Source organism: Phycisphaerae bacterium, assembly GCA_035275405.1.
GTDB lineage: Bacteria > Planctomycetota > Phycisphaerae > UBA1845 > UTPLA1 > DATEMU01.
The window spans coordinates 402,835-518,177 of sequence record DATEMU010000003.1; the positions used below are offsets into that span (position 1 = coordinate 402,835).

Annotated in this window: 91 protein-coding genes and 3 tRNA genes (2 of these 94 only partly in view); 32 read left to right on the forward strand and 62 right to left on the reverse strand. The window is 62.2% G+C overall.

Annotation, left to right across the window (positions count from 1 at the left end; translation table 11 throughout):
- Positions 1-271, reverse strand: partial view of an acetolactate synthase gene (locus tag VJZ71_03600; protein HKQ47139.1) — the 5' portion only. Its footprint begins 209 nt before the window's first position; the window shows 271 of its 480 coding nt (coding positions 1-271); the start codon lies at positions 269-271; the stop codon falls past the left edge of the window.
- A gap of 107 nt (positions 272-378) precedes the next feature.
- On the opposite strand from VJZ71_03600, the gene trpB reads away from it, so the two are divergent.
- Entirely contained in the window at positions 379-1,593 is a 1,215-nt protein-coding gene (trpB, locus tag VJZ71_03605; GenBank protein ID HKQ47140.1) for a tryptophan synthase subunit beta, read from the forward strand.
- Entirely contained in the window at positions 1,583-2,389 is an 807-nt protein-coding gene (gene trpA / locus VJZ71_03610; GenBank protein ID HKQ47141.1) for a tryptophan synthase subunit alpha, read from the forward strand. Before trpB ends, trpA begins: the two co-directional genes overlap by 11 nt.
- Positions 2,390-2,422: 33 nt before the next feature.
- Here the strand turns inward: trpA and VJZ71_03615 are convergent, their stop codons facing one another.
- On the reverse strand, positions 2,423-5,893 hold the full coding sequence (locus VJZ71_03615; protein ID HKQ47142.1) for a S8 family serine peptidase: 3,471 nt from the start codon (positions 5,891-5,893) through the stop codon (positions 2,423-2,425).
- 164 nt (positions 5,894-6,057) lie between these two features.
- On the opposite strand from VJZ71_03615, the gene mfd reads away from it, so the two are divergent.
- The 3 genes from mfd to VJZ71_03630 all read left to right on the forward strand — a co-directional run bounded on the left by mfd (position 6,058) and on the right by VJZ71_03630 (position 12,982).
- Entirely contained in the window at positions 6,058-9,450 is a 3,393-nt protein-coding gene (mfd, locus tag VJZ71_03620; protein ID HKQ47143.1) for a transcription-repair coupling factor, read from the forward strand.
- Positions 9,451-9,536: 86 nt separating this feature from the next.
- A complete protein-coding gene (locus VJZ71_03625; protein HKQ47144.1) occupies positions 9,537-12,770 on the forward strand; it encodes a hypothetical protein in 3,234 nt (1,077 codons plus the stop codon).
- A gap of 140 nt (positions 12,771-12,910) precedes the next feature.
- Positions 12,911-12,982: transfer RNA gene (locus VJZ71_03630), tRNA-Thr, on the forward strand.
- 80 nt (positions 12,983-13,062) lie between these two features.
- On the opposite strand, the gene VJZ71_03635 is transcribed toward VJZ71_03630, so the two are convergent.
- The gene (locus VJZ71_03635; GenBank protein HKQ47145.1) at positions 13,063-16,938 is read right to left on the reverse strand and encodes a hypothetical protein; all 3,876 of its coding nucleotides are present in this window, start codon (positions 16,936-16,938) and stop codon (positions 13,063-13,065) included.
- A gap of 26 nt (positions 16,939-16,964) precedes the next feature.
- Between VJZ71_03635 and VJZ71_03640 the strand changes: the two genes are divergently transcribed.
- Complete coding sequence (locus tag VJZ71_03640; GenBank protein ID HKQ47146.1) at positions 16,965-17,102, forward strand: hypothetical protein; 138 nt, start codon at positions 16,965-16,967, stop codon at positions 17,100-17,102.
- Positions 17,103-17,404: 302 nt separating this feature from the next.
- On the opposite strand, the gene VJZ71_03645 is transcribed toward VJZ71_03640, so the two are convergent.
- Positions 17,405-18,019, reverse strand: a complete 615-nt coding sequence (locus VJZ71_03645; protein HKQ47147.1) for a hypothetical protein — start codon at positions 18,017-18,019, stop codon at positions 17,405-17,407.
- Between the two features lie 283 nt (positions 18,020-18,302).
- On the opposite strand from VJZ71_03645, the gene VJZ71_03650 reads away from it, so the two are divergent.
- The 3 genes from VJZ71_03650 to VJZ71_03660 all read left to right on the forward strand — a co-directional run bounded on the left by VJZ71_03650 (position 18,303) and on the right by VJZ71_03660 (position 22,287).
- Positions 18,303-18,944 (forward strand): sigma-70 family RNA polymerase sigma factor, encoded by a 642-nt coding sequence (locus tag VJZ71_03650; protein HKQ47148.1) that lies wholly within the window; start codon positions 18,303-18,305, stop codon positions 18,942-18,944.
- Positions 18,945-19,043: 99 nt separating this feature from the next.
- Positions 19,044-19,436, forward strand: a complete 393-nt coding sequence (locus VJZ71_03655) for a hypothetical protein (protein HKQ47149.1) — start codon at positions 19,044-19,046, stop codon at positions 19,434-19,436.
- A 283-nt stretch (positions 19,437-19,719) separates the two neighbouring features.
- Positions 19,720-22,287, forward strand: a complete 2,568-nt coding sequence (locus tag VJZ71_03660; GenBank protein HKQ47150.1) for a serine/threonine-protein kinase — start codon at positions 19,720-19,722, stop codon at positions 22,285-22,287.
- 87 nt (positions 22,288-22,374) lie between these two features.
- Here VJZ71_03660 and VJZ71_03665 read toward each other — a convergent pair whose 3' ends face one another.
- The 14 genes from VJZ71_03665 to VJZ71_03730 form a co-directional block, all read right to left on the reverse strand.
- Complete coding sequence (locus tag VJZ71_03665) at positions 22,375-25,656, reverse strand: error-prone DNA polymerase (protein ID HKQ47151.1); 3,282 nt, start codon at positions 25,654-25,656, stop codon at positions 22,375-22,377.
- Positions 25,657-25,671: 15 nt separating this feature from the next.
- Positions 25,672-27,255, reverse strand: coding sequence for a DNA polymerase Y family protein (locus VJZ71_03670; protein HKQ47152.1), 1,584 nt, complete (start codon positions 27,253-27,255; stop codon positions 25,672-25,674).
- Positions 27,146-28,060 (reverse strand): hypothetical protein, encoded by a 915-nt coding sequence (locus VJZ71_03675; protein HKQ47153.1) that lies wholly within the window; start codon positions 28,058-28,060, stop codon positions 27,146-27,148. Before VJZ71_03675 ends, VJZ71_03670 begins: the two co-directional genes overlap by 110 nt.
- 104 nt (positions 28,061-28,164) lie before the next feature.
- On the reverse strand, positions 28,165-28,884 hold the full coding sequence (locus VJZ71_03680) for an SOS response-associated peptidase (protein HKQ47154.1): 720 nt from the start codon (positions 28,882-28,884) through the stop codon (positions 28,165-28,167).
- Positions 28,885-28,958: 74 nt separating this feature from the next.
- Positions 28,959-29,186 carry a DUF3185 domain-containing protein gene (locus VJZ71_03685; protein ID HKQ47155.1) on the reverse strand — a complete coding sequence of 76 codons (228 nt, stop codon included), beginning with the start codon at positions 29,184-29,186 and terminating at the stop codon, positions 28,959-28,961.
- Between the two features lie 59 nt (positions 29,187-29,245).
- Entirely contained in the window at positions 29,246-29,803 is a 558-nt protein-coding gene (locus tag VJZ71_03690) for a hypothetical protein (GenBank protein ID HKQ47156.1), read from the reverse strand.
- Between the two features lie 87 nt (positions 29,804-29,890).
- A complete protein-coding gene (locus tag VJZ71_03695) occupies positions 29,891-30,079 on the reverse strand; it encodes a hypothetical protein (GenBank protein ID HKQ47157.1) in 189 nt (62 codons plus the stop codon).
- A gap of 105 nt (positions 30,080-30,184) precedes the next feature.
- Positions 30,185-31,840, reverse strand: a complete 1,656-nt coding sequence (locus VJZ71_03700; protein HKQ47158.1) for a hypothetical protein — start codon at positions 31,838-31,840, stop codon at positions 30,185-30,187.
- Between the two features lie 85 nt (positions 31,841-31,925).
- Positions 31,926-32,066, reverse strand: a complete 141-nt coding sequence (locus VJZ71_03705) for a hypothetical protein (GenBank protein HKQ47159.1) — start codon at positions 32,064-32,066, stop codon at positions 31,926-31,928.
- A 157-nt stretch (positions 32,067-32,223) separates the two neighbouring features.
- Complete coding sequence (locus VJZ71_03710; GenBank protein ID HKQ47160.1) at positions 32,224-32,394, reverse strand: DUF1328 domain-containing protein; 171 nt, start codon at positions 32,392-32,394, stop codon at positions 32,224-32,226.
- Positions 32,395-32,571: 177 nt separating this feature from the next.
- Complete coding sequence (locus tag VJZ71_03715) at positions 32,572-33,597, reverse strand: WG repeat-containing protein (protein ID HKQ47161.1); 1,026 nt, start codon at positions 33,595-33,597, stop codon at positions 32,572-32,574.
- 104 nt (positions 33,598-33,701) lie between these two features.
- Positions 33,702-34,229: a host attachment protein gene (locus VJZ71_03720; protein HKQ47162.1), complete on the reverse strand. Its 528-nt coding sequence runs from the start codon at positions 34,227-34,229 to the stop codon at positions 33,702-33,704.
- A 147-nt stretch (positions 34,230-34,376) separates the two neighbouring features.
- A complete protein-coding gene (locus VJZ71_03725; protein HKQ47163.1) occupies positions 34,377-34,592 on the reverse strand; it encodes a carbon storage regulator in 216 nt (71 codons plus the stop codon).
- Entirely contained in the window at positions 34,586-35,032 is a 447-nt protein-coding gene (locus VJZ71_03730) for a Na-translocating system protein MpsC family protein (protein HKQ47164.1), read from the reverse strand. The genes VJZ71_03725 and VJZ71_03730 overlap by 7 nt, the downstream gene beginning before the upstream one ends.
- Before the next feature lie 383 nt (positions 35,033-35,415).
- Between VJZ71_03730 and VJZ71_03735 the strand changes: the two genes are divergently transcribed.
- Complete coding sequence (locus VJZ71_03735; protein ID HKQ47165.1) at positions 35,416-35,796, forward strand: DUF2294 domain-containing protein; 381 nt, start codon at positions 35,416-35,418, stop codon at positions 35,794-35,796.
- A 141-nt stretch (positions 35,797-35,937) separates the two neighbouring features.
- Here the strand turns inward: VJZ71_03735 and VJZ71_03740 are convergent, their stop codons facing one another.
- The 9 genes from VJZ71_03740 to VJZ71_03780 all read right to left on the reverse strand — a co-directional run bounded on the left by VJZ71_03740 (position 35,938) and on the right by VJZ71_03780 (position 42,590).
- Positions 35,938-36,120, reverse strand: a complete 183-nt coding sequence (locus VJZ71_03740) for a hypothetical protein (GenBank protein ID HKQ47166.1) — start codon at positions 36,118-36,120, stop codon at positions 35,938-35,940.
- An 80-nt stretch (positions 36,121-36,200) separates the two neighbouring features.
- A complete protein-coding gene (locus VJZ71_03745) occupies positions 36,201-36,728 on the reverse strand; it encodes a rhodanese-like domain-containing protein (protein HKQ47167.1) in 528 nt (175 codons plus the stop codon).
- A gap of 214 nt (positions 36,729-36,942) precedes the next feature.
- On the reverse strand, positions 36,943-37,767 hold the full coding sequence (locus tag VJZ71_03750) for a hypothetical protein (protein ID HKQ47168.1): 825 nt from the start codon (positions 37,765-37,767) through the stop codon (positions 36,943-36,945).
- 116 nt (positions 37,768-37,883) lie between these two features.
- Positions 37,884-38,048 carry a hypothetical protein gene (locus VJZ71_03755; GenBank protein ID HKQ47169.1) on the reverse strand — a complete coding sequence of 55 codons (165 nt, stop codon included), beginning with the start codon at positions 38,046-38,048 and terminating at the stop codon, positions 37,884-37,886.
- A 369-nt stretch (positions 38,049-38,417) separates the two neighbouring features.
- Positions 38,418-39,755: a hypothetical protein gene (locus tag VJZ71_03760; protein HKQ47170.1), complete on the reverse strand. Its 1,338-nt coding sequence runs from the start codon at positions 39,753-39,755 to the stop codon at positions 38,418-38,420.
- Between the two features lie 199 nt (positions 39,756-39,954).
- Entirely contained in the window at positions 39,955-40,914 is a 960-nt protein-coding gene (locus VJZ71_03765; GenBank protein HKQ47171.1) for a nuclear transport factor 2 family protein, read from the reverse strand.
- Between the two features lie 4 nt (positions 40,915-40,918).
- Positions 40,919-41,083, reverse strand: a complete 165-nt coding sequence (locus tag VJZ71_03770; GenBank protein ID HKQ47172.1) for a hypothetical protein — start codon at positions 41,081-41,083, stop codon at positions 40,919-40,921.
- Positions 41,084-41,163: 80 nt separating this feature from the next.
- Positions 41,164-42,063 (reverse strand): AraC family transcriptional regulator, encoded by a 900-nt coding sequence (locus tag VJZ71_03775; protein ID HKQ47173.1) that lies wholly within the window; start codon positions 42,061-42,063, stop codon positions 41,164-41,166.
- Between the two features lie 53 nt (positions 42,064-42,116).
- A complete protein-coding gene (locus VJZ71_03780; protein ID HKQ47174.1) occupies positions 42,117-42,590 on the reverse strand; it encodes a response regulator in 474 nt (157 codons plus the stop codon).
- A 262-nt stretch (positions 42,591-42,852) separates the two neighbouring features.
- Here VJZ71_03780 and VJZ71_03785 point away from each other — a divergent pair, with 262 nt between their 5' ends.
- Entirely contained in the window at positions 42,853-44,439 is a 1,587-nt protein-coding gene (locus VJZ71_03785) for a vanadium-dependent haloperoxidase (protein HKQ47175.1), read from the forward strand.
- A 12-nt stretch (positions 44,440-44,451) separates the two neighbouring features.
- Here VJZ71_03785 and VJZ71_03790 read toward each other — a convergent pair whose 3' ends face one another.
- Entirely contained in the window at positions 44,452-46,236 is a 1,785-nt protein-coding gene (locus tag VJZ71_03790; GenBank protein ID HKQ47176.1) for a CTP synthase, read from the reverse strand.
- Positions 46,237-46,398: 162 nt separating this feature from the next.
- On the opposite strand from VJZ71_03790, the gene VJZ71_03795 reads away from it, so the two are divergent.
- The gene (locus VJZ71_03795) at positions 46,399-47,349 is read left to right on the forward strand and encodes a phosphatidate cytidylyltransferase (protein HKQ47177.1); all 951 of its coding nucleotides are present in this window, start codon (positions 46,399-46,401) and stop codon (positions 47,347-47,349) included.
- 35 nt (positions 47,350-47,384) lie between these two features.
- On the forward strand, positions 47,385-48,329 hold the full coding sequence (locus VJZ71_03800; GenBank protein HKQ47178.1) for a PhoH family protein: 945 nt from the start codon (positions 47,385-47,387) through the stop codon (positions 48,327-48,329).
- A 24-nt stretch (positions 48,330-48,353) separates the two neighbouring features.
- On the opposite strand, the gene infA is transcribed toward VJZ71_03800, so the two are convergent.
- Complete coding sequence (gene infA, locus VJZ71_03805; GenBank protein ID HKQ47179.1) at positions 48,354-48,578, reverse strand: translation initiation factor IF-1; 225 nt, start codon at positions 48,576-48,578, stop codon at positions 48,354-48,356.
- A 352-nt stretch (positions 48,579-48,930) separates the two neighbouring features.
- On the opposite strand from infA, the gene VJZ71_03810 reads away from it, so the two are divergent.
- Positions 48,931-49,278 carry a hypothetical protein gene (locus tag VJZ71_03810; protein ID HKQ47180.1) on the forward strand — a complete coding sequence of 116 codons (348 nt, stop codon included), beginning with the start codon at positions 48,931-48,933 and terminating at the stop codon, positions 49,276-49,278.
- A 73-nt stretch (positions 49,279-49,351) separates the two neighbouring features.
- On the opposite strand, the gene VJZ71_03815 is transcribed toward VJZ71_03810, so the two are convergent.
- Both VJZ71_03815 and VJZ71_03820 read right to left on the reverse strand, forming a co-directional pair.
- A complete protein-coding gene (locus VJZ71_03815; GenBank protein ID HKQ47181.1) occupies positions 49,352-49,798 on the reverse strand; it encodes a TraR/DksA family transcriptional regulator in 447 nt (148 codons plus the stop codon).
- A gap of 401 nt (positions 49,799-50,199) precedes the next feature.
- Positions 50,200-50,496 (reverse strand): HU family DNA-binding protein, encoded by a 297-nt coding sequence (locus VJZ71_03820; GenBank protein HKQ47182.1) that lies wholly within the window; start codon positions 50,494-50,496, stop codon positions 50,200-50,202.
- A 521-nt stretch (positions 50,497-51,017) separates the two neighbouring features.
- Here VJZ71_03820 and VJZ71_03825 point away from each other — a divergent pair.
- Positions 51,018-51,593 carry a hypothetical protein gene (locus VJZ71_03825; GenBank protein HKQ47183.1) on the forward strand — a complete coding sequence of 192 codons (576 nt, stop codon included), beginning with the start codon at positions 51,018-51,020 and terminating at the stop codon, positions 51,591-51,593.
- Here VJZ71_03825 and hemL read toward each other — a convergent pair.
- The 8 genes from hemL to VJZ71_03865 form a co-directional block, all read right to left on the reverse strand.
- The gene (hemL, locus tag VJZ71_03830; GenBank protein ID HKQ47184.1) at positions 51,580-52,854 is read right to left on the reverse strand and encodes a glutamate-1-semialdehyde 2,1-aminomutase; all 1,275 of its coding nucleotides are present in this window, start codon (positions 52,852-52,854) and stop codon (positions 51,580-51,582) included. The two genes, VJZ71_03825 and hemL, sit on opposite strands and share 14 nt — an antisense overlap.
- Complete coding sequence (hemB, locus tag VJZ71_03835; protein ID HKQ47185.1) at positions 52,847-53,836, reverse strand: porphobilinogen synthase; 990 nt, start codon at positions 53,834-53,836, stop codon at positions 52,847-52,849. The genes hemL and hemB overlap by 8 nt, the downstream gene beginning before the upstream one ends.
- The gene (gene cobA / locus VJZ71_03840; GenBank protein ID HKQ47186.1) at positions 53,833-55,359 is read right to left on the reverse strand and encodes a uroporphyrinogen-III C-methyltransferase; all 1,527 of its coding nucleotides are present in this window, start codon (positions 55,357-55,359) and stop codon (positions 53,833-53,835) included. The genes hemB and cobA overlap by 4 nt, the downstream gene beginning before the upstream one ends.
- Positions 55,356-57,062, reverse strand: coding sequence for a hydroxymethylbilane synthase (hemC, locus tag VJZ71_03845; protein HKQ47187.1), 1,707 nt, complete (start codon positions 57,060-57,062; stop codon positions 55,356-55,358). The genes cobA and hemC overlap by 4 nt, the downstream gene beginning before the upstream one ends.
- Complete coding sequence (gene hemA, locus VJZ71_03850; GenBank protein HKQ47188.1) at positions 57,059-58,153, reverse strand: glutamyl-tRNA reductase; 1,095 nt, start codon at positions 58,151-58,153, stop codon at positions 57,059-57,061. The genes hemC and hemA overlap by 4 nt, the downstream gene beginning before the upstream one ends.
- Complete coding sequence (locus VJZ71_03855; GenBank protein HKQ47189.1) at positions 58,150-59,883, reverse strand: NADPH-dependent assimilatory sulfite reductase hemoprotein subunit; 1,734 nt, start codon at positions 59,881-59,883, stop codon at positions 58,150-58,152. Before VJZ71_03855 ends, hemA begins: the two co-directional genes overlap by 4 nt.
- 110 nt (positions 59,884-59,993) lie before the next feature.
- On the reverse strand, positions 59,994-60,707 hold the full coding sequence (locus VJZ71_03860) for a phosphoadenylyl-sulfate reductase (protein HKQ47190.1): 714 nt from the start codon (positions 60,705-60,707) through the stop codon (positions 59,994-59,996).
- A gap of 322 nt (positions 60,708-61,029) precedes the next feature.
- Complete coding sequence (locus VJZ71_03865) at positions 61,030-61,608, reverse strand: SIS domain-containing protein (GenBank protein ID HKQ47191.1); 579 nt, start codon at positions 61,606-61,608, stop codon at positions 61,030-61,032.
- 424 nt (positions 61,609-62,032) lie between these two features.
- Here VJZ71_03865 and VJZ71_03870 point away from each other — a divergent pair, with 424 nt between their 5' ends.
- Together VJZ71_03870 and VJZ71_03875 are read left to right on the forward strand one after the other, a co-directional pair.
- On the forward strand, positions 62,033-62,974 hold the full coding sequence (locus tag VJZ71_03870; GenBank protein HKQ47192.1) for a hypothetical protein: 942 nt from the start codon (positions 62,033-62,035) through the stop codon (positions 62,972-62,974).
- A complete protein-coding gene (locus VJZ71_03875) occupies positions 62,971-65,967 on the forward strand; it encodes an ELWxxDGT repeat protein (GenBank protein ID HKQ47193.1) in 2,997 nt (998 codons plus the stop codon). Before VJZ71_03870 ends, VJZ71_03875 begins: the two co-directional genes overlap by 4 nt.
- A 30-nt stretch (positions 65,968-65,997) precedes the next feature.
- On the opposite strand, the gene VJZ71_03880 is transcribed toward VJZ71_03875, so the two are convergent.
- The 6 genes from VJZ71_03880 to VJZ71_03905 form a co-directional block, all read right to left on the reverse strand.
- The gene (locus VJZ71_03880) at positions 65,998-67,368 is read right to left on the reverse strand and encodes an amidohydrolase family protein (protein ID HKQ47194.1); all 1,371 of its coding nucleotides are present in this window, start codon (positions 67,366-67,368) and stop codon (positions 65,998-66,000) included.
- Positions 67,369-67,487: 119 nt separating this feature from the next.
- The gene (locus VJZ71_03885) at positions 67,488-67,895 is read right to left on the reverse strand and encodes a GxxExxY protein (GenBank protein ID HKQ47195.1); all 408 of its coding nucleotides are present in this window, start codon (positions 67,893-67,895) and stop codon (positions 67,488-67,490) included.
- A 137-nt stretch (positions 67,896-68,032) separates the two neighbouring features.
- Entirely contained in the window at positions 68,033-69,406 is a 1,374-nt protein-coding gene (locus VJZ71_03890; protein ID HKQ47196.1) for a hypothetical protein, read from the reverse strand.
- Positions 69,403-71,130, reverse strand: a complete 1,728-nt coding sequence (locus VJZ71_03895) for a hypothetical protein (protein HKQ47197.1) — start codon at positions 71,128-71,130, stop codon at positions 69,403-69,405. The genes VJZ71_03890 and VJZ71_03895 overlap by 4 nt, the downstream gene beginning before the upstream one ends.
- Before the next feature lie 61 nt (positions 71,131-71,191).
- Positions 71,192-72,118 (reverse strand): class I SAM-dependent methyltransferase, encoded by a 927-nt coding sequence (locus tag VJZ71_03900; protein ID HKQ47198.1) that lies wholly within the window; start codon positions 72,116-72,118, stop codon positions 71,192-71,194.
- Positions 72,119-73,279 carry a glycosyltransferase family 2 protein gene (locus VJZ71_03905; GenBank protein ID HKQ47199.1) on the reverse strand — a complete coding sequence of 387 codons (1,161 nt, stop codon included), beginning with the start codon at positions 73,277-73,279 and terminating at the stop codon, positions 72,119-72,121.
- A 231-nt stretch (positions 73,280-73,510) separates the two neighbouring features.
- Between VJZ71_03905 and VJZ71_03910 the strand changes: the two genes are divergently transcribed.
- A tRNA-Pro gene (locus tag VJZ71_03910) sits at positions 73,511-73,586 on the forward strand.
- A gap of 234 nt (positions 73,587-73,820) precedes the next feature.
- Here VJZ71_03910 and VJZ71_03915 read toward each other — a convergent pair.
- Genes VJZ71_03915 through VJZ71_03925 form a run of 3 tightly spaced genes read right to left on the reverse strand, consistent with a single transcriptional unit; the run spans position 73,821 to position 78,492 of the window.
- Positions 73,821-75,527 (reverse strand): cytochrome c3 family protein, encoded by a 1,707-nt coding sequence (locus VJZ71_03915; protein HKQ47200.1) that lies wholly within the window; start codon positions 75,525-75,527, stop codon positions 73,821-73,823.
- Positions 75,524-76,543: a 6-bladed beta-propeller gene (locus VJZ71_03920; GenBank protein HKQ47201.1), complete on the reverse strand. Its 1,020-nt coding sequence runs from the start codon at positions 76,541-76,543 to the stop codon at positions 75,524-75,526. Before VJZ71_03920 ends, VJZ71_03915 begins: the two co-directional genes overlap by 4 nt.
- Positions 76,540-78,492, reverse strand: coding sequence for a hypothetical protein (locus VJZ71_03925; protein HKQ47202.1), 1,953 nt, complete (start codon positions 78,490-78,492; stop codon positions 76,540-76,542). The genes VJZ71_03920 and VJZ71_03925 overlap by 4 nt, the downstream gene beginning before the upstream one ends.
- Before the next feature lie 294 nt (positions 78,493-78,786).
- Here VJZ71_03925 and VJZ71_03930 point away from each other — a divergent pair, with 294 nt between their 5' ends.
- Entirely contained in the window at positions 78,787-79,488 is a 702-nt protein-coding gene (locus tag VJZ71_03930) for a cytochrome c3 family protein (protein ID HKQ47203.1), read from the forward strand.
- Positions 79,464-81,434, forward strand: coding sequence for a hypothetical protein (locus tag VJZ71_03935; GenBank protein HKQ47204.1), 1,971 nt, complete (start codon positions 79,464-79,466; stop codon positions 81,432-81,434). The genes VJZ71_03930 and VJZ71_03935 overlap by 25 nt, the downstream gene beginning before the upstream one ends.
- Before the next feature lie 46 nt (positions 81,435-81,480).
- Here VJZ71_03935 and VJZ71_03940 read toward each other — a convergent pair whose 3' ends face one another.
- The 6 genes from VJZ71_03940 to VJZ71_03965 form a co-directional block, all read right to left on the reverse strand.
- Positions 81,481-81,714: a hypothetical protein gene (locus VJZ71_03940; protein HKQ47205.1), complete on the reverse strand. Its 234-nt coding sequence runs from the start codon at positions 81,712-81,714 to the stop codon at positions 81,481-81,483.
- A gap of 82 nt (positions 81,715-81,796) precedes the next feature.
- Positions 81,797-82,498 carry a hypothetical protein gene (locus VJZ71_03945; GenBank protein HKQ47206.1) on the reverse strand — a complete coding sequence of 234 codons (702 nt, stop codon included), beginning with the start codon at positions 82,496-82,498 and terminating at the stop codon, positions 81,797-81,799.
- Positions 82,499-83,240: 742 nt separating this feature from the next.
- Positions 83,241-84,623, reverse strand: a complete 1,383-nt coding sequence (locus VJZ71_03950) for a hypothetical protein (protein ID HKQ47207.1) — start codon at positions 84,621-84,623, stop codon at positions 83,241-83,243.
- Between the two features lie 9 nt (positions 84,624-84,632).
- Entirely contained in the window at positions 84,633-85,793 is a 1,161-nt protein-coding gene (locus VJZ71_03955; protein ID HKQ47208.1) for a cytochrome bc complex cytochrome b subunit, read from the reverse strand.
- A 15-nt stretch (positions 85,794-85,808) separates the two neighbouring features.
- Positions 85,809-87,761, reverse strand: a complete 1,953-nt coding sequence (locus tag VJZ71_03960; protein ID HKQ47209.1) for a Rieske 2Fe-2S domain-containing protein — start codon at positions 87,759-87,761, stop codon at positions 85,809-85,811.
- A gap of 185 nt (positions 87,762-87,946) precedes the next feature.
- Entirely contained in the window at positions 87,947-89,425 is a 1,479-nt protein-coding gene (locus VJZ71_03965; protein ID HKQ47210.1) for a cytochrome c family protein, read from the reverse strand.
- Between the two features lie 419 nt (positions 89,426-89,844).
- Here VJZ71_03965 and VJZ71_03970 point away from each other — a divergent pair, with 419 nt between their 5' ends.
- The 4 genes from VJZ71_03970 (at position 89,845) to VJZ71_03985 (ending at position 94,377) form a co-directional block, all read left to right on the forward strand.
- Complete coding sequence (locus tag VJZ71_03970) at positions 89,845-91,761, forward strand: cytochrome b/b6 domain-containing protein (GenBank protein ID HKQ47211.1); 1,917 nt, start codon at positions 89,845-89,847, stop codon at positions 91,759-91,761.
- Positions 91,754-92,884: a hypothetical protein gene (locus VJZ71_03975; GenBank protein ID HKQ47212.1), complete on the forward strand. Its 1,131-nt coding sequence runs from the start codon at positions 91,754-91,756 to the stop codon at positions 92,882-92,884. Before VJZ71_03970 ends, VJZ71_03975 begins: the two co-directional genes overlap by 8 nt.
- A 124-nt stretch (positions 92,885-93,008) precedes the next feature.
- The gene (locus VJZ71_03980) at positions 93,009-93,755 is read left to right on the forward strand and encodes a DsbA family protein (GenBank protein HKQ47213.1); all 747 of its coding nucleotides are present in this window, start codon (positions 93,009-93,011) and stop codon (positions 93,753-93,755) included.
- A 58-nt stretch (positions 93,756-93,813) separates the two neighbouring features.
- Entirely contained in the window at positions 93,814-94,377 is a 564-nt protein-coding gene (locus VJZ71_03985; GenBank protein HKQ47214.1) for a hypothetical protein, read from the forward strand.
- A 518-nt stretch (positions 94,378-94,895) separates the two neighbouring features.
- Here the strand turns inward: VJZ71_03985 and VJZ71_03990 are convergent.
- Positions 94,896-96,674 (reverse strand): NapC/NirT family cytochrome c, encoded by a 1,779-nt coding sequence (locus tag VJZ71_03990; GenBank protein ID HKQ47215.1) that lies wholly within the window; start codon positions 96,672-96,674, stop codon positions 94,896-94,898.
- Between the two features lie 207 nt (positions 96,675-96,881).
- Here VJZ71_03990 and VJZ71_03995 point away from each other — a divergent pair, with 207 nt between their 5' ends.
- Positions 96,882-99,995 (forward strand): cytochrome c3 family protein, encoded by a 3,114-nt coding sequence (locus tag VJZ71_03995; GenBank protein HKQ47216.1) that lies wholly within the window; start codon positions 96,882-96,884, stop codon positions 99,993-99,995.
- 47 nt (positions 99,996-100,042) lie between these two features.
- Here the strand turns inward: VJZ71_03995 and VJZ71_04000 are convergent, their stop codons facing one another.
- From VJZ71_04000 to VJZ71_04010, 3 genes are all read right to left on the reverse strand, one after another.
- Entirely contained in the window at positions 100,043-101,764 is a 1,722-nt protein-coding gene (locus VJZ71_04000) for an NAD-dependent malic enzyme (GenBank protein ID HKQ47217.1), read from the reverse strand.
- A complete protein-coding gene (locus VJZ71_04005) occupies positions 101,761-102,276 on the reverse strand; it encodes a DUF4405 domain-containing protein (GenBank protein HKQ47218.1) in 516 nt (171 codons plus the stop codon). The genes VJZ71_04000 and VJZ71_04005 overlap by 4 nt, the downstream gene beginning before the upstream one ends.
- 83 nt (positions 102,277-102,359) lie before the next feature.
- Positions 102,360-103,127 carry a hypothetical protein gene (locus tag VJZ71_04010; protein HKQ47219.1) on the reverse strand — a complete coding sequence of 256 codons (768 nt, stop codon included), beginning with the start codon at positions 103,125-103,127 and terminating at the stop codon, positions 102,360-102,362.
- 275 nt (positions 103,128-103,402) lie between these two features.
- On the opposite strand from VJZ71_04010, the gene VJZ71_04015 reads away from it, so the two are divergent.
- From VJZ71_04015 to VJZ71_04025, 3 genes are all read left to right on the forward strand, one after another.
- Positions 103,403-104,335, forward strand: coding sequence for a 2-oxoacid:acceptor oxidoreductase family protein (locus VJZ71_04015; protein HKQ47220.1), 933 nt, complete (start codon positions 103,403-103,405; stop codon positions 104,333-104,335).
- 16 nt (positions 104,336-104,351) lie between these two features.
- Positions 104,352-106,685: a thiamine pyrophosphate-dependent enzyme gene (locus VJZ71_04020; GenBank protein HKQ47221.1), complete on the forward strand. Its 2,334-nt coding sequence runs from the start codon at positions 104,352-104,354 to the stop codon at positions 106,683-106,685.
- Positions 106,686-106,748: 63 nt separating this feature from the next.
- Positions 106,749-107,120 (forward strand): hypothetical protein, encoded by a 372-nt coding sequence (locus tag VJZ71_04025; GenBank protein ID HKQ47222.1) that lies wholly within the window; start codon positions 106,749-106,751, stop codon positions 107,118-107,120.
- Between the two features lie 58 nt (positions 107,121-107,178).
- Here VJZ71_04025 and VJZ71_04030 read toward each other — a convergent pair whose 3' ends face one another.
- Complete coding sequence (locus VJZ71_04030; GenBank protein HKQ47223.1) at positions 107,179-107,631, reverse strand: hemerythrin domain-containing protein; 453 nt, start codon at positions 107,629-107,631, stop codon at positions 107,179-107,181.
- A 64-nt stretch (positions 107,632-107,695) separates the two neighbouring features.
- Positions 107,696-108,127, reverse strand: coding sequence for a CBS domain-containing protein (locus tag VJZ71_04035; protein HKQ47224.1), 432 nt, complete (start codon positions 108,125-108,127; stop codon positions 107,696-107,698).
- A gap of 328 nt (positions 108,128-108,455) precedes the next feature.
- Here VJZ71_04035 and VJZ71_04040 point away from each other — a divergent pair, with 328 nt between their 5' ends.
- Positions 108,456-109,784 carry a protoglobin domain-containing protein gene (locus tag VJZ71_04040; protein ID HKQ47225.1) on the forward strand — a complete coding sequence of 443 codons (1,329 nt, stop codon included), beginning with the start codon at positions 108,456-108,458 and terminating at the stop codon, positions 109,782-109,784.
- The gene (locus VJZ71_04045) at positions 109,781-111,157 is read left to right on the forward strand and encodes a sigma-54 dependent transcriptional regulator (protein HKQ47226.1); all 1,377 of its coding nucleotides are present in this window, start codon (positions 109,781-109,783) and stop codon (positions 111,155-111,157) included. The genes VJZ71_04040 and VJZ71_04045 overlap by 4 nt, the downstream gene beginning before the upstream one ends.
- Before the next feature lie 92 nt (positions 111,158-111,249).
- Here VJZ71_04045 and VJZ71_04050 read toward each other — a convergent pair.
- Positions 111,250-111,324: transfer RNA gene (locus VJZ71_04050), tRNA-Pro, on the reverse strand.
- A gap of 130 nt (positions 111,325-111,454) precedes the next feature.
- Between VJZ71_04050 and VJZ71_04055 the strand changes: the two genes are divergently transcribed.
- On the forward strand, positions 111,455-112,969 hold the full coding sequence (locus tag VJZ71_04055; GenBank protein HKQ47227.1) for a hypothetical protein: 1,515 nt from the start codon (positions 111,455-111,457) through the stop codon (positions 112,967-112,969).
- Between the two features lie 131 nt (positions 112,970-113,100).
- The gene (locus VJZ71_04060; GenBank protein HKQ47228.1) at positions 113,101-114,573 is read left to right on the forward strand and encodes a hypothetical protein; all 1,473 of its coding nucleotides are present in this window, start codon (positions 113,101-113,103) and stop codon (positions 114,571-114,573) included.
- 88 nt (positions 114,574-114,661) lie between these two features.
- Here the strand turns inward: VJZ71_04060 and VJZ71_04065 are convergent, their stop codons facing one another.
- Positions 114,662-115,343 carry the final stretch of an NCS2 family permease gene (locus VJZ71_04065; GenBank protein ID HKQ47229.1) on the reverse strand. The gene runs 1,190 nt beyond the window's last position, so only the last 682 of its 1,872 coding nucleotides appear in the window; its start codon lies beyond the right edge, outside the window; its stop codon occupies positions 114,662-114,664.

Below are 115,343 nucleotides of genomic sequence, written 5' to 3' on the forward strand. Positions count from 1 at the left end.
GGACCTCGACGACCAATAACTCGCTGGTGCTAATGGGAAAGCCGCGATGCTTGAGGACGTCGATCGCGCTGTCGGTCGGGTCGCAGATCAGGCGGACGACGGCACAGTCCACCGCGTGGACGACAGACATGCCCACCACGCTGACGGTCGTGCCCTCAAAGGCGCGGAACAGGCGCATCAGCGCCCCGACGCGGTCCTCAAGGAAGACGGAGATCTGCCGGACGACGGGCGAGCTGAATCCTTCGGCGGTATCAAATGGGCTGGTAGGCATGGTGGTATTGTATCGGCCGTGGGGGGGTGCAGAAAGCATTTTCCTCCGGAGGATTTGGCGGGAAGACCGGACGCAACTTATTATGGGGGCGTACTTTCGAGGCTTGAATGTCGGATACCACATCGCAACTCAGCGCCCTGCCGGACGCCGGCGGTCGATTCGGCCCCTATGGGGGGCAGTTCGTGCCGGAGACGCTCATGGCGGCGCTGCGGCAACTTGACGACGCGTACAAAGCGGCAAAGCTCGACGCGGGGTATTGGGGCGAGCTGGAGCGCTATCTCGCGGACTATGTCGGTCGCCCTAGCCCCTTGTATCACGCGGCGCGGCTCACGAACGAACTCCGCGGCGCGGCGATCTACCTCAAGCGCGAAGACCTGAACCACACCGGCGCGCACAAGATTAACAACACGCTGGGCCAGGCGCTGCTCGCCCGGCGGATGGGCAAGCGCCGCCTCATCGCCGAGACCGGCGCGGGGCAGCATGGCGTGGCGACGGCGACGGCGGCGGCGGTGCTGGGCTTCGACTGCGTCGTCTATATGGGGGCCGAGGATGTTCGGAGGCAGGCCCTCAACGTCTACCGGATGAAGCTGCTCGGGGCGAAAGTCGTATCCGTCGAGGCCGGCCAGCGGACGCTCAAGGACGCGATCAACGAGGCCCTGCGGGACTGGATCGCCAGCGTGGGCGATACGCACTACGTCATCGGCTCGGTCATGGGCCCGCACCCGTTTCCGATGATCGTCCGCGAGTTGCAGTCGGTCATCGGCCGCGAGACGCGGCAGCAAATCCTGGCGGCGCGTGGCCGTCTGCCGGATGTCGTGGTGGCGTGCGTCGGGGGCGGGAGCAATGCGGCGGGTATTTTTTATCCGTTTCTCGACGATCCGGTTCGATTGATCGGCGTGGAAGCGGCGGGGGAGGGGCTGGACCGGCGGCACAGTGCGACGATCTCCCGCGGACGGCCGGGTGTTCTGCACGGCATGCAGACGCTCGTGCTTCAGGACGACGACGGCCAGACCTCGCCGGTGCATTCGGTGTCGGCCGGTTTGGATTATCCCGCGGTCGGCCCTGAGCACGCGAATTGGGCGCAGACGAAGCGCGTCGAGTACGTGGCCGCGACGGACGACGAAGCGCTGGACGCCTTCGAGCGTTTGAGCCGGACGGAGGGGATCATCCCGGCGCTGGAGCCGGCGCACGCCATCGCGCACGTGGTGAAACTTGCGCCGACGATGCCGCGCGATCAGGCGATCGTCGTCAATCTCTCCGGCCGCGGCGATAAGGACTGTGTCGAAGTGGCGCGATTGCGAGGGACGGACCTTGGGCATTGATCCGTCGACCAACCGCATCGATACCGCATTCGCGAACCGGCCACCGGGATTGTGGCCGTTCATAGCGGCGGGCTATCCAAACCTTGAGATTACGGCGGCGCTCCTCCAGCGACTGAACACCTTGCCGATTCGCGGCGTCGAACTGGGCATCCCCTTTTCCGATCCCATCGCCGATGGACCGGTCATTCAACAGGCCTTCACCCGGGCGCTGGCGAGCGGGATCAAGGTTCAAGACGTATTCGAGATGGTCGCCTCGGTGCGCGCCCAAATCGCCTATCCGCTTCTGGCGATGGTGTCCGCATCGATCGTGTACCGGCGGGGGGTGGAGGTGTTCGCGGCGGAGGCGCACATGGCCGGCTTCGATGGGCTCATCGTCCCGGACATCTCGCTGGAAGAAGCGCCGGCGTTGGCGTTGGCGGCGGCCAAAGAAAACCTGCGGCTGTCGATGCTCGTCGCGCCGACCACTCCGCCCGAGCGGCGACGCCGGATCGCGCAAGCCGCGACCGGATTCCTGTATTACGTTTCAGTGCAGGGCACGACGGGCGAAAGGGCGGCCCTGCCCGCCGCGCTGGCCGACGAAGTTCGTTCATTGAAAGCAGAATCGTCGTTGCCGGTGCTGGTGGGCTTCGGCATCAGCCGTCCCGACCACGTCCGCGAGGTCTGCCGCTTCGCCGACGGGGCGATTGTCGGCAGTGCGATTGTCCATCGGATGGCAACGAGTGCCCAACCCATCGGCCGCACAGCCGACCTCATAGACGATGTCGCGCGGTTCGTCGGCGATCTTGCCGGCGAGTAGACGCTGCCATAGGCGCCGGGGCTCTTTCGTCAATCAAAACGGTTCGACCGCCTTGACACGCACGACAATCGAATAGGCTCGATTGCCCGCGCAACCGTTCGATTCCGTCGCCGTCACTATGAAGTTGAATGTCCCGGCCTGTGTCGTCGTGCCGGAGATCACGCCGCCGGGAGATAAGGTCAGTCCGGGCGGCAAGGATCCGCCGGACAGGCCGTAGCTGTACGGAGCGATTCCTCCACTCGCCGTAATGGTCTTGGTGTAGTCTCGATTGACGAAGGTCGCGGAAAGCGTGGTCGGCGCGAGCGCGATTGTCGGACACGTTACGGCGATGGAATAGGATCGCTCGCCGGTGCAATTGTTGGCATCCGTCGCCAGGATGGTGAAGGCGTACGAGCCGATGGGGCCTATGGCTGACCCCGAAAGCGTATCACCCACCAGACTCAACCCCGGCGGGAGACTTCCGTGAAGGACAGTAAATGAATAGGGGCCAGTTCCCCCGGAACCGGACAACAACTGGGTGTAAGGTTGCCCGGCCACGGCGTCGGGGCAGGACGTCGGATCGACGGTGATCGTCGGGCAGCCCGCACAATCGAACCGTTCGACGCGGAAATCGTCGACCGCCGCCTCAATCAGCGAGCCCAAGGCCGCATCCTCGGCGATGAAGCGAAGCTTGATCTGGGCCGTCGGCGCGACGATGGAACTGACCGTGAATTCATGGAAGAACCAGCCGCCGCCGGCCTCGACGCCCGCGGGCCCGACGGTCTCCACATTCACCCAGGTGCCCGCGCCGCCGTTGGCATTGGAGATATCGACGCGGAAGGTGTCCGCGTTGGGTTCCGCGCCGGTATTGTTGGAATACCAGCGCCAGTAGCTGATCGTCGCATCGCCGGAGGAGAGGTCGATGGTGGGCGTCACCAGCGTCGTCTTCCCGCCGTCCACGTCGTTGTCGCCCAAGCCGCCGCCGACGGCGCCCTGACCGGTCACCCAGCAGGTTACACCCGGCGTGGCGGTGTGATCGTCCTCGGGCTGAGCGGCAGTGCCGTTCGGGTTGACGCGCGTCCAGATGCCGGTTGTGGCGTTATCACCGGTATCCCCGACCGTCCATCCTTGATCCGTCTCCATGTCATCGGCGACAACCACCGTGATTTCGCCGATGGTGGCGGTATAGACGCTCGCGGGGGCGGTGGGCGGATTCGTGACGGTTCCACTACTCGTCCCCTGCGCCCGGAAGTAGAACTCCGGCGCACCGGAGCACGTCGTGCCGGGCAACGTGGCTGTGTAGTTACTGCCACCTGTCGGCGTCAGCGGCGCGCTGATAAAGCTGCCGCCGTCGAAGCGATAGAAGAACATCTCGGAGCCGCCGACGAGCGTGTCGTTGGTCGTGGTGATCTGCACGTCGATGACGGTCGGCGTGTTCGGAGCGATGAGGGAGGGTGTGCCATTCGGCAACCCGATATTAATCGCGGCGGGGACGGCGATGTTCGGCGAGGCACAGATAGAAAAGGGCTGCGGCCCCTGCGGGACGTTGGTCCCGACCACCTGGATCTGCCAGACCCCCGCTTCCGGGAGATCGACCAGCACTTGTTCAATGTTGTCGACGTTGTTCGCCTGCGTACGGAGCGCCGCGCTGCTCGGACTTACTGCGTTCAGCGTCCACGGATACGCCCGGACGGCCGACGGGCTCGTCACGATCAGGTCGAGATTATTGACCAGCGCGGGGTTGACATTCGGGGTCCCCGGCGCGTCATCCCACGCCAGCGTGATCTTGAGCTGCAACTCAAATGGCGCGACGGTGACGCTCGTGTTGACGACGCCGCCCTGGCCGACCGAGTTCTCAAAAAAATTGCCGGTGCGCATGAAATCGATCGTGTTCTGAATGCGAACGGAGCCGTATCCGAATTGGTAATCGGGGCCGATGTTGCCCAGGTCGACCGCGTTATGCGCGAGCAGGATCTTCAGCGTCGAGTTCCGCGGGTCGGGCGTCGCGGGGAATTGCGCGCGATAGTCCTGAAGGAGAAGCGAGCAAAGCCCTGTCACCGTCGGCGCGGCCATCGACGTCCCGCAGAACGAACCGTAGGCCGTGTCGCTGGCGGCCGTACAGGAGGTCACGCCACCATCGCTGTCGGACTGGCACCCCGGTCCGGAGATGTCGGGCTTGAGGCGGCCGTCATCCGTCGGCCCCCAACTGCTGAAGCTGGTCATCGAATCGTTGTTGGAATTGACGGCGCCGACGGCGATGTGGTTCTTGGCGGTGGCGGGCGGGGCGGTGCTGTAGTAATCCCCGAATCCCTCGACATCACAGCGATTGCCCTGGCGCTCGTTGCCGTTGGCCCAGATGATGCGGAAGGGCGCGCCCAGCGAACCGCGGGCAATGGAGTCGATCAACTGGTCGGTGACGCCGTAGTCGCCCTGAATGCTGCAGGGGAACCCGTTGGTCTCGGTATTGGTGCCGATGGAGTTGTTGGCGATGTCGACGCCAAACGTGTTGATCGCCTGGTTGTAGTCGCTTTGCAGGTCACCGGGATTGGTATAAAGGAACGTCCCGGAGCCGTCGTATTGGAATCCGTACGATTGGATCGTCACGCCCGGCGCCATGCCCCTGCGAATTCCACCGGAGGCCGAGCCGCTTCCCCCGACCGTACCGCTCACGTGCGTGGCGTGATCAATCATTCCGGACGCGTCGCGGACCGTTAGTCGCCCGCCAAAATCCTGGTGTGACGCCCGCGCCGTGCCGGCGTCGTACACCAGCACGTTGATGCCGGCTCCGGTCAGGCTGTACGGCACGCCCTGAACCGTATTGGCCTGCGTCAGGGCCCGATTGCTATCATTGACCGGGCTCAAAAGCGGAAGGGGCGGTTCGACCCATTGCACGGCATCGAGATCGGCCAGGGCGTCGACTTGGGCAAGCGGCAACTCCAAAACGAGGGCGTTGATGGTGAACAATTCGGCTTTGACCACCGCCCCTTGCTGACCCGCGAAGGCGACCGCGTCGTTCATGGTTACGTCGGGATGAAACACGGCATAGATCGCGACGATGTCTTCGGGCTTGCGGGCGCCATCGGCGTCGGCCGGTGAAGCGACCGCGTAGTCCGGCCATTCGCCCGCGATGATGGCAGGGTGCTGCTTCATGGATCGCTCAATGGGTTGAGCGCTTTGCAGAGCGATGATGTCCGCCAGTTTAGCCAGACGAGGCCCGGCCTGGGCCGAGGCGAAGTAGGCGTTGTTTCCCACCGGCGACAGAAGCCGCACTCCGGCCTCGATCAGTTGCTGACGAATCGCGTCGTCGACCGGCTGCGCGAACTGCAAGACCAATCGGCGGGACGCCGCGTCCGCGACGATCGACTGAACCTCTTCGGCGACCGGTCGGATTGCCCGTTGCAGGGCCGGGACGGCTGGCGCGGAGCGCCACTGCACCTGCGCGAGGAGGTGTGTCGTACTCACGGCCTGCGCGAGGACCAGGGCCGAAATCATCAAACTGATACCGCGTCGCTTCGATGTCTGCATGAGAATCCCTCTCCAAACTGATAGGTGTGACTGGGTGTTATGAAAGAGTCACTAGACCTTCAAACTAGCTGATTCCGGTCCTAATTGCAACATTTTGTGACCGTGCGTAGGGCCACAGCGAACGGTGAATTGCCGATCGGGTCGTTCGGCAACATAATCTCCCTGTGCTTCTTGCGAGCACGATCGAAGATGATCCGGTCGTCAAAGCCCTCCGCGCGAGAATCGGGGAATCGAAGACCCCCCTTGCGGCAACGGGGCTGTGGGGAAGTTCCGCGCCCATTCTGGCCGCACTCCTCGGCGCACGTTCTCAAGGGCCGCTCCTCTACATCACCGCGCACCTCGACCAGGCCGACGATGCCCGCGACGACATGGAAACGGCGCTTGGAAGGGCCGTAGAGGTCCTGCCGGCATGGGAGGCGCTGCCGGGGGAGGGGTCGGGGGCGGGGGAGATCGGCGCGGAGCGAGCGCGGTTATGCGCACTCCTGCGGCCGGGAGGCGCGCCGCCCACGAAGAATGGGGCACAGCCGCCGGCGGAGGTGTTCGTCGCGCCGATTCAGGCATTGATCCAACCAGTGCCGACGCCGGAGAGTCTGGACGCGCACACGCTCGTACTGTCGGTGGGACAACATTGCGAGCCGGACACGATCGCCACGTTTCTCGTGGAGCGCGGCTTCGAGCGGCTGGACCAGGTGGAGGATCCCGGCGATTTCGCGCTGCGTGGCGGCATTCTGGACATTTTTGCGTCGACGGAGCGCGACCCGGTCCGCATCGAGTTCTTCGGCGATCGCATCGAGTCGATCCGACAATTCGAGGTCGGCACACAGCGTTCCGTTCGCACTCTGACGACTACGCGAATCACGCTGCCTCCTTCGCAGGCGAAATTGCCATCGGCGGACACGACGACATTTTTCAACTACCTGGATCCGCGAACCCTCATCGTCTTCAGCGAGCCGACGGAGATTGCCGAGATCGGCCGCACCATTCTCGACCGGCTCGGAAACCCTGTCGGTCACTTCCCCGTCGAGGCCATCCTGCGCAAGGCCGCCACGTTCTCGCAGCTTCACCTCAGCCGTTTTCCCACGGGTGCTGCCGCCGACGAGGACACGTTTGCACTGACCTGCGAATCGCTGCCGACGTTTGAATCCAAGGCGACCGACGCCGTCGCGCAGCTCCTGACGATGGCGCGACAGGATCCGGTCGTCGTGTATTGCGACAATCAGGGTGAGGTTGATCGCCTGGAGGAACTCGTCGAGCAGGCGGCGACTGCCGATCCGATGGCTCCGCGCGAGATCGCCACACAGATCGGCCTCATTCATCAGGGATTCCGCTGGGTCAGCGGCGCCGATGGCCACCGGCAGTCCCTCGTCGTCGTCGCGCACCACGAACTTTTCCGCCGCTACACCCAGAAACGCCGGCTGCGCAAGGTCACGGCGACGCGGCCGATTGAATCGTTCCTCGATCTGGCCGAGGGCGATTTCGTCGTGCACATCTCCCACGGCATCGGCCAATACGTCGGGATGCGGACCATGCGCCGCGGCGAATCACGGACGAGCGAGGAGTTCCTCACGATCCGCTTCGCCGACGACGCGACGATGCACGTTCCGGCGTCGCAGATCGATCTCGTGCAGAAATACATCGGGGCCAAGACCGCCCGTCCGCCGCTCTCCAAGCTCGGCGGGAAGCGCTGGGAAAAGACCAAGGAGAAGGTCGAGGAGGCCGTCGGCGACATGGCCGCCGACCTGCTGCGCATCCAGGCCGTGCGCGAGTCGCAACCCGGCGTCGCCTATCCGCAGGATACGCACTGGCAGACCGAGTTCGAGAACGCCTTCCTCTATACCGAGACGCCCGACCAGGTGATGACGCTTCGCGATATCAAGATCGACATGGCGCGGGCCCGGCCGATGGATCGGCTGCTTTGCGGCGACGTGGGGTATGGAAAGACCGAATTGGCCATGCGCGCGGCCTTCAAGGTCATCGAGTTCGGCAAGCAGGCGGCCGTGCTGGTTCCGACGACCGTCCTCGCCGAGCAGCATTTCCGCACTTTCAAGGAGCGAATGGCGGACTACCCGTTCGTCGTCGAATGTCTCAATCGGTTTCGATCGGCCAGGGAGCAGAAGACGATCATCGCCGCCGCGCGGGCCGGCCGCGTCGACATCCTCATCGGCACGCATCGCCTACTTTCCAAGGACGTCGGGTTCGCCGATCTTGGACTCGTCGTCATTGACGAGGAACAGCGTTTCGGCGTTGAGCACAAGGAGCGGCTCAAGCAGCTTCGCACGACGGTCGATGTGCTGACGCTGACCGCCACGCCCATTCCGCGGACGCTGCACATGTCCATGATCGGCCTGCGTGACATCTCCAGCCTGGCCACGCCGCCGCTGGATCGCCGTTCGATCTCCACGAGCGTCTGCGCCTGGAGCGACACGCTGATTCGCGAGGCCATCGTCCGCGAGATGAACCGCGATGGCCAGGTCTATTTCGTCCACAATCGCGTTCGGACGATCGAGCAGATCGCCAACAAGGTGCGCACGCTGGTGCCGGAAGCGAAGCTGCTCGTGGGTCACGGGCAGATGCACGGCGACGAACTCGAAGAGGTGATGGCGCGGTTTGTTCGCCGGGAGGCGGACGTGCTGGTCTGCACGTCCATTATCGAATCGGGACTGGACATCCCCAGCGCCAACACGATGTTCATTGATCGGGCGGAACTCTTCGGACTGGCCGACCTGCATCAGCTTCGTGGTCGCGTCGGTCGCTACAAGCACCGGGCCTACTGTTATCTCCTGCTCAGTCCGAACCGACCGCTGACGAGCATGGCCGCGAAGCGTCTGAAGGCGATTGAGGAGTACAGCGATCTGGGCGCGGGATTTCGCATCGCCATGCGCGACCTGGAGATCCGCGGCGCGGGCAATATCCTCGGCGCGGAGCAGTCCGGCAACATCGCCGCCGTCGGCTACGAACTCTATTGCCAGCTCCTGGAAAAAGCCGTCAAGCGGATGCGTGGCGAACTGGCCGCGCCGCGGGCGGCCGTCCACCTCGAGCTGGACGTGGAGGCGCAAATCCCCAAGAGCTACATCTCCTCGGATCGCCAGCGGATGGAATGCTATCGACGTTTCGCCGCCTGCCGCACTCCGCAGGATGTGGAAGAACTCGCCCGCGATCTGGAAGACGCCTTCGGCCGATATCCGGAGTCGGTCGAGACGCTGCTGACCGTGACGGAGATCAAGGTCCGGGCGATGGCCTGGAACATCAAGACGATCATCAAGCGCGAGCCGGATGTGATCTTCTCGATCGAAGGCGAGATCAAAAAGGTCGAGCCGCTCTTCGCGGGGTCCGCCGGTTCGATCCGCATCCCCGACGGCCGGACACTCCATTGGCGGGTGCCGGAGAACTACTTCCATGGGGGCTCGCTGCTGCGAATCCTGGTTAACCTCTTTCGCCGGGCGGCGGGATCGCCGACGGTCGATCGAACGGAGCCCGTTGGCGGGAGAAGAGTTACGAATCCCACCAAAAAAGGGGCGATAACCGCCACCGGGACATCTGGCGGCGGAGTACAATAGGTTAACGGTCCGGGGGGTCCACAGGTGTCGGCCGAGGGGCCAAAAGCCGATCAATTGGGACGCGGGAACGGGGAACAAGGGCAATCGTGGAAAGCATCAATCGCCTGTCCGGTCATCGCCTACTCTGCGCCGTCGGCGGCGCGTTGGGTTGTCTGTTTGCCGGGGCTGCGTCGGCAGCGGCCGAAGAGGGGCCCGTGGCGATTTCCTCGCCAGGACTGATCCGGCGACCTGCCCACCCGTCGACAGGATTACCTCATGCATGGACATCAGCGCCGGCGTTCTCAGCCCGCCGCGGTCCGGGCACCTTCATGATCGATAACGGCGCGCCGCTGGAGGATCTCGGCGACGTCGCCAGCCAGCGCAGCGGACCGCCCGCGGAGCCGCTTTGGCAGTTTACGGCAGCGGCGGCCGACGATTTCATTATCACAGACCTGAATCCAGGGAGTTGCCAGATCACAACCGTGCGCGTCGGCGTGATCTTTTTTCAATCCGGCAGCGAGAGTGCGACGCCCACGGAGACGTGGGAGAGCGTTGAAGTCACGATTTATCCGAATGATTCCGTCGGCGGCGATCACCCCGCAGGTGAGCCCAACAGTGCCGGCGGCCACATCGGTCTGGTCCATGCCACGGTAATCGTTCCGGCTTCGTCGCTCGTGAATGAGACGCCCGGGGGAATATGTAAGTCATTTTTTGTCGTCGACATTCCCGTCAGTATCAATGTCGCGAAGAACACCAAGTACTGGCTCTCTGTTGTGCCCATTTTCCCGGCTCCGCCGCAGTCCTTCTGGTGCGTATCGCAGCTTAATGGCGGTAACGCAAAGTTCGGTTTTCCGCCAAAAGGTATTCCTTATTGGACGGACCATTCCGGGAATCTGAATCACTCGAGCTGCGCGGCGCAGAACCCACCACCGGCGGGGACGAACCGCGACTTCTCTTTTGTCATTTTTGCCGAGGATGCGGAAACGAACCCTGGCGCGTGTTGCCACACTGATGCAGGGACCTGCGATCCCGTGATGAACCCCTCAGAGTGCAATGGGCCGTTTGACGTATTCACGCCCGGAGGCACGTGTCCCGGCGATTGCGCGATCATCACCGGGGCGTGTTGTGACGATACCAACCCACCTTGTGTCGATGGCGTAAACATCGCTGACTGCCAAGGCCCCAATCAGCGATTCTCCCCTGGCGCCTTTTGTGATCTCGATCCTCCCTGTGGAACAACGGACCCCGGCGCATGTTGTTTGCCCAATGGTTCGTGCGATGACCTCACGCCACTCCAATGCTACCAGCAAGACGGCGTCTGGCACGCCGGCGATTGCATCACCTTCTCCTGCCCGCCCCTCAATGACGCCTGCGTCGATGCCATGATCGTCACCGACGGCTTGCACAACTTCGTTACCCTCGGGGCGACGACCGATGGCCCGGCCGAACTCTGCTCCAGCATCGATAACGACATCTGGTTTTCTTACACCGCGACCTGCGACGGCACGCTGACCGTCGATCTCTGTACGGCGGACTACGACTCGGCCGTGGCGGTCTACGGCTGCCCGTGCCCCGTCGCGGCGCCTGCCTTGGCCTGCAACGACAACGCCTGCGCGACAGCCAGCTATGTGACCGTGCCTGTGACCAATGGTAATTGTTACCTCATCCGCGTCGGCGGTTCGGCCGGAGCGAGCGGCACCGGTCAGATGGTCCTCGCTTGTACGCCAACGGGTTTCGGCGCGTGCTGCCATAGCGACCTAAGCTGCGACTACCCTGTTGCGCTCGTAGACTGCATGGTTGGGGGGGATGTTTACTCCGATGGTCAGCCCTGTTCGCTCTTCACCTGCGCGGCGCAAGGGGCGTGTTGCCTACCAGACAGTTCGTGCCAGATCATGACGCAGTTGGCCTGCGCGGGCGCGAGTGGGACTTACCAGGGTGATGCGACGGTCTGTACACCGAACCCCTGCCCGCCGACTGTACCTGAGTGCTGTCCCGGTGATATTGACAACAACTGTGCAGTGGAGGAACCGGATATTCCCGGTTTTGTCGATTCCCTGCTGGAGCCGCCCTTAGAGGGGACGCCGGAGTTCTGCCGCGCCGACGTGAACCAGGACGGCGTCGTGGATGGGCGCGATGTCGCCCACTTCCTCGAAAAACTTCTGAGCGGCGCGCCCTGCGATTCCGCCAATTGTCCCCCTCCCAATGACGCCTGCGCCAATGCGATCGTCGTGACCACCAGCGTCACGCCGTTCGACACCGGCCTCGCGACGACCGATGGCCCGGTCGAATGTTCCGCGCTCGACAACGATATCTGGTTTGAGTACACCGCAACCTGCGACGGCACGATGACGGTCGATCTCTGCTCGGCGAACTATGACTCCGCGGTCGCTGTTTACGACGGCTGCGGATGCCCAGTCGCGGCGCCGGCCCTTGACTGCAACGACAACGCCTGCGGGACGGCGAGCTATCTGACGCTCCCCGTGACCAATGGCAATTGCTATCTAATTCGTGTCGGCGGCACGGCTGGCGCGAGCGGTACCGGTCAAATGACCATTTCCTGCATCCCGACAGGCTCCGGCGCTTGTTGCCACGCGAACCAAGACTGCGAAGTCCTACCGGAGGTGGATTGCAGCGCGGTCGACGACGTTTACACCGAGGGTCAGCCCTGTTCGCCGCTCAACTGTCCGCCGATCGGCGCGTGCTGCGTCCCCGCCACCCCTTGCCAGCTTTTGACCGAAACGGAGTGCGGTCAGATAAGCGGCACGTATCAGGGCGATTCTACGACCTGTACACCGGACCCGTGTCCGCCCCTTGGGGCGTGTTGCCTGGCGGGTCCCTCGTGCCAGGAGACGACGGCGACGGAGTGCAGCGGGCTGAGCGGGGTTTTTCAGGGCGACGGGACGGTCTGTACACCGAACCCTTGCGGGCCGACGGCACCGGAATGTTGCGTCGGTGACATGGACGAGAGTTGTACCATTGGGGACGCCGACGTTGAGCTCTTCGTGAACGCTGTGTTGGATCCGCCACTGGAGGATACGCCGGAGTTTTGTCGTGCGGACGTCAACCTGGACGGAACGATCGATGGCCTCGATGTAGCGGCATTCCTCGAAAAGCTGATGGCGGGGCCGTCCTGCGAGCAGACCTGCTGCCCCGGCGATACCAATGGCGATGGCCAACTGGACGGTCTTGACCTGCAAGGTCTTGTGGACGCCTACTTGTTGGCTCCTGCCTGCGGGTCGGCAGCGCTGTGCCGCGCCGACGTGGACGGTAACGATGTGATTGAATTTGCCGATGTGGACGCGTTTGTGAACCTGCTCATGACCGACGTCGTTTGCCCGTAGCCCACGTTCGTCGCCCGCGGCCCGCTCGCCCAGTGGAGTCGCCGTGGCGACTTGACGCCTACAATCCCGGCCCCGAACATACCGATGTTACTGGAGCGGTCCCGAAGGCTTGCGAAGCATGGGGATCGGCTCGAATCATCGCCGACGTAGCTCAGTGGTAGAGCACCGCTTTCGTAAAGCGGGGGTCGTGGGTTCAAATCCCACCGTCGGCTGTCACGATTACTCCCGCCGAACACTTGATTTAGCGTACCTGTCCCTGTGTGGAAGCGCGGCCTGTTATGGTGAAACAGGCTTATGCTCTGCGCCGTCGTCGCAAACTCGCGCGGAACGCGGTGATTCCCAGGAGAGCCGGCAACAAGGCGCTGAACACGCCATTCGCGCAGATTGGCGCGCCAAAGAGAAAACTCAGTACCAACCACGGGAATCCATCGTCTACCTGCTCCGTGGGTCCGCCGGAACCTGGCCCATTCGCGTGAACATCGATGTCCTGGCTCGCATCCGGGGCATCCGGATCGCCCGTTGCGTCCGCGGCGATACCCGAATCAGCATCGCAAGCGTCGCCCACATCGTCGCCATCGGTATCCACCTGAGCTGGATTACGAACATCAGGGCAATTGTCCACGGAGTCGCAGAATCCATCCCCATCTCTGTCCTGAAGCGCTGTTGAGCAAATACCTCCAGCACATGAATCGATGGTACAGGGATCGCCGTCGTCGCAGTCGATCTGACCGCACGAGCACCCGGCGGCGTTGACCGCGTCACCGCCGATCGTACCGGCGCATTGGTCGACGACGTCGCATACCCCGTCGGTGTCGGAGTCCGCCTCCGGCACACCACACCCGCAAATGCCCGATTCGATCTTGGCCGGGTCCACGGGGCAATCGTCGTTGCAATCTTCCGTTCCGTCGCCATCGCCGTCGATATCGGATAGCCCACAACCGCAAACGCCGGCCGAGACCTTGTCCGTGTCGTTTGGACATTCATCGTTGCAATCCAACGTGCCATCCCCGTCAGAGTCGTCATCCGGGTACCCACAGCCGCAGTTTCCCGGCGCGGTCTTGGCGGAGTCGGCAGGGCACTCGTCGTTGCAATCTTCCGTTCCGTCGCCATCGCTGTCGATGTCGGATACCCCGCAACCGCAAGCGCCGGCTACGACTTTGTTCGGATCGCTTGGACAGGCGTCGTTGCAATCCGCCATGCCATCGTCGTCGGAGTCGATGTCCGAATTCCCGCACCCACAAGCGCCCAAGTCTGTCTTGCCGGGGTCGCTCGGGCACCCGTCGACACAATCCGCTACCGAATCACCATCAGCGTCAGTATCAACGACCCCGCAGCCGCATTCGCCGGGTGTAACCTTGCCCGGATCAGCCGGACAGCCATCCAGACAATCGGGCGCGCCATCTCCGTCGGAATCCGTGTCGGCGGTTCCACATCCACACAAACCCGGGGTGATCTTGTTCGGATCGTCGGCACACGCATCGTTGCAATCGGCCGTTCCGTCTCCATCGGAATCAGCGTCCGCCGCGCCGCAGCCACAGATGCCGGGTGCGATTTTGCCAGGGTCATTGGGGCAGCCATCCACGCAATCGAACGCGCCATCGGCGTCGGTATCTGTATCCGCAACACCGCAACCGCAGGTTCCGGGCGCTGTCTTTCCCATGTCGTCCGGACAGCCGTCCACACAGTTGGCCGCTCCGTCCGCGTCATTGTCCATATCAGCGACGCCGCAGCCGCAGGCTCCCGGAGAAGCCTTGTCGGCGTCATTGGAACAGCCGTCATTGCAGTCCGCCGTGCCGTCGCCATCTCCGTCCGTATCCGGCGTGCCGCAGCCACAGGCGCCCGGGGCAATCTTGGCCGGATCCATTGGACATCCATCGATGCAATCGGCCGTGCCGTCTCCGTCGACGTCCACTTCTGAAAAACCGCAGCCACATTGGTCGGGGGAGGTCTTGGCGGGATCATTGGGGCAACCGTCGTTGCAGTCTGCCGCACTGTCACCGTCGGCGTCGGTATCCGCCACGCCGCAGCCGCACGCGCCGGGCGATGCCTTTGCCGCGTCTTGGGGACAGCCGTCGCATGCGTTTCCCAGGCCGTCCCCATCGGAGTCCGTCTGGTTGTTGGGATCCGAAGAACAATTATCGTGGCAGTCTGGAAAGCCGCCGCTATCGCTGTCGGCATCGGAGACGGTGCAGCCGCATTGGCCCGGCCCACTCTTGTCGGCATCACTGGGGCAACCGTCGTTGCAGTCGGAAACTCCGTCGCCATCCGCGTCCGTATCCGCCACTCCGCAGCCGCACTGCCCCGGGGCGGTCTTGGAAGGATCATTGGGGCAGCCGTCAACACAATCCGACACGCCATCGCCGTCCACGTCGGTGTCGTTTGAGCTGCAACCGCATTGACCGGGCGCGGCCTTGGTCGCATCCGTGGGGCAACCATCGAGACAATCGGCGACGCCGTCGCCATCCGTGTCGATGTCCGCCGCGCCACAGCCGCACATTCCCGGCGAGGTCTTGGCAGGATCATTCGGGCATGCGTCGTTGCAGTCCGCGGCGCCGTCAGAGTCGGAGTCCACATCGGAAGTCCCGCAGCCGCAAGTGCCGGGCGCGACCTTTCCCGGATCAGCCGGACAGCCATCCAGACAATCGGGCGTACTATCGCCGTCGGTGTCCGTGTCGGCGGCGCCACATCCGCACACACCGGGGGCGATCTTCCCTGGATCGTTCGGACACGCATCGTTGCAATCGGGCGCGCCATCCGAGTCTGAGTCATCGAGCGTGTGCGAACAGACGCCCGCGCTACACGTGTCGGTGGTGCAGGGATCGTTGTCATCGCAGCTCACTTGGCCGCATGAGCATCCCTGGGTATTGACGCTGTCACCGCTCGGAGTGTTGGCGCAGAGGTCCTCCGCGTCGCAGATACCGTCGGTATCGGCGTCGGCAAGCGTGTGGGAGCACTGACCGTCGACGCAGCTGTCAGCGGTGCATGGATCGAAGTCGTCGCAGCTCGGAGCGACCTCGAGCGTGACCTGTGCACAGCTTGAACTGGCGCAGCCCGTAGACGTATTTCGGGCACGCGCGAAGTACGTGGTCGTCGTGGATGGACTCACGCTGATCGAGGTGCCGGACCCCAACGAGCTGCCGCCGCAAGTGCCGATGTACCAGTCAACGGTTTCACCTGAACCCACGGTCGCCGAAAGCATTGAAGATGAACCGTTGCAGATTGTTGAGGGCGTGGCCGCCGCGCCCGTCGGCGCTGCGGGTAACGAATTGACCCCAACGGTGGCAGTGACACAGTTTGCACTCGTACAGCCCGTGGAGATGTTTCGCGCACGACCGTAATAAGTAGTGGCGGACGCGGGACTGACACTGATCGAGGTCCCGGACCCGATCGATGTGCCTCCGCAACTTCCGATGTACCAATCGATCGTATCGCCGGCACCGACATTCGCCGCAATTACAGAAGAGGCACCACCGCAGATCGTGGCCGGCGTGGCCGTGGGGTTGAACGGAGTCGAAGGCCGTGAATTAACCGTCACCGTCACATTCGCGCATGATGAGGGCGTACAAGGCGATGATTCCCATCGTGCAAAGTAGGTTGTCGTAGTGTTCGGCGAGGCAATCGTCAGCGGCGTGTCGGTTCCGATGGATGTGCCGCCGCATGAATCACTGAACCACGTCAAAGTCGCTCCCGACCCACCGGTGGCCGTCAGGGCGATATTGGGATAATCCCCCACGCAAAAGCCATTGTGGTCCACCGTAACGAGGGAGGGCGCCGTCGCCGGCGTGCAAACGACAATGGCGTTCGTCATAGCATAGACGCTGCTGGCGGGCGTGCCGCAGGCGTCGGTCGAATACGCAGTAAACGCTATTGTGTAGGTGCTCGCCGTCGAAGGCGCGGTTATGGAAAACGTCTCGCCGTACGTGCCGTTTCCATCATGGTTGGAATGATCGATACAGGTGGTGTTGGAGATCGCCCAGTCGCTGGCCCGCCAATTATTATTGGCTGTATTGCGTACAGAGATGACGACCGTCACGCTGGCGCCAGGCGCGACGGTGACGGTCGATCCGCCGTCAAGCGTGACGCCGAGGATGGACAACGAAGCGTGCGCGAACGGCGTGATTGCTAGCGTTGCCAGCGCGGCGAGGTATGTATAACGGAATTGCTTCAATGAAACAGCCCCCGGTCCCTCGATGAATGGCAACGAGCGTTGTTCGCGTCAACTTCCAGGAAGGCGCCAACGCCATGGTCCGCGTGGCGGAGCTTAGAAAGCCGACCGATTCCCGGGTGGACTTGAAAATGTTGAGCGCGATCTGCTTTCTCGCCGATGACTAGGCGACCGCGAACCCGCATGGTTAGCTCTTCCTGGGTAACGGCTTCCTCTTCAAATTGGTCGGTTACTTATGGAACCATGATGACCTCGATCCAGTCGATCGAAGAAGGCTGCCGCCGATAATCACATGGATGCACTCTCTTCGAGAGCTTTCGAGCTTTTTAGCAGCGGTTGCGTCCAGTTTTCGTAAAAGCGGGGGTCGTGGGTTCAAATCCCACCGTCGGCTGTCACCCATTGGCCGAAAAACAGCATGGGCAGGTTGGATGTCAACCTGCCCATGCCACTCGCGAAAAGTCTCTCGATTCTAACGGGTCGTCGCATCGCCGATGACGAACTTCCCGGATTTCAAATCAAGAATGTCGAAGGGTGGGTCTTCGGGCTCCTCGACGGGCCCCTGGACGGAAGAGAGCGCTCCGCTCGTCTCCGCGTAGAAGGTCCACGCCCCGCCGTCGTAGTCAGCCAACGAGGTCAGCTCAAGCGTATCGACCATCGCGACGCTTCCGTCCGCATTCCCGGTAAACGTGATGACCTCCGTGCCGTACATCGGGACCGTTTCCCACTCCGCGTAGACCTCGTAGGCGACTTCGTAGAATCCCGCGCCGACTTGGACATCGAACACCTCGCGCGTCGCCGTGAAGGATCCGAAGTCCACGTCCTCCACATCGCCTATCTGCAGATCTTGTCCGGAGTCCTTCACAATCGCGCCATTCACAAAAGTCGCGGCGGATTCCCCTCCGCCCGAGCCCTGCTGGTAGAGCTCGTCCCAGTGCCAAATCTCCACGAACCCGTCGACGCTGCCTGCATACGTTCCGTCCGGAATGGCCGCGAAGGGCAATCCCAGTCCGGCCCCATCCGGACAACCCGCCGTTAACGCCGCACCTAAGATGATCAACGCCGCTGCAAATTCTCGAAATCTCATGACTGTCTCCTTCGCGCGGTTTGCCGCGCCACTGTTGCATCAATCAGAAGTCGCTCGCCGACGTTGGCGCCGACTTCAATCACCGGTGACATTCCTCCATATTGACAGCCGTCCCGGCGACTCACTCGGAAACCAGAGGCTTTCAGGGCGACCCACTCCGGAGACCGCGTTAAGGTCTCGCCGGACCCTGATTTACATCGCGACGGACTCGGCACAATTCGACTTGCGGGTAGGGGGTTGGCCCCCTTGGTGGTATATTGAACAGGGGGCCGGGAGGAAGCGTATGTCGGCGGACGAATCCCCCCACCACGATACTCAGCTTGCCGCCAAGGCCGTGGCCGGCGACGAGGTCGCGCTCAGCAAGCTCCTGTTCAGCCACCACGAACGGCTCGTCGCCGAGGTCGGAAGTAAGTTACCCAGTGACGTGCAGGGAAGCGTTTCCGCCGAGGACATCGTACAGGAGGCGTACGTCGTCGCGTTTCAGCGAATCGCGACATTCAATCCGGAGGATCATGAACGGTTTTATCCCTGGCTGGCGGCGATCGCCCGAAACCGGCTGATGGACGCGGTCAAGGCCCAACGCGCGGCCAAGCGCGGCGGGGGTCGGGTTGCCGTGACAGGCGAACAGACAGACGATGAAGAAATGGTCCAATTGCTGGAGGTGCTGGCCGTGCACACTCGCACGCCCAGCCGCTCCGCTGCGGACCACGAAGCAGCACAGGCCGTCGAACGGGCACTCGGCAATCTATCGGAGGACTATAAGGAAGCGCTTCGCCTTCGGTATCTCGAGGCCCTCCCGGTCGCCCAGATCGCCTCACGCCTGAGCCGTACCGAGGGAGCCGTCCACATGTTGTGTCACCGCGGCCTTCAGGCGATGCGGCTGGCGCTGGGGGACACGTCGAAGTTTTTGACAAAAAAATCGTGAACGGCTGCCAAATCGGCGTGAGCCCTGTCCTGCGTTCTCAATGAGATCATGGAGAGTTGCCCAGGCGACCCCGGACAGGAGCGACTTATGTGGCGAGAAATGTTACGACCTGGAGCGGAATCGATTTGCACGCGGGCCAAGCTGTTCATGGCGTGCTGGAATGTCACCGCCTCGGCCGAGGACGAACTCAGATTTCACCTCCGCGACCGCACCCTGACGCTTTTGGCCTTGAACGACGTCATGGACCGAGCGGTTCGGTGCGCGGCGCGGGAGCGCACCCGCTTTGTATTTGACCTGTCCGGCGTCGATGAGATGGAATCGTGCTACTCGGTAATCAGTGCCCGGTTCATCCGCTTTGCCTGCCAGGTCCGGAGACGTTGCCGAATCACGGGTCTCAATCCACGGCTTGCCGACGTCCTGGCATTTTTCCTGCGGCGGGTGGGCTGCATCCAATTGGAACTGGCTCGGCCGCCGACCAGCCCGACGACGTGAAGACCATGTTGCTCGCCACTTGGCGGGTCATCGTGCTCGCGGGACAATGATTGCGGCGGGAATCTGGTCAGCGGCCGTTTAAGTCGCGGAGATTATCAAGGTAGCCGCAGTGGGATCCTCCAATCAGACGTCTCCAGGCGCCGAGAATCGTCCACAGCGCATTGCCCGCCTGGTTAATGAATGTCTAACGCGCCAGATCGCAGGCGAGACCGTCTCGATCGACGAGATTGGGTCGAGCCATGCGGACCTGATGCCGGAACTGGCCGAGGCGCTCCGCAAGGCCATGCTCATCGACAAGGCCCGACGACGCGCCCGGGGCGTCACCTCTGAAGGCTTCAGTCTGGCGGGCTACGACATCATTCGCCAGATCCGGCGAGGGGGTCAAGGCGTCGTCTTCGAGGCCGTCCAGCGCTCCACCGGCCGTACCGTCGCCATCAAGTGGATGCGCGATGGCTCGTTCGCCGGCGCCGGAGATCGGATGCGCTTTGAGCGCGAGGTCCGCGTTCTGGCGCAGCTTAACCACCCCAACATCGTCACCATTCATGACAGCGGAGTGACGCCGGGGGGCGACAACTACTTCGTCATGAATTACATCGCGGGCCTGCCGCTGGATGAATATGTCGCGCGCATCGGTTCCGAGAGCAAACTGCCGCATCCTGCGCAATTGCGGGGAATCTTGAGGCTGTTTCAAAAAATAAGTGACGCCGTTCACACTGCACACCTGCGCGGCATTATTCACCGCGACCTGAAACCATCGAACATCCGCGTGGACGAGCGCGGCGAACCGCATGTGCTGGATTTTGGCCTGGCGAAGGTAATCGACCAGCCGACAGGACTCGGGGGCCCGCTGGATGAACCGTCGCAATTGGCCCATCGGCTCGGCGGTGCGGCGGAATTCACACAGTCCGGTCAGTTCATAGGGTCGCTGCCCTGGGCCAGTCCGGAACAGGTCGAAGGCCGCACGGAGCTGATCGACATTCGGACCGACGTCTATTCTCTCGGGGTGATGCTGTTTCAGACGCTGACCGGTCGGTTCCCCTATCCGGTGCTGGGGCACATCCGAGAAGTGATGGACCACATTACTCGAACCGCTCCGACCCGCCCGAGCACTATACGAACTGCCCTCGACGACGAAATTGAGACTATTGTTCTCAAATGCCTCGCCAAGGAACCGGAACGCAGATACCAAAGTGCCGGCGACCTGTCCCGCGATCTGGATCGGTACCTGGCCGGCGAAGCGATCGAGGCCAAGCGGGATTCCATCCACTATGTTCTTCGAAAGCAGCTTCGGCGCTATCGCGTACCTTTGGGCATCGCCGCTGCATTCATTTTTTTGCTCATCGCTGGGCTTGGCGCAAGTCTCTATTCATGGCAGCAGGCCCGGAACGAAGCCTCTAAATCGCGCGCAGCCCTCGATTTTGTCGCCGAGATGTTCGGCGCGATCGACCCGGTCTTGGCGCGCGGACACGACGTTACCGTAGCGGAAGTACTCAACCCGGCAGCAGAAAAAGTGGCACACGCTTTTGCTGACCAACCGCAGGCCGAGTCCGTCGTGCGCGGTGTACTGGGCCGGGCCTATTCTCATGTCGCACGATACAAAGATGCCCAGCGCGAGTTGCAAAGCGCCTGGGACCTGCGGCAATCGTTGGGGCAGACCGATGATGCCGAGGCGCTGACGCTGCAGCACGACCTGGGGCTCGCCATTCTGCAAGCAGGCGACGTGGAGCGCAGCCAGGAGATTTTGCGCCGTGTGCGTGACAAGCGAGCGACTCTTCTGGGGCCCGAAAGCCGCGAAGCGTTGGCGACGCGGAGTGTGCTGGCGCTCATTAAGCAGTTAAGCGGCGACGTCGAAGGCGCCATCACCGATACGCGCGCCGTACTGGCGGATCAGGAACGCACTCTGGGGCGGAACGATCGCGACACGCTTGATTCGATCGCCAGTCTCGCGGACATGCTGCAAACATCCGGAAAGCTGGACGAAGCATTGGCCGTCGCACATGATGCCGCGCAGCGTGCATCGACCGAGTATGGCGCCGACAGCAACCTCGCTTTGATGACCAAAAGCATCGAAGCGGAAGCGCTCCTCGCGCTCGATCGGCATTCAGAGGCCGCTTCCCTGCTGGATCAGGTCATTAAGGGAAAAGAGAAGCTCTACGGAGAGTCTCATCCCAGCACCCTTTTGTCACTCGATCTACTCGCGACCGCCCTTCTTCGCTCGCATCAGGATGACAAGGCCATTGCGCTCCGCCGTACCATCGTCGCGCGAGCGAGTCAATCTCTGGGGGAGCGTGATCCTTCGGCTATGGCCTATTTCAACAACTTCGCGCAAGCCCTGCGTCAGACGGGACATCTCGACGAAGCTGAACCGATCTTCCGTCGCCTCATCGCTCTGCATCGCGAAGTCAGCGGGCCCAAGGCACGTGACACGCTCATCATCATGGGTAACCTGGGTTTGCTTCTCATGCAGCGCGAAAAGCCGGACGAAGCAATGCCGCTGCTTGAAGACGTACTCAAGGGTTTTCGTGAATCACTCGCTGCCGATCACTGGATGATCGGAGTCGCGATGATGAATGTGGGCCGATGTCAGACCGCTCTCCATCGCCACGCCGAGGCAGAGACCACGCTACTGGAGGCGCATGCATTTCTCGAGAAAGCGCTCGGTCACGCGCACGAACGTACGATTCAGGCCCGGCTCGCGCTGGCCAAACTGTACGAAGCCTGGGGAAAAGGCGACAAAGTCGCGGAGTGGCAAGTCGAGCCGGCCACGTCACAGAGGGCCCCAGAACCAGCCACGTCAAAGCCGGGCGGGGCGGCTTCCCAACTCACGACATCACAAGCCTCGGCCCGCTAAGTGTTTCACAGCAATTCGGCATCCCGGTTATGGAAGACTACGTAAGCTCGCAGTGGCCATCGCTGCAAAGAGCATTGGCGGTAAACGTTATTGAAAATCCCGCGACATCGAGGGGAGGGCGAGTAGCTTGCTCGTGATCTCCTCTACCCGGCTTGCCAGGATATGCACGACCTGTCCATCACGCTCGACGCGGCCCTTCGCAATGACGATCTGGCCGTACAACGCCGCCGCCGCGTCGCGCTGATAGACGCGCGGGCGGACGATCAGGTCCGCGCGGCCGGTCTCATCCTCCAGCGTCATGAACATCACACCCTTGGCCGTGCCCGGTCGCTGGCGAAACAGCACGACGCCGGCGACGCTCGCCCAGCGACCGTGCGGGCAGCAGCGCTCGTCGCGAATCTGCGCGGCGGTGAGGATCCGCCGCTTTGCCAGGGCTTCGCGGAGGAACGACAGCGGATGCGCCTTGAGCGACAGGCCGACGGTGTGATAGTCGCGGGCCACTTCGCGGGGCGCGGAGGTCGGCGGCAGGTCGGCGGCGCGATCCTGCGGCTCGGACGCGCGCTGCGGCGCGTCGAACAGCGGCAGCGGCTTGCCGCGCAGCGACTGCGCCGACCACAATGCCTGTTGCCGGTCGAGGCTCATCGAGCCGAAGGCATCGGCGAGGGCGAGCGTGTGCAGCGACGAAGCCGACACCTCGCTGGCCCGCCACAGATCGACCATTGAAGCGAACGGCCCGTGTTGCCGCACGGCCTCCACGATCGCGCGGGCGTCGGCTTCGCGCAGGCCCTTGACCATCCGCATGCCCAAGCGAAGGGATTGAGGGGGAGAAGGAGCGGGCTCCATCAGTTCTTCCCTTATTCCCTCAATCCCTAAATCCCTTAATCCCTGCTCTTCCAACGTACAATCCCACTCGCTCCAATTCACATCGACCGGCCGCACCTCCACGCCGTGATCGCGGGCGTCGCGGATGATCTGCGCGGGGGCGTAGAAGCCCATCGGCTGGCTGTTGATCATCGCCGCGGCGAAGGCGGCCGGGTAATAGCACTTGATCCATGCCGAGGCATAGACGAGCAGGGCGAAGCTCGCCGAGTGCGATTCGGGGAAGCCGTATTCGCTGAAGCCCTTGAGCCGCTCGAAGCACTGCTCGGCGAACTTGCGCTCATAGCCATTGCCGACCATGCCCTCGATGAAGCGGTGGCGATAGCGCGGGATGGAGTCCTTGCCGCGGCTCTTCCAGGCGCTGATCGTCCGGCGGAGCTTCTCCGCTTCGCCGGGCGTAAAGCCCGCCGCCACGATGGCCAGCGCCATCGCCTGCTCCTGAAACAGCGGCACGCCGAGCGTCCGGCCCAGCACCTGCTTGATCTTTTCATCGGGATAGATGACCGGCTCCTCGCCGTTTCGTCGGCGCAGGAAGGGATGGACCATATCGCCGATGATCGGCCCCGGCCGGACGATGGCGACTTCGATGACGAGATCGTAGAAGCAGCGGGGCTTGAGCCGGGGCAACATCGTCATTTGCGCGCGGGACTCGATCTGGAAGACGCCGACGGTATCGGCGGCGCAAATGACGTCATAGACGTTCGGATCTTCGGAGGGAATCGAGGCAAGCGTGAATGACCGGCCATGATGGTGATCGATCAGCGCTATCGCCTTACGAATACAACTCAACATCCCTAAGCCAAGCACGTCGATCTTGAGTATTCCGAGCGCCTCAATATCGTCTTTGTCCCATTCGATGACAGTGCGGTTCTCCATCGCCGCGTTTTCGATCGGCACCAGTTCACACAACGGGCCGCGCGAAATCACAAAGCCCCCGACGTGCTGCGAGAGGTGCCGCGGAAAGCCGAGGATCTGATCCACCAGCCACAGGAACAATCGCTGCGTTGCGTCATACGCGTCGAAGCCGAGGGCCGTGAGCTTCTGCGCCGACAGGCCGTCCTCGTGCCAGTCGTGTACGCGCTTGGCGATGCGGTCCACCGCGTCCAGCGAGAGGCCCAGCGCCTTGCCGATGTCGCGGACGGCGCTGCGGCTGCGATAGGTGATCACTTCCGCTGTCAGCCCGGATCGGTCGCGGCCGTACTTTTCGTAGATGTATTGAATGACCTCCTCGCGGCGCTCGTGCTCGAAGTCGATGTCGATGTCCGGCGGCTCGTCGCGCTCGCGGCTGACGAACCGTTCGAAGAGCAGGTTGATCCGGTCGGGGTCCACGGCCGTGACGCCGAGGCAGTAGCAGACCGCGGAGTTGGCCGCCGCGCCGCGGCCCTGGCAGAGGATGCCGCGGGAGCGGGCATACCGGACCAGGTCGTGGACCGTCAGAAAGTACGGCGCGTAGTTCAATTCTTCGATGAGCGTGAATTCGTGCTCGATCTGGCGGCGGACTTTTTCCGGCACGCCGTGCGGATAGCGATCGTCGGCGCCCTGCCAGGTGAGCTGCCGCAGGTGCTCCATCGGCGATATGCCCGGCGGGCAGATCTCGTGCGGGTATTCGTAGCGAAGCTGATCGAGTGAAAAACCGGCCGCCCGCTCCGCGATGTGGATGGTCCGCGCCAGCGCCTCGGGATACTCGGCGAAGAGGCGGGCCATTTCCTCCGGCGGCTTGAGGTAGCGCTCGGCGTTGGGAAACAGCCGAAAGCCCGCCTCGTCCAGCGTGCAGCCGTGGCGAACGCAGGCCAGCGCGTCGTGCAGGACCTTGCGCTGCGGGATGTGGTAGTACACGTCGCCGACGACGACGAGCGGTACGCCCGACTCGCCCGCGAGGCGAACGACCGCCTCCTGACATGCCGAATCGTTCGGCGTGTATAGTCGGGCGAGGGCTAGCGACAGGCGATCGTCGTCAAAGAGCTTGTCCAGTCGGGCGATGATCTCCGGCACGTCCGCATCGGTCGGTGACTCGAACCACGCGATCGCCAGCAGCCCCTCCGCATAATTGTCGAGATCGTCCAGCCATAGGTGACACTCTCCTTTAGGGGCGCGGCGCTTGCCGAGCGTCAGCAGGCGGCACAGCCGTCCGTATGACGCGCGGTCCGTCGGATAGACGAAGAGCGACAGCCCCGTCGCCTCCACGAACCGCAGCCGGCAACCCACGAGGAAGGGGATGCCCGTCTCCTTCGCGGCGACGTGCGCACGGACGATCCCGGCGAGCGAATTGCAGTCCGTCAGCGCGATCGCCCGATCGCCCAGCGCGGCGGCCTGGTCGATCAATTCGTCCGGATGGCTCGCCCCTGTGAGAAACGTGTAATTGCTCGTGACGGTCAGCTCCGCGTAGGTGACGAGCGACGGCGTGTAGCCGGGGCCATCCGAACCCTCTCCCGTCGGCGCGGCGCGCTTGAACGGATGGGCATGCACCTTGGGATCGGCCTTGTCTGGCACGACATTTGTCCTTGGCTACATCCATTGACCATGCACAAACCACTCACCCGAGCCGCCGTCGCGATAGACCCACAATCGCCGGCCGTGCTCGTCCTCCACCTCGTAGTAATCCCGCAGTGTGGCACCGGCTAATAGCCGGTGATCCCACCACGGCAGCGTGATCCGCTCCGGTCCGACGCCGCTCACCACTTTGCCCGATTGGCCCCGCCACTCCAGCCAGACCGGCGGCCCGTCGGGCACGAGCGACAGGATGCGCAGGGGCTCGGGCGAATCGAAAAGCTGCGAGGGCCTATCGGCGGGGTAGATCGCCCGCTCGGCGACGCGCGCGCGGCCCGACGTGCGCGGCGCGATCTCGCGGACGGCCGTATGGACGAACGCCGCCTCGGGCACATACGTCTCGGCCGGTTGCACCTGCGTCACCGCCGCGCCGCCCAGCCGATCAATCAGCCGATCGACCAACTCGCCCAGGGCCGTCGGCTGATCGGCGGCTTCCTGCGCCGTCTCGCGGAGAAACGCCGCCTGTTGACGGGCCATCCGGCCGGTGCGCGAGGCCCGCAGCGTGATTTCCTCGACACCGAAGCCCAGATGCACGCGTTCCAGCCTCGGCGACAAGAGCTTCCACAAATGCGCGGAATCGCGATTGGGATAGGTCAGCCGCAGCGACAGCGTTTCCGGCCCCATGTCCACGCACCGTAAGAGGACGATCAATTCCAGAACGCCGCGATCGGCGGTCTGCAACTGCTTGAGCAGCCGCGTCAACAACTCGCGCGTTGTCGCCTCGATGATCTCCGGCCGCCGGACGGGCCCGTCAAAGGCGTGCGCCGCCTCGAAGCGCCGGGCCAGTTGAATCGGTTGGATCGTCTCAACCACCGCGCCCGTGGCCCGATCTAGCCGCTCCAGGAGTTCCCGGCCGAACCGCGCCGCCAGTTCCTCGCGGGGCAGGACGAAGAGGTGCTCGATTCGCTCGATGCCTACGTCGGCCAGCGCCTCGACTGATCGCTCGTCGATCCGCAGGGCACGGACCGGCAGCGGCCCCAGCGCCTCACGAACCGCGCCCTCCGCGATCCAGATGATCTCTTCTCGGCCATAACGCGCCATGGCCCGCGCGCACGCGAACGTTGGCGCGACGGCCAGTCGCGGTCGCAGCCCCCATCGCGCCAGCGCCGCGGCGATCCGCCGGGCGTGCTCGCGCTCGCCGCCGAAAAGCTTCTCGCAACCGGCGATATCCAGCATCAATCCATCGGGATCGTCCGGGGCGACGACGGGCGCAAAGCGCAGCATCCACCGCGCCAGCCGCCGCAGCGCTGCGGCATCTTCCTCCGGCGTCGTGGCCTGATCCCGCACGGCCATTCCCGCGAGCAGGCTTCGCGCGTGCGCCAGCGTCATCCCCGCCCGGACGCCGGCTGCCGCCGCCCGCTCGCAGCCGTGGACCACTTCCTGCACCCCGGCGCGCCGGGGCTGCGACGTCCACAGCAGCCAGGCCGCCGCGTCAGGCCGTCCGCTGCCGGGGTCGCCCCAGCGCCGCGCGTCGGATCGGTCTCTCCGCTGCGCCAGCCGGATCGGCCAGCCGGGCAGATAGATGGACAGCGCCCTCGGCACGATTCCACTCCAGAAGCCATCCCGGCGCGCCGGGATGGTCTTGCGTAGGCCGCATTCCCTTACAGCGCAGAAGTTCGACGCTCCATCGGGGTACCAATGCGGAAGTCGGAATTCGGAATGCGGAATGACGCGGAGCATCCGACCGCTCTTCATTCCGCATTCCGCATTCCGCATTCCGAATTCCCCATCGCGTCTGCGCCGCGGAGAGTTCCGTTCGCTGCGGCGCGGGACATGCCGCCAGCACCGTCTTGCCCTGCGTCCGGGCGAGCAATTGAATTCGTTGCGTCGCGGCGCGGTCGAAGCCGCTGCCGTCCGCGACGACGCACCCGACCGCCGGCGAGCGAAGGGCCAAGTCGATCGCCCACAATCGCGCGGCGGCCTCGCGCGGGGCGACGAACAGCGATCGCGTCAGCAAGCGGCGATCCTTCCCGCCGCCTCGAATCAGAACGCGCGGATACGGATGACACCGCCGCCCGATCCAGACGGTCCACGGCGGCGACGCCTCCCGGCTCTGGGCCTGCCACGCCAGATGGACCAGGATGCACAGCGGCGGCGACCAGCGGCCGTCCGCAGATCGCGGAGTGGGTCGGCCTTCCTCGCGGCCCACCTCCTCCACGCCGAACCACTCGTGCAAGCCCGCGAGAAGCCCGCCGCCCAGCGCGGCATCGACCTCCGCCCAGCCGGTCGGGACACGGTCGCCCGCCGGCGGATCGATATAGCGATGCGCGACGGGCTCGTGCCGCTCTTCAATGGCCCGAATCCGCTCGGCCAACCCGCGCAGATCAACCTGTCGGCGAACGCCCATGCCACGGCTCCTTATTAGGATAATGTTAGGTATTTGTAGCGTGGGACGCAAGGGAAGAACTGGCCGCCTCCGCAAGGCTCAACAGCCCCTTGTCGCCACGGGAGTTACGGAAGCTCGGCGATGCAGCCCGAATCGTCGTTTCGGGGATTATTCACCTGCCGGCTCACCGGCCCCTCGGTCAGCCACTCGGAAGGACACGAAGATAACAGTGCTTTAAGCTGGGCAATCTCCGTCTCCGGGTTCAGCCACGCATCATAGTCTTCCGGGCGGAGGATCACGGGCATCCGATTGTGCAGCGGGCGGACGAGTTCGTTCGCCTCGGTTGTAATGATGGTGAACGATTCAATGGTCTCGCCATCCGGACTCACCCAACGATCCCAAAGCCCCGCGAGCGCCAGCGGCCGGCCGTCTTTGCGTCGGATGTAGTGCGGCTGTTTCACTTCCTTGCCGCCCTCCATCAATCGCCGCCACTCATAAAAGCCGTTCGCCGGCACGAGGCAGCGGCGCTTGCGAAAGGCGTCGCGAAACGACGGCTGCGTCGCGACCGTCTCCGCGCGGGCGTTGATGGTGCGATAGCCGAACTTGGCGTCCTTGGCCCAATGCGGAATGAGCCCCCAGCGGAGGATGTCGAGTCGTCGGCCGCTACCCGACTCTCCCTGTCGCACGACCGCCATACGAGGCGGCGCGACGCCGCCCAGCCGGATAATCGGCACTTCCTGAGTCGGCGCGATGTTGTACCGGGGGGTAAATGCGGGCGCTTCGCTCAGGTTGAATTCCGTGGCCAGTTCATCCGCCTGGGCCAGTAGCGTGTAGCGGCCGCACACGTTTCACCTGTGAACAGGATCGTTATCGTTGACGTCGCAGGGCGACCGGGGGTTCTCGGTGCGTCCGTGCCGTCTCACGGCTTTCGGGCTCCCACTGCGATCATGATCACACCACCGGCGAGTGCGATGCCACCGAAGATCGGCGACAGTGGCAGGTCCTTCTCGCTGTCCGCCGTCACCTTGAGCGGCCCGACATCCACCACCGTCTCGCGAGTCGTGTAACTGATTTTCTGCCAACTGAGGGCCACCGCGCCGAGGACGGCAAGGATGGCACCCATGACGACAAGAGTTGAATTGCGCATCTGTGCATTCCTTGTACGAGTGAGACTGGGCGCATCCCATTCCACGGCACCGTAACCGCTCACGGCGCGAGATCAACGACTTCCGCGCTCGCGGAGACGGAAGACGGATCAAAATTCAGGATGAGGGCGTCGCCGCAGAGGAAGTCTTCGGGATTGAAAAAATCGGCCCCGGTCAGATCAAAAGAATCCACCAATGCGCCGGTGACCGGATCGATATCGTCTTCGCTGAGCAACGCGACCTCCTCCAGGCAGGGATAGCCGAGGAGCAGCGCCTCGCCCTGGTACACATAGATGCCTTGCAGCTCGCCGTCGGCTAAATATCTGATGTAAATATCCCAATCGGTGTCATTTTCAAAACCCAGTACGGTCAGGTTGGGCAGTTCGGCGGGAATAATGTCCACCGCCGGGTTGTTGATGATCGTTACATTGGTGTTGATGATGATGGTATCGCCCTGATTAACCAGGACAGGCGGCAATTCCTGTGGGCGAGTCTGAATAAGACCGACCGCGTCCAACAAGGCAGTAATATCAACGTCATCGATTTCGATCTCGTTGCCACAGCCGGCGAAGAGGCATGTCGAAAGACAGGCCACGATAAACCTAGAGAAAATTCGCATGAGATTCTTTCTTTTTGCGTGATTTCCAGAGTATAAACGCTCGCATTACGTCCTCAAGTCCAGTATTCGATCTTACTTTGTTTCTTGTCAATTGCCCAGCTCGTTCGCCTTTTGGTTCACCCGCCCGACATCGTCTTTCACCTTGTCCGGGTCCACTGTCAGGTTGACGCCGACCTTGTTGCTCTCCCCATCCCGGCCGTGGCTCGAAAGCGTAAACCAGCCCCGGTAATACCCTAACGCGGCCACGCACAGCCCCAACACAACGATTGTCTTCATTATCCTCATGACGATTTGTCTTTACTTGAACGTCCTAATTCGGGAAGACGTCATTGTCCGGGTTCATTCGTGTCGCACTCTTCGCATTAAGCGAGACCAATGTTCCTAAGGTTTCCCCTTGGATTTGTCCTTGGGCTTCTTTTCATCCTTGGGCTTTTCATCCGATTTGCCTTTGGAGTTTTGCTTCGGTTGTTCCCGCGGCGGGTCACGCTTGGGCTCGGCTTTTTTCTCTCTTGGCTCGCCCCTGGGCGGCTGAGCTTGGAGATCGGGCCTCTTTGGCTTCGGCTGCGCCTTGGCCACGTTGGTGGGCGGATCGGCCTTCCTGGCCGGAGCCGCTCGCGTGGCCACGGGTTGGCCATCCGTTCGTCTCGCCTTGGGCTCGACCTTCGGATCTGGCTGGGGAGCTATATGTCTTTTCGGCGGCGCTTGCCCCTTGCCATATTGGCTGACAGGCTTTGACACCACCGTCGGCTTGGGGAGCTTTGCCCTGGCAGGCTCCAAAACCCTGGAATTCTTTTCATTGGGGGGGACCGCGGTCCTGATTTCCGATCTTTGTCGCTCACCGCGGGTGTTCTGGATCGCCCGTCCTCGTTGGGATAGTTGTGTCCTCTCCGCCTGGTCGACTTTCTGAAACCGCAGTGAACCGTCTTTGCGTTTTGTCAGCAGATTGAAGGCAGAGGCCACTTCAATCCGGCTCTCTCCCGATCTTGTCGGGCGCGTGCTGAACTCTCTTTGCGCCCGCAGAGTACGCGCCGGCCGCGCGTCTACGTAATCGCGACGATGCGCGAAAGTGTCTCTGTCGCGGCGGTCCCAATCGCGGTCCCCACGGTGCTCCCAGCGCCGATGCGCGTAGATGGGATCGTAGCCATAACGGCTCGAGTGATATGAAAACGACGCGAAAAAGCCCGTGCTCTCATAGCGAGTGTCATAATAGTCGCCAAAGTAATAATGGTGGTAACGGGGCCGCACGAAGAGTTGATCGCTGAACACGGACAAGTTGATCGCGAACGACGGCGAGTAGGAATATCCTCGCCGCGAATACACTTCCCGTTCGAAACAAACCGGCGCGAAGAGAACGCCGCGACGCTCGACTGGATAATCCCAGTAGCCGTCGGAATAAACGTATCCGCGAGGCGCCCAGATATAATGAGCGGGAACCCACATCCAATTCGGCCGGCCGGCCGCCCAGTATCCGGGGCGCCATGCGTAACGGCCGTGATACCAGATCCAGGAGCCGGGTACCCAAACCAGGTTCGGCGCGGGCGCGACAATGTTCGGACCGATCTCAACGGAGTCCGGCGGCTCGGGAAGGTACTCGACCTCATCCACCCCGGCATCAGCCCAATACCCGGAAGTCCACTGATGGCCTTGGTTGGACTGTCCCCAATACCCCGGCACCCATTGGCGGCCCGGCGGCAGGTCGCGCCAGACTCCGCTGATCCACAGAAAGTCGTCGCGCTCGTCGTCCCAGGCCCAATATCCGGGAATCCACGTGACGTTGGCCCCCTCGGGTCTTTGGTCAGGCGGCACTTCTTCGATAATCTCGCGCGGCGCCTTCGCCACCACGAGGCCCGGCTCGGGATTGAGACTGACGGTCTCCGCAAATGCCTCATGCACAGGCCCGCGGGTCAGCACGTCCACGCCCTGCTCGGCATCGCCCGGGCCGACCGGCTGGGCCATTGCCTTGTTTCCGCATAACCCAATGCCAATGATCGTCAATGCCGTGGCGATCCACCATTTAGTGTCGTGGCGTACGTTCATGTCGTTTCTCCCGAGGGCCATCTGCCCAGTTGTTTTTTCTGCATTCATACAGAATGCCTTGTAGCGGTCATGACCGGCGGAGCCGTCAATTTGTCTTGATCTCGATCACTTGTTTGTTCTTGTCCCAGAAGCTTTCGCGGCAGGATATTTTGCCCCCGCCTATCAACCACACGATGAGAGCGATCGCCAATACGGTGCCGACAATGCCGAGCCAATTCTTGTTCATAATTTTTCCAACACCCTCAACAGACCCTGACTTCGCTGTCGCCGATCAATCAGGGGACCCGTGCCACCCTCCCCCCTCGGGGAAGATGGCCGAGCCCAACTGAATTTCGGACTACCGCCGTTTCGGGCGGAAACGTTTATCGCCGGGCGGTCCGCCCTCAGACGCTGGACCTGCTGCGCCTTCCGCCGAGGAAGGACAGCACCGCGAGAACGATGAAGACGAAGAAAAAGATCTTCGCGCCTTCAAAGGAATAGTTTGCAACGCCACCGTAGCCGAGAAAGGCTGCGATGAGGGCGACGACTAAAAAAACAACCGCGAGCCGTAACATGGTCAAGTACTCCCTTCAGGCATGGCCGGAGCCCCCTCCTTGGGATGCCGGTCGTGCATTGTTCAAGTTACTCCTGAGACGCGTACCGTCGCTGCGGATTCTTGATCCGAGACGTTGGCTGTCGGTGCGGGAGGCCAGAATTGGGCGTAGGCGCTCCCGCATCCGAACAGCCGAATATCAGCCGCCCATCGAGGCGGATTTGGTCGTCGGACTCCAGACAACCTGGCCGTCTTTACCGACCCAGCACAGATCGCCGTGGGTCTTGACCTGGGCGAGCCCCTGCTGGAAATCGCCCGCCTCTTCATAGGTGGGCGGAATCATGGTCGTTCCATCCGTACCGATGAACCCCCACTTGCCGTCCACCTGCACGGCGGCGAGTCCTTCATTGAACGCCTTCGCGTTTTCGTAGATCGGATTGATCACCATCTTTCCGGCCTTGTCGATGAACCCGAGCTTGCCGCCGACCTTCACGCAGGCGCGGCCGTGCGAGTAGCCCCACGCGCCGTCGAATTGCGGCTCGACGGCCACTTTTCCGTCCGTGCCGATGAAGCCGCACTTGCCGTCTTTCTTGAAAGATGCGAGCCCCTCGTTGAAGCTCTCGGAGGCCTCGAACGTCGGGTTGATTTTCATCTTGCCCTTGGCATCGATGTAACCGTAATGCCCCCGCCATTCGCCGCCGGCCTTGACGCAAGCCAGACCATCCGCGAAGTCCGCGGCCTCATTGAACTGCGGCTCGATCACGATCTTTCCCGTCTTGTCGATGAATCCCCACTTCTTGTCTTTCTCCACCCGCGCCAATCCGTTCTTGAAGCGGCCGGCGTCGCTGAAGGCGTAGTCGATCACGAGGCTGCCCTTGGGGTCGATGAACCCGCAGATGTTGCCCATGAGTCCTTTTTTCTTGTGAACCTTGGCGAGACCCTCGGAGAAGTCGTCCGCGCCCTCGTACTGCGGCTTGATCACCGCGTGACCATCTGAATTGATATAGCCCCACAGGTTGTCCTGCTGCACGGCCGCGAGGCCCTCTGAGAATTGATGCGCCGCGTCGTAGGTGGCGCGGATCTGAAGCTTTCCCGCCTTATCGATGAACCCGCTCTTGCCGTCGATAACCACGGGATAGAGGTCGGCTGCATTAAGAGTCTGAGCTGTGGCGGCGAATGTCCCGAGGACACAGACGGCCATCCAGAACTTGTTTGACAATTTCATATATTTCTTTCTTTTTTTCCGGCGAAGCCGTTGACGGCCACGCCGAGCACTATTCGTTTCTTTTTCAAACCGTATTCACGACATGCCGACGGCTCATTTCGCCGTCATGCACCTCCCGTGGGGCTGATCCGGGCAGCGCCGGTAGCCCCGCTGACTGTCCCCATGGCCTTGGAATCAAAGGTCTTCACTTCAGGGCACGCCTGCGGCGTTAGCAGTCCGCGAACCATGGGATGGTCCGCCAGTTGACCGTCGTTGAGACGCATAAGATCGCCCTTGAGTTCCTCAACGTGGCCTTTCAACGATCCGAGCGGAACCACCCGGAGCACTCCCAGCATGCGCGGGGGTGCAAAGATGACCAGGCGATCGATGGCGTACTGTTCTATTCTCTTTTTTAGCCAGGCAACGACCTCGCCCGCGAAACGTCGTTCGTTGTCCTCCACGTTGTGCGTCGCACCGGCGTTGGTCATCGGCCGCGTGTGCTCCTGCTCTGGCAACGTGTTCTTCATCGCGTCGTACTCGTCGATGTGATGCTTGCCTCGCCGGGTCAGGCTGCAGCAGAGCAGCCGACAGGACTTTGCGTCCGTTAAGGCGAACCATGCGTGGTTATGTAGTCCGGTGGGGGTTTTCGTCATTCGAGTTCTCTTTTTCGCGTGGTCCGATGCCCAATATGCGTCAGGCCTCACTTTTCGGCGGCGGATGCGAGATTCCTTTCGGATCGTGGACGGCCGCTCCGGCAGAGGCGCGCGAGCCCAGCGATGCGTTCACTGACTTCCCGTGATTCACTCCCGACAGGCCACCAGCTCATCCGGCGGGCCGAGGTCCTGCAGTCGCTCCCAAACTTCCGAACGATGGATGGGAACATTTTCCTGGGCTTCGAAGCCCAGTCTCACGTGCTTGCTCCCGATCTCGAGCACCGTAACTTTGAGCGTCTGTTTGAAGCTGTCGGATCCTCCGACCACGACCGATTCGTCGCTTTTTCTCGACAAAACTAACATGGCTGAATCTCCCTATTCACGACTGTCTGGCCCTGTCCATTCCCGCTCCAGGTGCCTACGGGCACGCTCCCGGCGAGCAGAAATACATGTACCTTGGTTCCGGGCGCGGACAACTTCACCACTGCGGAGGTCGTGGTTGCGACTTCGGCGCTCGCCTCGCGCACCGCTACCCCGGTGATTCTCTTGATTTCTCGCTGGAACGGGCCGGATGCGATGGCGAACAATTGCTGATGGAACTCCTGTACCTGAGCGGCGCCGGCCGGGCTTTGCACCAAGACCTGCTCGGCCGTTGACAAGGCGCCATGCAGCGTGATCACGAGCGTCTGATCGCTCAGAACCACGGTCACTGATTCGGGCGCATGACCCGTCGCCTGCAATTCAAACGCACTGGCGGCACGGGCAACCTCCTCCGCCATCTTCGAATAGGCCTGATCTATCATCGTAGTCTCCCGCGTTTTCGCGACGTTCGCTCACACTGTTATCCAAAAGTGCTACAACAAAAAAAGCCGACGTGGCAGAACGCCCGGAGGCATTCGACCACGTCGGCTTACTCATTGACGAGCCTCCCGCCGCAGCGGGTTGCCCTTAATTAGTCGTCCGACGACTTGGATTCAGATAATAGAGAGGGCCGATGTAAAGGTTTACGACCGCCCTTCCACGCATAGACTATACGACAAAGCCCGAGAAAGGCAAGTAGATTTTTTACTTGAATTCCTGCTCCCTCCCGCCTTATTGTTCCCGTGAATTTTGTGAGACTACGACTTGTGCTGCAAAGCCCTGCCGGGTGCGCCAATTGAGGAGGCGGGATAACGTGGAGATCGCGATGAAGTCTCAAGGCGAAATCGAAGCCGCCGTCTGCGATGCCATGAATCGCTTTGAACAGGAATACATGGGCCGGGGGCCCAAGGAAATTCATGCCTTTCTGTTTGGCAATCTCCTCCTGGTCCGCTTACTGGGCGTATTGACCGAGGCGGAAAAGCACCTGGTCAAGGCCCTCGCCGCTGAAAAGGGAAGGGACCTGCTCAAGGAAGTACGAACCCATCTGATCGAAACGGCGCGGCCGGTGATGGAAGCAATGGTCCTGCGGGTCACCGGAGTCAAGGTGGTGAGCCTTCACCACGACATCAGCACCGTTAGCGGCGAAGAAGTCGTGCTTTTCACCCTGACCGAGTCGCCCCTCTTCCGCGAAACGAAGAAAAAATAGAGAGGGGCATTGACGTTCTCGTCGCGATCTCGTTCGTTGGGAGATCCGCGTTCGAAAAAGGCCCCGGTGTGTCCGTACGTCGGTGGCTTTTCATATCGCCCGCCCAAGCTGTTGGCGTAATGCACGGTCGCCTTTGCAATCTCAGCGTCCCTCATCTTCGTGGGCATCGTGAACTACGACTTGTTCGTTATCGGCCTTGTTGTCCTTGATCTTTTGGTAGACCTTCTTGCCGCCCCAAACGGCTGCCTTGCCGACCACCAGCGAACACCCCGACGAGGCAAACAGGATCGCGGCGATCGTGAACATTCCGAGAAGATATTTCATTCGTTTCATCATTACACCTCAAAGGCCCCGCCAATCGTGGGGGGTTTCGGTCTCGCGGCTTCGCGCCGCCGCAAGCCTCGTCAAAGCAGATCCTTTTGTGACACCAGCGTCTGCCAGCCGGGCCGATACACACGCATGTTGGTGTACCCTTGGGTCGCGAGATACTCGTACACCATGTCGCCTGCCCCGCACGACGGGCTGGCGCAGTAGATGACGATGAACCGGTCGCTCGCGCCGGCTTGTTGGATTCGAGGCAGGAGCGAACTGACCTCACCGGCCGGCACATTCATGGCGCCGCGGACGTGCCCACGCTTGAAGTTCTCCGGGCTCCGCGCATCAATCACCAGGGCGGAGTTGTTCCGCACATGCTCGCCGATCTGCTCCAGCGTGATGTCATGCCGCGTTTTAGCCGCGACGGAGTCAACCGGCACATTCACAGTTGGCTCGGCGCTACGATCGACGATCATCGTGCCCGGGCGCCCGGTGCCGCGCGCCGACGGCCGGGAATCCCGGTCGAAAGAGGATTCAGATCGTTGCGGGCCCGCGCATCCTGAGAGTATCAGGCCCAGCGGCAGGACCACGAGGGCGTGTCGAATTGCATGAGTCATATCGAGTTCTCCAATATCGGTGTTGAGCCGCATGGCAAGTCTTCCCCGGCTGGCCCGTGCAAGCATGGCCCCAAAACGTGCCAACCGTCCTCGAGCGGAGGCTTGTGGCTCCGCTCGAGGAGCTGGCTGCGCCGTTCGTTCACTCCCCCCGGGCAGGGGTTACCGGTTTTTACGCCGGCCCCCTCTCCCCAGCTTCCCCGATCGCATTGATCGGTTACGGCCGTTGTGTTCGCTGCGCATTCACCGTTGCGATCGTCTGTGTACGATTCGCATTGGCCGTTACCTTCTCGGCTTCCGGGTTATCGCAAGCCACGAGTTTCCAGGCCATCCGGCCATCGCAGACCTTGACGGTCTTCTCGATGGTGTCGTATTCCGCCGGGGTGCAGACCTTCCGCGTCGAGGCGGCGCTGACCAGTTTCTCGCGGCGGACCGTGTCATACTGGGCCGGAATGCAAACGGTCTGGACTCGAGCGGGTTTTGACTGATACTGCGTTTGAACGGTCTTCCGTTCGGACGGATGGCTCACGAGGCAGAAGATGTCGCGAGCCGGCTGATCCTTGGGATTTTCGCAGAGGGCATTCTTGTTGATTTCCCAGCCCGTGTAACCCGAATTCACTTCAATCGTCTGTTCGCGCGTCGCGTATTCCGCGGGCACGGCCTCCAGCACGGTGGAAGCATCTTTCACGAGGACTTTCTCCTCGACCCACTCATACTTGGCGGGAATAATCTCGATGGTTTCGGTCCCTTCGCGAACCAGAATCCGTTCCGATACGGTTTTAAATGTCGCGGGGACGAACACCTTGGCGTAACACTCGCCGACTCTGGCGTTGGGCGGCAGGGCCGCACTCAGCTCTCCAGCCGGTCTGTCGCACGTATCGCGCGACTTGACGGACGCGACGCACGGGCTGCGCGGCGTATCGCACGGCGATTTGGCTTGCGCACAGGCACCCTTGGCGGTCCCGCAGGCACAACCTGTCTGGGCCAGAAGCGCGCCGCTGAACAGCACTGCACACACGATTTTCAAAGTATTGGATAACATTGTTTTTTCCTTCATTCCCGGACAGATCGGCCTTCGCCACTGCCCGAAGTTGCGTTCCAGTTCTGGAACTACTACATCGAACTTCCTACGATTATCTGACTGCTCCCAATTGGGTCTCACATCATTAACACCTCCTGTTCATGGCACTTGCAATCCGCCGAGTTCGCGGACGCAAACGCGGCCGATCGGCCGGACTGGGCAAACAGCTCCCCTATCCGCAGCTCGAAAGCGCCGACCGCTTCGTCGATTTTCCGGGCCATGGCTGGATGAAATCTCTTCACTGAGTTCGCTCCTGCGGTCACCACGACCGTTTGCGACTCGGAAACAAAAAAAAACCGATGCGATCGAATACCCGAGGGTATTCGATCGCATCGGCTTACTCATCGACGAGCCTCCCGCCGCAGCGGGTTGCCCTTAATTAGTCGTCCGAAGAATGGAACTAAATCTCTTACGGAGCCCGCGAGTAGTCCCCGAGGCCCACGTCCATGCAGGGATCATAATGACTACCGCACGGAATGCAAGTTAATTCTTGCTTTATATTGACAGTTTTCCAAAAGTGGATTATCGATCAGAAAACAACTGTTTCGGCATAACACCACCATTCCACTCTGGATGATGTCTAGCCCGCGCACACCGCGACGAAGTAGGAACTACTTTTCAATCGGCGGGTTCTTCTTCCGCCGGGTCTGTTCCTTGGCAATCTTTTCGCCCATCTTCGCCAGGTCTTCCTCGCTCAAGCCGATCAGCTTGTCCAATACGTCAGGATTGAAACCTGAGCGCATCAGCATCCAATCCTCGTCGGGCACTTTCCGGGTTCGCGGCACGTTCGTCGCCACCCAGGAGTTCCAATTCTTCTCCAGCTTGTCGCGATCGTTCGCGGAGAACGCCACCTCCCAGGCCCGCAATCCGCCTTCTCCATCTTTCCCTTTGCTATCCGCACCGACCCGCTTGGAGAGATTGAAGATCGCGCGGAAATCCTTGCGACCGATCTTTCCCTCGTGCATCATGTACGCGGCCAGCGACCAGGCCTGCGCATAATTTAAGAACCCCTGGTCCTTGGTCATGTCGCCGCCCCACGTCGCGCCGTCGATCGTCCACACGTAGTTGAAATCTTTCCAGCGGTCCGTGCCGTGGATCCGCCGGATGACCGGGGCGTAGCGCCCGCGATCCGGGATCAGCGCAAAATTCTCGTCTACCGTCTTGTCGAAGTCCCAGTACTCGAAAACCGACGCCATGCCTTCGTTCCACCAGCGGGGACAGTCGACCGGAATGGTCAACTTGATCTGCGGGATGACGTTCATGCCCAGGCGAAGCTGCATCTCCATGTGCGCCGCTTCGTGCTTGAGCACCGCTTTGGGCCAGCGGGCGAAGTCATCGACGCCGCTGGTGAACTGCATCAGGCGAAACCGCCGGGCGGGCCATTTCTCCCCGCGATCTTCAAAGCCCGCCCCGACGCCGGGCATGAATTGGCCGCCGCTGCCCGCCGAGCCGCCGCTCTTGGTGTAAGTGGCCTGGTCCTTATAGACCACGACCTCGATCTTCTCCTTCGCCTGCGCGGGAACGCCGAGCAGCTTGGAGAACGCCTCGCCGTATTCACGATGCAACATTTCCATGTACATCGCCGTGTCCGCCGTAAACTCCTTGGAGATGTCCGTACGGACGATGAAGGGGTGGCCCATGTACGTCCACAGGCGGGTCTCGCCCCCGGACTTGTCGCCCTCCTTATCGAAGACGGTCTTCTTGAGGAGTCGGGCGTAACGCTTGTCATACTGCGCGTCGGTTTCGCTGCGCCGCTTGCCCCAGCGGACGTGGATCTTCTCCGGCTTTGCGGAAGTCTTTTTCTTCGTACTTTTTGACGGACTTTTTTTCGATTTTCTGGCCGAGCCGTTGTTGCCCTGCGGGTCGGCCCAGGTCGGCCCCGCGGCAAAGCTCGCCGCCACCCCAATCGCAAGCAAGACCGCCCACAACCTGCAACGATTTCCGGTCATACCCCTGGCTCCCGTGACTTAATGAGTGTCCGCTCCGATACCGGCGCGACATCGCGGCAGCGGTCTCGCCCGCTGTAAGGAGTATTGTACTCGCTTGCCGGCAAGTCATGCCAATCAATTTCGGTCAGGGTGCCCGACCGGCTCGTCTAAGTGACAACTCGGCGGCCCGTAGAATTGGGGGAGGACCCGATGGGCCCCTTCAATGGCCGGAATCGAGGTGCCAGCCGGGGTTGATCCAGCGACCGTCGCGGCGAGTGAATACTTCCGTGGCCCGGCCGGAATGCGTCCGGCGCTGGCCGTCCTTCTCCATATCGAATTCATACGTCGTGTAGAGAATGACGGTGTCGCCAATCGCCTGAAACTCCGTCCGCGGGAACTCGAGCCGGGCCAGTTTCGCGCCGTCCGCGGCAAACTCAGCCAAAGATCGAAGGACGTCCGGCCGATTGATCCGCCAGTTCTCGTCGCCCGCGTTGATGGCGATGACATCGACCGGGAGCAGCCGTTCGAGGGCCGCACGGTCGTTGGCAAAGCACGCCCGCCAGACCGCCTCTCGATCGGCCAGGAGTTGTCGACGGTCCACCTCGCTCAACGGCGTCGAAACGGGCGCGTCAGGATTTGACGCCGAGACGGTCGCGTCCTGTGGAGGAACGACGCAGATGTTCGAACCGCACTGGTTCCAGCCCCCTTTCTCGCGCCGATAGATGTCGACGGAGCGCAGCGGCATGAGTTGCTCCTGACCGTTTGGGTCGGCGAACCAGTAGTTCGCGCGGTAATAGACGACGGCCATGTCGCCGTACAGATGAACGTCCGTGTCGAGCAGTTCGTAACGCTTGCCGTTGAGCGTAGCCAGGATCTTCTCCGCCACGCCCATGTATTCGTCGATGCCGCGGACAATGGTGTTGCTCCGCACCTGAAAGCCGCACCAGTCGTCGGTATGGCCGCGCCGAATGGCGTTCCGATCCTTGCGGATGTACGCCTTGAACAGACCGTGAATATGGTCGAGGATCTGCTCTCGATCGGACGCTGTGCTGTCCACTCGTAACGCGGCATTGGCCTGCATCGACGTTTCTCCGACAAATCGTCGGTTGCCGGGCCCCGCGAAGGACAAGAGTGCCGCGGCCAGACCGACAACTGTAATCCCAAACTCCAATCGTCTCATCGACTTACCCCTTCCGAACGAATTTCGCCGGGTTGGCGCGGACCTTCTCGGCGCATTCATCGCAGCAGACGCGGACGGTCCGGCCGTCAACACGGACCGACTTGGCGGCAGGGTCCAACTTGTCATCGCAGACCGGGCACTTGTTCTCGTTCTGGGTGGCGGTGCTCATCGCATACTCCTTCCTGTGGGACTTGCGCCTCCGACATGGACAGCGCGTCATTCACATCAAGTGTACGGATGACAGATACGTCAGGCTTGTAGGTTCTTGCTCGTTTGATGCAGGAGCCGCGTCGAGGCGGAGCGGCGGAAGGCGGCCGGCGTGACGCCGAAGGTCCGCCGAAAGGCGTGAGTGAAATGGCTTTGGTCGGAGAAGCCCAGATCGAGCGCCAGACCGGTCAGGTCGTCCCCATCCTCGGCCAGACGGTGCAGGGCCGCGCGCAATCGAAGCTGCGTTCGATAGGCATGGATCGTGCGGCCCGTTTGTTCGCGAAACAGACGGCACATGTGATAAGGAGAGAGATGCACCCTCCGGGCCAGATCGTCGATGTGCAAAGGGTTCTCGAAATCGGCCGCCAGACATTGCCGGACGCAGTCCGCGGCGTCGCGATGGGCGCGATGCGTGTCGTAGCGGCGGTGGCGTGTCGGCCGCCCCGTCGGTTCGATGCCGTGGTCGAAGAGTTCTTCGGTCAGATTCAGGGCCGCTTCTTCGACGGCGACATCGGAGAGCACGCCCTGCCGAATCGAGCGCAGGAGCTGCCAGTGTCGAAGGTGCAGCGCCGAATCGCAGGGGACCTGCATGACCCGAAACCCGCCTCTCTCGTCGTCGTGAACAATCTGCCGGCGCTCCGCCAGAAGGGGCCGCAAGAGGTCGGAGCGAATATGAAACGTCGTGCAATCGTCCCCGCCGGCGACAGGATGGCTGACGCGATAGCCCTCCTCGCGGTTGAAGAACACGACATGGTTGGGATCGGCGACGACGCGGCGGGTGCCGAGGTGTTTGACAAAAAGCCCGCGCCGGACAAATACGAAGTCGTCGTGTTTGGACGATTCCTCCGCACTGCATCCGTTATCGGTCGGGTGGCATCGAAAGTCGCAGATGCAGACCGCCGGGCTGCGAAAGACGACGTGGTTCGTGCAGGAAACGGCCATGAATCGATTGAAGTTCGTCGATGTCGCGAAGTCAATAAACGGATGCCCGCCGCTTAAGAGCTGGCCCCCAACTCACCGAGATAGTCCATATCTCCGCCGGACTGCTTCTGCGCATGCCGCAGCCGGAGAAGTGTCTTGACCCGCGTCACCAGGTCCACTCGGTTGAGCGGCTTGGTGACGAAATCATTCGTGCCGACCTCCAGCCCCCGCTCTACGTCGCTCTCCTCGTACAGCGCCGTGACCATGATGATCGGGATGTCCTTCGTTGCCGGGTCGGCCTTGAGTTTCTTGCACACCTCAAAGCCGCTCATTCTCGGCATCATGATATCCAGGAGGATCAGGTCAGGCGGGTCCGCCGCCACCTTGGCCAACGCCTCCTGCCCGCTCGACGCACCGACGGTCGAGACGTTTGGGATCTCCGCAAGATACGCCTCGAGTAGCTCGACGATCTGCGCCTCGTCGTCCACCAGAAGGACCTTGCTCGGCGGAAGCGGCGTCTCGATTTCACTCGCGGCCGAAAGGTTCATTTTTCACCGATCCACACGGAGACAGCCTGGCTTTGAGGCTCTTAATCCGACATCGTACTGCCAAAAGACGGGCCAGCCAATCCGATGCACTATGGAATCGCCCGAGAGGATTTGGTACGATAATCGGAAGGCCGTTCGGCCTATTTGGACGAGGTAGGGTGGATGACGCCGGGGGCCATCGGGCCTCCCGTAGTCAGTGGGACAATCAGGTTTTTCGCCCCATTCGATAACCGAATCGGATTCGGCCGATGCAGGTTGCATCGTGAGAAAGTCATTACAACTCGTGGCCTTTGTGATCTGCGCGACGCTGGCGTCCGCCGCTGTTGCCGGGGATCCGCCTATTGAACCCGGCTGGATCGAACACCGCGTTTCCTATCCCGAAGCCACCGCCGCCTATCAGTGGATCGACATCATGCTCGAGGCGACCGGTCGCGAGGTGGACCAGGTCGGCGCCCGACCGACGGTCATCTCGCGGCAGATGGCCATTCCCGTCACCGCGATGTTCGACGCGTGGGCCTGTTACGACGAGAGGGCCGTGGCCGCCTGTTTCGGCGGGAGCTTGCGCCGCCCGCCGGCCGAGCGGACGATTGCCAACAAGGAAAAAGCGATTGCCTACGCCATGCACCATACGCTCGCGAGCATCTTCCCTCAGGACAAGGCCTGGCTCGACGCGCAAATGAAGAAGATGGGTTTCGATCCCTCGGACCGCTCGATGGATTCCGCAACGCCGCAGGGCATCGGCAACCTCTGCGCAGAGGCGCTTCTTCAACATCGTCGCCACGACGGCGCGAACCAATTCGGCGACGAAGTCGGCTCCGACGGCACCCCTTATTCCGATTACACGCGTTACGAACTACGAAACCCGGATGATCGCATCGTCGATCCCGACCGCTGGCAACGAATCCCCTTCGACGACGGCAAGGGTGGGACGTACTACCCGGGCTTCCTGACGCCGCACTGGTATCGCGTCAAGCCGTTCGCCCTCGAACGCAGCGATCAGTTTCGCGCGCCGCCCTACCCCAAGGTGGGTTCGGAGCAACTCAAGAAAGAAGTCGAGGAGGTCATTCAGCTCAACGGGCACCTGACACTGGAGCAAAAGGCGATCGTCGAGTTTATGCGCGACGGCCCGCGCTCGACCGGTCAATCCGGGCACTGGCTGCAATTCGCTCAGGACGTCTCGCGCCGCGATCATTACGACCTCGACCGGGACGTGAAGCTGTTTTTCACCATCGGCAACACGGCGTTCGACGCCTTCATCGCCTGCTGGGAGTCCAAGCGTTACTACGACAGTTCCCGTCCGTGGACATTGATCCGCCACTGTTACAAAGAACAGGATATTGTCGGCTATCTCGGCCCATGGAAGGGATTTGGAACCCTGCCCGCGGAGAAATGGCACCCTTATTCGCCGTCGACCTTTGTGACGCCGCCGTTCCCGGGGTATCCGTCAGGGCATAGCACGCTCAGCGCGGCGTGTTCGAAGATGCTGGAACTTTTTACCGGCAGCGATCATTTCGGGGCGTTTGAGCGTCACGTGGCAGGCAAATGGACCGAGGCCGACTGCGATACGAAGATGATGCAGGCCCGCGACGGAAAAGCCCCGCTCGATACGCCGGACACCGCCACGGTTGTTTTGAAGATGCCGACGTTTTCCGCGACCGCCGAGATGGCGGGCATTTCCCGCGTGATGGGGGGCTACCATATTCAGGCGGACAACATCGCCGGACTGGCCATGGGTCGAAAAGTCGCGGTGTACTCGTGGCCGAAATACCAGGCCTACTTCAACGGTTCCGCACCCGAGCCCGAACCCATCCGGCTGGCCGGTCGCTACTTCAATATGCCTCGCAAATAGTCATCGGGGATGCTATTTATTGGAGCCCCTCATGGCGGTCTGAAGCTGATCGACCGACATGGATGGACTTCCCGCGCTTCCGCTATGTCGTGCGATCGCCGCCCGTACCAATCCGAGGAAAAAGGGATCGGGTCGCAACGGCCGGCTGGTGAGTTCAGGGTGCGCCTGCGTTCCGATGAAATAAGGGTGAACCTCCGGCCGTAACTCCAGGACCTGCATGATGGGGAAGTCCGGCGCCTTTCCCGAAAAGACCAGCCCCGCCGCCTCCAGCCGCTCGATGTATCGCGGGTCGACCTCGTACCGATGCCGGAAGCGCAGCCGGACCTCCGGCGCGTTGTTGTAAAGCCGCGCGGCCAGTGAGCCCGGCTTGAGCACGACATCCTGACCCCCCAGCCGCATGTTCCCTCCCAGCCCTTCGATCTGCTTCTGCTCGGGCAGGATGCTGATGACCGGCTCCGGCGATTCCGAATCGAACTCCGTTGAGTTCGCCGCCGCCAGCCCCAGGACATTTCGTGCGTATTCAATGACCGCCATCTGGAAGCCGAGGCACAGGCCCAGATACGGCAGCCCGCTTGTCCGTGCGTGCTTGACGCAAGCGATCTTGCCTTCGCTTCCCCGGACGCCGAAACCGGCGGGCACGATGATGCCGTCCAGGTTTGCCAGCCGCTGCGCCGCGTTCGCGTCGCTCACCTCGACGACATCCACCCAATCGATATCGACCTTGACACCGCAGCGCGTCCCGCTGTGCTCCAGCGACTTGATGACGGACGCATAGCTGTCGCGCACGGACGTGTACTTGCCGGCGATGCCGATCGTGATCGTGTCGCTCGCGCCCCGCATTCGCCCGAGGTACTCGACCCACACCTCGCGGGCCCTGGTCTCCATCTCCGGATGCACGCGCCCGCCAAGCCCGAGGATGTCCACCACTGCCTGGTCGAGCCCCGCCTCCCGGACCATCTCCGGGATGACGTAGATCGAGTCCTGATCGTGCATGGAGAAGACCCGTTCCTGCGGCACGCTCGAATACATCGCGATCTTCTCGCGGACCTTCGACGTAATTGGCTGCCGCGCCCGGCAGGCCACGATGTGCGGTTGAATCCCGCTTTGGAGGAGCTGCTTGATCCCGAGTTGCGCCGCCTTCGACTTCTGCTCGCCCAGCGCGGCCGGCTCCAGAACATACGTCAGCGCCACCCAGCACGTACTCGCCGGCCCCTCTTCAAACGCCAATTGCCGCAGCGCTTCGATGAAGTACGCATTCTCCACGTCGCCGACCGTCCCGCCGATCTCGATGAAGATCAGATCGGCGTCGCTGGCCACGGCCAGTTGCCGCAGCTTGCTCTTCACCTCGCCGGTCACGTGCGGGATCATCTGCACGTCGCGCCCCAGGTACCCGCCGCGCCGCTCCTTCTCCAGCACCGCGCTGAAAATCTGTCCGCTCGTCGTAAAGTTCAGCCGCGACATGTTCTGGTCGAGCATCCGCTCGTAGGTGCCCAGGTCCATGTCGCACTCCATTCCGTCGTCGAGTACGAACACCTCGCCATGCCGAAACGGATTGAGCGTGCCGCTGTCGAGATTGAGATACCCCTCCAGCTTGATCGGCGCGACCGTCAGTCCCTTGTCCTTGAGCACCTTGGCGAGGCTGCTGGCAAAGATCCCCTTGCCCAGCCCCGACATGACGGTCCCGAAGACGCCGACATACTTCGTCTTGCCCGGCTTGTAGCCCGCCGGCATCGGCGTGTAGAACTCCGTCTCCTCCGTCGCGGCGGCGAGGTTCGCAAGGACATTCTGCGGCGTCATGGAAGGCTCCCGTAGTCGAATCGAAGGGTTTTTATGGCGAGACGAGTATCGGCGGTAAGAGAGGATTGCTTAGGCTGCCCACCAACCTGCGGCATTCGAAGATTGTAGCCGATATGTCAACCCCCGGGCGACCTCCTGCGAAAGTGCCGGGATCCTTCGCGATTGGCAATCCCGCATCGCCTTCGCTACTCTGCCGCCATGCTCTGGCAGCGACTCTTTTTTGGGGCCGTCCTCATCGCCGCGTTGATCGGGCTGGTCTACACCGACGACTGGCTGTCCAAGGGTCCCGTGGCACAGGGCGAGGGCCACGCCCAGACCGGTCTCATTGTCCTGGCGATCCTGGCGGCGTTGGCGGCGTTAGGCACCTGGGAACTGGCCAAATTATTCGCGGCGGCGGGACACTCGCCCGTGGCGAGATGGTCGGGTCTCATGAGCGTCCTGATCCTCGCCATTCCTTACGTCGTCGCGAACCAGCGCCTGCCCTCGGCCCTTGCGACACAGGCCGGGACGGATGGACTGACAGTGGCCGGGCTCGTCATCGCATTCGTGGGAGCGTGCTTCTTCGTCGCTTGTCGGCGCCGAACGGAGAACGCGGCCGCCGACATCGCCCTGACCCTTTTCATGGTGCTCTATCTCGGCCTGTTGCCGCAGTTTCTTATTCGCCTTCGCATGTTCGGCCCGCCGGGCGCGGTCTGGCTGCTCCTCTACTTCGTCGGCGTCGTCAAGTTCTGCGACATCGGTGCTTATTTCACCGGGCTCACCATCGGTCGCCACAAGCTCATCGTCTGGCTCAGCCCGAAGAAGACTTGGGAGGGCCTCCTCGGCGGTCTCGCGACCTCGGCGGGCGTGGCGGTGCTCATCTCCTATCTGGTGCGGACCTACGCCGATCCTTCTCCGTTGACCGCCGCGTTTCCCGAATGGCCCAGGGCCGCCGTTTTCGGACTGCTCATGGGGCTCCTCGGTCAGGGCGGCGATCTCCTCGAATCGCTCATCAAGCGCGGCGCACAGGCCAAGGATTCCGCGCACGCGATCCCCGCCTTCGGCGGAGTGCTCGATATTATCGACTCCCTCCTGCCCACCGCTCCCGTCGCCTACTGGATGTTGGTACAATAGAGGCAAGGCCCCTTTTCTATGGAGCGCGCCGCCGCTTGGAATTAGTCATCACATTGGACGGCCCGCCGGATCGGCGGATCGAACTCTTCGGCCCCGCGGACTGCAATCTCCGGGCGATCCGCGAGGCGCTGGGCGTCAAATTCATCGCCCGCGACTCCACGCTCAAACTCGTCGGCGAAGGCGAAGCCGTCGGCAAGGCCGCCGCCGTCGTCGAAACGCTCCTCGGAAAATTGCGCACCGGCGGCCATCTTCAAAAGACCGACGTCGCCGACGCCCTGCTCGCGCACGCCGCGCGGCACGGAAAGCCCGAGCCCGGCACGATCCACGTCTATCGCCAGTCCGCGACCATCCGTCCCAAGACAGACGGACAACGCGAATACGTCCACGCCATGGAGTCGAACGACTTGTGCTTCTGCATCGGCCCGGCAGGCACCGGCAAGACGTATCTCGCCGTCGCCATGGCGCTCTCCCTTCTCAAGGTCGGCCGGCTCAAGCGGATCGTCCTGGCGCGGCCGGCGGTCGAAGCGGGGGAAAAACTCGGCTATCTGCCCGGCGACCTCCAGGCCAAGGTCAACCCCTATCTGCGGCCGCTCTTCGATGCGATGAACGATATGATGGACTTTGAACAGACCCGCCGCTTCATGGTCAACGACGCCATCGAGGTCATCCCCCTGGCCTTCATGCGCGGCCGCACCCTGAACAACGCGGCGATCATCCTCGACGAGGCTCAAAACTCCACGACCCAGCAGATGCTCATGTTCCTCACGCGCCTCGGTGAGCACAGCAAGATGATCGTAACGGGCGACGACAGCCAGTCCGACCTCGGCGAATACTCCAAGAGCGGCCTGGTGGACGCCGTGCAACGGTTGGAAGGGGTCGAAGGCGTGGCCATCGTCCGATTAACCCAGGCTGACATCGTCCGCCACAAGCTCGTGACGCGGATCGTCCACGCCTATGGGCATCGTGATACGAAGCGCTGAGTCAGTTTCAGTTGTAGGGGAGAATCAGAGCCGCCGCGTGATCCGCCCGCGGGCCAGGTCGTACGGGGAGAGTTCCACGCGGACCTTGTCGCCGGGCAGGATGCGGATGAAGTTCTTACGGAGGCGCCCGGAGATGTGACCCAGGACGCTGTGCTTTTTGCCGCCCAGATCGAACTCGCACCGAAACATCGTGTTCGGCAGGGCCTGGGTGACGATGGCCTCGACCTCAATGACTTCCGTTTTTGCCATATTTCCTATCGCCATCGTCTTGTTCACCGCCGCCGATCCATGCTATCGGCCGGATTTGCCGCACCGGTCGAGGGGACAACGGAACCTCGGACGCCCGGCATTTGATGGCGAGCAGGACATCCACGCCGGACAATACTGAAAACCGCTGCCTTGCGCCCCCACCCGAGAGAATGGGTCCCCGTTGAGTCCGACCGATCAGCTTCAACCCGACCGACGAAGGCCAAGCCATCGTATCCGAAACCGTCTCCCAGGGCAACCTGCCTTCCTCGTTGACACCCCGACTCGCGCGGATAAGCTTTCGCGCTAGTCGCGGCGGTTGGCCGCGAAAATGGTCTTTCTCCAAGGAGCGACTATGAACGCGAAACGATGCACGGTCAGTGTGGTCCTTATGGGGTTGGCGGTCTGGATGACCGGTTGCAGCAACAGTCTCGTGGGTTCGTGGGAGAATACGTCGAAACCGGAAGGGCAGGCCTTCTATCTGCACAACGCCACGTTCAAGGATGACGGAACGTATACGGCTTCCGCCAAACAGGGTGAGGAAAACGTTCGATTGGCCGGGACGTATGAATTTGACGGCTTTAACCTGAAGCTCAAGACGCCGGGCAAGCCCGAGCGAAAGTACGGCGCAACGTACCTGATGGCCGGTCCGAAACTCGAGCTTAAACAGGACGGCAACAAGCAAACGCTGAAGAAGAAATAGGCGAATCGAGACGGCCGTATCGTTGGGGGGATACAGGCGGTACGGCGGCGATCGCGTTTTTCGCGCAGCGACCTTAATCCGCTTCTTCCTCGTCTTCCTCAGGTTCAATGCTGCGGACCCGGCGCTCGTTGGCCCCTTCACAGTTTAGGCAGCGCCGGGCGAAGGGGAGCACTTCCAGCCGTTTTCGTGGAATCGGCCTGCCGCAATCCAGACAGAGCCCATAGGATTCGTTATCGATCCGTGCAATCGCTGCCTCGATGTCGTCGAGCTGCGCCGCCTCGATGGCGATCAGACCCACGGACAATTCGTCTTCGAATCCCTCGGAAGCCCGATCGCTGACATCCGGCAAGTCGCCGGATTTCTCCGCCATCTGCGCCTGCGTCGATTGCACGACGGAGAGGAGCTGCTGCCGCTGGCGGGCCAGGGCCTCGCGAATGGCGCTCTGCCATTCAGCATCGACCACCGGCTTCATGGGCTTACCCGGCGTCGGCATCTCTTCCGGGGGTTCCACACGATCCACGAACCGAGAGCCCCCCGGTGCGCCACCCCCCACGGGGATATGGGTGCGCGGCCTCACCTTTGGCCTTGCCTCGGGCTTCGCCGGCGGGCGAGACTTGGCGGCGGGGGCTTTCGCCGCTGATTTGGGCCTGGCCTCGGCCGACTTGGACGCCGTCTTCTTGGTTGCCGTCTTTCGTGGTGCTGCCATGTCCTGTTCCAAAACTTTGTTGTTATAGACCGCCCGCGATCAAACTTCCGCCGCGCCGAATTTTCCTCAATTTCGGGGCTGGGCCGGTTCGGGTTCGGTGGCGCTTCGGTCCGAGCCCTCCGGTTGATGCCCGAAAGGCCGTCTGCCCACGCGCCGAGCCATAGCCCTATCGGCGGACGACAACCATGTTATCCGCTTTAAACCCGGGGGCTCCATCATCGCTTTTTGGATGGTCCCAGGATGGCATCCTTGGCCGCCTTGGCGACGCGGAATTTCACCACTTTCTTCGCCGGAATTTTGATCGCCTCTCCCGTTGCGGGGTTTCGTCCCATCCGCGCCTTTCGGTTGACCAGTACCAGTTTGCCGATTCCCGGCAGCGTGAAGCTGTTTTTCGCCTCGCGATACGCGACGTTCACCAGATTGTCCATGAACTGAACGACCTGCGCCCGGGTCAGCTCGTTCTTTTCCGCCAGGTGTCGAATCAATGCCGACTTGCTCATTGAAGTAGCCATTGCATCTCCTTGGAAAAGGCCTTCGATCCCGCCTCGCACTCGGGGGCGAATTTGGGATAGACAAGTTAGCGATGCCCTGCCCCGGAATCAATCCCTATTTTCCCCGGATTTTCGCGATTTTTACGTATTCTTACGGGCAGCGCTCGCCGCTTGAGGCAATGGAGCCGGTTTCGGGGTGTCCCTTGGCGGGAACTGGGCGGCAGGGGCGCGAAGGCGGACGGTCATGCGCCCGGCCGACGGTCCGGGCCGCAGCCCTCGTAATCTCCTCCGCTCTCGGTAAAAATAAAAAGAGGATCCGAGCTCGCCGTTACTCGGATCCTCCAAGCCAGGCTGTCCCGCCTAACAGCGGAAGACCCACAGCCTCGCGATGTATATCGGCACCGTCAGGGTCGGCCTTGAAACGTCTGAGAATGTCGGCGGCGCTGCACGATGTTGCGCCCCGACGCGCAACTCTTGCGGGTACTCAACAAGGGAAGCGACAATTCGGACATGCACTCCTGGATTCGGTGGAGAAGTTCGTTGTGAAACGTTTCCCAAGTCCCACTGTTCGGCAGTTGATCGTCGCCTTCACGGCGGCGTGCGGTGCGTGGAGCGCGACCGGATGTGAGAACGACGAACCCGAGTTGCCGCCCGAGCAAGCTCCCGCCGCCCGGGCCATCGAGTTTGATATCCAGCACGTCGCGAGGATCCAGGCGGATCGATCGTTTTCTGTGGCCAACCTCGTGTTGGTGTTGCAACCCGATCGCGGTTCGGGCGGTTCAATGGGTGTGACGCTGACGACCTCGCAGCCCGCGGCCGACGGCTCGCGGCTGACCCTTGGCACATTCGAGAAGGCCGAATCGCTTGAAGCTCTTGCCCGCAACACCATCGATTTCGGCGGCGCGGCGCTTTACGATCCGCGCGGCAACGGCATCTTTACACCGCTCGGCGCTTATCAGCCAAAACTCGCGTCGATACGAATCAGTTCGCACGACGAGTCCCAGGTGTCCGGCACGATTCGCGGGGACTTCTACCATTTCAAACCAGGCCAGACCACGCTGCGGCCGTCAGTGATCTTCATTGAAGCGGCGTTCAGCGCGAAGCTCATCGTGAAATGAGGGATTCGCGGGCGGCTTCGATCGTCCGATCGATGGATTCATCGTCGTGGGCCAGCGAAACAAACCACGCTTCGTAGCCGCTGGGCGGCAGGTGAACGCCGCGGTCGAGCATTGCGTGAAAGAATGCGGCGAAGCGCCGATGATCCGCGGCCGCGGCATCGGCGAAGTTGCGAACCGCCGGCACGCCGAGAAAAAGCGTCAACATCGAGCCGATGCGCTGAACGACACCGCGTTCGCCCGTTTCCTCCAAGGTGCGGCGAAGGCCGGCCTCCAGCCGCGCGCTGAGTTCTTCAAGCCGGCCGTACGCCTTGGCGTCCAGAAGTTGCAGCGTGGCCAAACCCGCGGCCATCGCGACCGGATTGCCGGACAGCGTCCCCGCCTGATAGACCGGTCCCGTCGGCGCGATCATGTCCATCAAATCCGCCCGACCGCCATACGCGCCGACGGGCAGCCCGCCGCCGATGATCTTGCCCAGCGTCGTCAGATCGGGCCGGATGCCAAGCCGTTCCTGTGCCCCACCGCGGGCGACGCGAAAGCCGGTCATGACTTCGTCGAAGATCAGCAGCGCGCCGTGGGCAGTGGAGATGTCGCGGAGTCCTGCGAGAAATCCGTCCGTCGGAGGAACGACGCCCATATTGCCTGCGATCGGCTCGACAATGATCGCGGCGATCTGCGTACCGGCCGATTCAAACACGCGACGCACCGCTTCCAGATCGTTGTACAGCGCGGTCAGCGTCGTCGCCGCCGCGCCGCTGGTTACGCCCGGCGAATCCGGCAGGCCGAGCGTGGCGACGCCCGAGCCCGCCTTAACGAGCATGGAATCGGCATGGCCGTGGTAGCAGCCGTCGAACTTGAGCACTTTCTCCCGGCCCGTCGCCGCGCGGGCCAGGCGGATCGCGCTCATGACCGCCTCGGTGCCGGAGTTCACCATGCGTACCTTTTCGATGGAGGGGACGCGAACAACGATCTCGCGGGCCAGTTCGACTTCGAGCGGCGAGGGCGTGCCGAAGCTCGTCCCGTTCTGGATCGTCAGCTCAATCGCCTCGATGACGGAGGGATGGGCGTGTCCCAGGATTGCCGGCCCCCACGCGCCGATGTAGTCGATGTACTCGCGCCCATCGACGTCAGTCAGCCGGCAGCCCCGCGCGGAGCGGATGAAGCGGGGCGACCCGCCGACGGCGCGAAATGCCCGGACCGGCGAGTTGACACCGCCGGGCATCAGCGCCTGGGCTCGGGCGAAAAGTTGCTCGGATTTAGTCATGCGCTTGCGCGAGATACTCGGCGGCGTCCTTGGCGAAGTAGGTGATGATGATATCCGCGCCGGCCCGTTTGATCGCCGTGAGCGATTCCAACACGACGCGGCGTTCGTCCAGCCAGCCGTGACCGGCCGCTGCCTTGATCATGCTGTACTCGCCGCTGACTTGATAGGCCGCGAGCGGGGCCTGCGGAAACCGCTGTCGGAGAGCGGAGAGGACGTCGAGGTAGGGCATGCCCGGCTTGACCATGAGCAGGTCCGCGCCTTCGCGCAGGTCTTCCTCCGCCTCGGCCAGCGCTTCGCGGACATTGGCCGGGTCCATCTGGTGCGTCCGTCGGTCGCCGAATTTCGGTGCGCAGTCCGCCGCCTCGCGGAACGGGCCGTAGAACGATGAAGCGTATTTGACGGCGTACGAGAGGATGCCCACCTGGTTGTGACCTGCGCCATCCAACGATCGGCGAATTGCGCCGACCATGCCATCCATCATCGCGCTGGGTGCGACGAGGTCCGCGCCGGCGGCGGCATGTGCGACGGCCGTTTGGGCGAGCAGCTGCAGCGTCGCATCATTATCCACCTGGTCTTCATGAATGAGGCCGCAGTGACCATGATCGGTGTATTCGCAGAGACAGACATCCGTGACGACGATCATGTCCTCCCGCGCCGCCTTGATTCTCCGGATGGCTTGTGGAATTACGCCATCCTCTGCGTAGGCGCCGCTTCCGGTAGCATCCTTTCCTGCCGGGATGCCGAACAGCAGGACTGAGCGAATCTTTCGCGCGGCGACTTGTTCGATCTCGCGCTCCAGCGAATCAAGCGTATGCCGCACGACGCCGGGCATGGACCGGACCGGGCCCGCGTCATGCTCGCGCTCGGCGATGAAGAGCGGATAGATGAAGTCGTCGGTGGAAAGCCTCGTCTCGCGCACCAGTGTGCGGAGCGCGGGCGTCCGGCGCAGACGGCGGAGTCGTCGAAAGGACATATCGCTCATGAGGTTGCTCCTACAGCGGAAAAGTGATCGATGAGGGCCGCAACGAGTCCGGCGGATGTATGAGACCGGGCGACCTGTGCCACGTTGAGTCCGGCGGCGTGTGCGGCGTCGGCCGTTGTCGATCCAATGCAGAAGATCGCGGCGGGTCCGGCGTCCAAATGCAGTTCAACAAATTGGCGTATGGCTGAAGGGCTGCAAAACACGACGGCGTCGACGCCGGCACGGAGCGCAGCGAGGGCTTCCGCCGACGGCGCGGCAGGTTTCGTGTGGTAGGCGACGATTTCGTCGACGTGCGCGCCGGCCGCGCGGAGTCGTCGTGGCAATTCCGGCAGGGCGATGTCGGAGCGCGGAAGAAGGATGCGCTGACCTCGGGCCGTCGTTCCGATAGCCTCGGCCAGCGCCGCCGCGGTGTAATCGGCCGGAACCAAGTCAGGAATCAGGCCGACGCGTCGTAAGGCGCGGGCGGTCGCCGGACCCACGGCCGCGATCCGGCTTCCGGCCAACGCCCTCGCGTCGAGTCCAGCTTCGGTCAGCGCCCTGCGAAGTGCGCGGGCGGCATGGAGCGACGTCAACACGATCCAGTCGTATTTGGACTCGCGTCTGAGGGCGGTGATCAGCGCTTCCTGCCTCAAAGGGAAGGCTATCTTGATCAATGGGGCCGCGAACACCGTCGCCCCTTCTTCCCGCAATTGCGAAACGAGATCGGACGACGACGTATCGGCCCGGGTGACCACAATACGCAATCCGGCTAATGGTCCGGCGTCCGTGGACGCTGCCGCGAATTCCCCGAGGTCCGTGTTGTCCAGCGCGGCGACCTCCCCGATCACCGTCACGATCGGCGCTTGAAGTCCCGCGAGATCGGCTGTGTCGGCGATTTCCGCGAGCGACGCACGGACCACGCGTTGCCGGCGCGTTGTGCCGCGCTCGATGCAGGCGGCGGACGTGGCCGGACTTCGGCCGGCCCCGATGAGGGATTTCGTGAACTCCGCGAGTGCGGCGCGGCCCATCAGGACGACGAGCGTGTCCATCGCCGCGAGCGCCGCATAGTTGAGCGGCGAGCGGGAGTCCTCAGCGGTTCGAGCGGTCACGATGGCCACGCTGCGGCTTGAGCTGCGATGAGTAACGGGAATGCCTGCCGCGGCGGGCGCGGCGATCGCGCTCGTCACGCCGGATACGACGACGCAACGAATGCCCGCCGCACGGCACGCGGCGAGTTCCTCGAAGCCCCGACCGAACACGAAAGGATCGCCTCCCTTAAGGCGGACCACGCGGCGACCGGCCCGGGCCTCCGCGACGAGAATCTCGTTGATCTGTTGTTGGGTAATGCCGGGCCGATCCGGCGTCTTGCCCACATCGATCAGGCAGGCGTCGGGGCGGGCTTGTCTCAGAAGCGCGCGGGAGACGAGGCGATCGAAGACGATGGAATCCGCCTCGCGGAGCCGCGCGCGGCCGCGGACGGTAATGAGGCCGGGGTCTCCGGGACCCGCGCCCACCAGATACACTGTTCCGATTTGTGTGCTCATAGAGCCGCTCCGATTCCCTGAATCTCATGCGTAGTAAGGGGCGATCGCGGACGCGATCCCAATTCCTCCAGGGCCTGCCGCGCGACGGCGATAGGGTCGTCGCCGAGAATCGATACCTCTCGCATGGTCGCGGCATCCGGAGATATCACGCGTGCGCGCAGCCGAATTCGCCGTCCGGCCGTGGCATAGGCGGCGGCCAGCGCGTCGCGACGGCCCTCGAACGGTCGCAGGAATTCCAGTTCCGCCGTCGTGGCGCGCCGCGTTGGCTCGTGATCCAGCGGGGTGCAGAGCGTTCGCGCCTCGTCGTCATTCGCCCGAACTTGTACCGCGAGGGCGCCTTGTCCCGGGGCGGGAAGGAAATCGTCGAGTGACAGGACTTCGGTGATTTCGCGCATGAGCCCGAGGCGACGCAGACCGGCGACGGCAAGGATCGTCGCGTCAAATTGGCCGGCGTGGACCTGGCGGATGCGGTCTTCGACCGGCCCGCGGATGTTGGTCGCCCGCAAATCGGGGCGAACCGCGAGCAATTGCGCGGCGCGTCGCGGGCTGCACGTGCCGACGATCGCCCCGGCGGGCAAGTCGCGGAGGGCGAGGCCGCTACAACTAACGAGCGCCTCTGCCACGTCGTCGCGCTCCAGGATGGCGGCGAGTTGCAGACCCGGCGTCGGTTGCACCGCAAGGTCCTTGAGGCAGTGAACGGCGAGATCGATCCGGCCGTCGAGCAGCGCTTGCTCGATGTCCTGCGCGAAGGGGGCGTCGACCGGCAAATCGGCGATGGAACGATCGAGCACGCGATCGCCCAGCGTCGACAGAGGCACAATCTCGACGGCAACGCCGTAGGCGCGCAGACGAGCGGCGACGAAATCGGCCTGCCAAAGCGCCATGGCGCTGGCGCGGGTGCCCAGGCGGAACGTTGGCGCGCGGCCCGCGGGACGATGTCGTTTGCGTTTGGATTCACCGGCGATGTTCGCCACCATCTCAAGAAGTCGCGGATCGGCGCCGATCGGTCGATCGCAGATCACACGGCGACGGCCCATCCGGCTCCAAAGCGGTGGGGCGGGACTGTCAGGATCGCCAATTCCCAGCCGGCGTGGCAGGTCGCGGGTGGCATGGGGGCCGGGGCTGATCAGAAAAGGGATGACAATTATGTCGCGGCTTTGTACCAGCGACGGGATCTGCTCCACCGGCGGCGCGTCATCGAGATAGGCCGCCAAGACTTCCGCGAAGCGGCCGCGAATCCGAAGTGATTGAACAAGCGCTTCGGTCGCCGCGCGACTCTTCGGATGGCGCGGCGTGCCGTGCCCAACGATGGCGAGTGTGGTCGTCGCCGCAGCAAGACCGCATTGCGCCGCGAGTTCCTCCGCGCGGCGGGCAACCAGTAGCGCCATCTCGAAATGGACCCCGATCGGCGACGATTGAACGACGCGGCATTCACTAAATCGCCGGTTCAGCCGCAATTGCGCGGGAAGAAACTCGTCGCAGTAATAGCCCTCGCTGGTCATGATCGGGAGGACGGTGACGTCGTCGGCGTGGATTCGGTCGAGGACGGTTGCGAAGGTCGGTTCGCCCTGATGAAACGCGGCGACGATCTCGTCGAAATCCAGCCTCGGCGCGAGATCTTTCGCCATGCGGCAAATAGCCTCATTGGCCGCCGGCTCGTGGCGGGACCCATGCGCGGCGAGGATCAGTGCGGTCCGACTCATGCCGCGGCTCCCTCCTTCAGTTGGAGGATGGCGCGATGGATTTCGCGTCGGCGCGAGCGGTCGGCTTGGGGCTGCGCCAGCCGGGCAATCGCGGCGGCCGCCTCGCGCTCGCGCGCCCACTTCAGCACCCGGGCCAGTTCGGATTCGACGATCTGTTCGGCTCGGGCGATCGACTCGCGATGCGGCGCCGCCGCCTCCGGTATGCGATCCAGGTCCATCAGCCGAACGCCCGGCAGCATTCCGACCGCCGGATCGACGTTTCGCGGCATTCCCAGGTCGATGAGGGTCAGCGGTTTGGCCGCGGTGCGGCGGGCGAGATGCAGTTCGACGAGGCCCCAGCGCGACGCGGTGCAGCAGATCATCGCGTCGATTTCGGTCAGCACCGTCGGCAACGCGTCCGTTGTGCAATGGCGGCAGCGCAACTCGCCTGCGAGGGCCGCCGCGCGATCGGCGTGGCCGCTGATAATGATCAAGTTGTCGGACGAAGTCGTCGCCAAACGCGCGGCCGCTTCGCGGGCCATCGCGCCGGTCCCGAAAACCGCCACGGATTTGTTCGTGACTGAGCCTAATGATTGTTGGACCAAGTCCACGGCCAGCGCGGCATAGGATCGCGCCAAGCGGCCCAGCGAGGTCTCACTTCGCACGCGCTTGCCGGCGTGGATCGCTGATCGAAACAGCGTCGAAAGCAGCGGGCCGGCAGCGCCGGCCAGGTGCGCGGCCTCGAACGCGCCGCGAACCTGGCCGAGAATCTGGTGCTCGCCGATGATTTTCGATTCGAGACCGCCGGCGACGCGCAGCGCCCGTCGCGCCGCCGCCTCGCCCGAGAGCAGCTCAACGTGGCGTTGCAAAGTATCGGGAGAAAGCCCAACGACACCGCTCAATCTTGAAAGCCAATCGAAGTGTGGTTCCGCGTCCTGCACCAGGTAGATTTCGAACCGACCGCACGTACTCACGACCACGCGCTCTTCGGCAATCGTTCCTAATCGAGAGAGAAGATCGATCACGCGATCGGGGCCCGCGGTGAGCTGCTCACGAACCGCCAGCGCCGCCGATTTGTGGGTCGCGCCGACGTAATGCAGTCTCGAGATCATGGCAGCACCTGGAGTGAAATCGTCTTGACGGTCGGTTGCTCGCTGCCGGTGATCGAAACGCGCCGGGCCGGGCGATCGGTGAGACGTTGATAGAAATCGCTGAGGCTTTCGTCGCCGCGCCGCTGCCTGGACCAGCTTGCCAGGAGCGGGTGAAGCACTTGCACCAGTTCGTCTGTCGGCACATCGGCCGCGAATAAGTCGGCGACGCGATCACCGGGCATTCCCCCGCCGACATAGACGTGATAGACGTCCGGCTTGCGACCGACAAAAGCGATGTCGGCGGTGTACGGGCGGGCACAGCCGTTCGGGCAACCGGTCATTCGCAGAGTAATCGGCGCGTCACGGAGACCGAGCGACGTCAGTTCCGCCTCGAAGCGGTCGACGACCGAGCGCATGAGCCGCTCGCTCTCCGCCATCGCCAGCCCGCACGTCGGGAGGGCCGGGCAGGCCATTGAGAATCGCCGCGCGGCCGATAGCTGCTCGACCGGTTTGACGCCGTTGGCCTGCATCGATTGTTCGACGTCGCTGATTGCCGCCTCGTCGAGATCGGTGAGCAACAGGTTTTGATGCGGGGAGAGTCGAATTCCGGGGCGGTGCTTCGCAATCATCTCGCGCAGCGCCGACTTCATGCGAACGCCGTCACGATCGATGATCCGCCCATTCTCAATGAAGATTCCGTAAAACCATTTTCCGCCGCCCTGGGGATGGCGACCCAGATGATCGTGGAAACTCGGCGGCGGCAACGGTCGCGACGGGACGAGCGTCCATGAAACCCGCCGCCGAAACTCCTCAGCGAACCGATCGATGCCCCATTCCGCGAGCAAATACTTCAACCGCGAATGTCGCCGGTCTGCGCGATTTCCGTGATCGCGGAAAATCGCGGCGACCGTCTTGACGGCTTCGACGGCGTGCTCCGGCGCAATGAAGCCGAGAGGTTGAGCCAGGGCGGCCATCGTGTCGGCCTTGCCGTGCGTCATCCCCATCCCACCGCCGACGAGGACGTTGAAGCCGACGACGTGTCCGCCCTCCACGATGGCGATCAGCCCGCAGTCGTAGTTGTAGATGTCCACGCAGTTGTCGCTGTCGAGGGCGATGCCGGTCTTGAACTTGCGCGGCAGGTAGGTGTCGCCGTAAAAGGGCTCCTCGTCCTGCGTCGAGGTGACTTCTTCCTCGTCGAGCCAGATCTCGTGGTACGCGCGGCTGGCAGGGCGCAGTTCCTTCGCAATCTGCGAGGCGATCTCGCGGAGCAGCCGGTGCGGCGGATCATCCAGCGGGGCCGGGCAGGCCATCACGTTGCGTTCAACATCGCCGCAGGCAGAGAGCGTCGTGAGCAGCGTCTGGTTGATCTCCGCGATCGTCGCCTTCAGGTTGGTCTTCAAAACCCCGTGAAGCTGGAAGCCTTGCCGCGTCGTGACCCGCAGCGACCCGTTCGCGTGGCGATCCGCCATTTCATCGAGGGCGAGGTACTGCTCCGCTGAGACGACGCCCCCGGGAATGGCCATGCGGACCATAAACTGATGCGCCTTGTCCTGCCCGCTGTCGCGCAGCTCGCGCCGCTGATCGCGATCATCCTGCTGATAGGTCCCGTGAAACTTGAGCAGCGTCGCCTCGGTCTCGTCGAAGTGCGTGGCGGGACCGGCCAGTGTCTCGCGAATCGTTCCGCGCAGATGTCGGCTGGCACGTTTAAAGCCTTCAACTTTGGATTCCTTCGTTCCCTTCGTCTCAGCCATGGACTGTCCCTTAGTTCCTAATTGCGAATGGCGAATTGCGAATAGCGAAAGAAAAGGCGCCACAGCCCTTTCCGTCATTCGCTATTCGATATTCGCTATTCGGCATTTGCCTAGATTCCGTCGCCGTGCAGTCCGCATTCCGTCTTCGTCGTGCCCGTCCAGCGGCCCGCCCTCGTGTAGTCGCCGATCTGCGACCCCTCGACAGGCTTCGTGCAGTGCGTACATCCGAGCGTCGGGTAGCCGCGCTCGTGCAGTTCGTTGTACGGCACTTCGTGGGACTGTACGTATTCCCAGACCTGTTGGCGATCCCATGACACCAGCGGGTTGAACTTGATCAACTGAAACTTCCAGTCCCACTCCATGACCCGCAGCGCCGCGCGCGTCTCGGACTGGCTCCGCCGCAGCCCCGTCACCCACACATCCGCCCCGGTCAGGACCTCGTTCATGGGGTCCACCTTGCGGATCTTGCAGCATTGATCGGGATTGTTCTTCCACAGTTCGGGCCCGAAGTGCTCGGCCTGCTCTTCGGGCGTGAGCGTCGTGCCGCGGTTGATGAAGGAAAGATGCGGATAGCGCTCGGCCAGCCGGTCGCGCAGCGCGTACGTCTCAGGGAAGAAGAACATCGTGTCGAGGTAAATGATGTCCAGCGGCCGGCGATGCCGGGCATACATGTCAATCAGCGCGCAGCCTTCCATGCCGAAGGAGGTCGTGATGACGAGGTTGCGATCGCCGAATCGCTCCAGGCTCCAGGCGACCAGCTCCTGCGGCGTGCTTGTCTCGCCGAGCTTCGTCGTCGGCGGCGGTATCAGAACAGGCAGTCCCACGATTGCTACTCCTCACTGAGCGCCCATGGGCGCGGGTAAAAAACAAAGCGGCCCTCAGGAACCATCCTGAAGGCCGCTTGAATTCGCATTCGATTCAAACTAGCGGTGCGCGATCGCCGTCAGGACGCTCCTCCATTGTTCGTCTGACAACAACACATGCATCGGCCGACCAGACCGGAGCCGCAAACAAGGGCGGGCTTGGACATGAGACATCTGGTCAACATGGCAATTATCTTAGAGTATTCCGCAGGGGGAGTCAAGGATGAAGAGTAGCCGCCCCCGGCTGCTTTCGATGGAGATCAGCCGCCCTCGGCTGATCTCCTTAACTCGACCCCAGGCTCCGCTCGACCAGATCACAGATGATATGGTACGCCACCTGATGGAGCTGCTGGATCTGGTAGGTGACCTCGGCGGGGGCTTTGAAGCACACGTCGCAAAGCGCGGCGAGCTTGCCACCTGACGAACCCGTAAACCCCAGCACCTTACCGCCCCGGTCTTTGGCCGCATTGGCCGCCTCAACAATGCTGGTGCTATTACCGCTGGTACTGATCGCCCAAAGCACGTCCCCTGGCCGAAGATGGGCCTCGACCTGTCGCGCGAAGACGCGGTCATACCCAAAGTCGTTGGCGATCGCCGTCAAGTTGCTCGTGTTCGTCGTCAGGGCGAGGCAGTTGAACGCCTTGCGGTCGCGCTGGTAGCGACCGGCGAGTTCCCCGGCGATGTGCTGCGCATCGGCGGCCGACCCGCCATTGCCGCAGACGAGGACGGCCCCGCCGGAGCGGAGGGCGTCGATAACCATGGCGCCCGCGTCGGCGATCTGAGCGATGGCGGAGTCTCCGAGGCGGTTCATGGCCGCCTGCGAATCGGCGATGATCTGACGTATGACTGTGTGGGTGTTCATAGCCTGCACGATGGTTAGTGGGCGATCGGTCCCAATGAAAGCAAGGATTGTAGCGGATACTGGATTGCACGAGATTGTCGGGACCGCGACCACATCGCCTATGGCCGCCGCCACCTCGCGCTCAACATCCGAGAGGACAGATACTTGCGCGGCATCCGAATCTGCTGGGAAGAAGGGTTGCCTCGCCGTTGTTTAACAAGGTGGGACACTTGGTTACGTCCTATTATCTGTTGGAGACCATGCACTCCGTGGGGAGCCCGCGGCCCCGGAGGGAGCGACCGAAATACTCGCCTTAATCCATTCGGCCCATCCCTTCCCTCCCGGCAGACCGCCGCGGCCCCGTCCAGACGGATGCACCCTCTCGACGTGAAAGCGGCGCGTCGAGATCACTCGCCATGATCCCGCCAGCAAGGAGGTCGGTTTCATGTTTCTACCCCGGCGCAAGTTTTCTCATTTCGGTTTAACGCCCATTGAGGTCCTCGTCTCGCTCGGGGCCGTGTCGCTGCTGGCCGGAGTGGTGGCGGCCGGCGCCAATGGCGGCAGCCAGTCGGATCGCCGGAATCGGTGTCTGGGCAATCTGCGGACGATTATGCAGACCGCGCTGACGTACGCGGAGAATGACCCCAAAAACATTCTGGGGCCGGTGCATCCTGAAGGAGACAGCTTTTGGTACGAAGGATACGCCGAGTATGGCGGCGGACCCGGCACTATGAACTATGTCGGGTGGGGTGAAGAGTTCGACCCGCGAACTCGGCCGTTTAACGAAATGCTCTACGGTCTGGAGTTCGGGGAAGCGGGAGTGTCCAATACCGCACCGGGCGATCCCGCGTTCTATAGGGAATTCCTGTGCGCCGGGCTGGACCAAGGCTGGCAGTCTTGGCCGGACTTTCTAACCGACCCGCGCGAGACGGAAACAGCCTATTTTAAAGCCAACGGTACGTCTTATAGGATGAACAACCTGCCGTTTTACGATGACCAGTCGATTGGGATTTATGGAAGACCGGCGCATCGCATTCCAGCACCCTCAAAGACGATCTCTTTCATGGAGGCCCGTGTCTTCCAAACAGCCTGGACGAACGACATTTGGGGTTCACTCGAACCGGGCGAGCTAACTGGTTATCACCATAGGCTCGGCTACTTCAACGTCTCCTATGCAGACGGACATGTCGAGTTCGCCGATTTCGGCGACGGTACTTTTTTTGAACAACCTCCCGACATGGGTGACCTCTCCTTTTTGTTCTGGAGGGGAACCTGGGGACGAATGGACTGCCTTCCCGAGTCACCCAGCGGCGACGGCAGTTTCTTGGCACGATCATCGGGTCGGCTTACGCCCCAGACCAGTGTCTTGAGGAGGGTCGGGGAATGACCCATCAGCGAACAATCTTTCGACCCCACTGCAACCAATTGCTGAACTCTTTGATCGTCGGCGTGGTTGTCATAATTCCTGCTTTCTTGTCCAGCGCTGCCGAGCCGTTTCGAGTCGCCGACATCCGGAACGCGGCCGGTCCGGCGACGAGCGAAACGTCTTTTCTCGGCGAATTCGTGGAGGGCGATGCCGGCCAGTTCTTTTTCGTCTGCGACGGCCCCGACGGCGTCGAGTTGTACAAAAGCGACGGGATGCCCGAAGGAACGACCCTGATTCGCGATGTTCGGCCCGGTCCTGAAGGTTCCTATCCGCATGACCTGCTCGTTATCGATGGCGAACTCTACTTCGCCGCCAACGACGGAATACACGGCGAGGCCCTATGGAAAAGCGACGGAACAGCAGCCGGCACGGTCGTCGTGAGGGCGTTTGTCCTGTTTGACTCAACGTGCTTTGTCCGGTCGTTGACCAACATCGGAAGTACGCTCCTTTTTGTCGCCAACGAAGAAGAGACCGGGCAGGAATTGTGGCAATCGGACGGCACCCCGGAAGGAACGGAAATCGTCAAAGATATCCGCCTCGGTCCGTTCGGCTCTGGACCAGAACACTTCTTTGTCTTCAACGACACCCTTTATTTTGCGGCCGATGACGGCACGCATGGGATTGAATTTTGGAGAAGCGACGGCACAGGATCCGGGACGCAAATGCTCGCCGACATCCAACCCGGACCGATGGACAGCGATCCGCATGATTTCACCGAAGTGAATGGAACCTTGTACTTCGTTGCGGATGACGGAATGCACGGTTTGCAATTGTGGCGAACGAACGGAGCCGAGAGCGATACGCTCATGTTGACCTCGTCGTTGCCCGGAGTGGTCGTGTCGAATCCACGCCAATTCGTGCCTTGGAATGAAGAGTTGTTTTTCATTGCGGATGTAAGCACTATCTCGCATGAGGACGACCAATTGTGGAAGACCGACGGTACTGTTTCGGGAACCACAATGGTCCAGCCTTTGCCTTGGAGTAACAATCACGCCCATCGAATTGAATCGGTTACGCCGTCAGAAGGGTACCTTTTTTTCGCCGCTGAGCGCATCTTTTCAGATTATCGCAACCTATGGCGGACGGACGGCACATCGTCCGGCACCCAGGAGGTTCCGATCAATCTACCGCTGCACGAAGGATACAATCCGATCGGTCTAAAGGCATGGGGCGAAACTGTTTACTTTTCGGCCGGCGGTTGGGAATTATTCAAGAGCAACGGAACGGGGACACAATTAGTAAAGGACATTCGCCCCGGAAGCCTGCCTTCGTTGCCGACTCCGCTCTTCCTGTTTGGAGAGAAACTCATTTTCGGCGCGAACAATGGGACAATTGGACGAGAACTATGGACGAGCGATGGAACAGAAAGCGGCACAGTAATGGTCAAGGACATTCGTGCCGGCGCGGCCTCATCTGCGCCACGCATGTTTCAGGAACGAAATTCCATGTTTCTCTTCGAAGCCAAACTCGCTACCGGGGACCTTCAACTTTGGCGAACTGACGGCACAGAAACAGGAACTCGGCTGGTCCACGACATCCAACCCGCCTTTTCCCATTCCTCCCCTCATTCCATCACCGGCGCAGGCGATGATGTCCTATTCGCCGCCACAGACAATGCCGACCAAACAGAATTGTGGAAAAGCGATGGGCACGTGACCCAGCGCGTCATGCCTGCGGGCAGCCCGCCGTGGTCGCCGCGCTATCTGGCAAGCCATCGAAAGGCGGCCTACTTTGCGGCCGGAGGCCCGGGCGGCGTCGAACTTTGGAAATCCGACGGTTCCCAGACGGGGACGCTTCAGGTGAAAGACGTTAATCCGTCCGGCGATTCGCTGCCCGAGTATTTCACCGTACTGGGGGAGGAAGTTTATTTCAGGGCCTACACTGAACGGCACTACTCACTCTGGAAGACCGACGGTACGGAGGCCGGTACGCAGCCCGCCGTGGATATTTGGGCAAACTCGGATTCTTCATTAAGCGAAGTCGCGGCCGCCAATGGCATCCTTTTCCTCGCCGCCGACGACGGTCTCCACGGTCTCGAACTCTGGCGGAGCGACGGCACGCCCGAGGGCACGACGATGATCCTCGATATTGTCCCGGGATCGGACGGCGCCGAAGTCGAACGGCTGACCGGCGTGGGTGACCGGGTCTTCTTCACGGCGGCGAGTGACGATTTCGGCGCGGAGTTGTGGGTCAGCGATGGAACGAGCGCCGGAACCCGCCTCGTGCGCGACATCCGGCCGGGCCCCCTCGGTTCCAGGCCGCACGATCTCGCGGCCGTCGGCAACGTCTGTTTTTTTGCCGCCAACGACGGCATCCACGGCATCGAACTCTGGCGGTCCGACGGCACGCCGGAGGGCACGCTGATGGTACGCGACATTGCCGCGGGCGAGGACAGTTCGCATCTGGGGAGTATCGTTCAGATTCCCGGCCTTTCCCTCGCACTGTTGGCGGCATACGACGCGGATCACGGCGTCGAATTGTGGCGATCGGACGGTACGGAGGCCGGCACCTACCAAATGGCCGACCTCGCGCCGGGCCCGGCGTCTTCGAATCCGACCGGCCTGGCCGTGAGCGGCGATTTGCTCTTCTTCCAGGCGAACGATCAAGTCAGCGGCCGGGAACTTTGGGCCCTGAATACCAAGGACATCGACGCTGATGGCCTCGCCAACGGAAATGACAATTGCCCGTTGCACGCGAATCCGCTTCAACAGGATATGGATAGTGATGGGATCGGCAATTTCTGCGATCCTTGCCCCGAGCGCATGACCGGCGATGTGAGCGGGGATGATTCGATCAGCGTTGCGGACATTGAGCCGCTCTCAGCGATATTGATCGATCCGGACGCGGCCGATGTCGAGGACCTCTGTCCCGCGGACGTGAACCGCGACGGCAAGGTTGATGGTGGCGACATCGCCGCCTTCACCGCCTGCCTCCTGGGGGGCGCGTGCCCGTGAGGGACCGACCGCGGATTCAGATGGCTCTGATCAAATCGCCTGCATGCGCTTCCACAACTCGGCGGCGACGGTCGGCGCGCGATGCAGGATGTGCGACGCCTCGATGCTGACCGGCTTGCGGTTGCGCAGCGCCCAGGCGCCGTCGATCAATACGTCGTGGACATGCTGGGGCCCCAGAGCGAAAAGCACATGCCCCGCAACGTTTTCGGCGGTCAGGGGAGTTGAAGGGATGTAGTCCGTCACGACGACATCCGCCGCCGCGCCAGGCTCCAGGCGACCCAGCGTTCGGTCCAGCAGGCGCCCCGCGGTCCGAGCCGACTGTGCGAGCATTCCTACAATATCCGTCGGCGACAGACCGGCCCGCGCGTCGCGGCTCTTGAACCACGCGGCCCCCGCTTCGGTCAGCATGTCGCTGCCGATTCCGTCGGTGCCGAGGAGAAGGCTTGAGGCTTGAGGCTTGAGGCTTGAGGAAGCGGGCGACGTCGCGCTTGCCTTGAGGAAACTCCCGATCGGAGCGTAGCCGACCTGGTTGTTCATATTCGAGCGCGGGTTGTGGGCGATTGCGGCGACCTCGGAGGCGATCCGCGCGGCATCCGGCTCGGCCAGGTGCGTGCAGTGGCCGAGAATGGATCGGGCGGCAACGTCGCCCTCGCCGAGGATGCCGCTCCGTGTGAGCCGTTCGACGAGCGGCGCGCCGTATTTCTCCCGGCAGATGCGATCGTCGCAGGGATCCTCGGCGACATGGATGTGAACGCCGGTCTGGAACTCGGCGGCGAGTCGCGCGCACGCCACAAGGGAGTCGTCGCTGAGCGTGAACGCGGCGTGCGCCCCCACGAGCGCGGCGAACCAGCCATCCGATCGCCCGCGGCAGCGCTCCAGATATCGACGATTCTCCTCGAGGCCTGCGCTGGCGCCCGCATGGCCGTTCCGATCTGTCGTTTCGTAACAGAGCACCGCGCGGAGTCCGACAAGATCGATTCCGTTTTCGAGGGCGTCGAGGCTGCCGGGGATGCAGCTCGGCGAGGCGTGGTGGTCGATCAACGTGGTGGTCCCGCAGCGCAGGGCATCCAGCGCACCGATCGCTCCGCTGACTTTCACGGACTCCACGTCGTGGGCGCGATCGAGCCGCCACCACACCAGTTCAAGAATCTCGTGAAAGTTGGCGGGCGCTCGTGGCGGAGGCGGCATGCCCACCGCCAGGGCGCTGTAAAGGTGCGTATGGCCGTTGACGAGGCCGGGCAGGATGACCGCGCCGTGGCAGTCGATGATCTCGTCGCCGGGTTGGGGCGTGACGCGATCGCCGACGGAATGAATGGAATCGCCTTCAATGCGGATCGAGCCGGGCGACGCGCCCGGGGGGTCAAGGTGCAGCAGTACTGCGTTGGTCAGTGTAAGGGACATGATACAAGGCCGCGCCAAACTAAAAGAGATTCACCACAGAGGCACAGAGACACAGAGTACGAACTGAGAGAGATAATAAGGAAACCTCCATAATCAATTCCCCCTCGCGTACAGAACATTCAAAGCACCATCCGGCGTATCCCGTCTCGGAGGTACGGAGTATTGAAGTTCAGGAGGAGCCCTCTCGTCTTATTTTGCAGACGGAGATACGTTAGCAACTGCGCGTCATGGACCGGTAGCAAGGCTTCGACCGACTTAATTTCGACGATGACTTGATCCTCGACCAAGAGGTCCAAACGATAGCCGCATCCAATGGCGTGCCCACGGTAAACGACGGGTACATCAAGCTGCGATCGAAATGAAACCCCTCGTTCGGAGAGCTCATACTCCAGACAGGCTTGGTACGCCGATTCCAAGAGACCGGGTCCCAGCGCCTTATGCACAGCGATTGCCGCTCCAATGATCGCCGCGGTGATGGGATCGGCGTCCTTTGTTTGTTGGCCAGTGGTTGTCACCGCAAACTGCATACAAAACGACCTCGCCGGTTTGGTCCTCCAAGAGTGCTCCCATCGTTAGAGGGCCGTAATCTTAATAAGAAATGGGCAATACGTACAAATCCATTTCGCAGCGTCTCTGTGGCTCTGCGCCTCTGTGGTGAGGTTCTTCATCTTGCGAGAACGAATTCCCCGATGAAATTCGCGTAGCGCTCGGCCAGCGCGTCCGGGATATGCGGTCGCGTCCACGTCAGGCTCAGATTCAGGTTATCGCCGTAACGGCTGAAGACCGGGTTCCAGCCCGGCGGCGTGGTGGAGGGTCCGCCGCCCCAGATGTTGGTGACCTCCGCGCCGGCAAAACGGCGCAGGGGACGATCAATTTCACCGTAATATGAAAAGCCGGACGAATACGCCGCCCCCGCGAACGCAAATCGAAAAAGAGCGGGGTAAAACCATGCGTGGATCAGCGCCGCGGCCTCCAGCAGGGCCCATTGGGCCTTGTCGCCGCGCACTTCCAGAAAGGCTTGCAATTGCATTTGAATATCCGACCCCAGCGCCGCAAGGTCGCCGACTTTGCCGCGGTCGACAACAAGCGTCGGCGTCACGAGAAAGTTGCCGGTCATCGGCCGAGAAATTGCCTCATCCCCCGGGGGCGTGATTCGCACCTTCATTGGAAACGTGATGGCAAACTCCTGCGTGTCGAACCCTTCCTCGCGGTAGACACGGTCGAGCGCCTGAAGGACGATGGCCGCCAGGTATCGGCCGTACAGTGCCGGGCCGGGCGGCATCGTTTGGTGGGCCCTTTCACGAATTCGCTCGAAGTCCTGACCGCGCCAGCAGCGATGCAGGAACTGATAGGACTCGACGCGCTGGGCTGGTGCTGCGACGACGTGCCGGACCTGCGATCGGGCCGGCGATTTCTGGGCCGAGAGGCCGCGCATCATGAACCGGACCCGCGCGAGGGGCGACATCTGCGCCAGGACCTCCACCGAGGGGTCGTCCGCGGGCAGAAGCGACTGCGACGGATCATTCGTGCCGTCGAAATGTCGTCCGAGTTCGGAGAGAAACCATTGCGCCCCCTCTGCATCCATGAGGAAGTGCGGCCAACGCAGGCATAGTCGTGTCCGGTCTCCGGGAAGCGCGTATTGCTCCAGGCGCACCTGTGGCCCGCGCGACAAATCCCAGTCCGGCCCGTATCGCCTCGTACAAAGCTGATTCAACCGCGCTGTCGCGTCGGGGTCCGCGCGAAGATCGTCATAGACGTGGGCCCTTTCGGCGGCGACGTCGGCATCCGAAGTTGACGAAGGCAATTTCCAAAACGGCCGAAGTCGCAGCGGCGATATGCCCAGCGAGGCCAATGTGACGGGATAGGCGGTCATCACCGCCGTCAGTGCCTGGCGAACGGCGGCGGGATCAACGATCCCCTCGACATCGACCATCATGAAGGCGATATTGCCGCCGCGCTGCCGGCGGGCCAGCCAGCGATGATGCCCGTAGATGCAGCAATCGCACGGATTGAGGCAAATGCGTCGCCGGGATGTCATGGTGCTGCGCCTCGCGGAGTGGGATTCGCGGCGGTTACCGGCGGCCAGAAATGCAGGCGCGGCGTGGTGAAGGGCTCTCGAAATCGAAACCGCATGGCGGTCACGTGATGTTCCGCGCTCACCTCGACGATCTCGGCAATAAAATCACGCGTCTCGAATTGCTGGCCGCGGCGCGGGTTCCAGTGGGGTCCCAACGTCAACTGGTGGATCGGCGAACTGAATAGATCGCCGTGCTTGGCGCGAACCATGATCGTTCGGTCGTCTTCTCGTGACAGCGTCGCATCGATCCCCGGCCCTACCAGGAACAGCGCGGCCACATTACGGCGGCCGGTCAGATACTCCAGCCGATCGCCCGCGCAAAGCATTTCGAACGACGACTCCGCGCGGTCCACGACCAGCGTATCACCGTCCTGAAGCGGCGCCGCCAAGTCGGCCACGGTTTGTTGAATCCGCTCGCGGGCCCGGGACTCCGTGGCGTTCATGAAGATCACGGTCCCGATCGCACAGCCGGCGCTGATCACGCCGTTGGCCGCGTTGAGCCAGGCCCTCATCGGCAGCGGCGCCAGCGGCGCACCGGTACGCGTCGCAAAGAACAATCCGACCAGCAGGTACGACCATCCGACGCTTGCCGTGCAAAGCGTGCGCGTGCTTGCCGTTAATGCGCGAAGGCCTGGGACGATGAAAAAGACCGCCCATAGAACAAAGAACATCGCGGCGGCGTCCCTGTGGGTCGAACGCCGAAGATATCGGATTGTCAGTAACATCAGCACGCCGCCGATGACTCCGACCGCCAGCGCCTGGGTGTTCGTCGCGGCGTGCAGCACATCGATGGGAAATCCGATCGTCCAAACGGCAGCGTACAGGAGAAGCGAGAGCGGCAGTTGTCTTCCGAATTGCGATGAGCCCCCGTCGCTGCCGGAGGCGACCTGCAATGCCCACGGTCGGCTATAGACGTAATACGAAAGATAGCCGGCGGCCATCAGCGCCAAGGCCAGCGCAATCCAGCAGGCCATTCTTCGGCCGGAGCGCGCGTCCGGACGGCGCCGCGCGATGATTTCGTGCAGGCCGACGACGCCCGCCAGGGCGATGGCCACTTCCTTGGACAGCAGCGCGAACAAGAACGCGCCCATCGCCAGGAAAAGTTGCGTGACACGCGGACGGCGGACCGCCTCCCAATACGCCGTCGCGGCGACGGTCACGCCGATGACCACGAGCAGGTCCTGCCGGTTGCACATCCAAGTCACCGGCGGCGTCACCGTCTGCGAAAGGCCGTAGAAGTAAGTGGCCGTGCCGGCGTGAACCTCATCGGCCCCCGCCGCCCTGAAGAGACGGCGGACGCAGCACAAGGCGACAACAAAGAAGCCCATACTCACCAGCCGGAAGCCCAAAGGGTTCCTGCCAAAAAATCGCACGTCCAGGAGGAACGAAAGCTCCATCATGGGCCGGAAAAAATCCAGACGACCGGTCGGCGGCGCCCACCATGGAATGACGCCCCGATCACGCAACTGCCGCCACTCTTCATCCGAAGCTGCAAAACGATAGAGTTCGAAGCGATCCGATTCACCGCGGAGGTAGCGCTCGGCCTTGAGTATCAGGTGAAGATCGTCGCTCAGAAGGGGGCCCGTCAGAGTCCACGAATACAGCGCGATCGGGACGCCCAGCCAAAACAGCCAATGCCGCGCGAACTTGCGGTACCAATCAAAGGGAAATTCGAAAGACCTCACGCCGGGCGATTATGCGAGTCCGCCTGCCACGGTGCAACGTTGGCGAAAGAACCGGGCGGCCTCATGCCGCACCCTTGCGAAAGACGATCGTTACGGAGTGTCGCGGGCTGTAGAGATAACCGAACGTCCCGTGAAAAATCAGCGTCGGCGAGCGCAGGATTCGACCGATGCGGGGCGGCTCGACAAGCGAGTCGATGTTGTCATCGAGCCGCTCCAGGTAAGCGCGGCAAAACGCTTCGTTCATTCCGAAAAAGGGCGTCTCCATGTAATAGCGGCGATAGGACCGCTCGGCCGTCAATCCTGTCGCCGCGCCGAGTTGCACCAGCGCTGCCCGCGTGTAAAGGTGCAGATGATAGGGCACATGAAGTTGGTGCAAGTGGCGGTGAGTCTTGCCTAGGTCGATTTCGTCGGCGCTGGGGGTGCCGACCAGTAAAATGCCCTGGCTCGTTAGAAGTCCCGCCAGCTTTTTCAGGAGCGATCCGGCATCTTCCACGTGCTCGATGACGTCTTGTAGACAAACGCAATCGAAGGAATCCGCCCTGAGTACCGCGGCATTTCCCCATCCGGCCGAGTCCCCGTAGGGATCGTAACCTTCCGCGCCGGAGTAACCGCGCGAGCGAAGATACAACACCAGATTCCCGGAACCGCACCCGTAATCCAGGATCCGATGGTTCCGTTGGAGCCCCGCGGCGCGGAGTCGCGCAAGTTGACGCCCATAGGCCAAACGTGAAAAGAAGTCGAGGCGCTGATCTTTGGTGCCATAGCCCGCGTAATACGGGCCGAGCTCAATCACTTCCCAACCGTGCAGACAACGGCACCCGGCGCACCGCCACAGGTGAAAATACTCCCCGGCGAACTTCCGGACATTGCAGCGAACGCGGACGCGCTCACAGGTCTGTGCGTCAAATCTCCGGCCGCAAATGTTGCACCGATCGCGCACCTCCCTGCGGGAGGAGGCCGCGGCCGAGCCTGTGGGCAGCGCGCTCATTCAATACGACGTGCCTCGCCACTGAATGGGTTCGCGACGCGATAATTCCCGCGCCGCGCGGATGCAGATGCCGATGAGCATCGCCGCTGCGAGGGGGTGGATAAACGCGAACCGCCGATAGTCGCCCGCGCCGCCGTAAATCACGTACGCCAACCCCGTCGAGGCGATCAAGTGGAGCACGGCCAGGGTCAGCCAGGCGCTCTCCCACGGGATTGCCCAACCCTTCCAGGCGGCGATGCCGAGGAGAAAAAGGATCCCGATCGGTAGCAGCGATACGAAGTTGATCGCGTTGATGGTGGCGAGAAATCGCGGGAGTGTCTTGAGTCCGCCGACGAAGGTACGCGATATGCCATGGACAGTCCGCCGAAGTGTGCCGTACATCCGCAGCGTAAACAACTCAGGCGCTAAGACATACGAAATTGCGTGGCCCGCGCGCTTGGCGATGCGCATAATTTCACTGTCCTCGTCATAAGCGCGAACGACCGCCCCGTGACCGCCGATGGCCTGATAGGCCTCTCGTCGCACCACCAGAAAACCACTTCCAATGGCGTTGTCCCACTTGGGGTCCTCAATTTTGCGCGGGTCGTACCAGGCGTACGTGATGGCCCCCAGCATGGGGACGAGCAGGCGTTCCCAGAATTTTTGGAGCTGCGGCTTGCCCATGACCGCGAGCCAATCGAGCCGGCGACGCCGCAGATCGTGGACCAGCGTCTTGAGACAATGGGGCGCTAACTCAAAATCGCTATCGACGAAGACCACGATTTCCGCGGATAACTCGGTGCCCGCCCTGGAGAGGGCGTGCGGCTTGCCGTATAGCCCGCCGGGAAGTTCCGTGATATCCATCCGGCGAAGCCGTGGAAACTCCGCTTGTAATTCGGCGATCACTTCCGGGGTTCGGTCGGTGGATCGATCGTTGACCACGATGACGCTCAGGTTCGGGTAATCCTGGGACAGGACGGAGCGCACGCACGTGGCGAGGTGCGCCTCTTCGTCCTTGACCGGGATGACCACCTCCATCGTCGGCCAATCGGCGCCTTCGGCATCCAGTGTGGGCCGCGCCGCCTCCTGCCGCAGAAGCCGCCAGGCCGCGGCCCACCGGAAGCAAAGATACAAAACGCCGCCCAGATAGAAGATGAAGATGGTACCGACGAGAATTATCACGCTGTAAGCTCGCGCTGCTTCGGAGCCGTCGATCGAACGCTGCCCGAGTCAGGAGTAGATTCAGGGTATCGATGGCGCCCGCTGCCGTCAATGTAAGCGTCGAAAACGGCCGGCGTCCGCAACGCAGGGCTGGTAAATTGAAGGACAGGAAGGAACGGGATTGCGATCGGTGCGTTTGACATTACGGCGGTCTCGAACTGTAATATTGCTCGCATCTGAAAAGATGCCCCCCGGGGCGTAGCTCAGCCTGGTCTAGAGCGTCTGCATGGGGTGCAGAAGGTCGCTAGTTCGAATCTAGTCGCCCCGAATTCGAAAACCACATATCGTTCACCAAAGGTGCCGCGAGGCAGTTGACCGGCTTCGAATGGTCGGCATCGCAGCTTTAACCACCGGAATCTTCGGTGAAGAAACTGCTTTTTGCGGAAGGTAAAGCGGAGCGACTCGCGTAGTACCTTTTCTAAATGAAACCCTCGGTTTTCATCATATCAGGCATGGGTGATCGTCCCCGAGACAATCCGATTGGGAATCCCGGCGGGAACCGTCATGGGCCGTACGTGAAATTCACATGGTTGACCCCGTGGCACGTCAGCGAGCAGTTCCCGCTGAAACGCCCCGTATCTCTAAATGAACGCTGACCGCCGACGATCGTGAGATCGAAGTTAATGAGGCTGCTGTGCTGGCTGGGGCTGCCGTTCACGCCGTGGGCCGTATGGCAGGCGCTGCAGGGCGAGCGACCGTTGACGATGTGCACGCGGTGTAACGGGAAACTCTCGTCGTTGAGGATCGAGGTGCGGTCGTGGCACTCGTAACACAGCGCGTAGGACTGCGTCGACTCGATCGTGAAATCCGCCGTTTCATAATTCGCCTTGAGGAGGAAATCGAAACGTGAGCCGTGCGGGCCGTTCGGTCCGACGCCGCCCAGTTCGCGCGCGTCCGGATTGTTGTGGCAGTCCTGGCAAGAGAGCATCCTGGCGACACGCAGCTCGGGAACCAGGCTCGGCACCTCGTCGCCGCGCCGACCGAAGAAAAGTACCGGGTGTGCGGAGGCCGCCGTCGGTTGGAACTCCCGCCGGATATTCCCCAGCGTATCCCGCTGGCGAATAATACGCTGCGGGACCGGGACCGGCCGATCCGCATGGCATTTGAAACACACTTCATAGTAATAAGTGGCGCGGTCCGTGGGCGCGCCGCTGCTGGTGATCCCGGAGACGAACCGCATCCCCGGCGGCACGAGGTTTCCGCGGTCGAGCGTCCCCAGCGGCGTCGAGGCGAGGAAATTGTGCTGAACGGCGTGCGGATTGTGGCAATCGGCGCAGTCCACGTGCGGCCGCATCGTGAGCGGGTCCTCCGCCGGATCGTGGACGTTGAAGAGGCGGTTAGTGCGATGGCCGCTGCGCTGATTGAGCACACTGGACATATCGCGTGCCGGGAAGCCGCGGTGACAATTCATGCACAGGTGAAACGAGTTATCGCGCAGAAGTCGCTCGCGCTGCGGTGCACCGTGGGTGACGTGACAGGCCGAACAGGCCGCGTCAAACATGTTCCCGAACGGAAGTTGCTCACCGTTCGTGACACTGGCGGGAACGCTGGCCCCCGATAAAGCGTGTGCGCTGTCCTGCCAGCCGTCCATGCGGTGACACGTGTTGCAGAGCGCCCCCTGCCGGTCCGTAATCCGCAGGAAGTCGCCCAATTCATTGTTGTGGGGATCGTGACAGGCCGTGCACTCCAACTGGCCGCGCGGGCCCAACTTGATCCGCTGGCTGGCCAGATCGGGCGAGCGGAGCTGGTGATCGCGATTGGAGAGTTGCCGGTCGAAACGAAAGCCGATGGGGTGATCGTCGGACAAGTCATTCGTGAGATTGCTCGGGCCGGTCGGCATGAACGGCTGGTTCACCTCGATCGGCTCAGTCGGCGGGCGGCTGAGCACCAGGCCGAGGGCGATGCTCCCGTCGTGACAGGACAGGCACATCTTGCTCGGCCCACCGGGCTGATCGATCCTCGCATCCATCGTGCTGCTGTTGTAAATACGATAATACGCGGTCGGGTTATAGCGGTTCCACAACGGCGCCTGCGGATCGGCGTTGTGCGGCGTGTGGCAGAAGATGCATACCTCTGCTTCGTTCAGGGCCCGGATCGTACCGCGACCGGTGGCGGAGAGATTGTGCGGCGAGAGTATGACACTTTCGTCGGCGAAGGCGGAGTTCGCCGCGATGCAACTCAAAACAACGATCGCGATAATGCTTTTCATGGTGCCGCCTCGGGAGCTTCTCGAAGGTATTGAAACACCTGCACGCGTCGGTTGTAAGTGTCGGCAACCCATATTCGATCTTGTTCGTCGATGAACATGCCTCCCGGCAGGTAGAACTGTCCCGGCCCGCGACCCTCCTCGCCCCAGGCCATGAGCAATCGCCCGGCCTCGTCGAAGATCTGGATATTCTCAAACTGGTTGTCGAGGACATACAAGTGGCCTTCGCTGTCGATGGCAACGTCGCGAGGCAGAGAGAAATCACCCGCAGCGTCGCCCTTGCGGCCGAACGCGCCCTTCGGTCGGCCTTCGCCGTCGAGAATCTGCACGCGAAAGTTCATTGAATCCGCGACGACCAGCCCCAGCCGTTCGTTACAGGCCAGACCGGCAGGGAAATTGAAGGCGCCGGTTTCATCTCCTCGCTGACCGACCCGGCGGACCTCGCGGCCCTGTTCATCGAAAGCGATCAAGGCGTGCTGCGCCGCATCGAGGACCCAAAGCTCGCGCGTGGCATCCCGATAGGCCAACGCAACCGGCCGCTGGAGGACGCCGTCTCCGATGGACTTGATAAACTGCCCGTCCATCGTGAAGAACAAGACGACCGCCAGGCGGCTGTCGGCCACCGCGAGGTTTTCGCCGACGAACATCAGGTCGGCGGGCCATTGAAGAGGTTGCGCGCCGCCGGCGCCGATCGCACGAAAGTCCCGGGTTTGTAAATCCAGCGAATAAACAACACGGCTTTGCCCATCGGCCACAAAAACCCGCTGACCGCGCGCCGCAACGGCCGTCGGCGTCGAGAATCCGACCGTCGGCTCCGGCCCTGCCAGCAGGGCCTTCAACGAGAACGGCTTTGGCTTCTTGAGGCTGTCTTCTCCCGAGAGGGCCCCTAGGTAGCGAATGCGCGGAACATCCGGCGAGGCCGGCCACTCCACCGCCGGCCAGATGTTTTCAAAAACCGGTTGCAGCGGCTGCTGACATCCGGCCGCCCCCATCAGCAAGATTGCAAGGCAGCGTCTCATCCCCGCGGCCTCCCGATAATGGGAATCTCCCGCCGCACCTTCAACCACAGGCCCATCGAATTGTCGGTGGACGTCGGCAGGTCGAGCATATCGTATTCCGCCTCGATGAGGACGGTCAGGTCCCCGATGCGATAAGAAACGGCGCTGGTCAGGTCCACGCCCTGCGTCTCGCCGAAGAGCGAGTCATTCTCAAAACGAAAGAGGGCCGTGGAGGAGACTTCCAGCCGGGGCGCGAGTATGTACCGGTGCGTCAGCCCCAGATCCAAAAGCGTGGTGTATCGTTCCTCAAGATCGTCGGTTCCTTCAAACCGAAAGTAAGAATTGGACCCGCGGGCAGTAAGCTGGTGGCGTTCATTCTGCAGCAGCGTGACATCGGCGTTCACGTGAAGCGCCTGATACGGATCGATGGAATCGTCGTTGAACTCGTATTCCGGCCCGATCGACCAACGCGGCTTGCGATAGATCGCCCCGACGCGATGCCGGTTGATGTTGCGATCGTCATAGGTCAGATAGCGCTGTGGATCGATCTTTTCGTCCTGCCAGCTCAGGGCGTAGTAGGGGGTCAGGCCGAATTTGAAGTCCTGCTGCAACCGCAGATCGATGCGATCGCGATCGACATGGAAGTTGTCCGCGACTTCGTACAAGTAGCTGACCATGACGGTCTGCCGATCATTGATGAACCCCGTCGGCACGCGTTGCAGCGCGGTCGTGTCGCGGATTTGTACGACGAGATAATCCCGGCCTTCGAGGAAGAATCGAAGACCGGCGGGGTCGCGGACCGCGATCGTGAACCGCTGGACGTTGCGCTGCGCGAGGTAGGAAGGCAGAGGATCCCGAAAGGTGACCGACTCGTCGACGACCACGCCGCCGCGCCGACCGTCGCTCGTATCGGACTGCGAGTGAAGGTAGGAGAGATTACCGCTGAAGTTCCCCCATTGATTGTCCTTGCTGAGGGAAAAATTGGTCAGACTTCCCCATTCGCAGTAATCGGCGTTGTCGTTGGAATCCTGTTGCAGGCCGTAAAAACCCAGCGTGCTCGTCAGCAGCTTGTCCAACTGATGGGTGATGCTCCAATCGCCCCGCCGCGTGTCGGTTTCCAACTCCAGGTACTTCTGTTTGAGCGCCTGAAAACGATACGTGGTGAACAGCGACTCGGTGTGCTGCAGCCGCAGCAATGGCGCGAACTCGTAAGAGTCCCGCGGCAGGTCCCCGCGTTCCTCTTCGATCCGCACGATCGTGTCCAGTCGGCTCCGCTTGTCCTGGCCGAACTGAATCGCGTCGTTGAGCGCAAAATAATTGCGCGTCGTGTCGAAACGAGTTTCCGTCCCGCTGTAACGATCGCTTCGGCGCTCGTATTCGTATTCGAGATTCAAGGCGTGGTCGTCGGTGGGCTGCCACGTCGCCTCGTAGCGCAGCGTGTCCTCGCCCAGCTCTTCGTTATCCTCCAGATAGCGATTCCCGCTGGACAGTTCGTCGAAAAGATGATCGTACGTCAGCCGCATCGGCAGCTTGGGATCGTTGTAGAACAGGCCCGTCCCGTAACGCTCGCGCGTCCGGTCCAGGCTCGGCAGGAAGGGCCGCGGCACGCGGTCATCGAGCTTCGAGGCGTACGATGTCGACGAGACCTTCCCCGCGGGAAAGGCCTGCAGGCGAAAGTCGTATTCGAAGATATCGCCGTGCGGAGTCTGGGTCTTATCAAACGACAGACCCGGTCCGCTCTCGGTGAATCGCTCCTGCGAAAGGCCCCCACGAATCATCGCGTCGTACAGCAGGACCTTTTCATCAACGAAATGACCGCTCGCGGTCAGGCCGAGCGTCTCCTCAAAACGGTACTCCTTGTTTTTCTGGTCGAAGCGTGGTTGGCCGGCTCCCGAGCGGTCCGTCCGAACCGTCCGCTTTTGCAGGTCGGCCTCGAAGCCCAACTCTACGGTCAGTTCATTCAGGCTCATGAAGTTGTGGGTGGGCGAAGTCGCCCCGTCGGTCGCAGGGGGCGACGAAGATTGGGGGGAATCGCTTTCGGCATAAACGCGCCTTGCCGGGCAAGCGCAAAGGACCCCAAGCGTGAGCAGATAGGTTGGAATCCTCATGCGCAACCAGCAAGAGGCTATCGGCGAACTAGCGGCGAGCTACTCGGCAACGGTATCTCCGCGCTACCCAATCGTCCAGCGAAAAAAACCGGCGAGGCGACTTTCGTTCACCCTTAACAGCTTTGGCGGCCGACGCTATAGTGGCGATTCGTGACAATGTTGAGCATTCCACGGTTGACGACAGGCCGCGGGCCACTGCGTGCGCTTTTGTTGCTTTTTGGGGTCTTTGGCGCCGCCCTGACGGTCTCTTGCTCAGACCCTTCCACAAACCCGGACGATGCCGCGGAGAGTTCGGAGGATGGCTCCACCAGTAAGCTCGCGGGCGTTTCCGAGATGCAAGACCTGTTGGCCGCCGGATTAGTGGGCAGCGCCCACGATTTCCGCCAGGCCGGCGGCGAGCCCCTCGACCTCTGCTCAGCCTGCCATACGCCGCATATTGCCCTGGGCCGCGCGCCGCTATTGGACAAACGCCCCCAGTCCCTGGGCGCCGTGCGACCCTACCAGGCCCGCGGCGTCGAGTTGGATGACAGCACCCTGCTGTGTCTGAGCTGCCACGACGGCGTCATGGCCGTCGACGTCTTCAGCTTCGCCCATGCCACGCGCTCGCCTACGCCGCTGGGCACCTCCTGGATCGGTACCGGCAGCCTCACCAGCCACCCCATCGGCGTCAAGTATCCGCTGACCGACCCCACGTACCATCCCGAGCCCGCGGTCACCTCGGACAGTCGCATCAAGCTTCCCGGCGGCCGCGTGCAGTGCATCTCCTGCCACGATCCGCATAATACTCATCGAATACGTGGCATGTTGGTTCGTCCGAACGAAGGCAGCCGTCTATGTCTCGCCTGTCATCATCTCTAGACGGTACTGCCGGGTCGCTGGTCTCGTGGTTGACGGGTCGCCTCAACCGAATCATTGCCGCGGCAATCGCCTGCTTTATTCTGGCTGCGGCCTTCGGTGCATGCCGCAGTGGCGTCGAGCGCACGCATCAGTCCCTGGAGCGGGCTGTCTATCCCCCGGCTCCCCAAAACCCGCATGTCGTGGCCCTGGGAAACCTTCGCGGCGGCGCACCTCCGACCAATTCGCAGGTGCAATGGTCGCTCTTTCTCTTTGGCGAATCCCCCGATTCCCCGCTGGCCTTCGTGCGGCCCATCAGCGTCGCCCTTGATCGCGACGGTCTGTGGGTCTGCGACTCCGCGATGGGCGCCGTCGTCCACTGGCGAGAAGGCGAAGATGATCTGGCCATCGCGGACCTCTCGCCCCGGCCGCTTCGACCCGTCGCGACGGCACTCGCGCCGAACGGCGACTTGTTCGTCGCGGACGCTAAGGCCGGCGCGGTCTCCCGCTTTGACGCCCAGGGCAAGCTCGTGCGGACCTATCGACTCCCGCCCAAGGATTTTCGGCCCGCGGGGCTCGTCGTGCGATCCGGCGAGATCTGGGTAAGCAACGTCCTCGGGCATCGCCTCGAGGTCTTCGATGCGGCGACGGCCGAGCATCGCCGATCAATCGGTCGGCGCGGCGGTGGCGCCGGCGAATTCGGCGCGCCGCTGGGTATGGCCGCGGCGCCGGATGGGAACATCTTCGTCGTGGACATGCTCAACGCCCGCGTGCAAGTGCTCGACGCGACCGGAAAGCACGTCCGCAACGTCGGCGGCCCGGGCGACGTCGTCGGTCGATTCGGCCGACCCAAGGATGTCGCCGTTGGGCCCGACGGGACGATCTTTGTGACCGACGCGGCGACGCAGCGTGTCCACGCCTTCAACGCCGACGGTCAGGCCCTCCTCGCCTTTGGCGAGCCGTCCAACGGGTCCGGTTCGCTCAGCGTCCCCGGCGGCCTGTGCATTGCGCAGCGCAGTCCCATTAAAAACCCCACTTTACCCGATGGCTTTGAACCCGATTACTACGTCCTCGTCGCCGAACAGCTCCTGCGTCCCGGCATCCGCGTTTATGCCTGGAAAGCGACGCCCCCCACGACGGCGGAGGCGCCGTCGCCCGCCGTCAGTGCGCTGGCGCTCGCAAGCGGCACGATCAATCCCCATTGGTCGGCGTCGCGATGCAACGAGTGTCATGTCGTGGAGGCCGGCGCGGTAGGCGTGCTGCGCGGCGCGACCGACCAGATCTGTCTCTCCTGCCATGACGGAAAAAAGGCACTTGCCGAAGCTCACCCGATCGCCCGACTCGCCTCGACGGCCCATACCTCGCCGCCCAAAGACTGGCCGCTGGTCGAGGGCCGTCTCGGTTGTCTCACCTGCCACGACATTGAGCGGCATTGCACCCCCGCGCCGCGCCGTCCCGCGATCAACGCTGCGATGCTTCGCGTCCACGATCCCGAGGACCCGATGCGCCTCTGCGTACAGTGCCATAAGGCGAGCGATGCCTGGCGGATCAGCCCGCACAAAAACCTCGACGCCGCCGGTCAGGTCATCGCCTCGTCGTGCAGCTTTTGCCACGTCCAGACGCCGGCTACTTCACCGGACGGTCGGCGTACCGGCGATGCCATGCTCCACGCCGAGGGTTCAAGCCTTTGTATGACTTGCCACGCCCGCCATTGGGACGTGTCGCCTCTGGGCCACGTGGACCGCATCGCCAGCGATCTCACCCGCCGCATCATGGCGGCCCGGCAGACCGCCCAGGCCCTTCCGCTCGCGGACGGTCGCGTCACCTGCTACAGTTGCCACAACCCCCACGAACCCGGTCTCTTCCCCCCGGACTCACCGCTCGGCGCAGTCTCCACCGCCCCGACCGACGCGCACGCCGCGCTGCGCATCGCCAGCGCCGACTTGTGCCTTCACTGCCATTCCAAGTAAGGGCCGATCCCGACAAGCGCAGCACCCTCCTAAGGAAAAAGTGCCATTATTGTGGCACCATTAATAGGTGAATGTCCCTAGTTATCAGTTGGCCTTCGATGATGACCAACTCAGTGTCGGGCACGGGATAGGTCTCGGGCGAGATTTGCCCCGGAAGACTCGGCGTCGTGCAATTGGCCACTTCTTCGCCGAGAGCGTCAAATGGGAATTGAACAAGCATGGCCAACGAGAATGCTGTTGTTGTCATCGCCATCCAGATCGACTTCCTACACTTGGTCATGGCGTCTCTCCGTGTGCGCGCACCTTCCTCGGTCTGCCCGAGACGGCTGTTTGTAAGATGACTTCAAGTTGACGACGGCTAATCAGCCCGACCGCGCACGAGCTCCGTGCCGACCACGCCGTCGATGAAACAACAGACTGAACGCAATAATCCCGATTCCATTTGGCTCGGGAATAACTAACTGAAAGGCAAGGTTTGAACCGTTGCTATAGGCCCAATTGGGCTGAAGTTGATTATTAAACGCGACCCGTTGTCCCGGCGAGAAAAGGCGCGCCGACTCCCACGCAAAATCGCTCTCCGGATCGCCGAGTTGCACGACCTCGAGCCAGTATTTCGTGTTCGCCGAAACCGAAAACGGCGCTGCGAGATCGATCGTATATTTGTACTCCGGCGGGCCAGGCCCGGCTAAGACGATCTCGCCTGTGGTTTGGCGCGATGGATTCTGAAACGTCTCGCTGTACAGCACAGCATTCTCATCAGGCAGCTCGTCGCTTTTCCTCGCACCAAGAAAACGCAGTTGTATGCTTTCGTTGCCTGGCGCGTAATAGCTGTCGTAAAAGAACCCCCAAAAGACTACGCTGGTCAGTTGCGCCGCATCTCCCAGTTGGAAATCATCCGCCATCCGCTCCCAATAATGCTCTTGCCCGAAATATAGGGCGTCCGTATCCGAGATAAACCCTCCTCGTTGATTTGGCACCTGCTCAAACACGATATCCGCCGAGGCTTGCCCCGCCCCGACGGCAAACCAAGCGGCAATCAGAACTTGTAGAAATCCGTTTCGCACGATCTATTCCCTTCACAACCAATCATAGGAGTTGTGGTCCCCCTCGGCGGGCTTGTGGCTTGTGGCTTTTGGCCGCTATTTGATCGCTCGAGCCTCCTTTGCCCGTGCTCCTTCGTTGTTACTCATAATACCCCCAAGTCAATGCAAATTTAGAATTTATTCTCGGAACATTCCCGGCGACGCCCCCTTATTCCCTCACACTTTCCCCTCTTCCTCCTGCGCCCCTGAGCTTTCACGACACTCCTTGGCTCCATTTTTCAGGGAACGGTGGGCAAGTATACAGGGCAAGGAACAAAAGAAGCGGCGAAGCCGTCGACTTTCTTGAGCTCACAACTTATGGCTCACCGCTAACGGCTCGTGAGAATGGAGATTCCGCGCCCAAGAGTCAATTGCCCGTCGGCGGCTCCGTTTTTTCGCTTTCTTTCATTATCTTTCGGGCAAAACGATCGTCGGGAGGCTCGAACCGATGGCCACGCCTCAGAAAACGCACGACAACAACGGCTCCTCCGCCTCAGTGACTCGGCTGATTCGGTCCCCATCTGCGCCAGGAGTTCACCTGCCGCGTCCGCAGGACTTCGTCGTAGCGGAGTGGGCGGATTCAGCTTTCCAACTTGAAGGTCACTTGAACCGATTCAACCTCACCCCCGTTTTCGGCCCCGAAAACGCCGCCGATTCAAGAAAATTCAGGCAGATTCAGATTTCGTTTTTTTTCTGCGCTGCTCACTCTGATCTTCCAACCCCCTCAGTTCCCGAACGGCAGATGCAGCCCCTTGGCGATCTCCGCGGCGCGCTCGACCGTGAAGGCCAGCGTGGGTGTGGTCACTTCGTTGTGACAGCGCAGGCAGACGAAATCGACCGTGACGGCGGCGCGGCCTTCGGCGTCGAGGGCCACCTTCGTCCCGCCGGCCGTGAAGAAAGAGTTGTAGTCGATCGAGTCGGTGCTGATACGGAAGATGTGCGTCCGCGTGTCGCCCATGCGGCCCCGCGTTCCGACGACCGCCGGAGTGGCCTGCGAGCCAGTGAGCGTGGCGAACGGCATGTGGCAGCTCATGCACGTCAGCGGCTCCTCGTAATCCCCGCGGCGGAAGACCTTGCCGCTGTGCAGGGCCATGTTCGCATCGGTGTGGCACGCCGTGCATTCGTTGCGGATCGCGTTGGGCCGGTCATACGTCAGCGAATAGTGCGGATCATGGCAGAACGCGCAGTCGAACGAAGAATGGCCTCCGCTGGCGCGCAGTTCGAGATTCTGGCAGAGGTCCTGAATGAACCCGCCCGCCCCCGGAATCTCGCCCGTCGTCGAACCGTATGGCCGACTATGACATTGATTGCACGTCTGCGCCCCCGTCAGATCGACGAAAATATTCCTCGCCCCCGGATTGGGAATGTGCTTCGACCCGGGCCCATGGCACGACTCGCACATCACCCCCGGCTCGCTCCACGTCCCCAGGATCCCCGGCCGGTTGTCCTGGAACATCGGCTGGGCCGGGTCCTGCGGCACCGGACCGGTCGTATCGTGGCGAAATGCTTCGAAGTCGTACGGCTTGGGGGCGACCGCTCCGGGATCATAGATGCCAAAGCTCGCCGTCGTGCCGTTCGGCGGAAATGTGAGGTTCCACTGCGTCGCCTGGCCGGTCAGGCCGGTGGTCAAGATGTAGCCATCCCGATCGACAAACAGCGCCCTCTTGGCGTAGCCGCCGATCAGGTAGGCAATGTCCGACCAGGCGAAACCGTTCGGCGGATTGGGCACGCCGGCCGTCGTTGCTTCAGCAGGAAAACTCGGCGAACCATCCGTGACCGGCGTCAGCTTGTGCGCGTGGGCATGGAGGTTGTGAATGGCCGCGTAGTCGGGATGACAGGCGCTGCAGGCTGTCGAGGTCAGGTACGTCGCCCCGTTATTCGTTGGGTCGGACGTATTGTTGTAGATGGGAGGTTCGCCCGGGTCGGGAGGGCAGTTGAGACCGCCGACACCAAACAATGCGACGACTCCCAATACGACGTAGGTGCTGGCCCGCGGGATCGGGTGGCACGGTCTCGCAGCAGCGAGGCTGTGGTGCGCATGTCCCACACGGCCTGCCCGCTTCGCGGTCAGACCGTGCCACCCTCCAAACCCGAATTTTCGCTTCATAGATCCTCTTTAGTGGTGCTCCCAGGCCCGCATCACATGGGGGGCGCCGTACATGTCGAACTCGACCTTCCAGCTCGCCACTTCCCACGTGGTTTCCGAAACATACCCGAGCAACCCAAAGAATAACGCGAGGAAAACGGCAAAATACCCCAACCGCATCGCCCAGCGGCGTCGCCGCGGGTGCCGCCCGGGGCTTCGTTCGATGAAGGGCCATAGGAAAAGGAGCATAAACGGCACGCCGGAGATCATGATCCCGACGATCTTTCCCATGGGCCCCGAGAAGTATTTTAGCAGTTGATAAGTGGGCAAGAAGTACCATTCTGGCTTAATGCCCTCGGGCGTCTCCAGCGGATCGGCCGGTTCGCCGATCTCCCACGGCGAAAGGACCGACAGCGTCAGTAGGACAACGAAACAGCCCATCGCCACAGACGCTTCCTTGGCCATGTGGACCGGCCAGAAGGGGATGCCGCTCTCGGGTGGGTAGGGCTTCTCCTGCCCGACGTCTTCCAGAGTTGCAAGGTTGTGAACTCGCATCAGCACCAGATGCAGCGTAATCAGGATGACCAGGAGCCACGGCAGCAGCGTGACATGGATAAGGAAAAACCGCGACAGCGTCTCCTGCCCGACATTGGGGGCCCCCAGCAGCACCTCGCGCAGTTGCTCGCCGACATAGGGGACCGCGCCCACGACCTCCGTCCCCACCGTCGTCGCCCAGTAGGAAAGCTGGTTCCAGGGGAGGAGATAGCCCGTGAATCCGAAGAGCATCGTCACCAGAAAGATGACGACGCCAAGGATCCAGGTCACTTCCCGCGGTTTTTTGAACGACGCCATGAAGTAGGTGCGACACATGTGGAACAGCACCGCCGCCATCATCAGCGTCGCACCCCAGGCGTGAAGCTGGCGAATAAGCCAGCCAAATGCCACGTCGCCGGAAATATACTGAATCGACTCGTGCGCTTCTTTGAGCGTTGGTCGGTAGTACAACAAGAGGAGAATCCCGGTCACGAATTGATTGATGAACAGCAGCAGGGCGAGGCTGCCAAAGACGTGAAGCAGGCCGGTGTGCGGGGGCAGTCGTTTGTAGAGCTGCTTCTTGAAAAAATCGCGCAGTACAAAGAAGCGGATCCGCTCATCCAGGTACGTCTGCCATCGGCTTTGGCCTTGAGCCATTTCCAAACCTCGCGGCTATCCTTGGGCGGACGGCGCGACGAACACTTCACCCGAGACTACCTGTACAGCGAATTCCGGCAACGGCTTGGGCGGCGGGCCGGAGACGACCTGCCCGGCAACGTCGAACGTCGCCGCGTGACAGGGGCATTGAAATTGCTTGCCCTTGGAATCCCAGTGCACAATGCATCCCAAGTGCGTGCAGACCGCCGAGAACGCCTTAAACCCCTCGCTTGTGCGGATGACGGCCGCCGGCTTACCGCGAAATGAGACCTTGCGGACATCCCATACCGCCCAATCGGCCTCCTTGCCGGCGCTGACCCGCTCGGTCCCGCCGCCGCGCTTTCGCGCCGGTAGTACGTAGGCCACCGCCGGCCACAACAGGCCGATTCCCGTTATGGCCCCCATCACGCCGACCACGCCATCGAGCCACCGCCGGCGGCTCAATGCGGGGCCGTAAGGCCTGGGTGTTCCGTCGGCGTGGACCGTGACATACTGCCGCTTCAGTTGCAGGTACTTCTGATACATCAGCACGCAAAAGACCGCGCCGAAGACCCACATTCCCGCCAGGACCATCCGTCGCTTGGTGAGGCCGGCCTCCTTCTGGCTGAGTGACGCCTCGATCTCTTTGCAAGACTGCGTGATCTTTTTGGCCCGCTCCTCGATCTCCTTGACGTTCAGCGTATGAATTGTCGCGTACAGGACCATCGTCTCAGTCTTGACGTCCTCGACTCGCAATTTCTCATCCCGCAAGAGAAGTACACCTCGCTCCAAAGCAGCCACCTTTGCGGCCGTACGGGCATACTCGAACTGGGAATCCGCCAGGAGCCGCGCCAGCGTCTGGCCGGTCTCCAGCGCCTCGCGATCGGTCTTCTCGAAGAAGATGGCGTGGGGATCGCTCTTGGCCTTGCCGTGGCAGTTGGTACAGACCGTATCCAGGCGCACCGATCCGCTCAGCCTCTTCACCGCCTCGTCAAACCGCTGTCGAGTATCGGTGGATGCCGCGCCGCGACCCTCGGGCAGCTTCTCGTACGCCTGGACGACTTGCTCGAGCGCTGGCGAGGCCTCTTCGATTTCATGGTTCGATCGGTGGCCATCCTTGCCGTGGCACCCGATGCAGCGGGCCATGACCGGGATTCGTCCATGGACGCTTGCCAGGAAGTAATCCTCGATTTGCTTATGGCACTTGCCGCAGACGTGCCCGACTTCGAGATAACCCGGTGGGGCCGCCGCGTGGTTGCCGTGGCAGGTCGCGCAGTTGGGCGAGCCCGCATCGCCTTTTTCCAGCACGTTTCGCCCGTGCACGCTTCGCTTGTATTGATCCACCACGAGCGGCGAAAGGTGATATTCCGCCATCAAATCGACGTTGGAGTGACACGTCCCACAGGTCTCGGGAACTTTCTGAAAGTGCGTCCGGCTCTTGGGATTGTCCGATCGCAGGACGTCGTGGACCCCATGGCAATCAATACAGACCGCGACGCGATCGTCGCCCGCTTTCAGGCGCTTGCCGTGATTGCTGATCCAATAGCTGGACAACTGGTCCGTCCGCAGCCCGTAAACGTTCATTCGAGCCACGTCCGCGTGGCAGGTGCCGCAACGTTCGGGGACTTCCTTTCGCGAGGCCTTGCCCCGGAACTCCGGGCCGTGATCGAAGGCTGCGGGCGCGGTGTTTGGACCTCGAGGCTGCGCCGCCTGCGCCTGAAACCGGCGTAGCTCCTCGTCGTTTAAGGAGTAGCCGCGCCGTCCGCCGTGACATTCATCGCAGCGCACGGCCCCGCGGTGGACCGAACTCTCGAATTGTCCAGCCTCCTTCTTGTGGCACGTGGCGCATTCTGCGACGGTCGATTGGGCTTGAGCGGCGCCGGCCCACAGGCAGCAGCCGACGACCAAAGGTGGGAGGAAGCGTCGGACGAAAAGAGATTGGATCGGATACGTACTGGCGAAATCGTCCCTTGATCGTGCGCTGTCCATGATCCTGAAAGGCCATCCTACGCGATCGCGGGGCGCCTTGCAGCGCGACAGGTTAACATTGTTCGGTCGCTGGCAAAACAGAACGGTCCTTGGATGCGACTCGCCAACCGCGCAGTGCCAAGGACCGTTCCAACAACGATGGTCGATGAGATGTCGTCGAAATCTTCGACTCCTTCACCCCCGAATCAGGGAACATCGGGGGCGTTTTCTGCATACTCCAGGGCCTGGATCAGCGCTTCGCGAACGTAATCCGGGTTGTGGGCGCCGTTCCCGCCGCCGTCCTTGAAGTAGTAGTAGATGTACCGGGCTTTCTTGATGTCGTCGGGGATCATCATCTGCCCGGTGGCGTCATTCTTTGGACCGCACTCACTCGTGAACTCCCAACAGTGAGTGATCGTCATACAGCCAGTCGGCGGAGCGAGCCCCATGCACCACGTGACTTGTGCCGGCTTGGCCGACCAGGCATCCAAGGCCTCAAGAAGCTGCTCATTGCGGAATTCCAGCTCCACCTCAAGGTTTGCCAGCTTGGCCTCCGCAATCTCCACCGATCCGTGGCAATCGACACAGCCCAGGAAATTCACGCTGAACTTGTGGCCGGAGATAGCGGGCGACACGCCCTCCATAAACGGCCGCCTCGCCACGTGGCAGGTCGAACATTGCTCAGGCGCGTTCAAGTGAACCGACGCCCGCGTGGCGACGATGGGAGTCTGATTGCTCGCCGGCAGCGGCATTTCGCCGAAGAACACGTTAACCTGGTCGCTCGGGTGCGGCTCGCGCGACGAGTCCGTCCAGACACGATCGCGGGTGTGGTGGCACTGCCCGCAGAGGTTGAAACGTTCCGGATTCTGGGCCTCGGTCAGGTCCGTCGTCGGCGTGGTGAATTTGATCTGGGCATAGCGAAGCTGGTAGTCGCGACCGTCTTCCGGCGCCGCGGCATTGTTGGTCTTCGCATGAGGATTGTGGCAGATCGCGCACTCGATCGCCGCCATCTGGTTGCCGGTCAGACCCTGAAGGGCATTATCGGCGACCGTTTCGCCTTTGATGATCGCACGGTAGAAATAGTCGCCCGAATGGCACTTGCCGCAACTATTCAGCGACGTTCCCGCCGCGAACCGCGGGACCAATTCCGGTTCTACTTCGGCGTGTTTGGACATCGCCCAATCTTCATAATTCGGCTGATGCTCCCCCGTATGGCACTTGCCGCAAACGGCGGACGAGATGTTGACCTTGGGTCGCAAGGCGACCTCAGATGCGTTGTTGGCGTGATTGCCCGCGGGCCCGTGGCAGCTTTCGCACTGTACCCCTGCCAGGGAGTTCGTCAGCTCGCGACTTTGAAAGCCGCCTTCGTCACCGAAACCGACCGTGTGGCACCGCAGGCAGTCAGGGTTCGTTCCCTGTCCAACTTCCTCCAACGCCACCAAGGCATTGGCGTGCAGCGTTTGCGCCCAATCATTGTGGATGTTCAGGTGGCATTGGCTGCACCGTGCGGCGCCGACGTACTTGCCAGTCAGGCCGCTGTCTCCCGGCCCTGCTGGAGGGGGAGGGGGGGGCGGCGGCATGTTGGGATCCGCCGGACACGCCGTGCCCGCCAGGCACGCCATGAGGGTCAGGACCAGGCTGGTGCCGATCGTCGTTTGAAGCCAACCTCGATGTTGCAGGGTCATTAATTATCCTCCGACTTAGGAGCCCGCGTTTCGCCGTAACAGTATCCGGGTGAATCCACAATAGCTACAAAGATTTCCCTTATCTGAGAGGGCCTTTTAGAGACCCCCCGGGTCACTCCAATCCAGCCCCCATTAGCCAGTCCACGACGACTTTTCCGGCCTGGCACCCGGGGATATGGCAATTCCTATGCCAGGCGATAGGCACCGCGACACCCGCGCCTGTCCTCCGCAAATGTGTGGAAAATCGACGTAAATTGAATGCTAGTATTCGGAATTGCGGAATTTTCCGACCTACTGTGGATTCTTCCACACCCCCCCCTCTAACGGCGCGGTTTGACCAAAGATCGCTTTTCGTCGCCCTTTCGATTGCCCGGTACAGGAAATGCAAGGGGCAGATTGTCGCCCGGTCGAAGGCAGCTATGATGCCAGCCAACATGCTTCGTCGAGGCGGAAGTCGCGCAGGGGGAAGGACGGCGCTGTCGCACTTTCGCGCAGCCCGGCTCTTTGCTGTGGCCCTCGTCCTTGCGATCACCTCTGCCGCCCGCGGAGACGACCCGGACAATTGCCTTCTCTGTCACCAATATCGTGGGCTGTCACGCCTCGATGAATCTACCGGCCGGGCGCATCTTTTCTTTGTCGACCCCCAGTATTCGATCAGTCATCGCGGCCCGCACGCGCGCCTCGCCTGCACGGCCTGTCACGAGCGGGAGGAAGTCTCGGTCGTCCCGCACAAACCGGTGACGCGCGTTGACTGCGCGCGCCAATGCCACCTCGGAAGCCCGACCGGCATCGAGCGCCGCTTCAGCCATGACAATATCCCGCCCGTCCTCACCAACAGCGCGCACTCTCTGGACTTGCTCAAAAAGCTGACGTTCAGTCAGGGCCCGCTGCTGGAACCAGAGCAGTCGGCCTGTCTGTATTGCCACGACGAGCCGCTGTTTCGCGATCCGGCGGCGGCCATCCCGCGTTTTCGGGATTTTGCCGGCCGCGTGTTCGAGCGCTGCGACACCTGCCATGCCGACAAGATTGCCGCCGACATCGAATACTACGTCCAGCACATCGCCTCCCGTTTCCAACCCGCGCGCTCCACGATGGAGCTGTCGCAGGTCTGTGCCGTCTGCCATAGCGACCCCGCAGTGCTCGCCGAGTTTAAATTGCACAACTCGGTAGCCAGTTATGTCCGCAGTTTTCACGGCAAGGCCGCGCTTTTGGGCGATCCATCAACGGCGGATTGCTTGTCCTGCCATGTCCGTGCCGGCCAGAATGCGCATCAGATGCTGGCGCCCGACCACCCCGACTCGGCCGTGAACGCGGCTCATATCGCGAATTCCTGCCGCAGTACCCTATGTCACCCCGGCTCAGATCCCAAGATCGCCGAGACGGCCGTCCATCTCGACCTTCCAACCGCACAAGGCACGCTCGAATATGCACTGGCCCTCACGTTTGTTGTCCTGACGGTGCTGACCTTTGGCCCGTCGTGCCTCCTCGTACTACTTGATCTTTTTCAAGTCGTCGTAGGGCGGGCGGTACACGGCGAAGCCCGGCTCCATTACCTCGCCCGGCGCGTCCTGCTCGATCCCCGAGGCAAGCAGCGGCTCACGCGCCTGTCCGTCAGCCAGCGTGTGCAACACTGGGTACTGACGCTGCTCTTTGTGACGCTGGTCCTCACCGGATTCCCCATGAAGTTTGCCGACCAGGCGTGGGCAGGCATCGTGGTTCGCTTTTTCGGCGGGCTCGGCGTGGCCCGCGTGATCCATCATTGGTCCGGGATTGCCCTTGTCGTCGGATTCATGGCCCACCTCTTCGTCGCCCTTGCATCGTTTGTCCGCAGCGCCAAGGAGTTCGGGGGGCCAAACGGTGGCGCCGATTACAAGCGCGCCTGGCTCTCTCTGCCGATGTGGATTTCCCCGGACGACGTGCGCAAGACGTTTCAGCTCCTGGGCTATATGCTCTTCCTTCGCAAGGATCGGCCGAACTTCGGCCGTTTCAGCCCGGCGGAGAAGTTTGAATACCTCGGAGTCTTCTGGGGCACGATGCTCCTGGGCATCACCGGCCTTCTCCTCTGGGGAGAGCAGATCAGCTCCCATTTCCTCTCCGGACGAGCGTTCAATCTGGCCACCATTGCCCACACGTACGAGGCCTTCCTGGCCGTTATTCACGTCGGGATTCTGCACATTTACAACGTGATTTTCGCACCCAAGGTGTTCCCCCTCTCCACGGCCACACTGGACGGCCGAACACCGATGGCCAAGCTTGTCGAGGAGCACGGCGAGTTGATCGAAGATGCCGCCCGCGACCTGGGCATCCCGGATGAAAGCGAGGACTCCCATGAGTGATGCTCCCCGCCGTTCGGTTCTTCGCCCGGGCCGCGCCCCCTGGAAGGCGGTCGTCGCGTTTGTACGCACGGTTCACCGCCTGCGGATCATGTCGCGACTCTACGCCGCAGCTTTGATCGCCGTTATCGTCTGGGTGACTTGGCTTTCCCTGCGCTATCTTCTCAGCTCGCTCGCCGTGGACCAGCCACCGGCCCAGATCGTCGCCCTGCCCACCCGACTGGATCGTGCCGCCCTCGGCGCCGGTCGCTCCGCCTTTGCCGCCCTCGATGCCGCCGAACATCCGCGCTCGCCGCTCGCGCATTATCACCGGCTCGATAGCTGGCCTCGCCCCGATTCCTTTAACGACTGCGCCCGCGCCGGCTGCCACAATCCCCTGCCGCACTCCAAGAAAAAGGAAGTCCGCGCCTTTCTGAATATGCATGCCACCAGCATCCATTGCGGCGTCTGTCACTTTAAACAGGAGGATCGCCCGCTTTCGCTGGCGTGGTATGACTTGGACAACGGCGAGACCCGCGAGCCGCCGTCTATCCTGCGGGCGTATGAAATGTTGACCGGTCCGGACGCATCGACGCGATGGAAAAAGGCGGGCCGCGAGGAACAGGCACGGCTCGTGGCCCTTTTGCGCAGCGCCTCACGCGAGGCCGGCGGGGCCCGTGATCTCGACGAACTCGCCAATCATTTCGAGGCTTATCGGCTGGACAGCCCGGGCTTCGAGCGGTTGCTGGCGGACGCCCCCGATCTCCTGCCGCGGCACTTCCGCGGCGAATACGGCGCCAAGCTCGCCGTCGTCGATGGCAACGGCCGCACCCTTCGCGGCCATCCCAACACGGAGTCAGCCGTGCGGCAGTGGCTCACCCGCAACGACGCTGTCAGCGAGGCGGAGCGAAAATCGCTGCTCGGGGATGTCCACCCGCTTAAGCGCGAGACCGCCCTGACCTGCACGGACTGCCACACCGCCGCGGGCGGTCTCGTTGATTTCGCCAAGGCCGGCTACCCCCCCGCACGACTGGAACAACTGGTATCCCCGATCGTCTTCCGCATGATCGAACACATCAATGCCGGGCGGCCCTTCAATCTCCCCGCCGTTCTCGGCGGGCAGCCCCTTCCTGCCCAACCCCAATAAGTCCGCTGCGTCCTCAAAAGCTCAGACTCAACTCTGGCACGCAATTTGCTTGGATACTCCGGGTGCGCTGAGGAATGGAAGTCGGCTGGACCTATAACCAATCGAAAGCAATAGGAGAGGGGAAATGAGATCTGCTTCAACACGATTCGGGTTTTCGGATCGGCTTGTGCTTCACATAGCGGTAGCCATTGTGGCCACGGTGGGGTTCTTCAGCCTCGCCGGCGGGTCCTGCGGCGGAAACCCGGTCACCGACCCCAACGATCCTAATTACGTGGGCGCGCCGGGCTCCAACCCCGACGGGAACACGGGCGGAAACGTCGACGGCGAAAAACCGCCGCTCAACGCCAACGATCACATCCTTGGCGACGTCAACGCCCCCGTCACCGTCATCGAGTATGCCGATTTCCAATGCCCCTTCTGCGGCACCTTCGCCCGTACCGAGTTCGACACCATCAAGGCGAACTACATCGACACCGGGCGGGTGCGCTGGGTCTTCCGGCATTTTCCATTGCGCAATATTCACGACCGCGCCGAGCCTTCCGCCCGCGCCTCGGAATGCGCCGCCGACCAGGGGAGCTTTTATCCTTACCTGGAGTTGACCTTCGCCACGGTCAACGGCAGCAACGCGGCCATCCTCACCGATAGCCAACTGCAACAGCACGCCGCGACGCTCGGCCTCGACACCACGCAGTTCAACGCCTGCTTTCCGCCGGGCGACAGCAAGGCCGCCCGTGTCCAGCAGGATTTCGACTCCGGCGTCGCCCTCGGCCTTACCGGCACGCCGACTTTTTTCGTGGAAAACGAGCGTTTTACAGGCTTCCAGACGGCAGCACAGTTAAGCGCCGTGATTGAGCGACATCTCAATAACTAGTGACGAATGGAGATCTCGGGGCCCACGCCAGCGTCGTGCGGTTTTGGAGGGGTCGAAGATGCGGCAGTTGTTGTTCGGCATTGTCCTCATCATCGTCGGCTGCGGAGTGCTTCCAGCCCTTTCCCCGCCACCCGCCCACATGACGCCCGTCGTCGGGGGCATCAGTAATACCCGGCCCTTCCTCGGCAACTTCAAGATCGCCGGCGCGGACGCCTCCTCCGGCACCTTTCTCCTCGCCAGTTGCGGCTGTGGCGATTGGCGCGCCCTTTTCAAGCCCGACGACGGCTCCCCGCAGACCCAGATGGTCGTGCTGTTCTACTCAAACGGCGCCTATACCCCTACCGGCGAGATCACGGTCTATGGGCACGACGAAGCGACCGGCAGGATCGTCAGCGGCAGCGCTGATCAAGACACCGGCCTGTTCATCGGGAAGTCGCAAACGACGGTAACGTTGGAAGACATCGCCGCCCAACGCGGCGATGCGCATGACCTCTCGGTCGTCGCGTGCGGGATGTGCCATATCGGCGACGACGCGATTTACCCCCTCCCGCCGTACCACCCCGATAAATATAAGACCAATCCGTTGGTCTGCCTTGAATGTCATTCCGTTGACGGACAGTAGCGAATTTGGAAGTCCGGATAGCTCAGCGGTGCCATTTTTTTTACATTCGGCCCCTTCGATTCTCAGTCGTTGGCGTGCCGGTCCGGGAAGTAAAAGCGGATTTTTCCGCACCTCTTGCGTGAGAATCCGCAACCCTGGTGCACAAATCCGCAACTTCTTTCTCGAACACCCAAATAAAATAGCGGAAAAAAGCCCCATCGGCCCGCCAGAGCATCGATAATCACATATCCCCTAAAAGATGCCCGAGCTGCGGACCTTCGTTGGCACGGAAATTGCCTATGTGGATTATTAGAGAGGTTGTGCGGCGGGTGCGCTTCCCCGAATTGGCCGGTGGCGCTCTGCATCTCCTCTCTCCGGCCCGAACACTTTCGGCGCCATCGGTTTCCGTACCCGTCGCACTCATCATCTGACGGCCGGCCTTGCCGAGGAACCCTTTCCTCAAATGGTGAGGCCGGCTTCGTTTTTACCGGAAACGACGAGTCCTCTCAGTGACGAGTGCGTCAACCGAAATTGACCGCCTACTCCGCCATCAGGGCCAAGACGGCGTCCATCTCCCGCTGACTCACGTCGAGGAGTTGCAGCGCATAGTTCTTGTTGTGAATGCCGTTGCCGCTCTGGACGAACTGCAGGTTGGCCCGGGCGGCTTCGATTTTCTTAACGGAATCGGGGGCGAGGGGCCGACCGGCGGCGCGGCGTTCCTTTTCCAGCGTCTCGGCCCGGACGACGGAGGATTCCAGTTCCTTGACCGATGCCTGAATCTCACTCATCCACTGGTCGAAGAGCTTGCGATAATCGTCGCCGTGGCAGGCGAGGCAGGTGTTCTGCGTGGCCTTTACCAGCGGGTCGCCTTTGAAGTCGGTGCCGGACTGCGTATGGCAAGCGCGGCAGTTGAGGCGCGAGCCGAACATGGCGTTGGGCATGGCGACAGAGACGCCATGACCGCCCGTGCCCATGAGCAGGTCGACCTGCTCGCGATGGTGGTTCGGGTGACAGTGCTGGCAGTCCTGAAGGACGGGTTGGAGGAAGCCGGAAGACATGCCGACGTGCTGGGCGTCGACCAGCCGATGTTCGATGGTGCGGTGGCAGTCGGGACAACGGGCCCGCTGCATGGCGATATGGACACGATGGTATTCCTCGACGACTTGCGTATCGCGATTCGCGAAGTTCGCGAGGTAGCGATCCTGATCGTGACAACTTGCGCAGTCGCGCGCGGTCACCGTCGTTGAGCCGGAGACGACGTCGAAGTGGCAACTGGCGCATTCGATCTTGCGGTCGATGATGTCCTGGTGGTCCATGAGCGTGGCGGCGCCCGTGGGAGTCGCATGGGTTTCGGTCAGACCGTGGATGGCGATTTTTCTTGCGGGCGGTTCGTGGCAACGGAGGCATTCAGCGGTATCGCGGTTGAACTCCTGGTTCGTAAAGTGGCAGACAAAACAGGTCTGCTGGTCCACCGCGAAGTGGTTGGCGCCTTTGGCGTCAAAGGTGTGACAGGCGGAGCAGTTGATCCCTTCGAGTTGTGCCAGGCGGAGCCGGATGTGCTCCAGGCGGAGCAGCTCGAGGGCGTCTTTGGCGTAGTTGGAGAGTCCGAGCTTGTCCATCAGGGCGACCATGGCGGCGTCGCGATCGGCAGCCGGCTGGATCGAGCGGCTGGCGGCCTGCACTTGGGTGAAGGCTTCGGCGGGCATCATGCTTTTCAGTCGAGAACTTATCTCGCTCAGGGCCGCGTCGGTTTCCTTCTGGCGATCCGCGACTTGCAGGTGCTTGGCATGGACGAAGCGGACGGTCGGGGTGCGCTGCACCTCGGTTTCGAACCCGGCGATGATCCGTTTTTCCTTGCGAGGCTCGCCGATGAGCAGGGATTTGTTGATATGCTCGCCGTCGCCATGGCACTTGGAAAGCAGGCAACTGGCGTCGTTGACGTGGGCCCGCGGCCGGCTGGCGCCCGCGCGACCGCTGAAGTAACTGGCGAGCTGGGAGAGGCCCTTGAACTTGGCCATGACGGTATGTTGTTCGCCCGGGGCGTAATGGCACTCGACGCACCAGACGTCGAGCTTCGCGCCATGCTTGTCCTTGGCCCAGGTTTCGTAGTACGGATCCATGATGTGGCAGGAGCCGCAGAAGTCGGGGCGGGAGGTGTAGTATTCGGCCCCGCCGACCGACATGGCCATGGCCACGAGGAGCAGGGAGAGCAACAATCCGATGAGACGAAGAAGCGAGCGTTTTCGGCGGGGCTTGGTTTCAGGATCGGTAGCGTGCGGCGCGGGCGGCGTTGCATCGGGAGGGGGCTCAGGGGTCATGAAGGCTCCTTGATCAGGTACCGGGTGTGGACGAATACCGGCCTGGGACCCGCCTTCCAGCAAAACCCATGCCAGGGGCGGTTGGACATTCCCACGATTGTCCATCGGCGCGCATCTCCTGCAATGTATAATCCCGAATCGAATCTCGCCCAGGGTTCTGGCTGCAAAGTGACGAAGAGAAGCCTACAAGAGCGATCCGGTTGGATTGTGACAACAATCGGCCGGCTTTTTTTTGTTGCGACCGTTCTCTCCGCGGCCGTTCCGTGGCCGGTGGCCGCCGCCCCCTTCACTGGAACCGTGACCGCTACGTTTTCGCAGGTCGGCGAGCCGACGATGCAGTTGCCGACCGACGTCGCCGCAGGACGGGACGGACGCGTGTATGTGGCCGACGGGGTCAACGAGCGCGTCGTGATCTTCGATGCGGATGGGCGGATGATCGAGACTGTCCGGGCGATCGGCGACGCGCAGCTGGTCAATCCAACCGGCCTCGCGGTTGATGCCGAGGGGAAGCTCTTTGTCTGCGATTCCGGGCTGCGAGAGGTGGTCGTGCGCGGCGCTGATGGACAACTCGTCAGAACCTTGGCACTGCCCGCCGGGGCTGACGAGCATGCGCCGGACCCGACGGATGTGGCGGTGGAGGCCGAGGGAGGCGGGGCGTGGGTCGTGGACAACGATAACCACCGTCTGGTACGGATTGATCTGGCGACAGGGGCACAGACAGTGATGGGGCGGTATGGGGAGTCGGTCGGTCAACTCCACCATCCCTTCATGATTGCGATGAGCGGCGAGGGGGATGCGTTTGTCAGCGACGTGATCAATTCGCGCGTGGCCGTGTTTACGAAGAACGCTGCGCCGTCGCAGTCGGTCGGCGCCTATGGAGTTGAACTTGGGCAGCTCTATCGACCGAAGGGAGTGGCTTGCGATTCCAAGGGGGATGTGTGGGTATCCGACAGCGTGCTCGGGGTAGTGCAGGTCTTTTCGAATAGCGGGTCGCCGCGCGACGTACTGCGGGACTCCGCGGGCAAACCGCTGCGGTTCGCGTCGCCGATGGGACTGGATTTTGATGCGGACGACCGGTTGTACGTGACCGAATTGGGCGCGAATCGTGCGGTGCAAGTGACGATTCAGCGCGGGCCGCCGCGACCGGCAGTCGAGGCGCGGAAGGCGCAGATCGTGGGCGGGCAGGCGCGGTCGTGCACGGTATGTCATATCGAGTGGATCGAGCCATTTTCCAGGGGATTGCCGACGGAGATCGGGGAACCGCCGCCATCGACAACCGAGCTTCCGTCAGTCAGCCGGAGCGAGATGTGTTTGTCGTGTCACGACGCGTCGGTCGTCGATTCGCGGCGGCGGGTTTGGCTGGAGCACGGGCATCAGACGGGAATGACGCCGCCGGCCTCCATGAAGGTTCCATCGCACCTACCGCTGGCGGATGGGAAGATCGCGTGTCGGACATGCCATTCGGCGCACACCGGGGGTAAGTTCGAAGCGGATTTTCGCACGGCGGTTTTCATGCGCGTCGCAAACGTCGCGTCGGAACTGTGCATCTCGTGCCACCAGGACAAGACCCGCGGGCCGGAGTTCGGGACGCACCCGATCGGCGGGATGCCCTGGCCGATTCCGAAAACGCTGGTCGACGCGGGCGCAAAAGTCGGCCCCAATCCGCGCGAATTGACGTGTCAGGTGTGCCATACGCCGCACGGGTCAAAGGTGGATCATCTGCTGGTCATGGGGACGTCCTCGAATCAGTTATGTCTGAATTGCCACGATCAGATGCGACCGGGGATGTTCCGCGAAGGCGGGGCGACGGAGCATCCGCTGAGTCCGCATGTCAAGCCCGAGCAGGCGGCGGCGGTAGCGGCGATGGGCACCAAACTGGGGCCCGATGACAAGCTCATTTGTCTTTCGTGCCACAAACTGCATCACGGCAAGGGCGGGCGGTTCATGCTGGCCGACGAACTGACGGACGGCGGGTTCTGCATTCAGTGCCACTCCGAAAAGACGCCGGTGCTGGGGAGTCTGCACGATCTGCGGACGAATCATCCCGAAGAAAAGAACCGGCTGGGCATGACCCCGCAATTCGGCGGGCCGTGCAGCGCGTGCCACATGTTCCATCGTTATGCGCGGTCGCCGGAGCCGAGCAAGCTGGATCCCGGCGGGGGCAAGTGCATCACGTGTCACCAGACGGGGCGGTGCGCGGAGTCGAAGGTGCTGGGGGCGGCGAATCATCCGGGGGCGCATTGCGTGGACTGCCACGATCCGCACAATCCGGCGCGGGAGAACTTCGTACGCGCGGAGTCCAAAAACCTGTGCGTGAAGTGCCATCAGGAACAGATGCGCCTGGTCGGCGGGCCGCACGATTATCGTAAGACCGGCGAAACCTGGCCGGCGGAGTCGTTGGCGGCGCAAGATACGTGTTTTTCATGCCATCGGCCGCACGGCGATGAGGCGACGGGTCTTTTTCGGATGGCCGGTGCGGCGGGGGGCAGCGACGCGGGGTGCCGGGTGTGTCATGCGAATTATGTGTGGGGGGCGGAAGGGAGTCTGGCGGCGCTGCATCCGCGAGAGATGAAGTCGGGGATGGCGCACGGCGACTTGCCGCTGGCCAACGCGAAGGAGGGTGACGCACGCGGCGTTGGGTGCCGAACTTGTCACAATCCGCATGTCGCCGCAGCGGAGAATCCGTCGATGTTGCGGGCCGGTGAGGATCAGACGCCGCAGACGCTTTGCACGACGTGCCACACCGAAGCGACGGCGCTGGCGTTTACCAGCCATAGTGCAACAGGGCTGACGAAGGCAGGGTTGAAGACCGCGACGATGTGCGCGCCGTGTCATGTAGTTCACGGGGACACCACCACGGTCGATCCGCATCGGCTATGGCCCAAGGCGCTGGCGGGCGAGGCGGCCGGTCATCGGGCCGCGGAGGCGCATTGCACGGCGTGTCATCGCGACGAGGGGCCGGCGAAGCGACCGAAGATCGCCACGCACCCTGAGGTTGCCATGAAGGCCGTCGCGGCGGTTCAAGTGGATCGGTCGCTGCCGCTGTGGGACAAGGATGGTCGGGAGGACCCGGAGGGACAGATTGCGTGCGGGACGTGTCATGTTCCGCACGGCCAAGTGTTGCCCGAGGGGGAAGCGGAGTTCGTGGGAGGGTTGTCACGGGTGGAGCAGAAGGCGGCGCGGCTCATGCTGCGGAATTTCCGGCCGCCGAATCTGTGTACGACGTGCCACGGCGGCGACGCGCTGCGGCGGTTTCTCTATTTTCACGATCCGCTGCGCAGATCCGGACCCCTGGCCAGCGGTCTCCCCTCGAAGAGCTAAACTGCCTGAAAGGCAAATGGCTTGGCGATTCGCTCACCAATTCGACGTTACTGCTCCTTCGGCTCCAAGCCGTGGTAATCCGGATACCACATCGCCTCGCGGACGATCACTTCGACCTCACTGTCCTCCACGAGTCGGCCGAGCCCGGACTCGCGGGCCTCGCGGACAACCTCGCACGCCACATGGAAGCTGACCTGGCGAAGGTCCTGCTGGCTCGGATAGAGCGCGCCAACCGACAGCCGCGAAGAGTCCGTCATATAGGCCAGCGTCTGTGCCGCGGCCAGCAACATGCGATCGTTGATCTCGTGCGCCTCGGCGACGATCGCGCCCAGACCCAGACCGGGAAAGATAAAGACGTTATTGCCCTGACCGATGACATGGGTGCGTCCCTGGTATTCAACCGGCGGAAACGGGCTGCCCGTGGCGACGACGGCGCGGCCGTCGGTCCAGCGAATGGCGTCGTCGGGCTTGCACTCCGCCTTACAGTTGGGGTTGCTGAAGGCGAAGATCACGGGGCGCTGGATGTGCGCGGCCATCTCGCGGATCACCTGTTCGGTGAAAAGTCCGGCCTTCGCACTGGTCCCCACGAGAATGGTCGGTCGATAGCGCGCCACCATCTCGGCCAGCGTCGTTCCTTCCGGATTCTCCAATCCGAGCGAGGCGAGCACATCCGGACCGGCGGCAAATTCCCGTTTTGCGGCGTTTAGATCGTTGCGGCCGCGATGCACCAGACCGCGCGTGTCGACGAAGAGCTGCGCCCGCCGCTGCACGTCCAGCTCCACCCCCGCGGACTTCATCAGCATCCGCACCAGCCGAGCGATACCGATCCCCGCGGCCCCCGCGCCGGCGTAGAGGATGCGATGCTCGCCGATCGGTGTGCCCGTTACCTTGAGCGCGCTGATCATTCCCGCAACGGCGACGGCGGAAGTGCCCTGAATGTCATCGTTGAAACTGGGCAGCCGCTGGCGATAGCGCTCGAGATTGCGGAAGGCGATCTCCTTGTGAAAGTCCTCCCATTGCAGAATGGCCCGGGGAAAGACCTCGATGACGGCCTCGACAAAGGCGTCAATGAACTTGTCATACGCGGCGCCGCGGAGTCGATGACGGTTGTAGCCGCAGTAGAGAGGATCAGCCAGCAGCTCCGGATTGTCCGTGCCGACGTCGAGGCTGATGGGCAGGCATTGGCTGGGATGCAGACCCGCCCCGGCGCAGTACAGCGCGATCTTGCCGCGCGGAATGCCCATGCCCCCGGCCCCTTGATCGCCCAGCCCCAGAATCCGCTCATTGTCAGTCACGACGATCAAGCGGATGTCGTCGCGCGTCGCGTTTCGCAGGAGTTGGGGAATGCGGTGTTCGTCGTCCGGTGTGATCCAGACGCCGTGCGGGCGCCGCACAATATGGCTGTATTGCTGGCAGGCCTGACCGACCGTCGGCGTATAGACGATCGGCATTAATTCCTCGATATGCTCGATCAAAACGCGATAAAAAAGAACTTCGTTGCGGTCGCGGAGCGACTCCAGGCCGATGTACTTCTCCAGGTCTTCGCTCTTGCAGCGGAGGTGCTCGACCTCCAGCTCGACCTGCTCCTCGATGGCGAGCACCCGTCCGGGCAGGAGCCCGCGCAGCCCCAGGCGGTCCCGCTCCACCTCCGTGAAAGCGGCATCCTTGTTCAGCCTGGCATCATCCAGAAGTTGTCGACCGCGCGGCAGCGTTGTTTCATTCATGGCATTCATGGGATTCATAGTATTCATGGTGTTCATGGTGTTCATGGTTGTTGACTCCCTCGATGCCTCCGATGATGTTGCTTTGCCGTGGACGTCGTATCTTGGCCCAGGAACGGTTGCAGAATCGGCTCTTTTCCGGGTTCATCCAGCGCGACGTGGCCAGGGCCAAGATGACTGACGTTGGCCGAGGCAAAAAAGAGCAACGCGGCGATCAGGACGGTGAGTCCCGCCACGACGCCCAGACCGATGACCGTTCGTCGTACACCCACGCTCGACACGGGCGCATGTGCCGGCGCTCCGAAGGCGATCCGGGCGACCTGACAGACCCAGCTCCAATGCAGCGCGAGGTGGATCAGCAAAACGCCAATCAAAGAGGCGGCCAGCCCAAAATGGATGTCTCCCCAGTCGTGCCGATCGAGGTTCCAGAGCGACAGACCCCGCCCCCCGCGCGAACCGGGCGGCAGGACGAAACGAACGAGCAGGCCCGTGGCGATCATGGAGGCCAGGATGGCAAATGAAATGACATCGATGATCAGGTTGAGCGTTGCACGTCGCATGGCCGGCGCTCCTCACGAAGTCTGGCGCCGAGTTGGGGATGGGACACGCTGCACGGCGAAGTTTCTTCGCCGATATATCGAGCTTACGCGGAGCTGCCCCGTTTCAGTTCTTCCTCAATAATCGGCACCACCAATCCCAGATACAGATCGAGCGGGCAATCGAGACGATCCCGCGTTTTGCAGCGTCCATCGGCGAGCTGCATGCACGACGGACAGATAATCGCCTGGATCTTGTCCATGTAATCACCCATCCGGTTGCTGTCTATTCCTTCGACAACCGCCGCGAGTTTCTCGGCCCAATTAAACATGGGGCAATCGTGCTCCTCCTTCAGCGTGCAGCCACCGTCGGCCGTCCGATGGATGCACCGCGGGCAGATTTCGTTCTTGAAACGCGCGTCCAATCGTTCCGCCAGCGTTTGCATGTTCGTCCCCCTTCTTGCCGTTTCATTGGGTGGCGGCGAAAAAGCGCTGCGCCGCGCCGGGATAAGCAATTCCACCAATCGGTTCAACTCAAACGGCTTTTCCAGGACCGGCATCCACGCGGACAACCCGCAATCCGGATCAGAGACCAGCGCAATCACGCGCGGTCCGACGGCCTCGGCAAACCGTTTCAATTCGCCGGGAGCGTCGTCCGCAAACGGGCTTCCGCAGATGACGAATGCCGCCCCATGCCGGTCGAGTTCCGTGGCCGCCTCGACGAGCGTCGATCGCTGCAGGACCTCGAAGTCCGGAGCAAGGGCCCGCGCGATGGCCCATGCCGTCAACGGGTTATTCTCAATCACCACGACGCGCATGGACCCACTCCGCGCACCCGACTGCAAACGTTTGATCTGGGTGTTTCCGATGGTCATACGTCAATCTCCCTTGCATGATTCGTGCCAAAGTCAAAACCCCGTCGAATTCCCCCTTTTCAGCGAGGATTCTGGACGGCGGAGTCCGTTAGGGGGTGTTTTTCAAGACCTTGGCCGGACGACGTCCACTGCGGAAATCCCCTCATTTTGCGCGGAATTCCGCGGCCGCCTCGCGCCGAGCCCCGTTTCCGGCTCTGCCAGGCCGCCCCGTCGCGTGGCACGCCTCTTGCTCATGTTCGGGAAGGACGGATGCCCTACATCCACGGAGTTGAACGGTGATCGAAAACTACACGCTGCCGGTAAAAGACGATCTGGGATTCTGCAATGTCCTGATGACGGCGCTGGGCGGGGACGGCGCCAACATGGGCGGCAAACTCCTCTTCAAGATCGGCTGCGCCTGGTTCGGGCTCGACGGCGGATACGACGCCCGCTACGGATCCGAAAAAAAAGGGACGGCGACGGACGTCTCCGTCCGATTCTGCCAGGTGGATACGCCGGTCCGCCAATCGGGACCGACCACCACGGCCAACTTTCTTGTGGTCTTTCACGACGACCTCATCGAGCCGCTGGACCTGGGGGCCGCCCTCGCGCCTCAGGCGGTCTGCATCGTGAATAGCGTCAAGCCGCCGGAACAGATTCGCCGTATGCTGGGGATGCAAGGCGGCAAGGTCGTGTGTCTCGATGCGACGAAGATCGCGTTTGAGTGCAAGAGCCGGCTGAACATGCCGCTCGTTGCCGCGCTGTCCCACGAGTTGGGGTTCCCGGACGAAAAGGTCAGGGAAGTCATCGCCGGCCAGTGGCCGCGGGCCGCCGAGGCCAACATGGCCGCTTTCTCCGCCGCCTTGTCCGGCATCCATTCTCAGGCCTTTGAAGGCAACGGCCGTGCCGCGGCGGGGCCGGCCGCAGTGACGCGCGGGCCCCTCGGCTGGCGCAACATGCTCAACGGCGGGACCATTGATGCCCTGACCCACTCGACTTTGAACCGCGACAACCGCGTCGCCGGCCGCGGACATGTCCCGCGCTTTGATGCCGCGGCGTGCAATTCGTGCGGAATCTGCCTCACCATCTGTTCCGATCCCGGCGGGCTGCTGTGGCGCGAAGGCCGAATGCTGGGCATTGACGAGAAGTTCTGCAAAGGGTGCATGCGCTGCGTCGAAGTCTGTCCGGACACCAAGAAGGGCAAGGCGCTGACGTTCGACTACGCCTGACAGGAAGGAATCTTTAATGTCCGCTTCTCTCACAGAACTACCGCCCGCCGTCGCGCCAAATCCCGTTGCCAGGCAATCCGTCTGGCTCGGCAACGGCAACGAGGCCGTTGCCCGGGCGATTCTTGACATCGGCTACGACGCCGAGGGGTACTATCCGATCACCCCGTCCTCGGACGTCGGCGAAGTCGTCTCCAAGGCCTTCGCCGAGGGCAAGGCTGACCTCTCCTTCATTGTCGCCACCAGCGAACTTGCGGCGCTGGGCATCTGCACGGGCGTCGCCGTCGCCGGCGGTCGCGCGGTGGATGTCACCAGCGCCAACGGCCTGCTGCTGAAGGCCGAGCAGATGCCCGCCATCTCCGGCCTGGGCCTGCCGATGGTGCTGAATCTCTCGACACGCGACGTGTCCGCCCCGCTCAACATCAAAAACGGACACTCCGACCTCTACGCCACGCTCGGCTGGGGCTGGCTCACGTTCCTCGCGCCGACGGTCCAGGCCGCGTACGACATGAACATCATCGCGATTCGCGTGGCCGAGGCCGTGAACCTGCCCGCCATCGTGGCCTATGACGGATTCCATACTTCGCATGCCAATCGGCGCATACACGTCTTCGCCGACGCCGAGGACGTTCGCCGCTTCGTCGGGCCGCTGCCGTTCAAGAAAACGCTTAAAGGCGAGGGTGGCCGCTTCAGCCTACTCGATTTCGGACACCCTCGTACCTTCGGCCCGTACATGAACGACGATCTGATCAACGCCAAGGTCCAGATGGACCTCAAGTTCGCGAAGGCGTATGAGATCCTGCCGGCGATTTTCAAGGAATTTGCGGCCCTGACCGGTCGATCGTACGCCTTCGTGCAGCAATACGGCGAACTCGGAGCGGAGCGCTGTCTCGTCGCGCTCAATACCGCCGGTGAGGCGGCCAAGGACGCCGTGGACGCGCTCAATCGCCGCGGCGAGCCCGTCAATCTCGTCATCCCCACGGTGTTGCGTCCGTGGCCCGAGAGGCAAATCGTCGAGGCGCTGGGCGACGCCGGATCCATCGTCGTCGCTGAGCGAGGCAGCCAGTACGGTGCGAACAACTATCTCGCGAATGAAATCGGTGCGGCCCTTCAGCGCCGTCGCAATCACGCCTCCATCATCCAGCGAACCTACGGCATTGGCGGTTTGAATTTCACCAAAGACGACGCGCTACGGATGTACGCTGATGCCGTACTCGACGACGAAATCGTCCCAAAGCCGACGACCTCGAGTCGCTCACCGACCGCCGATTCCGACCGCCCCTTCTTCTCCTTCGCCCCGCACAAGACCTATCACGGCGCCTGGGCCGGCGACGAGAGTTACCATCCGCAGCGCACTCTGGATCCCCTGAGCGCACAGCAGTGCTCGCTCAACGCCGGCATGGACGGCAAGGTCAACCTCAAGGTGCTGTCCAACATGCCGACGCGCTTTGAAAAGCACAGCGCGTGCCCCGGCTGCGGCATCTTCACCAGCCTGAACCTCTTCCTCCGTGGAATTGACGGCCATGTCTGCCTGCTCTTTAACACGGGCTGCGGCATGGTCGTCACCACTGGATATCCGCTGACCAGCTTCAAGGTCCCGTACTTCCACAATCTCTTTCATAACAATTCGTCCACGGCCACCGGCGTGGTCGAGATGGTCAAGCGCTTCAAACGCCGCGGCGAACTGCCCGAGGACGTGACCGTCATCTCCGTCAGCGGCGATGGCGGCGACGACATCGGCATCGACCAGGTCATCGGTGCGGCCCTCCGCAACGACCCGTTCATTCACTTCGAATACGACAACAAGGGCTACATGAACACCGGCGCGCAGCTCTGCTACAGCGGCTTCAAAGGCCAGAAAAACAGCAACGCGCACTTCGGCCCGCAGCAAACCGGGAAGACGACGCACCACAAGGAGATCATCGAGATCCTCCGCGGCACTTTCGCACCGTACCTGGCGACGTGCTGCGAGTCGCACGCCCTCGACATGATCCGCAAGGCCCGCAAGGCCCAGACGACCGTCCGCGCCGGCGGGTTTGCTTTTGTGAAGGCCCTCTCCGTCTGTCCGCTGAACTGGGGTATGGACGAGCACGTCGGCCCGTCGGCGGTCGAGGCCGCGGTGAATGCCTGCATGCACCCGCTCTATGAGATCGAGCACGGCATCACCCGCATCACCGTGGACCCGGAGTCCAGCGGCAAGAAGATCCCGATCACGGAAGCGCTGAAGAAAATGGGCGGGGCCTTTGCACATCTCGCGACGCCCGACTATGCAGCCGTGGCCAAGGAGGTCCAGGACGAAGTTGATCGCCGCTGGGCGCGGCTCAAGGCCATGGCGGCCAGTGAGATCCTGTAGCGATTGCGGCCCCGGTTCTCAGCGGTTGCAATATACCCCGCCTCGCCCAACAAGAGCCGACTCATGCGCTATCCACTGCTTATCACACTTTCGGCACTAGCAATTTGCTCGCTCGGGATCACCTGCCCGCCGCCGCTCTCCCCCTGCCAACTTCCGGTGCTCCCCGATCCCGCCGTGGTCGTCTCGCTCACTAGCTCCGCCACGCTCCAGGCGATCCCCGGCGCGGACCTCACGCTGACCGACGGCGTCCTGGACTATGAGATGGACGAAATCGCCCCTGCCGTCTACGGCGGCGCCTACGGGGTTCCGGGGACCTTCACGCTGATCGTCGAAGCCGAGGACTTCCAGTCGATCACGGTCGAAAACATCGTCGTCGAAGGCGAGCCCTGCGACGTCATGACGGTGGAATTGCAGTTTGAGTTGGACCCCGTGTGACGCCTCGGGAGTTTTTTCCCACAACAGATCGCGCGGATCGCGCGCCGTCTCGCGCCCTTCAATCCTCCGTCCCGAGATCCTCGCCATACGTCGACATCACCAGCAGATTCTCGTCCTTTTCATGGTGTTCCACGTACTGGAGCAGGTTTTGGATCCGCCGACAGGCGTCGCGGATCAGCAGCGCATCTTCCGGGTGCAACCGGCCCAGGTCCTCGTGGATATCGTTGAGCAGCCGCTGCATCTCCCCATGCTCATGTGCCAGCCGGTCCACTTCGCGGGACAGCATCGGCCGCCTCTCCACGATCGGCAGCATGTATCCGTCGCGTTCCTCCAGGGACATGTGCTTGGTCAGGTGGGCGCGGAGGTGGTCGAACGACTCCCGCACGTCGGCGATCCACTTCTGCTGATGGATGCGCGGGACAACGGCGGTCTTTTCCTGCAACGCGGCGGACAGGACGTTGAGCTTGTTGTGTTCTTCGCGCAGCCAACAGGCCATCTCGCGCATGTTCATGGTGCGACCTCCTCTTCTTTCGCCCACCCGCTCGAATCCCACTCCACCCTTGGCCGACACGGCCTCAGAACGGATACGCCGGATCATAGTGATGCGCGGCGAGCGTAACGTTTTCCTCCGACAGCTCAATCAGCCGTCGAAGCAGATCGCGTGTCGAGAGCATCCCCACGACGTGTTCGCCCATCACGACCGGTAGCGCGCCGACGCGATGCTCGTAGAGCAGATGCGCCGCTTCGGCCAGGTCCGCGCCTGGGATGATTGTCACCAGGTTCGTGCTCATGACATCCTCGGCCACAAGCTGGGCCTCGGCCTTCCTGTCGAAACCGCCGGCCGACCGAAGGTCTCGGTCGGTCACGATCCCAACGAGTCGATGGGCGTTGTCCACCACCGGCACCTGCCGGATGCCATGCGCGCGGATCAACTCGGCGATCCGCTCGACGCGCTCATCCGTGGACACGGTCAAAGGGTCCGGCGTCATGTAATCGTTGACGAGCATGGCGAGTCTCCCGAATGGGGGCGCAGAGAGCCCGCGCCCGCGAGCCTACGGCAAACAACGGGGTACCACCGGTCGGACCTCCGTGTCGCCTGACGATTCGCCGTGCAAGAAGTGTGCCAAACCAGGCGTGTCTTTGAACCGTACGAGGGCTGATTCGCTGGCAGCAACTTTGAAAGCGCAAAGAGTCGCAACTGCGGGACTTTCCGCAGAAACTGCGAATAATTCCGCAGCAAAGTGGTTCGAATGGCCCTCCAAACCGCTGTGGTGGCGGGTGTTCCCTGGCATCCTTATTGCCTGTTACGACGCAACTAGAGGTCGCAGGGTCATCATGCCAATCGATTCCACGCCGGAAAAGCCTCGAAAAGGCCCATCCGATAGGGCGCCCGCTGCGCCGTCCCCTTCGCCAGATCGACCGGTTCGGCTTGCTCGCCTTAGGCGATATAATCCCGGTGTGCCACACGAGTTATTCGAGGAAATGAAGCAGTATGTCGGCTTTGACGAGGCTGATGCTAGGGCCTTGATGGAGCTTAAGGCCCCCCTGTCCGGGTGTTTTTCGGAAGTGATAGAGGTCTTTTACACAACTCTCTCTCGCCATCCTCGCGCCAAAGCTGTTTTTGCAATCGACCCGGGGATGATCGAGCGGCTCAAGAAGTCCCTCCGTCTGTGGCTCACCGAACTCTTCGAGGGCCGGTATGACGACGCCTATTACGATCGCCGGGCGCGGATCGGAAGAACCCATGTGCGGGTGGATCTCCCGCAGCACTATATGTTTACGGCAATGAACGTCGTTCGCCTGGGGCTCGCGACAAAGATCCGTGAACTCAAACCCCCCGACATCGACCGTAAGCTCGGGGCTCTGCATAAGCTGCTCGACATCGAACTGGCCATTATGAACGAGACCTACCGGGAGGACCTCGTCTCTCGACTGCAGGCCATCGAACAAGACCATTATCAAACCAAGCTCAACAAGTCGGAGCATCTGGCGGCGGTCGGGGAACTTGCCGCTTCCCTCGCCCACGAGATCAAAAACCCCCTCGCGGGTATCAGTGGGGCGATTCAGATCCTCGGTCAGGAACTCGACGACGATCATCCGCACAAGGAGATCATCGAGGAGGCCTTGCGCCAGATCGACCGACTGGACGCCGCCGTCAAGGATCTCCTGATTTACGCACGGCCCAAGCCGCCCGTCACGGCGCCCGTCCCCATCTATCAGCTTCTGCAGCGGGCGCTGGTGCTGCTGCGCGAAGAGCCGGCGTTTCGAGGCGTGCGTATTGAGTGCAACCCGGCCGATAGTGAATCGGCGATGGAGATCGACGAGGCCCAAATCCAGCAAGTCCTGACCAATTTATTGATTAATGCGGCACATGCTTGTCAAAACGGCGGTACCATACAATGTCGCGTGCTGCCCGCTGCGACTTCCAAAAAGATTGTCATCGAGGACGACGGCATCGGCATGACCCGCGACGTTCTCGATCGAGCCTTCGAGCCCTTCTACACGACCAAGGCCAAGGGGACCGGGCTGGGCCTGGCCATCTGCAAGCGAATCGTGGAATCGCACGGAGGGACCATCACGCTGGACAGCCGCCCCGGCCACGGTACTCGGGTCACCGTCGAACTGCCGGAACGCGTGGGTTTCGCTGAAACGGGAATTTCATGAATAAGCCTCGCATCCTGATCATCGAAGACGAGAAGCTAATTCGCTGGACGTTGCGCCAACGCTTCGTCGAGGAGGGCTACAGTGCGGACGAGGCCCCGACAGCGACCGAGGGGCTTACCAAGCTTGGCGACGAACTCTTCGATCTCGTCATGCTGGACTACAAGCTGCCCGACAAGACGGGCCTGGAGGTCCTGCGCAAGCTGCGCGAGTCCGACAAGGACATCGTCGTTCTGATGATGACGGCCTATAGCAACGTGGAAAATGCTGTGGAAGCGATGAAGTTGGGCGCCATCGACTATGTCGGCAAGCCCTTCAAAATGGACGAGCTGATGCTGACCGTCGCGAAGGCGCTGGAGACGACGCGACTGAAGCGCGAGCTTCGCGACTTGCGGACCAGGTTGCAGGGGGAATTCGGCTTTGACCGCATTCTGGGACGCTGCCCGGCGATGACGAAGCTTTTTGGCGTCATTTGCGATGTCGCCAGAAGCGGCTCATCGACGGTCTTTCTTTGCGGCGAGAGCGGCACGGGAAAGGACCTCGTGGCCAAGACCGTCCATTACAATTCGGATCGCGCCCACCGCCCCTTTATGAACATTACCTGCACCGCGATCCCCGAAAACCTATTGGAGAGCGAACTTTTCGGTCACGAGCGCGGCGCGTTCACCGACGCCAAACAAAAGAAGCGAGGGTTGATTGAATTGGCGGACGGTGGGACGGTATTCCTCGACGAAGTCGGGGACATGCCGCCCGTTCTTCAGGCCAAGCTGCTTCGGTTTCTCGAAGAAAAGTCCTTTCGCCGCGTGGGCGGCGTCAAGGAAATCTCCGTGGACGTGCGCGTCATCGCGGCGACCAACCGGGATATCCAGAAAATCATCAAAGAGGGGAAGTTTCGCGAAGACCTGTACTACCGACTGAACGTGGTCAGCATCGATCTGCCGCCGTTACGCGCCCGCGGCGAGGATATTGAACTGCTCACGACTCACTTTGTGGACCACTTCGCCCGCGAGTTCAAGAAAAACGTCAAACGCGTGACGCCGGAGACACAGGAGAAGCTCAACGGCTACGCCTGGCCGGGTAATGTGCGAGAACTGCGAAACGTGATTGAACGCGCGGTTTTGTTGTGCAAGGGCGAAGCGATCGTCCCCGAGGATCTGGCCCTGGGCCGGTCAGAGCCGGCTCCGTGGTCCGGCGATGTGGAGAGCTTCGCGCTTCCGACGTCAGGCTTCGACCTCAACAAGCTCAACGAACTGGAATCGCATCTGTTGCGGGAGGCGATGACGCGCACGAAAAACAATCAGGTCCAGGCCGCACAATTGTTAAACCTGACGCGCGATCGCCTGCGCTACAAGCTGCAAAAATACCGGCTCCTTTAAGTCGGATGGCCGCGAGTGGACGGGCCGCCTCAGGTATTGAATGGTGATCCCATCGAACGGCCGGCGGTCAATCCGACAGCTCGAAAGGTCAATCGGGGCGACAAGATTCGAACTTGCGACCTCCTGGACCCAAACCAGGCGCTCTGACCAGGCTGAGCTACGCCCCGTAGAGACGGGATTATAACCGGACAACGGCGAGATTCGACCTCGTCCTTTGTCGCTCACCGCGGCGACAAAAAGGCGACGATTATAAAGAAGCGTTCCCCTTCTAATCGCGGACCTCATAGAATGTTCTGCATGGACTCTCGGGACCCCGGCGGCGATTCCACTTCACCCGCGGAGAATCGGCGGGCCTCGCGCGGCTGGGTGCGGCGGCATCCGGTTGTGACAGGCTTTCTGGTCTTCACCGCGATGCTCGTCGCGGCGGTTTGGTTCGCCAACGATCAGGCGGAACGAGCGCTGGAGAGGCGCATCGCTGCCATCCGCGATCGTGGCGAGCCGGTGACCGTTCAGGACATCCTATACGCGCAACCGCGGATCTCCGACGATGAGAATATGGCTTTTCAACTGGCGAGCGCCGGCCGCGCAAGCATGGCCGTCAGAATAAATGAAGAAGAGTCCAAGTCGATTCCCTATCTGGGCAACGGAAGATTGCCGCCAACCGGAGAGCGCTGGAACGATGACATGCTTATGGCCAGCGACTCCTATCTGGATCGCGCCGACGAGGCCCTGGGCGAGCTTCACAAGGCGCTCAAACTTGAGCGAAGCTATTTGGCGCTTAACTGGAGCACTCCGGCGATCAATGTTCTGATACCAGAATTGTCCGACCTGCGGCAGGCATCCAAGATTCTTGTCCTGGAATCCCTCATCGCGGCCCAAAAGGACCAACGTCAAAGGGCCGAACAACTTCTTCTCGACATGACGCCAATGACACGCGCGCTCGATGGCAGCAGCACCCTCATCGGCGCGCTGGTCCAACTCGCCACGACCTCACTGATGCAGGATTCAGTCGAACGGTGCATCAATCAATGCGGCCTCAGTGACGCATCACTTCGTAAGTTACATATCGCCCTCCAGGAATCAGAAGCCTACCCCGACATGAAGCAGGCTTACTATGGGGAACGCATTATTTTTCTCGACACCCTTCAATGGGTTCGAACCAGCGGGCCCAGTGCGATAACCACACTTACTGGAAGTCAGGGATCGCCGGGCCCCGAGTCGCTCTGGAGGTACATACCGATACTTCCGCCCTTGGACATTTCGTGTGGCCTTGATCAATACAATCTTCTGGTCAGCGCTGTTGGCACACCCAATGGGCGCACCATCAAGGCCATAACGACTCTTGACGGGGCCGCCGAGCGCCTTCCCATGTATTGCGTCATGTCGAGAATAATGCTTCCGAGCCTCTCGCGTTCCATTGTGCTCTGGGTCCGCACTGTCGGCTCCAATCGCGCCCTCCGCGCCGCCATCGCGGCCGAGCGATTTCGACTTGCCAACGATTGTTGGCCGGAAAAGCTCGATGATCTCGTTCCGAAATATCTCGACGCCGTGCCGCTCGACCCCATCGACGGCAAGTCGATCCGCTACGCGATCATCCCCGAGGGCATGAAAACGTGGACGATCTGCGACGACGACAAGAACGAGGATAACGGCGGCGATGTAAGGCGACTTGAGTCGCGAACAGGCAATAGAACTAAGGATCGGCCGATGGACTACGGCTGGGTCATTCTGAATCCGTCGCTACGCAACCGCCCCGCACCGACCACCACGCAACCTGCGACCTCGCAGCCGACGAGCCGGCCTGTGCAATAAGAGTTTCCCAGCGTGAGCGTCTGGTTTGAGGCCAGGAGGTCACAAGTTCGAATCGTGCCGCCCTGAGTTTCGGCGGCTGCGCATGCGGCGCTTGTTGGGAAGCCCGCACCGGCGGGCGTAGAATATCCCGCATGGACTCTCGGGACCCCATCGGCGATTCTCCACCCACCGCGAGGGATCAGCGACGCGGCTGGGTCCGCAGGCACCCGGTCGTCACGGCCTTGGCGATTCTGTTTGTTTGTGTCGCCGCTCTGATCTGGCAACTTGACCGACGCAACGAAGACGCCGTGACAGCCCACATTGCCGCGATTCGCGCCCGCGGTGAGCCGTCGACAATCGCCGACATTCTTTCTCAGCGGCCGGATATCCCCGACGCGGACAATAGGGCGGTCGCAGTCGAGGCGGCTGGGAAGAGGCTCTCGGGCCTACGACCGCTGGGCGATGAGATTGCCTTGCTCCCCTTCCTGGGCTCGTTCGTCGCTCCCCCCACTGGAGAACTGTGCGATGCATCGGCCATCCGTGCCAGCCAGGAGTTTCTTTCACAGGCGGGAAGCGTCCTGAATGAACTGCATGTCGCGCTTCGACTCCCGCGCAGCTACTACAAGCTCCAATGGAGCACCCCGGCGATCAACATGTCGCTCTCGGGGCTGTCCGAGATAGGGACGGTCGGCAAGGGGCTGATGTTGGAAGCGTATACCGCCGCGCAGCTACAAGACAGGGACAAAGCGACGACGTGTCTGCGTGATGGAATAGGCCTCACCCATCTGATGGACGGCGAGAGTCTTCTGATTACCGCACTCGTACAAATAGCCTTAACGGCCCGATTGCAGGAAACGCTCGAACGATGCATCAACCTCTGCGGGATGGACGAGTCGGCGCTACGCGATATTCAGACCCAGTTGACACGGCATGAAACACAACCGGACATGAAAAAGGCCCTGATCGGAGAACGCGTTTTTTTCCTCGATTCAATACAGTGGATGCGCTCGACGGGAAGCAGCCCGCCGACGATGCCAATGCCCTCTTGGTGGACGGCCCTACCCGTTATTCAATCCATCGACACGGCGCTGGCCTTAGACCAATTCGAGCAACTGGTCGCCTCCACCGGACCGCCGGATTCGAGTTTGGTCAATGCGTCGATGAGGGTAGACCATGCGGTCAGCAACCTGCCTAGGTATTGTGTCGTGTCGAAGCTATTGTTTTCGAGCTTCTCTCGCCCCATGGTGCTGTTCGTTCGCAACGTAGGGCGGAATCGCGCCCTCTGCGCCGCCGTTGGGGCCGAGCGTTTCCGGCTGGCAAACGGCCGGTGGCCGGAAAGACTCGATGAGCTTGTTCCTGAGTATCTCAATGCCGTGCCCATTGACCCGATCGACGGAAATCCGATCCGCTACGCGATCATTCCCGAAGGCATCAAAACCTGGACGATCAGCGACGATGACAAGAACGAGGACAACGGCGGAGACGTAAGGCGCTTGGAGCGCCCATTGGAGCATGGGCCCACTCCGCGCCCCAAAGACCACGGCTGGGTGATCCTCAATCCGGCGATGCGGAACCGACCAGCGCAGACGACTTCGCAGCCGACGACGCGCGGTGCAGAGAAGTAGCGTCCGCCCTCTGTGGCGGACGGTGAGGTGTTCGTCGAGAGTCACTCCCGGAATTGAAATCTCGTCGGCCCCGACAGAGCGGGGGCCGCTACGGTCGCGGCTCTGATTCGGTGGCCCGTTCAAAGACTTTTTGCGTGATCTGGGCCGAGGGCGGCTCGGGCGGGGGTGGGAGGCCGTGGATGTCGACCTCAATATCGGTGAAGCCTGACCGCCGCATTCGCATGGCGTGAATGAAGAACATCAACAGCGCCGCAAGGGCATAGCCGGCCGCGATGCGATAGCCGCGATGGAAGAAGGTCCCCTCCGGTGCGGCGAGGTGCAGCGGGGTATTGTCGAATGCGGCTTCCGTCCGCTGCCAGACGAGCAGCTCGCGCGGCGTGAACTCGTGCGCCCCCGGCTCGATGCGATAGGCGTGGTGGAAGCCCAGCAGTGTTACGACCGCGGCGATCAGGCACCAGATCCCCGCCGTCTTGAACCGCCGGTCGATCAGAAACGCCGTGATCGCCGAGATGATCATCCCCGTGATGACGAAGCCGCTGTTGGCCCCGGCCAGCGCGTACACGCCGATCGGCCACCATGCGTCGGTGCGTCGCGCGGCATCCTCCAGCGCATTTCCGTGCTGCTGGATCATGGGCAGTATCCCGCCGCTCGCCCCGATTCCCTGAAGGACATGCGGCATCAGGAAGACCGCCATCATGGCCACGGCCGGGAAGAAGCCTAGGGCGACGGCCGGGTAGTGCCGCGTCGGCACGGCCTCGTAGCTTTGTGCC

Coding starts and splice junctions, on each gene's coding strand:
- cobA (HKQ47186.1), bottom strand. CDS start 55,359: ATGAGCACACAAATCGGAACAGTGTATCTGGTGGGCGCGGGTCCCGGA.
- VJZ71_03900 (HKQ47198.1), bottom strand. CDS start 72,118: ATGAGCGCGCTGCCCACAGGCTCGGCCGCGGCCTCCTCCCGCAGGGAG.
- VJZ71_04005 (HKQ47218.1), bottom strand. CDS start 102,276: ATGCGACGTGCAACGCTCAACCTGATCATCGATGTCATTTCATTTGCC.
- VJZ71_03780 (HKQ47174.1), bottom strand. CDS start 42,590: ATGAACCTTTCGGCCGCGAGTGAAATCGAGACGCCGCTTCCGCCGAGC.
- VJZ71_03740 (HKQ47166.1), bottom strand. CDS start 36,120: ATGAAATATCTTCTCGGAATGTTCACGATCGCCGCGATCCTGTTTGCC.
- VJZ71_04020 (HKQ47221.1), top strand. CDS start 104,352: ATGTCCGCTTCTCTCACAGAACTACCGCCCGCCGTCGCGCCAAATCCC.
- VJZ71_03640 (HKQ47146.1), top strand. CDS start 16,965: ATGGCAACGAGCGTTGTTCGCGTCAACTTCCAGGAAGGCGCCAACGCC.
- VJZ71_03615 (HKQ47142.1), bottom strand. CDS start 5,893: ATGCAGACATCGAAGCGACGCGGTATCAGTTTGATGATTTCGGCCCTG.
- VJZ71_03870 (HKQ47192.1), top strand. CDS start 62,033: ATGTTTCTACCCCGGCGCAAGTTTTCTCATTTCGGTTTAACGCCCATT.
- VJZ71_03735 (HKQ47165.1), top strand. CDS start 35,416: ATGAAGTCTCAAGGCGAAATCGAAGCCGCCGTCTGCGATGCCATGAAT.
- VJZ71_03915 (HKQ47200.1), bottom strand. CDS start 75,527: ATGAAAAGCATTATCGCGATCGTTGTTTTGAGTTGCATCGCGGCGAAC.
- VJZ71_03725 (HKQ47163.1), bottom strand. CDS start 34,592: ATGTTAGTTTTGTCGAGAAAAAGCGACGAATCGGTCGTGGTCGGAGGA.
- VJZ71_03695 (HKQ47157.1), bottom strand. CDS start 30,079: ATGAAGACAATCGTTGTGTTGGGGCTGTGCGTGGCCGCGTTAGGGTAT.
- VJZ71_03730 (HKQ47164.1), bottom strand. CDS start 35,032: ATGATAGATCAGGCCTATTCGAAGATGGCGGAGGAGGTTGCCCGTGCC.
- VJZ71_03935 (HKQ47204.1), top strand. CDS start 79,464: ATGTCTCGCCTGTCATCATCTCTAGACGGTACTGCCGGGTCGCTGGTC.
- VJZ71_03875 (HKQ47193.1), top strand. CDS start 62,971: ATGACCCATCAGCGAACAATCTTTCGACCCCACTGCAACCAATTGCTG.
- VJZ71_03765 (HKQ47171.1), bottom strand. CDS start 40,914: ATGAGACGATTGGAGTTTGGGATTACAGTTGTCGGTCTGGCCGCGGCA.
- hemA (HKQ47188.1), bottom strand. CDS start 58,153: ATGATCTCGAGACTGCATTACGTCGGCGCGACCCACAAATCGGCGGCG.
- VJZ71_03655 (HKQ47149.1), top strand. CDS start 19,044: ATGTTACGACCTGGAGCGGAATCGATTTGCACGCGGGCCAAGCTGTTC.
- trpB (HKQ47140.1), top strand. CDS start 379: ATGTCGGATACCACATCGCAACTCAGCGCCCTGCCGGACGCCGGCGGT.
- VJZ71_03920 (HKQ47201.1), bottom strand. CDS start 76,543: ATGAGACGCTGCCTTGCAATCTTGCTGATGGGGGCGGCCGGATGTCAG.
- VJZ71_04025 (HKQ47222.1), top strand. CDS start 106,749: ATGCGCTATCCACTGCTTATCACACTTTCGGCACTAGCAATTTGCTCG.
- VJZ71_04045 (HKQ47226.1), top strand. CDS start 109,781: ATGAATAAGCCTCGCATCCTGATCATCGAAGACGAGAAGCTAATTCGC.
- VJZ71_03775 (HKQ47173.1), bottom strand. CDS start 42,063: ATGGCCGTTTCCTGCACGAACCACGTCGTCTTTCGCAGCCCGGCGGTC.
- VJZ71_03855 (HKQ47189.1), bottom strand. CDS start 59,883: ATGGCTGAGACGAAGGGAACGAAGGAATCCAAAGTTGAAGGCTTTAAA.
- VJZ71_03865 (HKQ47191.1), bottom strand. CDS start 61,608: ATGAACACCCACACAGTCATACGTCAGATCATCGCCGATTCGCAGGCG.
- VJZ71_03980 (HKQ47213.1), top strand. CDS start 93,009: ATGAGATCTGCTTCAACACGATTCGGGTTTTCGGATCGGCTTGTGCTT.
- VJZ71_03690 (HKQ47156.1), bottom strand. CDS start 29,803: ATGCGAATTTTCTCTAGGTTTATCGTGGCCTGTCTTTCGACATGCCTC.
- VJZ71_03975 (HKQ47212.1), top strand. CDS start 91,754: ATGAGTGATGCTCCCCGCCGTTCGGTTCTTCGCCCGGGCCGCGCCCCC.
- VJZ71_03955 (HKQ47208.1), bottom strand. CDS start 85,793: ATGGCTCAAGGCCAAAGCCGATGGCAGACGTACCTGGATGAGCGGATC.
- VJZ71_03710 (HKQ47160.1), bottom strand. CDS start 32,394: ATGTTACGGCTCGCGGTTGTTTTTTTAGTCGTCGCCCTCATCGCAGCC.
- VJZ71_03930 (HKQ47203.1), top strand. CDS start 78,787: ATGTTGAGCATTCCACGGTTGACGACAGGCCGCGGGCCACTGCGTGCG.
- VJZ71_03715 (HKQ47161.1), bottom strand. CDS start 33,597: ATGAAATTGTCAAACAAGTTCTGGATGGCCGTCTGTGTCCTCGGGACA.
- VJZ71_04010 (HKQ47219.1), bottom strand. CDS start 103,127: ATGACCATCGGAAACACCCAGATCAAACGTTTGCAGTCGGGTGCGCGG.
- VJZ71_04040 (HKQ47225.1), top strand. CDS start 108,456: ATGCCAATCGATTCCACGCCGGAAAAGCCTCGAAAAGGCCCATCCGAT.
- VJZ71_03770 (HKQ47172.1), bottom strand. CDS start 41,083: ATGAGCACCGCCACCCAGAACGAGAACAAGTGCCCGGTCTGCGATGAC.
- VJZ71_03685 (HKQ47155.1), bottom strand. CDS start 29,186: ATGCGCAATTCAACTCTTGTCGTCATGGGTGCCATCCTTGCCGTCCTC.
- VJZ71_03880 (HKQ47194.1), bottom strand. CDS start 67,368: ATGTCCCTTACACTGACCAACGCAGTACTGCTGCACCTTGACCCCCCG.
- VJZ71_03940 (HKQ47205.1), bottom strand. CDS start 81,714: ATGACCAAGTGTAGGAAGTCGATCTGGATGGCGATGACAACAACAGCA.
- VJZ71_03820 (HKQ47182.1), bottom strand. CDS start 50,496: ATGGCTACTTCAATGAGCAAGTCGGCATTGATTCGACACCTGGCGGAA.
- VJZ71_03890 (HKQ47196.1), bottom strand. CDS start 69,406: ATGACATCCCGGCGACGCATTTGCCTCAATCCGTGCGATTGCTGCATC.
- VJZ71_03700 (HKQ47158.1), bottom strand. CDS start 31,840: ATGAACGTACGCCACGACACTAAATGGTGGATCGCCACGGCATTGACG.
- VJZ71_03985 (HKQ47214.1), top strand. CDS start 93,814: ATGCGGCAGTTGTTGTTCGGCATTGTCCTCATCATCGTCGGCTGCGGA.
- hemB (HKQ47185.1), bottom strand. CDS start 53,836: ATGAGCGATATGTCCTTTCGACGACTCCGCCGTCTGCGCCGGACGCCC.
- VJZ71_03650 (HKQ47148.1), top strand. CDS start 18,303: ATGTCGGCGGACGAATCCCCCCACCACGATACTCAGCTTGCCGCCAAG.
- VJZ71_03790 (HKQ47176.1), bottom strand. CDS start 46,236: ATGACGCCGCAGAATGTCCTTGCGAACCTCGCCGCCGCGACGGAGGAG.
- VJZ71_03925 (HKQ47202.1), bottom strand. CDS start 78,492: ATGAGCCTGAATGAACTGACCGTAGAGTTGGGCTTCGAGGCCGACCTG.
- VJZ71_04035 (HKQ47224.1), bottom strand. CDS start 108,127: ATGCTCGTCAACGATTACATGACGCCGGACCCTTTGACCGTGTCCACG.
- VJZ71_03960 (HKQ47209.1), bottom strand. CDS start 87,761: ATGGACAGCGCACGATCAAGGGACGATTTCGCCAGTACGTATCCGATC.
- VJZ71_04055 (HKQ47227.1), top strand. CDS start 111,455: ATGGACTCTCGGGACCCCGGCGGCGATTCCACTTCACCCGCGGAGAAT.
- VJZ71_03675 (HKQ47153.1), bottom strand. CDS start 28,060: ATGGGCGTTCGCCGACAGGTTGATCTGCGCGGGTTGGCCGAGCGGATT.
- hemC (HKQ47187.1), bottom strand. CDS start 57,062: ATGAGTCGGACCGCACTGATCCTCGCCGCGCATGGGTCCCGCCACGAG.
- VJZ71_03885 (HKQ47195.1), bottom strand. CDS start 67,895: ATGCAGTTTGCGGTGACAACCACTGGCCAACAAACAAAGGACGCCGAT.
- VJZ71_04060 (HKQ47228.1), top strand. CDS start 113,101: ATGGACTCTCGGGACCCCATCGGCGATTCTCCACCCACCGCGAGGGAT.
- VJZ71_04000 (HKQ47217.1), bottom strand. CDS start 101,764: ATGAACACCATGAACACCATGAATACTATGAATCCCATGAATGCCATG.
- VJZ71_03645 (HKQ47147.1), bottom strand. CDS start 18,019: ATGAGATTTCGAGAATTTGCAGCGGCGTTGATCATCTTAGGTGCGGCG.
- VJZ71_03745 (HKQ47167.1), bottom strand. CDS start 36,728: ATGACTCATGCAATTCGACACGCCCTCGTGGTCCTGCCGCTGGGCCTG.
- infA (HKQ47179.1), bottom strand. CDS start 48,578: ATGGCAAAAACGGAAGTCATTGAGGTCGAGGCCATCGTCACCCAGGCC.
- VJZ71_03750 (HKQ47168.1), bottom strand. CDS start 37,767: ATGTTATCCAATACTTTGAAAATCGTGTGTGCAGTGCTGTTCAGCGGC.
- VJZ71_04030 (HKQ47223.1), bottom strand. CDS start 107,631: ATGAACATGCGCGAGATGGCCTGTTGGCTGCGCGAAGAACACAACAAG.
- VJZ71_03810 (HKQ47180.1), top strand. CDS start 48,931: ATGAACGCGAAACGATGCACGGTCAGTGTGGTCCTTATGGGGTTGGCG.
- hemL (HKQ47184.1), bottom strand. CDS start 52,854: ATGACTAAATCCGAGCAACTTTTCGCCCGAGCCCAGGCGCTGATGCCC.
- VJZ71_03705 (HKQ47159.1), bottom strand. CDS start 32,066: ATGAACAAGAATTGGCTCGGCATTGTCGGCACCGTATTGGCGATCGCT.
- VJZ71_03950 (HKQ47207.1), bottom strand. CDS start 84,623: ATGAAGCGAAAATTCGGGTTTGGAGGGTGGCACGGTCTGACCGCGAAG.
- VJZ71_03965 (HKQ47210.1), bottom strand. CDS start 89,425: ATGACCCTGCAACATCGAGGTTGGCTTCAAACGACGATCGGCACCAGC.
- VJZ71_03720 (HKQ47162.1), bottom strand. CDS start 34,229: ATGACGAAAACCCCCACCGGACTACATAACCACGCATGGTTCGCCTTA.
- VJZ71_03990 (HKQ47215.1), bottom strand. CDS start 96,674: ATGACCCCTGAGCCCCCTCCCGATGCAACGCCGCCCGCGCCGCACGCT.
- VJZ71_03660 (HKQ47150.1), top strand. CDS start 19,720: ATGCTCATCGACAAGGCCCGACGACGCGCCCGGGGCGTCACCTCTGAA.
- VJZ71_03970 (HKQ47211.1), top strand. CDS start 89,845: ATGATGCCAGCCAACATGCTTCGTCGAGGCGGAAGTCGCGCAGGGGGA.
- VJZ71_03760 (HKQ47170.1), bottom strand. CDS start 39,755: ATGACCGGAAATCGTTGCAGGTTGTGGGCGGTCTTGCTTGCGATTGGG.